At 34.0% G+C, this 115,343-nt stretch carries 97 protein-coding genes (1 of these 97 cut by a window edge); 36 read left to right on the top strand and 61 right to left on the bottom strand.

The genetic code is table 11. The features are described from left to right. The first annotated feature begins 199 nt into the window (after positions 1-199). The 8 genes from J2W48_RS09740 to J2W48_RS09705 all read left to right on the top strand — a co-directional run bounded on the left by J2W48_RS09740 (position 200) and on the right by J2W48_RS09705 (position 8,173). Positions 200-2,419, top strand: a complete 2,220-nt coding sequence (locus J2W48_RS09740) for a RelA/SpoT family protein (RefSeq protein ID WP_310280731.1) — start codon at positions 200-202, stop codon at positions 2,417-2,419. Between the two features lie 88 nt (positions 2,420-2,507). Then, positions 2,508-2,966 (top strand): Fur family transcriptional regulator, encoded by a 459-nt coding sequence (locus tag J2W48_RS09735; RefSeq protein ID WP_294926761.1) that lies wholly within the window; start codon positions 2,508-2,510, stop codon positions 2,964-2,966. Between the two features lie 87 nt (positions 2,967-3,053). Next, complete coding sequence (locus tag J2W48_RS09730) at positions 3,054-4,328, top strand: adenylosuccinate synthase (protein ID WP_310280729.1); 1,275 nt, start codon at positions 3,054-3,056, stop codon at positions 4,326-4,328. A 51-nt stretch (positions 4,329-4,379) separates the two neighbouring features. Continuing rightward, on the top strand, positions 4,380-4,964 hold the full coding sequence (locus J2W48_RS09725) for an NUDIX domain-containing protein (protein WP_310280727.1): 585 nt from the start codon (positions 4,380-4,382) through the stop codon (positions 4,962-4,964). Positions 4,965-5,028: 64 nt separating this feature from the next. After that, a complete protein-coding gene (locus J2W48_RS09720) occupies positions 5,029-5,487 on the top strand; it encodes a DUF4348 domain-containing protein (RefSeq protein ID WP_310280725.1) in 459 nt (152 codons plus the stop codon). Positions 5,488-5,523: 36 nt separating this feature from the next. Next, entirely contained in the window at positions 5,524-6,474 is a 951-nt protein-coding gene (locus J2W48_RS09715; RefSeq protein WP_310280723.1) for an alpha/beta hydrolase, read from the top strand. A gap of 139 nt (positions 6,475-6,613) precedes the next feature. Then, positions 6,614-7,498 (top strand): L,D-transpeptidase, encoded by an 885-nt coding sequence (locus J2W48_RS09710; protein ID WP_310280721.1) that lies wholly within the window; start codon positions 6,614-6,616, stop codon positions 7,496-7,498. A 135-nt stretch (positions 7,499-7,633) separates the two neighbouring features. Further along, positions 7,634-8,173, top strand: coding sequence for a hypothetical protein (locus J2W48_RS09705; protein ID WP_310280720.1), 540 nt, complete (start codon positions 7,634-7,636; stop codon positions 8,171-8,173). Between the two features lie 60 nt (positions 8,174-8,233). Here J2W48_RS09705 and guaB read toward each other — a convergent pair whose 3' ends face one another. The 5 genes from guaB to J2W48_RS09680 all read right to left on the bottom strand — a co-directional run bounded on the left by guaB (position 8,234) and on the right by J2W48_RS09680 (position 14,005). Then, on the bottom strand, positions 8,234-9,706 hold the full coding sequence (gene guaB, locus J2W48_RS09700; protein WP_310280718.1) for an IMP dehydrogenase: 1,473 nt from the start codon (positions 9,704-9,706) through the stop codon (positions 8,234-8,236). 278 nt (positions 9,707-9,984) lie between these two features. Continuing rightward, entirely contained in the window at positions 9,985-11,385 is a 1,401-nt protein-coding gene (locus tag J2W48_RS09695; protein ID WP_310280715.1) for a DUF5723 family protein, read from the bottom strand. A gap of 1 nt (position 11,386) precedes the next feature. Then, on the bottom strand, positions 11,387-11,941 hold the full coding sequence (locus J2W48_RS09690; RefSeq protein WP_310280714.1) for a hypothetical protein: 555 nt from the start codon (positions 11,939-11,941) through the stop codon (positions 11,387-11,389). Between the two features lie 83 nt (positions 11,942-12,024). Continuing rightward, positions 12,025-12,891, bottom strand: a complete 867-nt coding sequence (locus tag J2W48_RS09685; protein ID WP_310280712.1) for a beta/alpha barrel domain-containing protein — start codon at positions 12,889-12,891, stop codon at positions 12,025-12,027. 79 nt (positions 12,892-12,970) lie between these two features. Beyond that, positions 12,971-14,005, bottom strand: coding sequence for a quinone-dependent dihydroorotate dehydrogenase (locus tag J2W48_RS09680; RefSeq protein WP_310280710.1), 1,035 nt, complete (start codon positions 14,003-14,005; stop codon positions 12,971-12,973). 194 nt (positions 14,006-14,199) lie between these two features. Here J2W48_RS09680 and J2W48_RS09675 point away from each other — a divergent pair, with 194 nt between their 5' ends. From J2W48_RS09675 to J2W48_RS09665, 3 genes are all read left to right on the top strand, one after another. Continuing rightward, positions 14,200-15,339 carry a formylglycine-generating enzyme family protein gene (locus J2W48_RS09675; RefSeq protein ID WP_310280708.1) on the top strand — a complete coding sequence of 380 codons (1,140 nt, stop codon included), beginning with the start codon at positions 14,200-14,202 and terminating at the stop codon, positions 15,337-15,339. 122 nt (positions 15,340-15,461) lie between these two features. Continuing rightward, positions 15,462-16,739 carry a peptidase T gene (gene pepT / locus J2W48_RS09670; protein ID WP_310280706.1) on the top strand — a complete coding sequence of 426 codons (1,278 nt, stop codon included), beginning with the start codon at positions 15,462-15,464 and terminating at the stop codon, positions 16,737-16,739. Next, on the top strand, positions 16,740-17,321 hold the full coding sequence (locus J2W48_RS09665; RefSeq protein WP_310280704.1) for a YdeI/OmpD-associated family protein: 582 nt from the start codon (positions 16,740-16,742) through the stop codon (positions 17,319-17,321). It begins immediately after the preceding gene. Positions 17,322-17,596: 275 nt separating this feature from the next. Here J2W48_RS09665 and yajC read toward each other — a convergent pair whose 3' ends face one another. The 3 genes from yajC to J2W48_RS09650 form a co-directional block, all read right to left on the bottom strand. Next, complete coding sequence (gene yajC, locus J2W48_RS09660; protein ID WP_310280702.1) at positions 17,597-17,872, bottom strand: preprotein translocase subunit YajC; 276 nt, start codon at positions 17,870-17,872, stop codon at positions 17,597-17,599. Between the two features lie 38 nt (positions 17,873-17,910). After that, complete coding sequence (gene nusB, locus J2W48_RS09655; protein WP_310280700.1) at positions 17,911-18,822, bottom strand: transcription antitermination factor NusB; 912 nt, start codon at positions 18,820-18,822, stop codon at positions 17,911-17,913. 291 nt (positions 18,823-19,113) lie between these two features. Then, positions 19,114-20,223, bottom strand: a complete 1,110-nt coding sequence (locus tag J2W48_RS09650; protein WP_310280698.1) for a Glu/Leu/Phe/Val family dehydrogenase — start codon at positions 20,221-20,223, stop codon at positions 19,114-19,116. 202 nt (positions 20,224-20,425) lie between these two features. On the opposite strand from J2W48_RS09650, the gene J2W48_RS09645 reads away from it, so the two are divergent. From J2W48_RS09645 to J2W48_RS09625, 5 genes are all read left to right on the top strand, one after another. Further along, positions 20,426-22,204 carry an ABC transporter ATP-binding protein gene (locus J2W48_RS09645; protein WP_310280697.1) on the top strand — a complete coding sequence of 593 codons (1,779 nt, stop codon included), beginning with the start codon at positions 20,426-20,428 and terminating at the stop codon, positions 22,202-22,204. A gap of 68 nt (positions 22,205-22,272) precedes the next feature. After that, complete coding sequence (locus J2W48_RS09640; RefSeq protein ID WP_310280850.1) at positions 22,273-22,641, top strand: PUR family DNA/RNA-binding protein; 369 nt, start codon at positions 22,273-22,275, stop codon at positions 22,639-22,641. An 86-nt stretch (positions 22,642-22,727) separates the two neighbouring features. Continuing rightward, positions 22,728-24,986 carry a glycoside hydrolase family 3 N-terminal domain-containing protein gene (locus tag J2W48_RS09635; RefSeq protein WP_310280695.1) on the top strand — a complete coding sequence of 753 codons (2,259 nt, stop codon included), beginning with the start codon at positions 22,728-22,730 and terminating at the stop codon, positions 24,984-24,986. A gap of 12 nt (positions 24,987-24,998) precedes the next feature. Further along, the gene (locus tag J2W48_RS09630) at positions 24,999-25,829 is read left to right on the top strand and encodes an alpha/beta hydrolase (protein WP_310280693.1); all 831 of its coding nucleotides are present in this window, start codon (positions 24,999-25,001) and stop codon (positions 25,827-25,829) included. Positions 25,830-25,849: 20 nt separating this feature from the next. Continuing rightward, the gene (locus J2W48_RS09625) at positions 25,850-26,395 is read left to right on the top strand and encodes an RBBP9/YdeN family alpha/beta hydrolase (RefSeq protein ID WP_310280691.1); all 546 of its coding nucleotides are present in this window, start codon (positions 25,850-25,852) and stop codon (positions 26,393-26,395) included. 79 nt (positions 26,396-26,474) lie between these two features. Here J2W48_RS09625 and J2W48_RS09620 read toward each other — a convergent pair whose 3' ends face one another. Then, positions 26,475-26,819, bottom strand: coding sequence for a tRNA-binding protein (locus J2W48_RS09620; RefSeq protein WP_310280689.1), 345 nt, complete (start codon positions 26,817-26,819; stop codon positions 26,475-26,477). Positions 26,820-26,937: 118 nt separating this feature from the next. Between J2W48_RS09620 and J2W48_RS09615 the strand changes: the two genes are divergently transcribed. Both J2W48_RS09615 and J2W48_RS09610 read left to right on the top strand, forming a co-directional pair. Next, on the top strand, positions 26,938-27,831 hold the full coding sequence (locus J2W48_RS09615) for an alpha/beta fold hydrolase (protein WP_310280687.1): 894 nt from the start codon (positions 26,938-26,940) through the stop codon (positions 27,829-27,831). Between the two features lie 114 nt (positions 27,832-27,945). After that, a complete protein-coding gene (locus tag J2W48_RS09610) occupies positions 27,946-28,500 on the top strand; it encodes a thioredoxin family protein (RefSeq protein WP_310280685.1) in 555 nt (184 codons plus the stop codon). A gap of 229 nt (positions 28,501-28,729) precedes the next feature. On the opposite strand, the gene J2W48_RS09605 is transcribed toward J2W48_RS09610, so the two are convergent. The 7 genes from J2W48_RS09605 to J2W48_RS09575 form a co-directional block, all read right to left on the bottom strand. Continuing rightward, entirely contained in the window at positions 28,730-29,044 is a 315-nt protein-coding gene (locus J2W48_RS09605; RefSeq protein WP_310280684.1) for a cytochrome c, read from the bottom strand. A 99-nt stretch (positions 29,045-29,143) separates the two neighbouring features. Then, the gene (locus tag J2W48_RS09600; protein WP_310280683.1) at positions 29,144-30,076 is read right to left on the bottom strand and encodes a peptidylprolyl isomerase; all 933 of its coding nucleotides are present in this window, start codon (positions 30,074-30,076) and stop codon (positions 29,144-29,146) included. 41 nt (positions 30,077-30,117) lie between these two features. Beyond that, positions 30,118-31,275: an MFS transporter gene (locus J2W48_RS09595; protein ID WP_310280682.1), complete on the bottom strand. Its 1,158-nt coding sequence runs from the start codon at positions 31,273-31,275 to the stop codon at positions 30,118-30,120. A gap of 147 nt (positions 31,276-31,422) precedes the next feature. Beyond that, on the bottom strand, positions 31,423-31,770 hold the full coding sequence (locus J2W48_RS09590; RefSeq protein ID WP_310280681.1) for a cupin domain-containing protein: 348 nt from the start codon (positions 31,768-31,770) through the stop codon (positions 31,423-31,425). Positions 31,771-31,824: 54 nt separating this feature from the next. After that, on the bottom strand, positions 31,825-32,694 hold the full coding sequence (locus J2W48_RS09585; protein ID WP_310280680.1) for a sugar phosphate isomerase/epimerase family protein: 870 nt from the start codon (positions 32,692-32,694) through the stop codon (positions 31,825-31,827). Between the two features lie 6 nt (positions 32,695-32,700). Beyond that, complete coding sequence (locus J2W48_RS09580; RefSeq protein WP_310280679.1) at positions 32,701-33,567, bottom strand: Zn-dependent protease; 867 nt, start codon at positions 33,565-33,567, stop codon at positions 32,701-32,703. Positions 33,568-33,619: 52 nt separating this feature from the next. Further along, positions 33,620-33,985 carry a hypothetical protein gene (locus J2W48_RS09575; protein WP_310280678.1) on the bottom strand — a complete coding sequence of 122 codons (366 nt, stop codon included), beginning with the start codon at positions 33,983-33,985 and terminating at the stop codon, positions 33,620-33,622. A gap of 254 nt (positions 33,986-34,239) precedes the next feature. On the opposite strand from J2W48_RS09575, the gene trmD reads away from it, so the two are divergent. The 3 genes from trmD to J2W48_RS09560 all read left to right on the top strand — a co-directional run bounded on the left by trmD (position 34,240) and on the right by J2W48_RS09560 (position 37,993). Continuing rightward, positions 34,240-34,920: a tRNA (guanosine(37)-N1)-methyltransferase TrmD gene (gene trmD, locus J2W48_RS09570; RefSeq protein WP_310280676.1), complete on the top strand. Its 681-nt coding sequence runs from the start codon at positions 34,240-34,242 to the stop codon at positions 34,918-34,920. Positions 34,921-35,140: 220 nt separating this feature from the next. Beyond that, positions 35,141-35,491, top strand: coding sequence for a 50S ribosomal protein L19 (gene rplS, locus J2W48_RS09565; protein WP_055098496.1), 351 nt, complete (start codon positions 35,141-35,143; stop codon positions 35,489-35,491). Positions 35,492-35,770: 279 nt separating this feature from the next. After that, positions 35,771-37,993 (top strand): NADP-dependent isocitrate dehydrogenase, encoded by a 2,223-nt coding sequence (locus J2W48_RS09560; RefSeq protein ID WP_310280673.1) that lies wholly within the window; start codon positions 35,771-35,773, stop codon positions 37,991-37,993. A gap of 65 nt (positions 37,994-38,058) precedes the next feature. Here J2W48_RS09560 and J2W48_RS09555 read toward each other — a convergent pair whose 3' ends face one another. Continuing rightward, a complete protein-coding gene (locus J2W48_RS09555) occupies positions 38,059-39,594 on the bottom strand; it encodes a YifB family Mg chelatase-like AAA ATPase (RefSeq protein ID WP_310280848.1) in 1,536 nt (511 codons plus the stop codon). Between the two features lie 285 nt (positions 39,595-39,879). Here J2W48_RS09555 and J2W48_RS09550 point away from each other — a divergent pair, with 285 nt between their 5' ends. Beyond that, complete coding sequence (locus J2W48_RS09550; RefSeq protein ID WP_310280672.1) at positions 39,880-40,314, top strand: GNAT family N-acetyltransferase; 435 nt, start codon at positions 39,880-39,882, stop codon at positions 40,312-40,314. Between the two features lie 33 nt (positions 40,315-40,347). Further along, positions 40,348-41,421, top strand: coding sequence for an alanine/ornithine racemase family PLP-dependent enzyme (locus J2W48_RS09545; protein ID WP_310280671.1), 1,074 nt, complete (start codon positions 40,348-40,350; stop codon positions 41,419-41,421). A 13-nt stretch (positions 41,422-41,434) separates the two neighbouring features. Here J2W48_RS09545 and J2W48_RS09540 read toward each other — a convergent pair whose 3' ends face one another. Then, a complete protein-coding gene (locus J2W48_RS09540; RefSeq protein ID WP_310280670.1) occupies positions 41,435-42,406 on the bottom strand; it encodes a Gfo/Idh/MocA family protein in 972 nt (323 codons plus the stop codon). Between the two features lie 142 nt (positions 42,407-42,548). On the opposite strand from J2W48_RS09540, the gene J2W48_RS09535 reads away from it, so the two are divergent. The 3 genes from J2W48_RS09535 to J2W48_RS09525 all read left to right on the top strand — a co-directional run bounded on the left by J2W48_RS09535 (position 42,549) and on the right by J2W48_RS09525 (position 48,540). Next, on the top strand, positions 42,549-45,545 hold the full coding sequence (locus J2W48_RS09535) for an amidohydrolase family protein (RefSeq protein ID WP_310280669.1): 2,997 nt from the start codon (positions 42,549-42,551) through the stop codon (positions 45,543-45,545). A 35-nt stretch (positions 45,546-45,580) separates the two neighbouring features. After that, a complete protein-coding gene (locus tag J2W48_RS09530; protein WP_310280668.1) occupies positions 45,581-46,888 on the top strand; it encodes an amidohydrolase family protein in 1,308 nt (435 codons plus the stop codon). Positions 46,889-47,214: 326 nt separating this feature from the next. Next, positions 47,215-48,540 carry an ammonium transporter gene (locus J2W48_RS09525; protein WP_310280667.1) on the top strand — a complete coding sequence of 442 codons (1,326 nt, stop codon included), beginning with the start codon at positions 47,215-47,217 and terminating at the stop codon, positions 48,538-48,540. Between the two features lie 261 nt (positions 48,541-48,801). Here the strand turns inward: J2W48_RS09525 and J2W48_RS09520 are convergent, their stop codons facing one another. The 17 genes from J2W48_RS09520 to J2W48_RS09440 form a co-directional block, all read right to left on the bottom strand. Then, positions 48,802-50,889, bottom strand: coding sequence for a protein-disulfide reductase DsbD family protein (locus J2W48_RS09520; protein ID WP_310280666.1), 2,088 nt, complete (start codon positions 50,887-50,889; stop codon positions 48,802-48,804). Then, positions 50,886-52,199: a tRNA lysidine(34) synthetase TilS gene (gene tilS / locus J2W48_RS09515; RefSeq protein WP_310280665.1), complete on the bottom strand. Its 1,314-nt coding sequence runs from the start codon at positions 52,197-52,199 to the stop codon at positions 50,886-50,888. Before tilS ends, J2W48_RS09520 begins: the two co-directional genes overlap by 4 nt. Positions 52,200-52,270: 71 nt before the next feature. Then, positions 52,271-54,262 (bottom strand): excinuclease ABC subunit UvrB, encoded by a 1,992-nt coding sequence (gene uvrB / locus J2W48_RS09510; RefSeq protein ID WP_310280664.1) that lies wholly within the window; start codon positions 54,260-54,262, stop codon positions 52,271-52,273. 77 nt (positions 54,263-54,339) lie between these two features. Further along, the gene (locus J2W48_RS09505) at positions 54,340-55,284 is read right to left on the bottom strand and encodes an alpha/beta fold hydrolase (protein ID WP_310280663.1); all 945 of its coding nucleotides are present in this window, start codon (positions 55,282-55,284) and stop codon (positions 54,340-54,342) included. 200 nt (positions 55,285-55,484) lie between these two features. Continuing rightward, complete coding sequence (gene rlmF / locus J2W48_RS09500) at positions 55,485-56,435, bottom strand: 23S rRNA (adenine(1618)-N(6))-methyltransferase RlmF (protein WP_310280661.1); 951 nt, start codon at positions 56,433-56,435, stop codon at positions 55,485-55,487. Between the two features lie 211 nt (positions 56,436-56,646). After that, entirely contained in the window at positions 56,647-57,309 is a 663-nt protein-coding gene (locus J2W48_RS09495; RefSeq protein WP_310280660.1) for a thiamine diphosphokinase, read from the bottom strand. Between the two features lie 61 nt (positions 57,310-57,370). Then, positions 57,371-57,814 carry a DinB family protein gene (locus tag J2W48_RS09490; protein WP_310280658.1) on the bottom strand — a complete coding sequence of 148 codons (444 nt, stop codon included), beginning with the start codon at positions 57,812-57,814 and terminating at the stop codon, positions 57,371-57,373. Between the two features lie 4 nt (positions 57,815-57,818). After that, positions 57,819-58,301, bottom strand: a complete 483-nt coding sequence (locus J2W48_RS09485; RefSeq protein WP_310280657.1) for a GyrI-like domain-containing protein — start codon at positions 58,299-58,301, stop codon at positions 57,819-57,821. Positions 58,302-58,312: 11 nt separating this feature from the next. Further along, positions 58,313-59,128, bottom strand: a complete 816-nt coding sequence (locus tag J2W48_RS09480; protein WP_310280655.1) for a DUF4249 family protein — start codon at positions 59,126-59,128, stop codon at positions 58,313-58,315. A gap of 39 nt (positions 59,129-59,167) precedes the next feature. Beyond that, positions 59,168-61,546 (bottom strand): TonB-dependent receptor, encoded by a 2,379-nt coding sequence (locus tag J2W48_RS09475; protein ID WP_310280652.1) that lies wholly within the window; start codon positions 61,544-61,546, stop codon positions 59,168-59,170. 628 nt (positions 61,547-62,174) lie between these two features. Further along, entirely contained in the window at positions 62,175-63,359 is a 1,185-nt protein-coding gene (locus tag J2W48_RS09470; RefSeq protein WP_310280649.1) for a hypothetical protein, read from the bottom strand. Between the two features lie 302 nt (positions 63,360-63,661). Beyond that, complete coding sequence (locus tag J2W48_RS09465; protein WP_310280647.1) at positions 63,662-64,525, bottom strand: alpha/beta hydrolase; 864 nt, start codon at positions 64,523-64,525, stop codon at positions 63,662-63,664. 116 nt (positions 64,526-64,641) lie between these two features. Next, the gene (locus J2W48_RS09460) at positions 64,642-65,172 is read right to left on the bottom strand and encodes a YegJ family protein (RefSeq protein WP_310280644.1); all 531 of its coding nucleotides are present in this window, start codon (positions 65,170-65,172) and stop codon (positions 64,642-64,644) included. Between the two features lie 64 nt (positions 65,173-65,236). Continuing rightward, entirely contained in the window at positions 65,237-65,686 is a 450-nt protein-coding gene (locus J2W48_RS09455; protein WP_310280642.1) for a hypothetical protein, read from the bottom strand. 604 nt (positions 65,687-66,290) lie between these two features. Then, positions 66,291-66,611: a hypothetical protein gene (locus J2W48_RS09450; protein ID WP_310280640.1), complete on the bottom strand. Its 321-nt coding sequence runs from the start codon at positions 66,609-66,611 to the stop codon at positions 66,291-66,293. Positions 66,612-66,729: 118 nt separating this feature from the next. Next, on the bottom strand, positions 66,730-67,362 hold the full coding sequence (locus J2W48_RS09445) for a response regulator (protein ID WP_310280638.1): 633 nt from the start codon (positions 67,360-67,362) through the stop codon (positions 66,730-66,732). Then, complete coding sequence (locus J2W48_RS09440) at positions 67,359-69,014, bottom strand: sensor histidine kinase (protein WP_310280636.1); 1,656 nt, start codon at positions 69,012-69,014, stop codon at positions 67,359-67,361. The genes J2W48_RS09445 and J2W48_RS09440 overlap by 4 nt, the downstream gene beginning before the upstream one ends. 431 nt (positions 69,015-69,445) lie before the next feature. On the opposite strand from J2W48_RS09440, the gene J2W48_RS09435 reads away from it, so the two are divergent. Then, positions 69,446-69,586: a hypothetical protein gene (locus J2W48_RS09435; protein WP_310280634.1), complete on the top strand. Its 141-nt coding sequence runs from the start codon at positions 69,446-69,448 to the stop codon at positions 69,584-69,586. An 11-nt stretch (positions 69,587-69,597) separates the two neighbouring features. Here J2W48_RS09435 and J2W48_RS09430 read toward each other — a convergent pair whose 3' ends face one another. From J2W48_RS09430 to J2W48_RS09375, 12 genes are all read right to left on the bottom strand, one after another. Continuing rightward, positions 69,598-70,551, bottom strand: coding sequence for a phosphatase PAP2 family protein (locus J2W48_RS09430; protein WP_310280632.1), 954 nt, complete (start codon positions 70,549-70,551; stop codon positions 69,598-69,600). Between the two features lie 390 nt (positions 70,552-70,941). Next, positions 70,942-71,253 (bottom strand): hypothetical protein, encoded by a 312-nt coding sequence (locus tag J2W48_RS09425; RefSeq protein WP_310280630.1) that lies wholly within the window; start codon positions 71,251-71,253, stop codon positions 70,942-70,944. Positions 71,254-71,446: 193 nt separating this feature from the next. Beyond that, positions 71,447-72,772 (bottom strand): serine hydrolase, encoded by a 1,326-nt coding sequence (locus tag J2W48_RS09420; protein WP_310280628.1) that lies wholly within the window; start codon positions 72,770-72,772, stop codon positions 71,447-71,449. A gap of 1 nt (position 72,773) precedes the next feature. Continuing rightward, a complete protein-coding gene (locus J2W48_RS09415; protein WP_310280626.1) occupies positions 72,774-73,211 on the bottom strand; it encodes a MarR family winged helix-turn-helix transcriptional regulator in 438 nt (145 codons plus the stop codon). Positions 73,212-73,337: 126 nt separating this feature from the next. Then, positions 73,338-73,493: a hypothetical protein gene (locus tag J2W48_RS09410; RefSeq protein WP_310280624.1), complete on the bottom strand. Its 156-nt coding sequence runs from the start codon at positions 73,491-73,493 to the stop codon at positions 73,338-73,340. 406 nt (positions 73,494-73,899) lie between these two features. Then, the gene (locus tag J2W48_RS09405) at positions 73,900-74,844 is read right to left on the bottom strand and encodes a 5'-nucleotidase (RefSeq protein WP_310280622.1); all 945 of its coding nucleotides are present in this window, start codon (positions 74,842-74,844) and stop codon (positions 73,900-73,902) included. A gap of 503 nt (positions 74,845-75,347) precedes the next feature. Further along, positions 75,348-75,752: a DUF6530 family protein gene (locus tag J2W48_RS09400; protein ID WP_310280621.1), complete on the bottom strand. Its 405-nt coding sequence runs from the start codon at positions 75,750-75,752 to the stop codon at positions 75,348-75,350. Between the two features lie 99 nt (positions 75,753-75,851). Further along, a complete protein-coding gene (locus tag J2W48_RS09395) occupies positions 75,852-76,343 on the bottom strand; it encodes a type II toxin-antitoxin system HicB family antitoxin (protein ID WP_310280619.1) in 492 nt (163 codons plus the stop codon). Continuing rightward, complete coding sequence (locus J2W48_RS09390; RefSeq protein WP_310280617.1) at positions 76,327-76,515, bottom strand: type II toxin-antitoxin system HicA family toxin; 189 nt, start codon at positions 76,513-76,515, stop codon at positions 76,327-76,329. The genes J2W48_RS09395 and J2W48_RS09390 overlap by 17 nt, the downstream gene beginning before the upstream one ends. Positions 76,516-76,846: 331 nt before the next feature. Then, positions 76,847-78,064 (bottom strand): diaminopimelate decarboxylase, encoded by a 1,218-nt coding sequence (gene lysA / locus J2W48_RS09385; RefSeq protein WP_310280616.1) that lies wholly within the window; start codon positions 78,062-78,064, stop codon positions 76,847-76,849. 161 nt (positions 78,065-78,225) lie between these two features. Then, complete coding sequence (locus J2W48_RS09380; RefSeq protein WP_310280614.1) at positions 78,226-81,102, bottom strand: type I restriction endonuclease subunit R; 2,877 nt, start codon at positions 81,100-81,102, stop codon at positions 78,226-78,228. A gap of 106 nt (positions 81,103-81,208) precedes the next feature. Beyond that, on the bottom strand, positions 81,209-82,135 hold the full coding sequence (locus tag J2W48_RS09375; RefSeq protein WP_310280612.1) for a tyrosine-type recombinase/integrase: 927 nt from the start codon (positions 82,133-82,135) through the stop codon (positions 81,209-81,211). A gap of 50 nt (positions 82,136-82,185) precedes the next feature. Between J2W48_RS09375 and J2W48_RS09370 the strand changes: the two genes are divergently transcribed. Beyond that, positions 82,186-83,331 carry a restriction endonuclease subunit S gene (locus J2W48_RS09370; RefSeq protein WP_310280610.1) on the top strand — a complete coding sequence of 382 codons (1,146 nt, stop codon included), beginning with the start codon at positions 82,186-82,188 and terminating at the stop codon, positions 83,329-83,331. 5 nt (positions 83,332-83,336) lie between these two features. Here the strand turns inward: J2W48_RS09370 and J2W48_RS09365 are convergent, their stop codons facing one another. The 5 genes from J2W48_RS09365 to gltB form a co-directional block, all read right to left on the bottom strand. Then, positions 83,337-84,587, bottom strand: coding sequence for a restriction endonuclease subunit S (locus J2W48_RS09365; RefSeq protein ID WP_310280608.1), 1,251 nt, complete (start codon positions 84,585-84,587; stop codon positions 83,337-83,339). A 51-nt stretch (positions 84,588-84,638) separates the two neighbouring features. Then, positions 84,639-85,652, bottom strand: a complete 1,014-nt coding sequence (locus J2W48_RS09360) for a virulence RhuM family protein (protein WP_310280606.1) — start codon at positions 85,650-85,652, stop codon at positions 84,639-84,641. Positions 85,653-85,665: 13 nt separating this feature from the next. Further along, on the bottom strand, positions 85,666-87,222 hold the full coding sequence (locus tag J2W48_RS09355; RefSeq protein ID WP_310280604.1) for a type I restriction-modification system subunit M: 1,557 nt from the start codon (positions 87,220-87,222) through the stop codon (positions 85,666-85,668). Between the two features lie 242 nt (positions 87,223-87,464). After that, on the bottom strand, positions 87,465-88,919 hold the full coding sequence (locus J2W48_RS09350) for a glutamate synthase subunit beta (protein ID WP_310280602.1): 1,455 nt from the start codon (positions 88,917-88,919) through the stop codon (positions 87,465-87,467). Positions 88,920-88,923: 4 nt separating this feature from the next. After that, a complete protein-coding gene (gene gltB, locus J2W48_RS09345) occupies positions 88,924-93,438 on the bottom strand; it encodes a glutamate synthase large subunit (protein ID WP_310280600.1) in 4,515 nt (1,504 codons plus the stop codon). A 416-nt stretch (positions 93,439-93,854) separates the two neighbouring features. Here gltB and sucC point away from each other — a divergent pair, with 416 nt between their 5' ends. Next, entirely contained in the window at positions 93,855-95,048 is a 1,194-nt protein-coding gene (gene sucC / locus J2W48_RS09340) for an ADP-forming succinate--CoA ligase subunit beta (RefSeq protein WP_310280599.1), read from the top strand. Between the two features lie 42 nt (positions 95,049-95,090). Here the strand turns inward: sucC and J2W48_RS09335 are convergent, their stop codons facing one another. The 3 genes from J2W48_RS09335 to J2W48_RS09325 are packed head-to-tail and all read right to left on the bottom strand — an operon-like array spanning position 95,091 to position 97,941. Further along, the gene (locus tag J2W48_RS09335; RefSeq protein ID WP_310280846.1) at positions 95,091-95,561 is read right to left on the bottom strand and encodes a DUF1456 family protein; all 471 of its coding nucleotides are present in this window, start codon (positions 95,559-95,561) and stop codon (positions 95,091-95,093) included. Positions 95,562-95,603: 42 nt separating this feature from the next. After that, a complete protein-coding gene (locus J2W48_RS09330) occupies positions 95,604-96,614 on the bottom strand; it encodes a dipeptide epimerase (RefSeq protein ID WP_310280597.1) in 1,011 nt (336 codons plus the stop codon). A gap of 25 nt (positions 96,615-96,639) precedes the next feature. Then, positions 96,640-97,941, bottom strand: coding sequence for an anthranilate synthase component I family protein (locus J2W48_RS09325; protein WP_310280595.1), 1,302 nt, complete (start codon positions 97,939-97,941; stop codon positions 96,640-96,642). A 217-nt stretch (positions 97,942-98,158) separates the two neighbouring features. Between J2W48_RS09325 and J2W48_RS09320 the strand changes: the two genes are divergently transcribed. Beyond that, positions 98,159-99,055 (top strand): DUF4349 domain-containing protein, encoded by an 897-nt coding sequence (locus J2W48_RS09320; protein ID WP_310280593.1) that lies wholly within the window; start codon positions 98,159-98,161, stop codon positions 99,053-99,055. 204 nt (positions 99,056-99,259) lie between these two features. Beyond that, complete coding sequence (locus J2W48_RS09315; RefSeq protein ID WP_310280591.1) at positions 99,260-99,634, top strand: DoxX family membrane protein; 375 nt, start codon at positions 99,260-99,262, stop codon at positions 99,632-99,634. A gap of 141 nt (positions 99,635-99,775) precedes the next feature. Here J2W48_RS09315 and J2W48_RS09310 read toward each other — a convergent pair whose 3' ends face one another. The 3 genes from J2W48_RS09310 to J2W48_RS09300 form a co-directional block, all read right to left on the bottom strand. After that, the gene (locus tag J2W48_RS09310; protein WP_310280589.1) at positions 99,776-99,973 is read right to left on the bottom strand and encodes a lipocalin family protein; all 198 of its coding nucleotides are present in this window, start codon (positions 99,971-99,973) and stop codon (positions 99,776-99,778) included. 422 nt (positions 99,974-100,395) lie between these two features. After that, on the bottom strand, positions 100,396-101,799 hold the full coding sequence (gene lpdA, locus J2W48_RS09305) for a dihydrolipoyl dehydrogenase (RefSeq protein ID WP_310280588.1): 1,404 nt from the start codon (positions 101,797-101,799) through the stop codon (positions 100,396-100,398). Positions 101,800-102,118: 319 nt separating this feature from the next. Beyond that, positions 102,119-102,574 (bottom strand): Lrp/AsnC family transcriptional regulator, encoded by a 456-nt coding sequence (locus tag J2W48_RS09300; protein WP_310280586.1) that lies wholly within the window; start codon positions 102,572-102,574, stop codon positions 102,119-102,121. 290 nt (positions 102,575-102,864) lie between these two features. On the opposite strand from J2W48_RS09300, the gene J2W48_RS09295 reads away from it, so the two are divergent. Then, positions 102,865-104,067 (top strand): aminotransferase class I/II-fold pyridoxal phosphate-dependent enzyme, encoded by a 1,203-nt coding sequence (locus J2W48_RS09295; RefSeq protein ID WP_310280585.1) that lies wholly within the window; start codon positions 102,865-102,867, stop codon positions 104,065-104,067. Positions 104,068-104,334: 267 nt separating this feature from the next. Here the strand turns inward: J2W48_RS09295 and J2W48_RS09290 are convergent, their stop codons facing one another. Further along, positions 104,335-106,269, bottom strand: coding sequence for an amino acid permease (locus J2W48_RS09290; protein WP_310280583.1), 1,935 nt, complete (start codon positions 106,267-106,269; stop codon positions 104,335-104,337). A gap of 393 nt (positions 106,270-106,662) precedes the next feature. Here J2W48_RS09290 and J2W48_RS09285 point away from each other — a divergent pair, with 393 nt between their 5' ends. Beyond that, positions 106,663-107,817, top strand: coding sequence for a Gfo/Idh/MocA family protein (locus J2W48_RS09285; protein ID WP_310280581.1), 1,155 nt, complete (start codon positions 106,663-106,665; stop codon positions 107,815-107,817). An 81-nt stretch (positions 107,818-107,898) separates the two neighbouring features. After that, entirely contained in the window at positions 107,899-109,053 is a 1,155-nt protein-coding gene (locus J2W48_RS09280; protein ID WP_310280580.1) for a Gfo/Idh/MocA family protein, read from the top strand. A 194-nt stretch (positions 109,054-109,247) separates the two neighbouring features. Here J2W48_RS09280 and J2W48_RS09275 read toward each other — a convergent pair whose 3' ends face one another. Next, positions 109,248-112,154 carry an FAD-binding and (Fe-S)-binding domain-containing protein gene (locus J2W48_RS09275; RefSeq protein WP_310280578.1) on the bottom strand — a complete coding sequence of 969 codons (2,907 nt, stop codon included), beginning with the start codon at positions 112,152-112,154 and terminating at the stop codon, positions 109,248-109,250. A gap of 521 nt (positions 112,155-112,675) precedes the next feature. Beyond that, the gene (locus J2W48_RS09270) at positions 112,676-113,188 is read right to left on the bottom strand and encodes a hypothetical protein (protein WP_310280577.1); all 513 of its coding nucleotides are present in this window, start codon (positions 113,186-113,188) and stop codon (positions 112,676-112,678) included. Positions 113,189-113,452: 264 nt separating this feature from the next. Here J2W48_RS09270 and J2W48_RS09265 point away from each other — a divergent pair, with 264 nt between their 5' ends. Continuing rightward, on the top strand, positions 113,453-114,661 hold the full coding sequence (locus J2W48_RS09265) for an anhydro-N-acetylmuramic acid kinase (RefSeq protein WP_310280576.1): 1,209 nt from the start codon (positions 113,453-113,455) through the stop codon (positions 114,659-114,661). 293 nt (positions 114,662-114,954) lie between these two features. Continuing rightward, positions 114,955-115,343, top strand: partial view of a glycoside hydrolase family 10-like protein gene (locus J2W48_RS09260; protein ID WP_310280575.1) — the 5' end (the start) only. 1,183 nt of this gene lie beyond the right edge of the window; the window shows 389 of its 1,572 coding nt (coding positions 1-389); it begins with the start codon at positions 114,955-114,957; its stop codon lies off the right edge, out of view.

Below are 115,343 nucleotides of genomic sequence, written 5' to 3'. Positions count from 1 at the left end.
TCAAACGATATGACTGGCAAATTCTATTATCAGACTGAGCAAAGTCGATTTTTTTTCGAGTATAAAACCCTTGTTCCAATAGATTTGACAAGCATAAATTGTCTCAAAAAAGTCTAAAATCTAAAATCTAAAATCAACAATTGAATCCCTTGCGTATATTCCAACTAATGCTTATTTTTAAGAATTGAACCATGCCGTTATGATAGAAATAGATATTGAAAAAGAAAACAAAGCAATTGCCCAAGAGTATAAAGAATTACTTCGAATTAGTTACCAAACTTTAACCCCAACAGATAAAAAGCTAATTCGAAAAGCTTTTGACGTTGCTGTTGATGCCCATAAAGAACAAAGACGAAAATCCGGTGAGGCGTATATCTTTCATCCTATTGCAGTTGCGAAAATTGTAGCTTCCGAAATTGGTTTGGGAGCCACCTCTATTGCTGCGGCTTTATTGCACGATGTTGTCGAAGATACTCCCATAACAGTTGAAGATATTGAACGTTTATTCAATCCAAAAGTAGCACAATTAGTCGAAGGACTGACGAAAATTTCAATGGTTCAAAAGGATCTGAATGCTTCCATGCAGGCAGAGAATTTCCGTAAAATGATCCTCACACTGAACGATGATGTTCGTGTTATCCTGATCAAATTAGCAGATCGTCTTCATAATATGCAGACCATGGAGTCGATGGTGGAATACAAACAAACCAAAATCGCCTCTGAAACCTTATATATTTACGCTCCTCTCGCCCATCGTTTGGGGCTTTACAACATAAAAACCAAACTTGAAGATTTAGGTTTAAAATATACAGAACCAGCTATTTACGAAGACATTGTAAGCAAAATCAGAGAAACAAAAGAAGAACAGGATGCTTACATCAAAGATATTTCGGATGTTCTGAAAAAATCGCTTGATGCAGAAAACATTGATTACATCATAAAAGGACGACCAAAATCTATTTATTCAATTCGTCGAAAAATGCGTTCCCAAAGCGTCAGTTTTGATGAAGTGTACGATAAATTTGCGCTTCGAATTGTTTATAAATGTGATTCGCACGATGAAAAATTTGTAGCATGGAAAATCTATTCGATTGTAACTGACCATTACAGACCCAGCCCAAGCCGTTTGCGCGACTGGATTTCATCTCCTAAATCCACAGGTTACGAAGCGTTGCACATAACCGTTATGGGGCCAAAAGGCCGTTGGGTTGAAGTACAGGTACGAAGCGAGCGCATGGATGAAATTGCCGAGAAAGGCTACGCTGCACATTACAAATATAAAAACGGAGCATCAGAAGAAAGCGGTCTGGATGTATGGCTTAACTTGCTTCGTGAGGCTTTGGAAAATCCTGAAACCAATGCGGTTGATTTTGTAGAAGATTTTAAAATGAACCTATATTCACAAGAAATCTTTGTCTTTACACCAAAAGGCGAAATCAAGTCATTGCCTAAAGGAGCTACATCCCTTGATTTTGCGTTTAGCATACACTCTGAAATTGGGATTAAAACCCGAGGAACCCGAGTTAATGGACGCCTGGTTCCGCTAAATCATGAACTAAAAAGCGGTGATCAGGTAGAAGTGATTACATCAGCCAATCAAAAACCAACTATCAACTGGTTAGAGTACGTAACGACTTCGCGAGCCAAAAATAAAATTAAAAATGTCCTTAACGAGAATACTAAAAAAATTGCCGAAGAAGGAAAAGAACTGCTTACCAGAAAACTGAAACACTTAAAAATAACCATCAACGAGCAAGTTATCAATGAACTGGTTAATTTTTTCAGGCTCAAAACCAGTTTGGATTTATTTTACAGGGTGGGGATAGGTGCTATTGAGAATCAGCAATTGAAAGATTATGCCGCACAAAAAAGCAATTCGATTATCAATTTCTTCAAAAATAAAATCAAAAGAAATAAAGATACTGCCGATGATGATATTCACAAACAAATTATCAGTAGTAATTATGATATGCTCGTTTTTGGAACAGAGCATGACAAACTTGATTATAAACTCTCACAATGCTGTAATCCAATTCCGGGAGATGACGTTTTTGGCTTTGTAACCATTAATGAAGGAATAAAAGTGCATAAAAAAGACTGTCCGAACGCCATTGGTATGCAGTCCAATTATGCTTATCGCATTATGAGCGCCAAATGGATAGACTCTTCTCAGGAAGAATTCAAAGCCATTATCAATATTACAGGAATGGATGTTTTGGGTCTTACCAATCAATTAACCAAAGTCATTTCAAATAATATGAGCGTAAATATCCAGAGTATTTCATTAAGCACGGATGCAGGAATTTTTCATGGACAAATAGCTGTTATTGTAAAAAACAACACCATTTTGAAAAAAATGATCAATGCCATTAAAAAAATTGATGGTGTTGATAAGGTATCCAGAGAATACAGAACCTAACTTTTTAACCTATCTATAAGGGTTTTATAACTAAACTTTAAACCCGAAACTTTTATTCATTAAAAATAAAAAATTATCTTTGCCGGATATGACACTCATTTCAACTGACAACACTAAGAATCAAGAAATTGTAAAAAATGTTTTTACAATGTATCTTGAGCAAAAAGGGCATCGCAAAACTCCTGAGCGTTATGCTATACTTCAGGAAATATACGATAGCGAAGAACATTTTGACATAGAAAACCTTTATATCAAAATGAAAAACAAGAACTATCGTGTGAGTAGAGCAACCTTATACAACACGATCGAGTTATTGTTAGACTGCGCTTTGGTTAGAAAACATCAATTTGGGCAAAACCAGGCTTACTACGAAAAATCATATTTCGATAAAAACCACGATCATATTATTATGACGGATTCCGGTGAAGTAATTGAATTTTGCGATCCGAGAATTCAGACCATCAAAAAAACAATCGAAGAAATATTTGATATTGAAATCACCAATCATTCTCTTTATTTCTACGGAAACAAGAAGCAAAAAGAATAATCAGCTTAGATTTTCAAAAAATAAATAAAAATTAACTACACTAATCAGTAGGGCGATTTAGATTGTCCAAACGCAAATTAAAACAGAATGACCGTAGATTTATTACTAGGATTACAATGGGGAGATGAAGGTAAAGGAAAAATTGTTGACGTTCTTACTTCTAATTATGATATTATTGCACGTTTTCAAGGCGGGCCAAATGCAGGACATACATTAGAATTTGACGGAATCAAACATGTACTTAGAACTATTCCTTCCGGAATTTTTCATAAAAAATCAATCAATATCATTGGAAATGGTGTTGTAATTGATCCGGTAGTTTTTCAAAAGGAAATTGAAGGTTTAGATAAATTCAAAATTGACATTAAAAGCAAATTGATTATTTCAAGAAAAGCGCATTTAATTTTACCCACACACCGTTTGCTGGATGCAGCATCAGAAGCATCCAAAGGGAAAGCGAAAATTGGCTCGACCCTTAAAGGAATTGGTCCAACTTACATGGACAAAACCGGAAGAAACGGAATACGTGTTGGAGATATTGAATTAGAAGACTTTAAAGAACGTTACAGAGCATTGGCTGACAAACATGAAGCTATGATTGCTTTTTACGATGTCGCAATTCAATATAACTTAGCTGAACTTGAAAAAGAATTTTTTGAAGCTATAGAAGAATTAAAAAAATTAGACTTTATTGATAGTGAAGAATATATGCACCAGGCTCAAAAAGCAGGTAAATCTATTTTATGCGAAGGGGCCCAGGGTTCTTTATTAGATGTTGATTTCGGAACTTATCCTTTCGTAACTTCATCAAACACTACTGCAGCCGGAGCTTGTACCGGTTTAGGAATTGCTCCTAACAAAATCAAAGAAGTTTACGGAATTTTTAAAGCATACGTTACGCGTGTTGGTAGCGGGCCTTTCCCTACCGAGCTTTTTGATGAGGTTGGCGCTACAATGGCAAGAGTGGGTAACGAATTTGGTTCTGTAACCGGAAGACAAAGACGTTGTGGCTGGTTAGACTTAGTCGCTTTAAAATATGCTGTTCAGGTAAACGGAGTAACACAATTAATGATGATGAAAGGCGATGTTCTTTCAGGGTTTGAAACTTTAAAAGTGTGCACGGAATACAATTATAAAGGACAAAACATTTCTCACTTTCCTTACAACATCGAGCCGGAAAATGTAACTCCAATTTATAAAGAATTTAAAGGCTGGAAAGCAGATTTAACTGGATTAACGACTTATGATCAATTACCAATTGAGCTAAAAGAATATATTGAGTTTATTGAAAAAGAAATCGAAGTGCCAATCAAAATTGTGTCGGTAGGCCCAGACAGAAAGCAAACAATAACAAAACAATAAATTTAAACGCTCTGAAAATCAGAGCGTTTTTTTATATAACCTATTTTCAAAATGAGAAAAAATCCTGAGATTAAAATAAGAGAAACTAAGTTACTATCTGACAATTGGTATATTTTGAATAAGGTAACTTACAGCTATCAAAAAGAAAACGAAGCACCACAAACCCATATACGTGAAATTTATGATCGCGGAAACGGTGCCGCTATTTTATTATACAATACTTCTAATAAAACAGTTATTCTAACACGGCAATTTCGTTTACCAACTTTCCTTAACGGAAATAAAACCGGAATGATGATTGAAGTTTGCGCCGGACTTTTAGATCACGACAACCCCGAAGAAGCCATTATTCGTGAAACCGAAGAAGAAACAGGCTACCGACTTGATAAAGTACAGAAAATTATGGAAACTTACATGTCACCAGGTGCTGTTACAGAGATTTTGTATTTGTTTACAGGCGAATATGATGAAAGTATGAAAGTAAGTGAAGGCGGCGGATTAGATGCTGAACAAGAACATATTGAAGTTCTTGAATATACTTTTGAAGAAGCTTATACCATGATTGAGTCCGGAGAAATTTTGGATGCTAAAACGATTATGTTGTTGCAGTATGCAAAGATAAAAGGGTTGATTTAAAAGTATAAATCAGTTTAATATATAATTTCATTTTACGGTCTAGCCATTAATTACAAATTTTAAAATGAATCAAAATTCAATAATCTTAGTTTTTCTAATTGCATTTCTATTTACCAACTGTAAAAATGAAACTATTAAAAAAGCAGATACAATATTCGAAAAACAAAGTCCAAAAGTAATGGATGAAAACTTCGTAACATTTTTAAACAATTTCAGCCGTGATTCTATTTTTCAAATTAGCCGAATAAAATTTCCCCTGAAAATAAAAGAAATTGATAACGAAAATATGATTCAATTAATAGAAAAAACAATACCTAAGTCTGAATATTCAAAATTGGATTTTACTTATTCTAAAGATGCCCTAACAAGAGAACTGGATCGTTATAGCCAAAAAATTGTATTCAAAAATAATATAGCCGTTGTAGAAATTAGAGGAGTTGATAATGGAATTTATTCTGATTTTTCCTTTGAAAAAATAGATGGAAAATGGTTTTTAAAAACTTGGAAAGATCAATCAAATTAAGTTTTTTAATAACTTCATTAAAACTTTACTCAACCAATGATATTACTTAAAAATCGAACAAAACATATTAGAATAACAGCAATTGTTTTTATAATGATAAATATTATTGCTTTTATACATGCTTATAAATTCACACATTTCACAGAAAATAATTCTCCAAAGACCAAGAGCCCGGAAAAACTATCTCCGCTTGAAAAAGCACAAACTCTATTTCTTAGTGTCAACAATCCTAAACCTAAAAATCTAAAATTTCCATCTCAGAAATATCAAACCGTAAAACTAAAAAGTAATAAAGAAATTGAATGCTGGTTGATTAAAAATAAAAAACAGAAAGGAACTATTATTTTATTTCATGGTTATGGTTCTGAAAAATCTTCAATGATTGAAAAATCAGATGAATTTATAAAATTAGGTTTCAATACTATGCTTGTAGATTTTATGGGAAGCGGAAATTCAGAAGGAAATCAAACTACAATTGGTTACAAAGAAGCAGAACAAGTCAAAACTACATTTGATTACATAAGTCAATCAGGAGAAAAAAACATCTATTTATTTGGCACTTCAATGGGTGCTGCTGCAATCATGAAATGTATTAATGATAACAGAATAAAACCTAAAGGAATAATCATAGAATGTCCATTTGGTTCTATGTATAAAACAGTTTGTGCCAGATTTAAAAAAATGAATACGCCAACTTTTCCAATGGCCGGTTTTTTAGTATTCTGGGGCGGTCTTCAAAATGGTTTTTGGGGATTTAGTCACAATCCAGCAGAATATGCTAAAAATATAACCTGCCCAACTTTATTGCTGTATGGTGAAAAGGATAAAAGCGTAAGCCGTAAAGAAATTGATGAGATTTATGATAATTTGCAAGCTTCAAAGAAACTGACTATTTACAAAAAAACCGGGCATGAAAACTACTTGATAAAAAATAAATTAGAATGGAATAAGGATGTTTCTGAATTTATAAGGGCAACAGAAAATTAAAATAGTAATCCATTTTTTTCAAGAATCAGGTTTTTAAATTTTTGTTATATTAAAGTGAAAATACAACAAACAATTCAAAAAATTGTGTAATTTATTTGAGTAGTAAAAAAATAACTTTACATCAATAAAATTTCTATTTATGAAAAAGTTATACTTCACATTAAATCCCTTTCTTTTACTTATTCTGGTTTCATTCGTTTCCTGCAAAAAAAATGAAGCTGCTAAATCAACCGAAACTAAAAATCACAAAACAATTGAATATAAAAAACCAAAAACTGTTGGTTTTCATTTTGAAAAAACAAAAGAATGGCTTGAGGCTAATATAACTGATTCGACCAAACTGAATATTGCTTACGCCATCAACAGAACCGATAAAGCAAATTTTGCTAAAATGGATTCTGTTGTTATTCCGGAAGATTTCAGTGGAGATTTACCTTCTTACCTCCCGTTTCCGTTTCACGTTTCAAATTTAAAAGACGTTTCAAAAATTTTGATCTTCTCGTATCCAACACAAACATTTGCGGCTTACGAATATGGCGAATTGGTTTATACGGGCCCGACAAATATGGGTAGAAAAAAAGACCAGACCCCAACCGGGTTATTTTTTACCAACTGGAAAGCGGAGAAAACAACCAGTACTTTTAATGACGAATGGGATTTGAAATGGAATTTCAATATTGAAAACAAACTAGGCGTTGGATTTCACGAATACGAATTGCCAGGCTATCCGGCATCGCATTCTTGTTTGCGTTTATTAGAAAAAGATGCAAAGTACCTTTATAAATGGGCTGATGAATGGGTTTTAAAAGATAGTGAAAATGTAAAAGTAAAAGGAACTCCGGTAATTGTTTTTGGAAGTTATAATTTCGATGGCTCAAAACCTTCTTTTGAATTGGTTAAAGATCCAAAAGCATTAGATATTTCTGAATCAGAAATTGAAAGTCAGACAGCACCTTTTTTGAAAAGTATTTTAGAAAATCAAAAACTTAGGGAAGATAATCAGACTGATACTTCTGAAAAATAAAATTATGCCTCAAAAAAACGCTATAGTTTGAATAAATTTAATAAAACATAATTCCGTAAAATCTTGTTTTATTTATAATTAGTCATTTTAATTTTACCTATTTTCGTTAAAAATATCTATCCCTCTTAAAAGTAAATGAGAGAAGAAAATATAACATATCCACTAAATAAAATGTCTAAAAAATTAATCTTTCTATTTCTGCTATCAGGTTTTTTATCTATCGGGCAAACTAAAAAAATCTCAAACTCAGAAACATACACAAGCCGAAAAGAGCTTTACAAAATAAAATATAATCCGGAACATTGGATAAAAAGTTCAGAATCAGAAAACTGGGATGTAGAATTTAACGACAAATACAATTTGGTAACCGCCTATTTTATTGAATATGATTATTTTATATCCGATAAAAAACTTAAAAGTACCATTGAAGAGGAATACAAGGAATTTGGCAAAATCAAAAATTTAAAAATTTCCAGGAAGAAGATCAATAACATTGAAGTTAACTACTTTGAATGTGAACTGGATTACAATGATTTTCTATACAAATACCAAGGGTTTTTCTATAATGGAAAAGGAGGCTCTATACAGATGCAATATGGTGCACAAGCCGAAGCAATAGAGCAAAATCAAAACCTTATTAATGAACTTAACAATGGTTTCTCCATTATAAATTAGAAATAAAAAAGGCATAAGTTATTAATCTCATGCCTTTCTTTTTATATGTAAATCTTAAAATTATCTTGAATAATTTGGCGCTTCTTTCGTAATAGTAACATTGTGTGGATGACTTTCTGTAATTCCGCTTGATGTGATTCTAACAAAACGTCCAGATTCCTGTAATGTCGGAATATCTTTTGAACCGCAATATCCCATACCGGCACGAAGTCCCCCAATAAACTGAAGCATACTTTCGTTCAATTCACCTTTATACGGAACACGACCTACAATTCCTTCCGGAACTAACTTTTTAACATCGTCTTCAACATCCTGGAAATAACGATCTTTTGATCCGCCCTGCATCGCTTCAACAGAACCCATTCCGCGATACGATTTGAATTTTCTTCCTTCAAAAATAATGGTTTCGCCCGGAGATTCTTTTGTACCTGCTAATAAGGATCCCAACATTACACAATCAGCACCTGCGGCAATTGCTTTTGGAATATCTCCTGTGTAACGAATTCCACCATCTGCAATTACTGGAACTCCTGTTCCTTTGATAGCTGCTGCTACTTCAAGAACGGCTGAAAATTGAGGAAAACCTACACCAGCAACAATACGGGTTGTACAGATAGAACCAGGCCCGATTCCAACTTTTACACCATCAGCGCCATTTGCTACTAAATATTTAGCTGCCTCCGGAGTGGCGATATTTCCAACAATTACATCTATATTTGGAAATTTTGATTTTACTTCCTTCAACACATTTACCACACCTTCCGTATGTCCATGAGCTGTATCAATGATAATAGCATCAACACCAGCAGCAACCAATGCCTCTGCTCTTTGAACTGCATCACCAGTAACACCAATGGCTGCAGCCACTCTCAAACGTCCAAAAACATCTTTATTAGCAATTGGTTTTTGCGTTAATTTAGTAATATCCCTGAAAGTAATTAAACCAACCAATTCATAATTGGCATTAACTACAGGTAATTTTTCGATTTTGTGACCTTGTAAAACTACTTCGGCCTGTTCTAATGAAGTTCCTTCGGCAACGGTTACCAGGTTTTGGCTTGTCATTACCTCAATAATTGGTCTCGCTCCGTTTTTTTCGAAACGCAAATCACGATTGGTAACAATTCCTTTTAGGATTTTATTTTCGTCAACGATCGGAATTCCGCCAATTCCGAATTCTTTCATCGCATTTTTCGCGTCTGCAATTGTCGAGGTCAGTGGTAAAGTTACAGGATCAATGATCATTCCTGCTTCTGCACGCTTCACCTTTCTAACCTTCGCAGCTTGTTGCTCGATGGTCATATTTTTATGTAAAACACCAATACCGCCTTCCTGTGCCATAGCAATTGCCATTGCACTTTCTGTAACCGTATCCATAGCTGCAGATACAATTGGAACGTTTAGTGTAATATTTCTTGAAAATTTTGATTTGATACTCACTTCACGGGGAAGCACATTCGAGTAGTTAGGTACTAATAATACATCATCGTAAGTTAAACCTTCGCCGATAATCTTGGAGTTGTGTGCTATCATGTTGCAATTTGTAGTTGAATTGCGTGCAAATATAGTGAATAAATTGGAAACTTGAATACTAACTTATTCAGATTTTTTTTGAACGGTTAACGAAATCGTTTCCTTACAGCCCTAGCCCGGATGGAAATGAAAAGCCATGAAAACCAAAAATACATTTTTTCCCGGTTTTAAAAAGCGACCAGCGGAAGCTCTTTTAAAACTTTGGAAAAAAGTAGTTTTGATTGAGTGCTTGTAATAGACAGCCGGAATTGCTCCTGAAAAATTAAATGACTTAAATTCTACTTTTCAGCATCCTGAAAGATAAAATTGAGACCAAACTGAAACGCCATACTATTAGCTTTGGTGATATCTTTATATTCTAATACATTGTCAACAAGAGCGTATAGATTTAATTTTCCTAATGTTCCTGAAACCCCAAAACCAATATTTTTATACGAATAAGAATCGACTGTATACGTTGTTTTGAGTTCCAGCTTTTCAAAAATTCTGCGTTTATAAAATGCCGTAACAGCAATAATGGGCTGTTTAGGCATAGTCATAGCAAAAAACTGCCCTCCAATTGCATTTACATATTGTCGCTCATTTGACCTTGTACAGCTGCATTCATCATCGCCCCTGTATTCCCCAAATGAATATTGAACAGATGCATTCAGTTTTGCAGGTCTCCAGGTTGTGTATTTGTTATAAAGCGTGTCACGGGGAATGGCTTTATCGAATTCATCAAAAACATCTTCAGGCTCATCTGTAAAATCGAAATTAGGATTTATACCGTCATATTTATAACTTCCCTTGTAAGTCAGGGTTTCAATGTTTTTTGTATGCCGAATAAAACCAATGTCGATAAGACTAGCTGTTAATTGAAGGTTTTCTTTGGGATAATATGTCACTCCGGTATCAAAACCCAAACCCAGGCTTCCATTAAAAAAAGTATTATGAACAATGTCTTTTGCAATATTGCCGTCATACTCATCTTTTGTAAAAGCAGCAATACCCGACGTTTGCAGTTCTAAATCAGAAGAGATGATTTGATTATAAATATTCCCATTAGTTGAATTTTGGGAGGTATAAACAAATCCTGAATTTTTAGTGGAGGTAGCGTTGGCACCACTTGAGTATAGTTTGACACGCCCTCCTAACACCAAATTTGGATTCATTTTTTTGTGAAAACCAACGTGCAAAACAGATAGGACTTCGGCACGCAGATTCACATCTCCCAGATTAAATGATTTTCCAATGTAGTCACGATTTCCGTCTAAGGCTAAAATGGCAATATCTTTAGGAACGTACATTAAAAAATCAAATTCCTGATAAGCTCCAAACGAAAAATAAGAGGTGCTGTTTTCTCCACCAACACGAAATCCTCCAGAAAACAATTCGAGTTGTTCATTTACATATATCTTATCTTTATTGGAAGCTTTATTAATAATTCTTCGAATTTTGTCATTAAAATCTACTCCGTTATCGGCAAATAAATCGTAAGCTGAAAAACTATCAGAACCTATATTCGCTGAGATTCCGGATAAAAGGGGAATCCCAAAATAATATTTATACGAAACATCGGCACCTGGGTTTACAAGTAAAGACTGTGGAATTGAAGTAAAATTATACAAAATCTGCTTGTTCTGTGAGAAACAAATGATTTGAGTAGATACTAATATGATTAGATATACTTTTCTCATTTCAATCTTCTATTTCAAAATACAGTGTTGCACCTGAGCGAAGTTTCAGATTTCCTGTACTATTTTCGTTTAATGGCATCCCGGGTGCCATTGTTATGACGAAACCTACTCGAATCGTTTTTTTAAGATTAACCAGACGTTGATTTTCGAAAATTTCAGTGAATTTTAAAACATTGTTTGTACCTGTATATGCCGGAATAGTAAAACTTAATGTTTCAATTGGATTATTTTGGGCATCAATAAGAATTAAATCAATTTTATAGGCTCGTGAAATTGTATTTGTTATCTCAAAACTAAACTCTGTTTTCATTAAATCTTCCCGCAATAAAGAGTTTCTAAAGGGGTCAAAATCCTGTGCATCAAAAACAACACTTTGTTCGGTTTCGTCATCTATGAAAGCACTCGCCGGAATATCAAAATAAATCAGGTTAGCGACCAAAACCGGCTTTAATTGCAAATCATTGACCTGATCAAAATCTAAATCACCGGAGCATGAGAAACCCAGAAATATTAAACCTAAAAATTTTGTAATTTTACTTATGCCTGACAGTTTCATAACTAAAAGTTTTTGGCTTATTAGAAACAACGCATTTTAACGAGCTTGTATTGTGCCAGCATAGTAAATATACTAAAAAAACCCTAATGAAATTTTCCAAATAATTTAGATGCTTCATTATAAGCACTTTCAAAGCTTAGAGTATTTAATCCTGTCGCTTTTTTATTGGCTATAAAATACGAGATCAGTTTTTCTGTTGGCATATTTCCTGTTAGTTTATCAGTTGCCATAGGACAGCCTCCAAAACCCTGAATCGCCCCATCAAAACGTTTACAGCCTGCTTTATACGCTGCGTCAATTTTCTCGAACCAGCTATTTGGGGTAGTATGCAAATGTGCACCAAACTCAATTTGAGGGTATTTTGGAATTAAATTTGAAAAAAGATACGTAATTACTTCTGGAGTAGAACTTCCAACGGTATCAGAAAGTGATAATATTTTCACTCCTTTATTAGATAATTTTTCTGTCCATTCGCCTACAATTTCAACATTCCATGGATCTCCGTAAGGATTTCCGAAACCCATTGAAAGATAAGTTACCAATTCCTTATTGTTCTTGTCAGCAATTTCCAGAATTTCATCAAGAGTGATTAACGATTCGGCAATTGTTTTGTGTGTATTACGCATTTGAAAATTCTCAGAAATCGAAAATGGAAAACCAAGATATTGAATTTCAGCATGTTCACAAGCCAGACTGGCACCTTGTGTATTGGCAATAATTGCTAATAATTTACTGCTTGTCTGGGATAAGTCCAGTCGCGATAAAACTTCGGCCGTATCCTGCATTTGCGGAATCGCTTTGGGAGAAACAAAACTACCAAAATCAATGGTATCAAAACCAATCCTTAGCAAAGACTGCAAATAGGAAACCTTGTTTTTAGTAGGAATAAAATCTTTGATACCTTGCATGGCATCGCGTGGGCATTCTATAATTTTGATTTCTTTAGTCAAAGCTTATTCTTTTGTAAAGGCTAAGTTAATGCCTTTTTTAAAGAAATAAAAGTTATAATTTTTTAGCCCGTAAAGATTACTACGATTGTTTTAGGATTTTCTTATTGATTTCTTTTATTAAAGCTGGACCTTCATAAATAAATCCTGTGTATAGTTGTATCAGGCTTGCACCGGCATTTAATTTTTCGATGGCATCATCAGCAGAGTGAATCCCACCTACTCCAATGATTGGGAATGCTTTATTGCTTTTCTCAGAAAGAAATTGAATAACCTCAGTAGAGCGTTTTGCTAATGGCCTGCCAGACAAGCCTCCCATTTCTGATTTATTTTCAGATTCTAATCCATCTCTTAAAATAGTTGTATTGGTGGCAATAACACCCGCAATTTGAGTGATTTTTACAATATCAATGATATCTAATAATTGCTCGTCTGTTAAGTCCGGGGCAATTTTTAAAAGAATCGGTTTTACTTTTTGATTGCTTGTTTTTTGTTTTTCAATATTTCTGTTTTGCAAGGTCTGAAGTAAGGCAGTCAAAGGTTCTTTATCTTGTAAAGCTCTTAAATTTGGAGTATTTGGCGAGCTGACATTCACTACAAAATAATCAACATGATCAAACAACGCATCAAAACAAATGATATAATCATCGACAGCATTTTCGTTTTCCGTTACTTTATTTTTTCCGATATTTCCACCAATTAAAACTCCGGAATTCTTTTTCAAGCGCTCAACAGCCTCAAGAACTCCTCCGTTATTAAAACCCATTCGGTTAATGATGGCCTGATCTTCTTTTAATCTGAACAAACGTTTTTTCGGATTTCCTTCCTGACCAACAGGCGTTACGGTTCCAATTTCGATAAAACCAAAACCAAAATCAGAAAGCTCTTTGTATAATTTGGCATCTTTATCAAATCCTGCCGCAAGGCCTACAGGATTTTTGAATTTAATTCCGAAAACTTCCCGTTCTAAACGGCTGTCTTTTACTTCGAAAATTGATTTTATAATTGATGAAGCCCCTGGTATTTTTGAAATGAACCTAACAAATGAAAAAGTAAAGTAATGTACTTCTTCTGGATCAAACCAAAAAAGTATCGGACGAATTATCAATTTATACATATGAATCTTATTTTTTTGGTTGCAAATTTAATTATTATACTTTAAAATGACTCATTTTTCACAAACATATAATTTCTATTTTGTTTCATTATAAGACTATCAACTATATAATTTATCCTATAGAATATATATAATTATTTTATTTAATTTTGGTTTGATTTGATTTGAAACTTTACTTAGTTAAAACAATTATAATGAGAGCTAAAACCCAATGGCTATTTGCCCTATTTACAATTTCAATATTTTCTATTGCCTATAGTTACACTAAACTTAGTGCTCCGAAAGAAAAGTTCAATACTATGGATTGTAATGAAACTCCAAATGCATACGAAGAACCATTGTTTGAACCAACAATAGAAAATAAAAACAAACCTGCAGCAGACAAAACACCAAAAGGAATGGTCTGGATTCCTGGGGGAGAATTTTCCATGGGAAGTAATGTTGAGGATGAAAATTTATGTAATATAAAAGGCATTACAAAAGATGCCGTACCTATCCACAGAGTCTATGTTGACGGATTTTATATGGATAAAACAGAAGTTACCAACGAGCAATTTGAAGCATTTGTAAAAGCAACGGGTTATGTTACTTTGGCTGAGAAAAAACCAACTCCTGAACAATATCCGGATGCCCCTTTAGAAAATTTAATAGCCGGATCTGCCGTGTTCACCCCTACACCTTCAAAAGTAGATTTAAATAATTACATACAATGGTGGACTTATGTTGGAGATGCTGACTGGAGACATCCTGAAGGCCCCGCAAGTTCGATAAAGGGAAAAGAAAAATATCCTGTAGTTCAGGTTTCCTATGAAGATGCTGCTGCTTACGCCAAATGGACAGGAAAAAGATTACCAACAGAAGCGGAATGGGAATTTGCTGCACGCGGAGGTAAAACGGGACAACTGTATGCATGGGGAAACATCTTAAAACCTGAAGGAAGATTTCAGGCTAATATTTATCAAGGGAACTTCCCTATAGAAAAGGGCGACACTGGCGAAGATGGTTATATAGGAATTGCCCCGACAGCACAATTTATACCAAATTCTTATGGTCTTTATGATATTGGAGGAAATGTTTGGGAATGGACTAACGATTGGTATACTGCTGATTATTATTCTGTTTTAAAAGAATCCGGCAAGGTTACACGTAATCCGTCAGGTCCTGAAAAAGCGTATGATGCTGCAGAACCCGGATTACCAAAAAAAGTACAGCGTGGCGGATCATTTTTATGTACAGACCAATACTGTACACGTTATATGGTAGGAACAAGAGGAAAAGGTGACTATCAATCTCCTGCAAACCATATTGGTTTCAGATGTGTCAAAAGCATTTAACTAAACCAAAATCAATAAAAAAGGATTCTATTAAATTAAAACAGAATTCCTTTTTTATTGCAGATTTCCAAACTGAATAATCCTCCTTAAAAAATGTCTATCTTTGCTAAAAAATTAAAAAAATGCAACATATAATAGATCGATTTATCAGTTATGTAACGATTGATACCGAATCAGACCCAAATTCGCAAACAACACCAAGTACTGAAAAACAATGGAACCTTGCCAATAAATTAGCAGAAGAACTAAAAACTATTGGCTTAAAAGATGTTACTATAGACGACAAAGCTTATATCATGGCTACTTTGCCAGGCAATGTTGAACATGAAGTTCCTACAATTGGTTTTGTATCTCATTTTGATACTTCTCCTGACTTTAGTGGCGCAAACGTAAAACCTCAAATTATTACCAATTACGATGGCAAAGACATCCTATTAAATGCTGAAAAAAATATTGTTCTCTCTCCAAATTACTTCAAGGATTTATTACAGTACAAAGGACAAACTTTAATTACTACCGATGGAACTACGTTGTTGGGTGCTGATGATAAAGCAGGAATTACTGAAATTGTTTCGGCAATGGAATATTTAATTCAGCATCCTGAAATCAAACACGGAAAAATCAGGATTGGTTTCACTCCCGATGAAGAAATTGGGCGTGGTGCCCATCATTTTGATGTTGAAAAATTTGGAGCTCAATGGGCTTACACTATGGATGGAAGCCAGATTGGCGAATTGGAATATGAAAATTTTAATGCCGCCGGAGCCAAAATTACTTTTAAAGGAAAAAGCGTTCACCCTGGTTATGCCAAAGGAAAAATGATCAACTCTATGCTAATTGCAAATGACTTTATCAATGAACTTCCAAAAGGAGAAATCCCTCAGAAAACAAAAGGTTATGAAGGATTTTTTCATGTACATCACTTAACGGGAAGTATTGAAGAAACTGTTTTAGAACTAATTATTCGTGATCATAACAGAAAGAAATTTGAGAAACGAAAAGAGTTGATTGGAAAAATTGCAAAAAAAATCAATAGAAAATTCGCTAAACAATTTGGTGAAGATATAGTGATTACTGAAGTTAAGGACCAGTATTACAACATGAAAGAAAAAGTACTTCCTGTAAAGCATATAGTTGATATTGCTGAGAAAGCCATGAGAGAATTAAACATAAAACCGATCATAAAACCAATTCGTGGCGGAACTGACGGATCTCAATTATCATACATGGGATTACCTTGCCCAAATATTTTTGCCGGTGGTCATAACTTTCATGGAAAATATGAATATGTTCCTGCAGAAAGTATGCAGAAAGCAACTGATGTAATTGTAAAAATTGCCGAGCTAACTGCTATTCCCGGTATTTTTGATGTAAAAGAAAAAACGAAAACAAAAAAATAATTGAACCCAACTCCCGAAAATAAAGGCAGTAGGAAAGATAAATGGGAAGAAGAATTACTTCTTCTCAAATCTATTGTTGATAAAACCGAATTAAAAGAAACCACAAAATGGGGAGGTCCGGTTTATATTTATGAGAAAAAGAATATTATTGCTTTAGGAGGTTTTAAAGATTATTTTGCTATTTGGTTTTTTAATGGTGTTTTTCTCAAAGATGATAAAAAAAAACTCATCAATGCACAAGAAGACAGAACAAAATCACTGCGGCAATGGCGCTTTGCTTCAAAAGAAGAAATAAACGAAAAAGAGCTGTTAGAATATGTCTTAGAAGCTATTGAAAATGAAAAACAGGGTAAAATTATTAAACCTTCAAAGAAAGAAGCTATAGTTTCTGAGCTTCTGGAAAAAGAAATGGTTCAAAATCCAACATTAGCAGAAGCTTTTCAGAAATTCAGTCCGTACAAGCAATATGAATTTCTGGAATATATTGAAACCGCAAAACAGGAAAAAACCAAACTTTCGAGAATTGAGAAAGTGATTCCGATGATTTTAACGAATGTTGGGCTGAATGATAAATACAGGTAAAATTAAATCAAATATTTAAATTGCAATTTCCAATTTATAGAGACCTTTGTCAGAAATTAAAACTTTGACAAAGGTTTTTTTGTCAATTTCGACAGAGGAGAAATCACACTAGTAATTCGACAAAGACTGGCGACAACCTTACGGAGTTTCTTGTATGATTTCTCCTTACGAAAATGACACGATCAAGCAAAAATTAGAACAAAAAAATCCCAAACTCCTCCCGATAACTATCGGGACGGAATTTGGGATTTTTCTATATTTGAATTTTAAAAACTTTACGCTTTTTTATTCAAAGCAGCACTCATTTCCATAGAAATAGCCGAACGTTCTAATTTTAATTTTCCAGACATAGTTTCAATTATAACTGTTGTTTCAGCTAGCTCAACCACTTTACCATGAATACCACTTTTAGTAATTATTCTGTCACCTACTTTTAAGCTGCTTTCAAATTCTTTTTCGTTTTTTGCTCTTTTTTGTTGTGGTCTGATCATGAAGAAATAGATTACCACGAACATTAAAAGGAAAGGCGCAAACTGAGTAAATTGTCCCATAATTGAAATTCTTTTTTTAATTTATTATTACTATTTTTTTACATTAAGCCTCTTCCAACTTTAACCATTTTTTTGTTGGCTGTAAGTTCTTTTACAAGATTGTCTAAAATTCCGTTGATAAAAATACTGCTTTTTGGCGTAGAATACTCTTTAGCAATTTCTAAATATTCGTTAAGAGTTACTTTTACCGGAATAGAAGGGAATTTTAAAAACTCGCAGATCGCCATTTTTAAGATAATAGTATCAATTTCTGCAATTCTTTCACTATCCCAGTTTGGAGTCTTATCATCATACTCCTTTGCCAGAATTGATTCGTTTAAGACAGTTCTTCTGAACAAATCTTTGGCAAAATCCTTATCTTCAACATCCTTGTACAATTTTGGCACTCTAAAATCATCCGGATCTTCTGTTTTGATTGCTTTTAATTGTTTAACGATATGTGTATTTACCACAGGAATATCATCAACCCATGTTAATTTGTCATCTTCTAAATACTCATATAATTTTTCATTTGGTACAATTACATCAGAAAACAAATCAATTATAAATTGTCTGTCTTCTTCAAAAGTATTTACAGAAGTACTCATGTATTGGGCATACAAATCGCTTACTTTGATATCATTTAGAAGCAATAAAATATAATCATCATTCAATGACCAGTTATTGATTTTACGATTTTCTAAAGCGATGCTAAGTGAATTGCTTTCGGCAAGAAGCTGAAAAATTTTATTCTTGATAAATTTTTCATTTGGATTTCGTTCTGCAGCGGTTGCAAGATGTTTTTTACTGGAAAGGTGTAAAAAGACTGATTCTTTTTTACAAATTTCAATCAATGAAGAAAGCATTATAAGATATAAATCCTGAATATTATCAATACTGTAAAAAAGAAACTTTTCTTCTTTTTCCAGATTATCAGAACCACTTTGATGCATTGCATAAATGGATTGCATGACTTTAACGCGTAAGTGTCTTCTATTTACCACCTTGTAAGAACATTTAAAAATTAGAGTGCAAAATTAAGGATTTCCATCCTTATATTAAAATTAATTCGTGAAAAAGTCACAGTATTCAGTCGCAGTATTCAGTCACAGTTTTCAGTGATATAGAAACTGCATAAAAAAGTCTCAGTTTTCAGTCTCAATTTTCAAATTATATATGAAAACTGAGACTGAGACTGAGACTGAAAACTGTGACTGAATACTGAGACTGTAAACTGAGACTGTAAACTGAGACTATAAAAATTACTTCTTAGCAGCGTTTTCAATTTTTCTCAAATCAATACGATTCTGAGCAATTGTAAGTGCAGCTTTATGTGTTGTCATTCCGTTTTTCACAGCATAATCGATAATTTCTAAAGTTGTGTTATAGATATTTTCGGTTTTTGTCATGATTTCCGCTTTACCATAGTGCTCTAATTCAGCATAAACATTGATAATTCCGCCAGCGTTGATCAAGAAATCAGGAGCATATAAAATACCTCTTTCCTGTAATCTCGCTCCGTGAATGTTCTCATCAGCCAACTGATTATTGGCAGCACCTGCAATAACTTTAGCTTTAATTTTGTTCACCGTATTATCATTAATGGTTGCCCCCATTGCACATGGCGCATAAATATCTACATCTGCAGCATATAAATCTTCTCCGGCAAAAATTGTCGCGTTGTATTTTTGAGCGACTTCATATAATTTTTCTTCATTGATATCAGCAATTGTAACGACAGCACCTTCTTTAGTCAAATACTCAACCAAAGCTTCACCAACGTGGCCAATTCCCTGAACTAAAACTTTTTTACCATCTAAAACATCTGAACCAAACTGGCTTTTTGCAGCCGCTTTCATTCCTAAGTAAACGCCATAAGCAGTTATTGGAGAAGGATTTCCGGAACCACCTCTTTCTTCAGAAATTCCTGTAACATAAGGTGTAACATCTCTTACGGTGTCCATATCTTTTGTTTCCATTCCAACATCTTCAGCAGTAATATATCTCCCTCCCAGAGAATGAACAAATTCACCAAACTTACGCATCAATTCTGGTGTTTTCTGCGTTTTGGCGTCACCAATAATTACTGCTTTTCCTCCACCAATATTTAGTCCGGTAATAGCAGATTTATATGTCATTCCTCTTGAAAGACGTAAAACATCGTTTAAAGCTTCCCATTCAGAATTATAATTCCACATTCTGGTACCTCCTAAAGCTGGCCCCATAACCGAATTATGAATACCAATAATTGCTTTTAAACCTGTATCTTTGTCATTGCAAAATACAATTTGTTCGTGATCATCGAAAGATAATTGACCAAAAACGGGATCCATTTTTTGAAGTTCCTTTCCAGTTGCAAAAGTTGCATCCATAGCGTTACTGTTTATTTGTTAAATTATGAATTTGTCAAAAAGACTACTCAAACTTAAACAAAAAATACACATGTGCTAATTTTTTATCTTTAAAATAACAATTTTACAATAGAGTTGTTTTGATTTAATTTCATATTATTATATTTTTTATTAACAATAATAAATAGAATCATTTCATTTCAACATTGAATCCCTTAAAAAAATGAAAGAATTAAGTTATTTAAATAAATATTTTATTAAATACAAATACAGTTTTTCCTTTGGTATTTTAATCACAATAATCGCACAAATATTTTTCCTGTTCACCCCAAAATTGGTCAGTCAGTCTTTTGATACAATTGAGCGCTTTCTAAAACTATCTGCTGCTGATCAAAAATCTTCTATAATTATTGGTTATTACAGACAGGATTTAATCCATAATGTACTCTTAATCATAGGAAGTGCAATAGTCGCAGGATTTTTGACTTTTTTGATGCGCCAGACTTTAATTGTAATGTCACGACATATTGAATTTGATTTAAAAAACGAAGTCTTCAGGCAATACGAAAACCTTTCGCAGAATTTCTACAAACAAAACCGTACCGGAGACTTAATGAACCGCATAAGCGAAGATGTTTCAAAAGTCCGTATGTATGTTGGTCCGGCTGTGATGTATACTATAAATACAGTTATTCGTTTTGCCATCGTGATCTTATATATGTACAATGTATCACCTCTGTTAACTTTATATACCATCCTTCCTTTACCTATTCTATCCTATTGCATTTTCAAATTAAGTTCGGAAATCAATAAACGAAGTACCACTTTCCAGCAATATTTATCAAAAGTTTCCAGTTTTACTCAGGAAATATTTTCAGGAATCAGAGTAATAAAAGCGTATTCATTAGAGAATCAGCACCAGAATAATATGATTGCTTTATCTGAAGAAAGCAAAAGCAAAAGTTTAAGCCTGGCGAGAGTACAATCGTTATTCGGACCTTTGATGATTGCCTTAATCGGAATCAGTAATTTAGTTGTAATTTATTTTGGAGGTATAATGTACATTAACGGAACAATTCCGAATATTGGAACTATTGCCGAATTTATTTTATACGTCAACATGCTGACCTGGCCAGTAGCTTCTTTAGGATGGGTTTCATCAATGGTTCAGGAAGCCGAAGCCTCACAGAAACGTCTGAATGAATTTTTGAAAATTGAACCGGAAATCAAAAACAACAATAAAAACTCATCAGACATTCAGGGCTCGATTGCTTTTGAGAATGTAAGTTACACGTATGAGGACACCAATATTGAAGCACTAAAAAATGTAACTTTTACAGTAAAAAAAGGGCAAACCCTGGCTATTTTAGGAAAGACAGGTTCCGGAAAATCAACAATTTTATCCTTGATTTCCCGATTGTATGATGTCTCAAAAGGTCAAATTACAATTGATGAAAACGAAATCAGCACCTTGAATTTAAATGATTTGAGAAACAGCATTGGAATTGTGCCCCAGGATGCTTTTCTTTTTTCAGATACTATCAAAAATAACATTAAATTCGGTAATCAGTATGCTACTGATGCAGAAGTAATTGAAGCCGCTGAAAATGCTGTTGTCCACGATAACATCATAACATTCAACAAACAATATGATACTGTTTTAGGCGAAAGAGGCATTACACTTTCCGGCGGACAAAAACAACGTGTGTCTATAGCAAGAGCTATTGTTAAAAAACCGGCCATTTTACTTTTTGACGATTGCTTATCTGCAGTTGATACAGAAACAGAGGAAACCATATTGAATAATTTATTTGAAATTTGCAAGGATAAAACTACAATAATTGTTAGTCATCGCGTTTCATCGGCAAAAAATGCAGATAAAATAATTATTTTAGAAGATGGCCGAATCATTCAACAAGGTTCTCATAATCAATTAATAAATCAGGACGGTTATTATTCAACGTTATATTTAAAACAACTTTCAGAAAAAGAATCACTTTAATTGTTGCGTAATAGATAAATTTTTATGATTTTTGAGTACTATTAATTCCAAAAATGATAGAACGTATTATGAGAGAAAACGACATGTTAGAAAAAGAAGAGATTTTTTCTAAAGTATTACGAGCAGGAAGAAGAACTTATTTCTTTGATGTAAGAGCAACCAAAGCTGACGATTATTATATTACAATTACTGAAAGCAAAAAATTTACGGAAGAGGATGGTTCTTTTCATTTTAAAAAACACAAAATTTACCTGTATAAAGAAGATTTTAGTGCTTTCGCCGAAATTCTTGAAGATATGACCTCATATGTCCTTAATCACAAAGGCGAAGAAGTAATATCTGAAAGACACCAAAAAGATTTTAAAAAAGAATATGCTTCTGATAAACCAGAAAGTCAGGTATCCAGCTTTACCGATATTGATTTCGACGATATTTAGTCCTAAATAACTTTTTAAAAAGTACAAGTCCATTATGTTTTTCATTTTGGACTTTTTTTATATATTTAAATCAAAAATAGCTAACCTTGAAAACATTAACCACAAAACCATTATATTGTTTATTATTTTTTATCTGGATAATTTCAATATCATACAGCCAAAAAACCGATTTGAATATTGAGAAAAAAATTGACAAAGTCATAAAAAATATGACTTTGGAACAAAAAATCGGGCAGGCATGCCTCAAAGGAACTTCAAGTCGTAGTAAAGGATTATCTGAAGAACTTAAGAGTGAAGTAAGAATGGGGGTTGTTGGAGCCATTTTAAACCTGACAGAACCTAACCTTGTACTTGAAATACAAAAAATAGCTGTTGAGGAAAGCCCGAACCACATTCCATTACTATTTGGCAGGGATGTTATTCACGGATACAAAACTATTTTTCCGATTCCGTTAGGCTTGGCGGCTTCCTGGGATATGGATTTAGTTGAAAAAACATCAAAAATAGCGGCCAATGAATCCTACTCAAGATGCATCAACTGGACATTTGCCCCAATGGTAGATATTGCCAGAGATGCCCGCTGGGGAAGAATAGCAGAATCACCTGGAGAAGATCCTTTACTGGCATCCAGATTAGGAGTGGCTTATATTAAAGGATTTCAAGGAAATGACCCTTCTGTTCCCGGACAAATTTTGGCCTGCGCGAAACATTTTGCAGCGTATGGAGCAGCAGAAGGCGGAAGAGATTATAATACTGTTAGTATGTCTGAATCATTACTTCGGAATATATATTTAAAACCTTTTGAAGCAGCAGCAAAATCAGGAGCAGCAACTTTTATGAGTTCATTTAACGACCTTAACGGAATACCAGCTTCAGGGAATAGCTTTTTACTCAAAAAAATCCTAAGGGAAGAATGGAAATACGACGGCTTTGTTGTAAGTGACTGGAACTCCGTAACAGAAATGATTCCACATGGTTTTGCTGCCGATGAAAAAGATGCGGCACTTAAATCAGCATCAGCAGGACTTGACATGGAAATGACCAGTTTATCCTATGCACATCACTTAAAAACACTGATTGCAGAAAAGAAAATCTCTGAAAAACAGTTAGACGAAATGGTTCGTAATATTCTTCGAATAAAATTCAGAGCCGGGGTTTTTGAAAATCCTTATTTTAAAGACCGCGAGAAATTTTCATTATTAAATGCCGATGCTTTGGCAACTGCCAGGACTGCAGCCAGTAAAAGCTGTGTTTTATTAAAAAACGAAAATGGAATCCTGCCCTTAAAATCCAATGAAAAAATAGCGGTAATTGGCCCATTAGCAGATGCACCCAGAGAGCAGTTAGGAACCTGGACATTTGATGGCAACAAAGAAGATTCCCAAACACCTCTTAAAGCGCTACAAAACAGTTTTGGACAAAATAATGTATTGTATGCATCAGGACTTTCACACAGCCGATCATTATCTGAAGAAGGCTTTGCATCAGCAATCGCAAAAGCTAAAAAATCAGATGTTATTTTGTTTTTTGCCGGAGAAGAAGCCATTCTTTCCGGAGAAGCACATTCAAGGGCCAATATCAATTTACCCGGTTTACAGGAAAAATTAATAGCTGAATTACAAAAAACAGGAAAACCAATTATATTAATATTGATGGCAGGAAGGCCTATAACTTTGGGAGCTGTTTTACCAAAAGTAAATGCCGTAATTATGGCGTGGCATCCTGGAACTATGGCAGGCCCGGCAATTTCTGATGTATTGCTTGGATTAATAAATCCTTCCGGAAAACTGCCTGTGACCTGGCCAAAAGAAGTTGGCCAGATTCCAATTTATTACAATCATCCTAATACAGGAAGACCAGCAGATCCTCAAACTTTTGTAGCCATTCAGGACATTCCGGTTGAAGCATGGCAAAGTTCGTTAGGCAATAATTCCCATTATCTTGATGCCGGTTATGAGCCTCAGTTTCCTTTTGGATTTGGATTGAGCTATACTACCTTTTCATACGATAATTTAAAAATTGAAAAACCGAATCTTAAAAATAATGAGAAATTAACTGTGTCAGCTATTATTACCAACACCGGAGACAAAACAGGAACAGAAACAGTTCAGTTGTATGTACGTGATATTACCGGAAGCATTGTAAGACCAGTTAGGGAACTTAAAGATTTTTTACAAATCGAATTAAAATCAAAAGAATCTAAAACCGTACAATTCTCCATTCCTGTTTCAGATCTTGCTTTTTATAATGATAAATTGGAACTGAAAACAGAATCCGGAGATTTCAAATTTTGGATCGCTTCTCATGCAGAAAATGGTTTAGAAGGTGATTTTAAAGTTGAATAAATAATGTATATTATGAAAAAAACAGCAGTATCACTTTGCCTTTTTATTATTGGATTTTCCTCTTTTGCCCAAAAATCAGAATATGATGTAAAAGAAAATATTCAGTATTACAGCGCAGTACAAAATAAATCAGACCACTATATTGGCGAGCGTTGTGTCCTGGATATTTATTACCCAAAAAACATCAAAGGATTTGCCACAATAGTATGGTTTCATGGAGGAGGGCTAACAGGCGGAAATAAGGAAATCCCAGAAGCTTTAAAAAACAAAGGTTTTGCGATTATTGGCGTCAATTACAGATTATCGCCAAAAGTAAAAGCAGTAAATTGCATTGAAGATGCAGCCGCAGCTGTAGCCTGGGCTTTCAACAATATCAAAAATTACGGTGGAGACACTACCTTAATTTTTGTTTCAGGGCATTCTGCCGGAGGTTATTTATCTTCGATGATTGGTCTGGATAAAAAATGGCTGCAAAAAGAAGGAATTGACGCTAATAAAATTTCCGGACTTATTCCGTTCAGCGGTCAATGTATTACCCATTTTGAAATTAGAAAAGAAAATGGAATTCCGGAAAAACAACCAACTATTGATACGTTTGCACCTTTATTCCATGTTCGTTCAGATGCCCCTCCTCTTTTATTAATTACAGGAGATCGCGAATTAGAAATGCTGGGGCGATATGAAGAAAACGCTTATATGGAGCGTATGATGAAATTAGTTGGGCATAAACAAACCCGGCTTTTTGAATTAGACGGTTATGGTCACGGAATGACCGAACCTGGTTTTCCTTTGCTTGTAAATGAAGTAAACCGAATTTTAAAAGAGAAACAAACTAAAAAATAATACCCAATTAATTCCCAGAAATGGATACAAACTTACTACTACTACCGGGACTTGGAAACTCTGGTGAAAAACATTGGCAAACGTTTTGGCATAATAAATTCGAAAACTCAATACGAGTTGTTCAGGACAATTGGGACGAACCTGTGCTGGAGGAATGGTTGGAACGCTTAAACCAGGAAATTTTAAAATTGACTGGCCCTACCATTTTAGTTGCCCATAGCCTGGCAGTTTCTTTAGTTTTGCATTGGGCAGCTTCAAATAATAATAAAAATATTGTTGGTGCTTTATTAGTGGCCCCTGCCGATGTAGATTCACCTCAGCATACTCCGGAATGCATCCGGAATTTTTCTCCCATGCCTATTTATAAATTACCTTTTCCATCCATAGTTGTAGCCAGCGAAAATGATCCTTATGCTTCTTTTGAAAGAAAAGAATATTTTGCCAGAATATGGGGAAGCGATTTTGTAAATGTGGGGCAAAAAGGACACATTAACTCAGATTCGGATTTAAAATATTGGGATGAAGGGCAGTTGATTTTGCAACAATTGATTGAGAAAATTTCTTAGTATTCAGTCATAGTTTTCCGTTACCGTTAAATAATAAAAAACTGTGACGGAAAACTATGACTGAATACTAAATACCAAACTAACCAATCCTCAATCCATTATCGATTTTAAAATCGGGAGCTAATAAAATTACGTCACCCTCCTCGCCTATTGCTCCCAGCACCAGACATTCACTCATAAATTTACCTATTTGTTTTTTAGGAAAGTTAATGACCGCAACTATCTGTCTATTGATTAAATCTTCTTTTTGATAGCGTTTAGTAATTTGTGCTGATGATTTTCTGAAACCAATTTCTTTACCGAAATCAATTGTTAGTTGAAATGCCGGTTTTTTGGCTTCCGGAAAATCATTGACTTCTATTATTGTTCCTACACGCATATCAGTTTTTTCAAATTCAGTCCAGGTTAAATCACTTTTTGTCATAATCTTCAAATCTATTAATGCTGTAAGTATCAGCGCTAATTCTATAACTTTATATGGTTAGTAAATTTCTATTTTTACAAATGTATAGTAAAAACTAATATTCTAAAATTTATAAAAAATGGAAAATATTTTATTTAACAACAATCCGTCCCTTAAAAATCTTGAATTTAATATAACACAACAATCTACTGATAAATATTTAGAAACCGCCGAAAATGTAAAGCTATATGTAAAAGATTATGGAAAAGGCAAGCCTGTAATCCTGATACATGGCTGGCCACTCTCTAATGAAATGTGGGAATATCAAATTGATTTTTTAGTACAAAATAATTATAGAGTAATTGCATATGATCGCCGTGGATTTGGAAAATCTTCACAACCGTGGGATGGCTATGATTATGATACTTTAACAGATGACTTAAAAGAAATTATCGAACAACTTCAATTAGAAAATGCAACGCTTGTCGGTTTTTCTATGGGCGGTGGTGAAGTAGTCCGCTATTTTAGCCGTTATGGAGGAAAAGGGGTTACTAAAGCGGCATTAATTTCTTCCATTATTCCTTTTTTACTAAAAACTGAGGACAACCCTGAGGGACATCCAAAAGAAAAAAGCGAAACTACCGCTGAAGCAATTAAAGAGGACCGAATAGGATTTGTAGATAATTTTGGGAAAACTTTTTTTGGTGTAAACATTATCAACAAACCGTTAAGCAATCCATTATTAGAATATTACAGAATGTTATGTTCATTTGCATCGCCTCGCGCTACTTTAAAATGTGCTGAATCTTTTTCCTATACAGATTTCAGGGATGAGTTGCGTACAGTAAATGTACCAACCTTAATTATTCATGGTGATGATGATAAAATAGTGCCTATTGAACTTACCTCGAAAAAAGCTTCAGAATCAATAGCTGATAATACCTATATAGTTTATGAAGGAGCACCACACGGACTGTTTTATACTGATAAAGATAAATTAAATACGGATTTGCTGAATTTCCTTAATTCTTAAATTCATCAATATATCCAAAAAGACTAAATTCCTGATACAGTCTTTTTGGATATTTTTTAATTAAAGTGGCTCTTATTCAGAATTTAAATTTAATTTTGAATAAACACTCCCAACATGGCACAAACTCCTTCAAAAATGGTTCCGCTTGGAACTTCTGCTCCAGACTTCAAATTAAAAGATACCAATTCTAACTACATCTATTCATTTCAGGATTTAAAGGGCTCAAAAGGAACATTGGTTATCTTTATGTGCAATCATTGTCCCTTTGTTCTTCACGTTCTTGATGAAATTATTATGATTGCCAATGATTACCGTGTACAGGGACTTGGAATAATTGCCATTTCCAGTAACGATGTTAAAAAATTTCCTCAGGATTCACCTGAAATGATGACTGAATTTGCTTTTCAAAACAAAATTGATTTCCCTTATCTATACGACGAAAGTCAGGAAGTAGCAAAAGCTTTTGATGCTGCCTGTACACCTGATTTTTATTTGTTTGATAGTCAGGACCAATTATTTTACCACGGTCAATTAGATGATTCAAGACCTAATAACGGAATTCCTTTAAGCGGAAGTGATCTGCGAAATGCTATTGATGCATTAATTTATAACAGAACTCTAAATGAAATTCAAAAACCAAGTATCGGCTGCAGCATCAAATGGAAATGACTAAACCGTTATAAACCTGAAAGTCAATAGATTTGGTTGCAGACTGAAAGCCTGCAAGCTTGTAACACTATTTTACCTCCCAAATTACACGAATTAGCACTAATAATTTGGGTAATTTGTGGCTAATTTTTTTTTGAAACCAAAGCAAAATCTACTAAAGTACCTGGTTGTAAACTATATCTGAGACCAATGAAAAAGCATTCCATGAGAATGCTTTGCAGAAAATATTTTATAATTGCGATGTAATATAATTAGATATTGAAGCTATCTGAACATCATCTAACTTCGCTTTTTTCTGCATTCTTGTCAAAATTGGCTTCCATTCATCCTGAGTAAATTTCTTTGGCTCATATAATTTATGACATCTTACACAACTGTTTTCGTACAAGTTTTTACTCTCTGCTAATTCAGGAGTCAATTCAGCTTCATGGCCTTCTGCTACTGTTGCAGATGGAGTTGTTGTCGTAGCTGTTGCAACTTGTTTTGTTCCGCATGAAAACAAAAAAAATACAGCTGTGGTAAGGGTTAAGGTTTTTAATTTCATTGTTTTGGATTGCTTTATTTTGAAGTAAATATAAAAAAATCCCATTCGACTACCGAATGGGACTCTTATTTAAAACAAAATTAAATTGTATCTAAAATGCTACTTTACATCCATTAATTCAACATCAAAAATCAAAGTTGCATTTGCCGGAATAACTCCTCCAGCTCCGGCAGCTCCGTAAGCCAGGTCAGATGGAATTACAAAACGGGCTTTATCTCCTACCTGTAATAAAGCAATACCTTCATCCCAGCCTTCAATAACCTGACCCTGACCTAATCTGAATTCGATTGGTTTTTTTCGAGGGTAAGATGAATCAAAAACTTTTCCGGTTTCTAAAGAACCTTCATAATGTACAGAAACAGTTTTACCAGCTTCTGCTTTTTTACCGTCTCCTTTTTGAATCATTTTGTAGCGTAAACCGCTATCCGTTTTATCAAAACCAGCAGCCAATTGCTCCATTTTTGCTTCTGATTCTGCTTTTAAAGCTGCATCTCTTTTTAGACGAGCACCTTTTAAACCAACAAAAGCTTCAATAGCATTAAATTTTTCAGCTTCTTCTCCAACCCTGATGATTTCTACAGTTTTAAGAGCATCACCTTGTGCAATAGCATCAACGATATCCTGTCCTTCGATTACATGTCCAAAAACAGTGTGTTTTCCATCTAACCATGAAGTTGGAACGTGAGTGATGTAAAATTGAGAACCGTTACTTGCAGGTCCTGAATTTGCCATTGCCAAAACTCCCGGACGATCGTGTTTTAAACTTGGGTGAAATTCATCATCAAATTTATAACCCGGATCTCCGGTTCCTGTTCCTTTAGGACATCCTCCCTGAATCATAAAATCTGGAATAACTCTGTGGAATGTTAATCCATCATAGAATTTATTTCCTTGAGGCTTTACTTTATTTTCCATATTTCCTTCTGCAAGAGCTACAAAATTCCCTACGGTTCCTGGTGCTAGGTCGTGTGCTAATTTTACTAAAATCGAACCTTTACTAGTGTTGAATTTAGCATATATTCCGTTTTCCATTGTTGTAATTTTTAATTTGACTGCAAATTTACGAATTAATTTTATATCAATTTTTGTCCATTCTCTTTTTTAGGATTTGATTTGAATGTGAAACCGTAAACTAATAAAGATAATATTGCCAAAATTCCACAACCAATAGCAACTGCATGCCATCCCCCTGCTTTCCACAATAATAATCCGTAAGCCGAACCTGCAGCTGTTCCTAAAAAGCTAAAAGACATAAATACGGTATTTAATCTGTTTCTGGCTTCCGGCAATAACGAATAAACCCGGGTTTGATTAGAAATGTGAACTCCCTGGATTCCAATGTCGATAAAAACAATCCCAATAACCACCCCAATTATACTTTCAATAGAGAAATAGAAAATAATAAAGCTGATTAACATCAATAAACAACCATAACCTACTGCTATTCTGGGATTTTTTTTATCTCCCATTTTACCAACCAACGGTGCTGCCAAAGCTCCGGAAGCACCTACAATTCCGAAAAGGCCTATTGTTGCACTATTAAAATTAAATGGCTCACCTGAAAGAAGTAACACCATTGTTGTCCAGAAAGCACCAAACTGAGCAAAACAAAATACATTAATCAGAGTTGCCTCGCGTAGAACGGGCTGTGTTCTAATTAATGTAAAAAGGGACTGTATTAATTGTCCATAAGTACCATCAAATTGTGGTTTATTGACAGGGAATTTCTTTTGAATGGCAAAAAATATCAGAAGGCAGATGCCGGCAGCGATCCAAAACATTGATCTCCAGCCTAAAACCTGACCTATAAATCCGCTTAAAGTCCTGGATAATAAAATACCAACAAGCAATCCGCTCATAATTGTGCCGATAACTTTTCCACGTTTTTCCGGATCACTTAATGATGCTGCCAAGGGCAGAATAAGTTGTGGTACTATAGAAGTGATTCCGATAAGTAAAGAAGCAATTTGCAGTATAAGGAAACTTTTGGAAGTAGCTGCAATAATTAATGCAATTACTGAAGCAAAAGTGGTCATTAAAATTTGTTTTTTACGTTCAATCTTATCGCCAAGCGGCACCATAAAAAACAATCCGATGGCATAACCTGCCTGTGTGAGATAGGTTATTGTTCCGGCATTGGCTTCAGGAATTTTAAATTCGTTGGCTATTAAAACAATAAGAGGCTGGCAATAATACAGATTTGCAACAATTAGTCCTGTGCAAACTGCCATAAACAGGACATTCGTTTTGGATAAATTCATGAAGCAAAAATACCAATCTAATTTTTATCAAAACTTTAAAAAATCTATAAATTTTTCAAACTGACACCCAAATCAACTCTTCATTTTGCCAATTCTGCTGATTTTATAAAAAAAATATTATTTCATAAAATCTTCTCGCATTGGACTAAAAACATCTGTCAGCATTCCTTCTTCCAAACATAAAACACCATGAATGGCATGTGGCGGAATATAAAAGCTATCTCCTTCTTTTAGCATTTTTGTAACTCCGTTTATGGTTACATCAAATTTACCTTTAGCAACATAGGTAACCTGTGTGTGATAATGTTCATGCAAAGCGCCGATAGCCCCTTTTTCAAAATATACATTAACCAGCATGACGCGATTATCAAAAGCTAAAATTTTACGTTTCACACCTTCTCCAACGGCTTCCCACTGAATTTCTTCTCCAAAAAGAAACTCTTTACTTGTAACAGAACTTTCCATATTATTGTTTCAATAAATTAACTTTACAAAAATAGTGCATTTTGATGAGTAAATTTAAATCAATTCTTTTACCATAAAATCGCGGCTTGTCTTTATTGAATCAAAAGAGCTGATGCTAAAATTATTTTCCTGTTCTATAAAAAAGTGTTTCATTCCGGATAATTTTGCTTGTTTAAAAATAGGTTTAAAATCTATTGAGCCATACCCTGCAGTATTCAAAACAGGATTAAGTTTATCCCTGTCTTTAACATGCCACATTGTAAAACGCCCGGGATTATCTTTAAATAATTGCAATGGGTCGAATCCTGAATAAATTACCCAATATAAATCCAATTCAAAATCTACCAGGTTTTTATTAGTTTCTTTCAACAAAATTTCGAAACCTGTAATTCCTTCCTGTTTTTTAAATTCAAAATCATGATTGTGGTATGCCAGTTTTAAACCAGCATCTTTACACATTTTACCAGCTACATTTAGTCGTGAGGCAATCTTTTTATAGTCTGCACTATTTTTTCTCAAAGGTTCATCGAGCCACGGAATGGTTAAATATTCACTCTTTAAAACTTTAGCTGCTACAATTGCAGCTTCGAGTTCAGCAGTATTTTCATCTGCTAAAAAGCTTTCTGAATTATAATGTCCGCTCACGGCTTTTAATCCGTTTTTATCCAATATTTCTTTTAGTTCGATTGGAGATAACCCCCAAAACTGATCTTTTATCGAAAAACCATATGTTTCAACAGTTGTATAACCTGCTGCTGCCACTTTTTCTAAAGTTGATTTTACTTCTTTGGAAAACTCTTCTCGCAACGTATATAATTGCAAACCAATTTCTTTTTTATTCATAGTAAATGCTAATGATGGTAAAGTCAAAACTGCCGTTGTGGCTAAGCTGGTATTTATTATAAAGTTTCTTCTTGTTCCCATTTTATTTTATTGAGTGACAGCAATATCTTTTTTCATCAATTGAAATTCTTCAATTAAATTATTCCTTTTAAAATATTTTTCTAATTCTGATAGTCTTTTTTTATTATCATATTTTATACAGGAATTTAGTTTCTTTTGACAAAGAGAGCATAATCTTATCTGATTTTTATCCGTTTCGGCTAAGCTATTTGTACCATTCATTACACAATTGGCACTAATACAATGGTGTAAACCAAACATATGTCCAATTTCGTGAGAACTTACTTTGAGAAGTCGGGACAAACACAAATTAAAATTTTGAGAAGTCAGTTTTCCATTCTGCAACCTATATATTGAGCTTACTCCAACCTTATCCCGATAGGACGCCAATCCAAAAACATAATTCCATTCCGGTTTAGGAAACAAATCAATTTCTGTAAGTCCCATTAAGGCAATTCTGTTCAAGGGTTTCTCTTTTTTTAAAACGCTGTCTAAAAGATACCCTGCTAAAAACTGTTCGTTATTTTCATATCCGATTCTTCGGGCAGAATCAGGAATTATATCATTAGAGACTGTTTCTAAAGTTTTAGTCTTTAATTGAAAATAAATTTCTAAGTATTCCCTCAACAAATCAATTTGTTTCTTTTGCAGGGAATTAAAATTTCCGATTGGTCTTATATAAATGATGTTGGAATCTTTTGCAGGAACAATATGTTTGGATTTCTCATACTGTTCAAAGCTTTGTCCTTTTTCTTTACGGGAAAACAACCATTCTCCTTCAACCGGTTGAGACAATTGAATATCATTATCTTCAATACGCTCGAAATATTGGTTTTCTTTGTTTTTGTTACATGAACAAAACAATATAAAAATAAGAATTGCTATTTTTTTCATATACATTTCGCTAATGTATTTAAAAAAAAGCTTGCCTGCTAAAATAAAAGATTCATTTCACAGTCAATAAATTCATACCAATCATTTTTTGAGAATCAATAGCCTGAGGTGGAAAATTTTGCTTTTCGCTTCGTACTGAAAAGATTTCTCCTTCTTTATTGACATACATATAATTATAATTCCAATAATTTTGACCCGCTATTTTTGAGCCTTTTGAATTATCTGAATTCAGAAATACCTGTTCTGCATAAACGAGTATTTCTCCGCTTTCTGCATTATTCAATATGCGTATAGGCGGCCCCCAATTTTTGATAAGATTATTTTTGTATTCTCCCATCCATTTCTCTCCTGTATTTTTAGTACCGGAGCATGCTAAAAACAGAACTCCCAAAATAGTCCATGAAAAAAGTTTTTTCATAAATTTATTTTTAAATAATTCACAACTATTTTCTTACTAAATTAACAATTATTTAAATACAAACTATTAATAACCAAATATTTAACATTTTACCCTAATTAATTTAAAATTCAAATCTAATTATTGAAATTTAACCTTAATCAGCCTGATTCTTTAAGTAGTAAAAATTCAGAGCAGGATTCCTATCATTAAACTTTAAAATTCTCAAATATTTACTTTGTATCTTTGTGACTTAGAAATCATGAAAAAATAAAATGCGAATTGATATTATAACGATTTTGCCTGAGTTATTAAAAAGCCCTTTTGAAGCTTCGATTATGAAACGTGCCATTGACAAAGGTCTGGTAGAAGTTCATTTTCATAATTTACGTGATTATACAACCAACAAACAAAAAAGTGTAGACGATTATCCGTTTGGCGGTGGTGCCGGAATGGTCATGACTGTTCAGCCGATCGATGCCTGCATTACACATTTGAAAACTGAACGTGAATATGACGAAATCATTTATATGTCACCAGATGGTGAAACTCTGAACCAGAAAATGGCCAATACGATGTCGATGTATGAAAATATCATCATTTTATGCGGACATTATAAAGGAGTAGATCAGCGTGTCCGGGATCATTTTATTACAAAAGAAATTTCGATTGGCGATTATGTTTTATCCGGCGGTGAATTAGGTGCCCTTGTTTTGTCTGATGCATTAATCCGATTGATTCCAGGCGTTTTAAGTGATGAAACTTCGGCATTGACAGATAGTTTTCAGGATAATTTACTTTCAGGACCTATATATACCAGACCCGCAGACTATAACGGATGGAAAGTGCCGGAAGTTTTAACCAGCGGACATTTTGCCAAAATTGACAAATGGCGTGAGGATATGGCCTATGAGCACACGAAAAACAGACGCCCGGATTTACTGGAGGAACATTAAAGTTTTCAGTCTCAGTTTTCAGTCTCAGTTTGTTACGAATCCAATCTGGTAACTGAGACTAAAAACTGAGACTAACTACCATTTTATCAACAACTTAAAATAATTCATAATTTATAATTCATAATTTATAATTATTTTCTACATTTGCACCCGAATTAGACTAACCTCTGGCGAGATCCGTGAATGTTGCTCTATATAAAAACCATAATTATAAGATATCATGGCAGATTTAATGAAATTCGTTCAAACCGAATTAGTTGCTAAAAAAGATTTCCCTGTTTTTGGAGCTGGAGACACTATCACAGTTTACTACGAAATTAAAGAGGGTGAAAAAACAAGAACTCAGTTTTTTAAAGGAGTTGTTATTCAAAGAAGAGGTTCTGGTAACACAGAAACTTTTACTATTCGTAAAATGTCCGGAGCTATTGGTGTTGAGCGTATCTTCCCGGTAAACTTACCAGCTTTACAAAAAATTGAAATCAACAAAAAAGGTGCAGTTCGTAGAGCCAGAATTTTCTACTTTAGAGAACTTACTGGTAAAAAAGCTAAGATTAAAGATAAAAGAAGATAATTATTTATCTCTTTGTTATAAAAAACTCGTTTCAAGTAATTTGAAACGAGTTTTTTTTTTGACTTATTTTTTGAAATATCAAAACCATAATTTTTCAATATTAAAATCATTGATTTCATAATTAAAAGTCGCTCAAATAACAATCTATTAATTTCAGGGTTTCTTGGTAAAACTATACCGTTTTCGGACTGTTTTTATTATATTTGCTCCGCTCATTTTGAGCCGACTATACCTTTCACATCGTCATTCTTTGGCGATACGATTATAAAAAAAAAAAAAATGACACAGAATTCAAAAATCTTTTACACCTTAACAGATGAGGCGCCCTTATTAGCGACCTATTCTTTTTTACCAATTGTTCAGGCATTTACAGCTACGGCTGGTATCGCTATTGAAACAAGAGATATTTCGTTAGCAGGCAGAATTTTATCCAATTTCCCTGAAGTTTTAACAGATACTCAAAAAACCGGAGATGCTTTGGCTGAATTGGGGCAATTAGCGACACAACCAGAGGCTAACATCATCAAATTGCCAAACGTTTCTGCATCTGTACCGCAATTAAAAGCGGCTATTACTGAATTGCAGTCTCACGGTTACAAAATTCCTGATTTTCCTGAAGAGCCTCAAAATGATGCTGAAAAAGAAATCAAAGCAAAATATGCTAAAGTTTTAGGATCTGCTGTAAATCCTGTTCTCCGTGAAGGAAACTCTGACCGTAGAGCACCAAGAGCAGTAAAAAACTTTGCAAAAGCAAATCCACATTCAATGGGTACATGGTCTGCTGACTCAAAAACTAAAGTGGCTTCAATGCCAAACGGTGATTTCTACGGAAGTGAAAAATCGCTTACAGTTTCAGAAGCTAATGATGTAAAAATTGAATTTGTTGCTAAAGACGGTACAACTACTGTATTAAAAGCAAGTACTCCATTAAAAGCAGGTGAAATAATTGACAGCTCTGTTTTAAGTGTAAAAACTTTAAAGTCTTTTGCTGCTGAAGCAATTGCTGAAGCTAAGAAAGAAGGTGTTTTACTTTCTGTGCATTTAAAAGCCACTATGATGAAAGTTTCGGATCCAATTATCTTTGGCGCTATCGTTGAAGTTTATTTCGCTGATCTTTTCAAAAAATACGAAACTCTGTTCGATGAATTAAATATTGATACAAGAAATGGTTTAGGTGATATCTATGCAAAAATAGCAGGAAGACCTGAGCAGGCTGAAGTAGAAGCTGATATTGCTAAAGCAATCGAAAACGGACCAGCTTTGGCAATGGTTAATTCTGACAAAGGAATTACCAACTTACACGTTCCTTCTGATGTAATTGTAGATGCTTCTATGCCAGCTATGATTCGTACTTCCGGACAAATGTGGAACAAAGAAGGAAAAGCACAAGATACAATCGCTGTTATTCCGGATCGTTCTTACGCCGGACTTTATACTGCAACTATCGATTTCTGTAAAAAACACGGTGCTTTTGATCCTAAAACTATGGGAAGTGTTCCTAACGTTGGTTTAATGGCTCAAAAAGCTGAAGAATACGGATCTCACGACAAAACTTTCCAAATGCAGGCTGACGGAGTTGTTCGTGTAGTAGACAACAAAGGAACCGTTTTAATGGAACAAACTGTTGAAGCAAATGATATTTTCAGAATGTGTCAGGCAAAAGACGCTCCAATTCAGGACTGGGTTAAACTGGCTGTAAACAGAGCTCGCTTATCTGCTACTCCGGCTGTTTTCTGGTTAGATGAAAACAGAGCACATGACAGAGAATTAATTGCAAAAGTTCAAAAATATCTTAAAGATTATGATACTGTAAACTTAGATATCCGTATTTTAAATCCAATTGCTGCAACTGAATTTACTTTAGACAGAATCATCAAAGGTTTGGATACTATCTCTGTAACAGGAAATGTTTTACGTGATTACCTAACAGATTTGTTCCCAATTTTAGAATTAGGAACTTCTGCAAAAATGTTATCTATCGTTCCGTTAATGAATGGTGGCGGATTATTCGAAACTGGTGCCGGAGGTTCTGCGCCTAAACACGTTGAGCAATTTACAGAAGAAGGATATTTACGTTGGGATTCATTAGGAGAATTTTTAGCTCTTGGTGCATCACTAGAGCATTTAGGACAAACTTTAGATAATTCTAAAGCAATTGTTTTAGCAGAAACTCTTGACGAGGCTAACGATAAATTCTTAGCAAACGATAAATCTCCTGCTCGTAAAGTAGGTCAGATTGACAACCGTGGATCTCACTTTTATTTAGCTTTCTATTGGGCTCAGGCTTTGGCTGCCCAAACTAAAGATGCTGAATTAAAAGCTATCTTCACTCCAATCGCTGCTGAATTTGAGGCTAACGAAGCTAAAATTGATGCAGAATTAATTGGTGCTCAAGGTAAACCTCAAACTCTTGGTGGTTATTACCAACCAACTCCTGAGTTAGTAAGCAAAGCAATGCGTCCTAGTGCAACATTCAATTTTATTCTTGCTAAAATTGCATAATTAAAAAATAGTAAATCTGTTTATATAAAAAAAGACAACTGGAAACGGTTGTCTTTTTTTTTAATCTATCCCAACCATCCATCACGATCCAAACTTCTATACTGAATAGCCTCAGCAATATGTGATGAAATTATATAGGGAGCAGCATCTAAGTCAGCTATAGTTCTCGAAACTTTCAGGATTCGATCATAAGCCCTAGCAGAAAGATTTAAGCGCTCCATGGCAGTTTTCAATAACTCTTTCGATTTTTCGTCAAGAACACAATATTCCCGAATTAATTTACTGCTCATCTGTGCATTGTAATGAACATTGTCCAATTCTTCAAATCGGACAGACTGAAGCTCACGAGCTGCCGTAACTCTTTCTCTAATTGAAACACTGCTCTCCGCTTTATTATCATCTGATAATTTCTCGAAAGGCACAGGTGTAACTTCAATGTGAATATCAATTCTGTCTAATAAAGGACCGGAAATTTTACTCATATACCGTTGCATTTCATGGGGTGATGAAGTATTCGGTATAGACGGATCATTAAAAAAACCACTCGGACTTGGGTTCATACTGGCCACCAGCATAAAAGAAGAAGGATAAGTTACCGTAAACTTAGCCCTGGAAATAGTGACTTCCCTGTCTTCCAAAGGCTGGCGCATCACTTCTAAAACATCTCTTTTAAATTCCGGCAATTCATCCAGAAATAAAACACCGTTATGTGCCATTGAGATCTCCCCAGGTTGTGGATAACTCCCTCCACCAACAAGGGCAACATTTGAAATAGTATGATGGGGACTTCGAAATGGCCGCTGGCTCATTAATCCTACTTCTTTTAATTTACCTGCAACACTATGGATTTTCGTAGTTTCTAGTGCTTCTCGCAAAGTCATAGGCGGTAAAATACTTGGCAATCGTTTGGCAAGCATTGTTTTTCCTGCTCCGGGAGGACCAATCAAAATAATATTATGACCTCCGGCGGCGGCAATTTCCATACATCGTTTAATACTTTCCTGTCCTCTGACATCTGAAAAATCAAATTCAGGAAAATCTAAGGTTTTATAGAATTCTGCACGTGTATCAATTGTAGTTGGTTCAAGAGTTCCTTTTCCTTCAAAGAAATCAATTACTTCCTGAACATTTTCGACTCCATATACATCTAATCCTGCAACTATAGCGGCTTCTTTTACATTTTGCTTTGGAAGAAAAAATCCTTTATAACCTTCTTCCTTAGCTTTGATTGCAATTGGCAAAGCCCCTCGAATAGGTTGTAAACCACCATCCAACGAGAGTTCACCCATAATAATATAGCGATCAATTTCAGTAGCTTTTATCTGCTCTGAGGCTACTAAGATCCCTACTGCAAGTGTCAAATCATAGGCAGAGCCTTCTTTTCGTAGGTCGGCAGGAGCCATATTAATGGTTATTTTTTTCCCGGGTAAGGTATATCCGTTGTTTTTAAGAGCCGCTGCTATTCGATAACTGCTTTCTTTTATCGCATTATCGGGCAATCCCACTAAATGATAACCAATACCCTTATCAATATTTACTTCAACTGTAATCGTTGTGGCTTCAACTCCAAAAACAGCACTTCCAAAAACTTTAACTAGCATAATTTTATTCATTAAATATTTTTAAATCTAATAAAAAATAATCACATGTAGCCTTTTTAATACAAAAAAGTAATTTTAAAATTCAAAAAATGTAAGTCTGCAAAACAGCTGAAAAATAAAAAGTCAAGTTTCGATTAGAATAAAACCAGTATTTATGCCTATCTTGCAAAAATATCATCGATTTCTATCGGTAAATTCGATTTCCAATTCTGGGAATCTACAGCAATTAATTTTGCAATCTGTGTAACCTGCTGAAATTTTTCTGTCAGCATAAATAATTAAAAAATGGAATTTAAATTAATTAATCCAATTTCTGGATATGACGAGACATGTACTCCAGAAATCATTGCTGCTTTTTTGCATACCCATTTGGAGCAGTATGGTGACAAAATAGAAGATATTCTTCAATCTATAGCTTATGTAATGAATCCTGACAAGGGTGGCAATATTGTTGTTGGCTTAGACAGCCAGAAAATTGTTGGAGTTGTAGTTTTAAATAATACAGGCATGAAAGGTTATATTCCGGAGAACATTCTGGTTTATATTGCTGTTGACAATTCTGAAAGAGGAAAAGGTTATGGAAAAAAGCTTATGGAAAAAGCTATTTCTATTACTGAGGGAAATATCGCACTACATGTAGAATCTGATAATCCTGCCAAAATATTATATGAGAAACTTGGATTTACGAATAAGTATCTGGAAATGCGTTTAATCAAATAAACCGCATTAATTAATTCAATAAAAATAAGCCCAATGGCATTCATAAAATTATATCGAAAGAAGCTAAAAGAAAACTACACTTTCCTGAATTCACTTTTTGAATCAAAAAATATTGAATGGGGAGTTGTATCTAAGCTTTTATGTGGAAATAAATTATACCTAAAAGAAATTATTTCATTAGGAGTCAAAGAAATACATGATTCGAGGATAAGTAATCTAAAAAAGATCAAATCCCTTGATCCTGATATTCAAACGGTTTATATAAAACCTCCCGCTAAACGAAGTATTCCGAACATAGTGAAATATGCTGATGTAAGTTTTAATACTGAAATTTATACAATTCAAATGCTTTCGAATGAAGCTAAAAAGCAGAATAAAACCCATAAAATCATCATCATGATTGAAATGGGAGATTTGCGTGAAGGTGTTATGGGGGAAGATCTGATTGATTTTTACGGCACAATTATAAAAATGCCAAATATCGAAATTTCAGGAATTGGCACAAACTTAAATTGCCTTAGCGGAGTAATGCCTACTCAGGATAAACTTATACAATTAAGCTTGTACAAGCAACTTATTGAAGCTAAATTCAATATTGCAATTCCGTGGGTTTCAGGCGGAACATCTGTTGCTATTCCTCTGCTTCTTAAAAATGCCCGACCAATGGCTGTAAATCATTTTAGAATTGGAGAGGCCTTATTTTTCGGAAAAGATTTGTTTACCGGAAAAACAATTAAAGGAATGCATAAGGATGTCTTTAAACTTTTTGCAGAAATCATTGAAATAACCGAAAAACCAGATGTTCCAACTGGAGAGCTCGGCGAAAACGTTGCCGGAAATACTTTTTCTATGCAAGACACTAAAGATTTTAGCGGTACTTCATTGAGAGCTATTCTGGATATTGGATTATTAGATATGCAACCCCAATATCTGGAAGCTGTCGATAAAGAAATTACAATTGTAGATGCAAGCTCAGATATGTTAGTACTGGATATTTCTAATTCTACTCAAAAATATAAAATTGGTGATTTGATCTCCTTTAATATTAAGTACATGGGTGCTTTGTATTTATTAAGTTCTGATTATATCGAAAAAAATATCGGGTAAATGAATTGTTTTTTTAGAATTCCAGTTTAATCTGTTTTCTCACTTCTTCTGTAATTTTACTCAAATCCAAACTATTTTGATGTGACCAAAGCTCACTTTCAATCTGATTTTGCCTGATGCACTCATGACATTCAATTGCTTCATGCGCATAACCTTTTCCAATATTCGGAATTTTAAATTTCTCTTCCTGTTCATTTTCAATAATGGAATATCCTTCTGTCATAAACCAGGGAGAATCAATATCAATTCTTCCTTTGGTGCCACTAATGGTAGCTTTCATATCAGAAGCAGAAACTAAACCGGCATGTAAAACTGACTGAGCCGACTGGTATTCCAAAATCATAGTAGTTTGTAAGTCAACACCCGTTGAATGGTAAATAGACTTTGCAGTGATTTCTTTTGGAATTCCGAGCATGATATAGGATAAAAACAGAGGATAAACTCCAATGTCATAAAGAGCCCCTCCTCCTAATTTCTTGTCCGTCAATCTCATTCCTAATTCACTGTTATAATAAGCAAAATCAGCTTTAAGATATTTCACTTCTCCAATTTCACCTCTTTTTACTTTTGATAATACCTCCCGAACAGATGGAATAAATCGTGTCCAAAAAGCCTCCATAAAAAATTTATTATATTTTTTTGAAGCATCTGTCATTCGCACAGCATCTTTATAGGATAGTGCCAAAGGCTTTTCACACAATACATGTTTGCCGTTTTCCATTGCCTGAATTGTTAATTCTGCATGGGAATCATGAGGAGTTGCAATATAAACAATATCAACCTGATCGTCTGCAAAAAGGTCATCATAAGAACCATAAAATGTATTGCAATCGTGCTTCAGGGCAAATTCTCTTGCTTTATCAATGTTTCTTGAAGCCACAGCAACTAATTCGGCTTCCTCTATTAATCTTAAATCAACAGCAAACTGATTGGCTATGTTTCCTAAACCAATAATTCCCCATCTTATTTTATTTCTATTTTCCATATGAGTATTGTCAACTGGCTAATTTAAAGGACTTACAAAAATTTATTAAAAATTAAAGATAAGATTCTAAACAAATAGAAAAAATTAAACTTGGATAATTACATATATTTTATATTTTTATAACAAAATTACAGACTTATACATGAAAAAATCCTTTCTTCTCCTCTTTTTGAGTGTTTTTTTAACAAAAATGCATGCTCAGGAATACTTTCCTGTTAATGAAAGTGTCCATAATAAAAATAACAATTATACAGTTTTTACCAATGCTGTAATCTTCATTACTCCAACACAAAAAATCGAAAAAGGGACTTTACTTATTCAGGATGGTAAAGTAATTGGTGTCGGCAACAATGTGACCATTCCAAAAAACGCGATTACAATTAATCTTGAAGGCAAATCTATTTATCCTTCATTTATTGATGTTTACACTAGTTTTGGAATTGAAAAACCAAAACGTAATTTACCCCGTAACAGGGAAGATGCCGTTTATGATACAAAAAAAACAGGGCGTTATTGGAATGAAAGCATATTATCTGAATTAAACGGATATGAAACATTTAAATACGACCAGCCTAAAGCTGAAGAATTATTAAAGGCTGGTTTTGGAATTGTAGGGACACATATACATGACGGAATAGCGCAAGGTACAGGAGTTCTGGTGGCTTTGAATAATGCCGATAGCAGGAACCAAATTATTTCCAACAAAATAACCAATCACTTTTCTTTTAGCAGAAGTGCATTAACGAATCAGACTTATCCTAGTTCCTTAATGGGATCAATGGCCCTGCTTCGCCAAATGTATCTGGATCTGGATTGGTATAAAAAAGGAAATTCAATTACGAAAGATTTATCATTGGAAGCTTTGGCAGAAAATGAAAAACTAATCCAGATACTCGCTTCAGAAGACAAACTAAATAGTTTAAGGGCTGCTAAAATTGCAAAAGAATTTGGCTTGAATTATATATTAAAAGGAAGCGGGAATGAATTTGAAAGAATTGAAGAAATTAAAAACACCAATTCCAAATTCATTATTCCAATCAATTTCCCGGAAGCTTATGATGTCTCTAATCCTTATTTATCGAATCAGATAGAATTGGCCGATATGCGTTTTTGGAATCAGGCTCCAACAAACCTAAAAGTGCTTTCTGATAACGGAATCATATTTGCATTAACAACTGATAAATTGAAAAAGACTGAAGATTTCAGAACCAATCTTTTAAGATCTATCAAATATGGTTTTGACAAAACAAAAGCCCTGGAGGCATTAACTACAATTCCGGCTGCAATTTTAGGAAAAAGCAATGAAATTGGAAGTTTGAAAGCGGGAAGTTATGCCAACTTTGTTATTACTTCAGGTGAAATTTTTGATGAAAAAACAGTCTTATACGAGAATTGGGTTCAGGGAACGAAATATGTTGTAAACGACATGAGTGCAAAAGACATTCGTGGGAATTACAATCTGACTATTGGAAATGAAACTTTAAAATGGAAAATTGACGGGACTGCTGAAGCACCAAAATCAGAAATCACTACTACTAATGATAAAAAAGTGAAAAACACTTTTTCTGTTTCAAAAAACTGGATTTCACTTTTGATAAAAACAAACGATACTATAAAATCTAACTTTACACGTTTAACAGGATTTGTAGAAAACATTAACAATATATCCGGGAAAGCAGAATTATATAATGGTAATCAGGTAAACTGGACAGCAGTAAAAATTTCTCCTTTTATTGCTGTAAAAGATACCGTAAAAGCAGACAAGCCAAATCCGGTTATACCAATAACTTTTCCGAATATTGCTTTTGGAAATTCAAAAAAATTAACCGCACAAAATTTATTGTTTAAGAATGCGACGGTTTGGACAAACGAAAAAGACGGGATTTTAACTGAAACTGATGTTTTGGTTAAGAACGGAAAAATTGTCGCTGTTGGTAAAAATCTTTCAGATGCTTCCGCAACAATTATTGATGTGAAAGGAAAACATCTGACCAGCGGTATTATTGATGAGCATTCGCATATCGCTATTTCAAAAGGTGTAAATGAAAGCGGTCATAATTCGACTGCCGAAGTTACCATTGAAGATGTGGTGAATTCTGAAGACATTAACATTTACAGGGATTTAGCAGGAGGTGTAACCATCTCACAATTATTACACGGCTCCGCAAATCCAATTGGCGGTCGTTCTGCCATTGTAAAATGGAAATGGGGATTATCGCCTGATGAAATGCTTTATAAAAATCAACCTAAATTTATCAAATTTGCTTTAGGTGAAAATGTCAAACAATCCAATTGGGGAAATATTAATCCAACTCGTTTTCCTCAAACCAGAATGGGAGTTGAACAGGTTTTTACCGATTATTTTCAACGTGCCAAAGAGTATGATGAAAGCTGGAAAAAATTCAATGCCAATCCTAAAAAAGAAAAAGCTCCAAGAGTTGATCTTGAATTGCAGACGCTTGCTGAAATTCTGAACAAAAAACGTTTTATTACCTGTCACTCTTATGTAGAGTCTGAAATATTAATGTTGATGAATGTTGCTGATAAATTTAATTTTAAAGTCAATACTTTCACTCACATTCTTGAAGGGTATAAAGTTGCTGATAAAATGAAAGAGCATGGTGTTGGGGCCTCAACTTTTGCAGACTGGTGGGCCTATAAATTCGAAGTTAATGATGCCATTCCGTACAACGGTCCCATCATGCACAATGAAGGATTAGTTGTTGCGTATAATTCAGATGATGCCGAAATGTCCAGAAGACTAAATCAGGAAGCAGCAAAAGCTGTAAAATACGGTAATATTCCGGAAGAAGAAGCCTGGAAATTTGTAACCCTTAATCCTGCCAGATTATTACATATTGATGATAAAGTTGGAAGTATTAAAATTGGTAAAGATGCAGATTTAGTACTTTGGAGCGACAATCCATTATCAGTTTATGCAAAAGCAGAAAAAACGGTTATTGAAGGTGTTGTTTATTATGATATTGAAAAAGACCTTGAAAAACAAGAGGCCATCACAAAAGAAAGAAATCAATTGATTGGACAGATGCTTCAGGAAAAAAACAAAGGAATGACTACCCAGGAGCCAACAAAAAAAGAGAAAAAAGAATATCATTGTGACACTTTGGAACAATACTAAGGATTAGAAAAGCTTTTCAAATAAAAAACATCATTATGACAGTTAAACACCTATATATATTGCTGCTGGTTTTATGTACGACAATACAAACCAAAGCACAGCAAGTCCCGGCACCTAAGCAAACAAAATCAGTCCTGATACTAAATGCAACGGCACATTTAGGAAATGGAAAGATAATAGAAAATAGCGCCATAGGTTTTAAGGATGGCAAACTCACATTAGTCACCGATGCCACAACAATCAGACTTGCAGATAATGCTTATGACAGCACAATTGATGCCAGCGGGAAACATGTATATCCTGGTTTTATTGCTCCTAATTCTACTTTAGGATTAGTTGAAATTGATGCTGTAAAATCTTCTGATGATCAGGAGGAAATTGGTACCATCAATCCAAATGTCAGGAGTATTATTGCTTATAATTCAACTTCAAAGGTTACTGAAACAGTTCGTCCAAACGGAATTTTAATTGCCCAGATTGTTCCTCGTGGCGGAAGAATTTCAGGAACATCCTCAATAGTTCAGCTTGATGCCTGGACTTGGGAAGATGCCCTGATGAAAGAAAATGATGGAATGCATTTAAACTTTCCTTCAGGATTTCGAAGAACCGGAAATTGGTTTGAACCGGGAATAATTGAACCTAACAAAGATTATGCTACACAGGTAAATGAAATAAATACTTTTTTTATCAACTCCAAAGCTTATTTAGGAGACACTTCAAAAGAAAGAAACTTAATCTTCGAATCAACAAAAGGGCTTTTTGATGGCTCACAAACTTTATTTATTCATGCCGATGAAGAGAAACAAATTATTGATGCTATTCAGTCTGCTAAAGCTAATGGAATAAAAAAAATAGTAATTGTTGGAGGTTTTGAAGCCTATAAAACGGCAGATTTATTGCAAAAGAATAATATTGGTGTACTTTTAAGACGTGTACATGATATGCCAACAAGCGATGACCAGGATATTAGATCCCCTTTTAAAATGGCGAAAATTTTAATTGATAAAGGAATTGTTGTCGGACTTGAAAATAGTGGTGACCATGAACGCATGAACACCCGTAACTTACCCTTTTTAGCAGGTACATGTGCCGCTTATGGTCTGGACAAAGAAAAAGCACTACAATTAATAACCCTGAATACAGCTCAATTATTAGGTATTGACGCAATTTGTGGCTCTTTAGAAATAGGAAAAGATGCCACATTGTTTATTTCTGAAGGCGATGCCTTAGATATGAGAACCAATCAATTGACAAGTGCTTTTATTCAGGGAAGAGCCATTAGCCTTGAAACACATCAGACCAAATTGAATAAAAAATACAAAGAAAAGTACAATCAAAAATAATTACTTTTTTAGCACCATTTGTGATAATCATTTGGTGCTTTTTTTATCATAATCCAACCTAATTCATAAAAACAACCATAATTAAGTTAGAAATTCTCTTAAAATTAAATTATAATTATTTTTTTGTAGTAGTATATAGCATTTAATAGTCCTTTCTTCCAAGCATACATTAATAAATCATAAGTTTTAAGTATGTTTTAACAAATAGATGCAAAACAAAGGGGGTCAAAATGAAAAATTAACAAAAATTAAACATTGAACACTATTTTTAATGGGGGCGTCAAATGATTTTATATTTTTATCAAAATTTTAAAAACTAAATAACTATGCGAAAAATTATTTTAAGTGTGATATTAATCACAATTCTTTTACTATCTATTTTTTCTATTTCATTTGTTACTGAATCCGAAACATTAGGTGCACACGTTGTCGAGCTAAAAATGGATACAGGTGATACTGCATGGATGATTGTTGCAACTGCTTTTGTATTGTTAATGACTCCGGGATTAGGTTTCTTCTATGGAGGTATGGTAGGCAAGAAAAATGTAATAAGTACTATGCTGCAAAGTTTTATGGCAATGGTAATTGTTACGGTTCTATGGGTAGTTGTTGCATTTGGATTATGCTTTGGACCATCATTAGGAGGTTTCATTGGCGATCCGACTTCAAATCTCTTTTTTCAGGGAGTAAGTGCCAATACTGCATGGGAATTAGCACCAACAATTCCTTTTATTCTTTTCGCTTTATTTCAGGCAAAATTTGCGATTATTACACCCGCTTTAATAACTGGGGCTTTTGCAGAACGTGTACGTTTCTGGGCCTATTTGTTATTCATGGTTTTATTTATATTATTAATTTATGCTCCATTATGTCACATGACCTGGCATCCTGATGGATTATTCTTCGGATGGGGAGTTTTAGATTTCGCCGGAGGAACAGTAGTACACATGAGTGCTGGTTGGGCTGCATTAGCGGGAGCTATATTCTTAGGAAAAAGAAAAGTACAAAAAGTTAACCCTGCCAGAATTACTTATGTATTATTAGGTACAGGTTTATTATGGTTCGGATGGTTTGGTTTCAATGCCGGTTCTGCTGTTGGAGCAGGAAGTCTGGCTGCACAAGCTTTAGGGACTACAACTATAGCAGCTGCTTCTGCGGCAATGGCCTGGGTTTTCCTTGATAAAATTTTAGGACATAAATTATCAGCAATGGGAGCATGTATTGGTGCAGTTGTAGGATTAGTTGCCATCACACCTGCTGCAGGATTTGTAAGCATTCCACATGCTTTGGCAATTGGTATTATCGCCAGTGTTATCAGTAATCTTGTTGTTAGTAAATTTCCTAAAGGAAAAATTGATGATGCCCTTGACGTTTTTGCCTGTCATGGAGTTGGAGGAATGGTAGGAATGTTGTTAACAGGAGTATTTGCTTCTAATTCTATAAATTCAGCAGTAGGTGACAATCAGGGATTAATTTTCGGTGATGCTACTTTATTCCTGACTCAATTAAAAGCTTTAGTAATTGTTTCAATTTTTGCTTTTGCTGCTTCTTATGCATTGTTCTTTATTGTAAACAAAATTACTCCACTAAGAGTAAGTGAAGAAAAAGAAGAATTAGGATTGGATATCTCCCAACACGGAGAATACCTATAAATAATACAATCTTTTAAATAAAAAAGCACTCTGGAATAAGATTTCAGAGTGCTTTTTGTTTGAATTAATTTTAACCTCGAATACAATCGTAATTATTAGGAGCCGGACATTTCGTGGCTTTTAAACCAGTATTCCCGCTTTCGGTTTTATCTTGCTCCGTAAACTTCACAAGGATATCACCTCTATCGGGGCTAGATTACAACCATCAGTTTTTTCAACTACCCATTTAAAGAAAGACTTATTATTGAGAACATTTGGGAATTACTTGAAATTTGAAACTCCTGTTTTTAACCATGCTAAATATTCATCTACTCCCACATAACTAATTGTGGGATTTAAAGTATTTAAATCATTACCCTTTAAATCCGTTAAAACATATAAAGGCTGTGTATTGGTTTTATACTTTGAGATCATGAACTCCGTCCACTTATCTCCAATAGTTTCAATTTTATCTCCTGAAGTTGTTATAAATTGTTTATCAGACGGCAATTCACGTTTATCATCAACATATAGTGATATTAAAACCACATCATTTTTTAAGATTGGCAAAACCTTAGGATCAGACCATACATTATTTTCCATTTTTCTGCAATTTACACAGGCATGCCCTGTAAAATCAAGCATAATAGGCTTATTAACTAACTTTGCATAAGCTAAACCATTTTCATAATCATCAAAAAGAATAATACCATGAACACCTAATTTTGCTCCTTTCGGCAATTCTTTCGATGAATCCACATTACCTGAACCTCCAACTCCAAACGGACTTTCGCTGTATTGCGGTGGTGGCGGAAAAGCACTAATCAATTTCAATGGTGCACCCCAAAGTCCCGGAATAAGATAAACCGTAAAGGCTAAAGTTATTAATCCCAAATACAATCTTCCAACAGAAATATGCTGCAAAGGGCTATCATGTGGCAGTGTTATTTTTCCAAACAGATAGAAAGCCAAAGCACCAAAAATAGCTATCCAGATTACAAGGAAAACTTCTCTCTCCAATAAATGTAATTGCAAAACTAAGTCGGCATTCGATAAGAATTTAAAGGCCAGGGCCAATTCTAAAAATCCTAAAACTACTTTTACTGTATTTAGCCATCCTCCTGATTTAGGCAATGAATTTAACCAGCCCGGAAACATGGCGAACAACATAAAGGGTAATGCAAGAGCCAGAGAAAACCCAAACATTCCAACAATAGGCCCTATAACACCATTAGTAGCAGCCTCAAATAAAAGAGATCCTACAATAGGCCCTGTACATGAAAAAGAAACAATGGCTAAAGCCAAAGCCATAAACAATATACCTATTATTCCACCTCTGTCTGCCTCCCGGTCTACTTTGTTTGCCCATGAATTTGGTAACATAATTTCAAATCCACCTAAAAAAGAAGTTGCAAAAATGACTAATAATATAAAGAACCCTAAATTAAACCAGACATTCGTTGCCAAAGAATTTAAAGCATCAGCTCCAAAAATCCAGGATACTAAAAAACCTAAAGCAACATAAATTACAATAATCGAAATTCCATAAATAATGGCATTTCGGATTCCGGCAGCCTTCGTTTTACTTTGCTTAGTAAAAAAACTAACTGTCATAGGAATCATTGGAAAAACACAAGGTGTTAACAACGCAGTAAATCCAAATAAGAAGGCAACAAAAAATATTGACCACAAACTTCTTGGCGAACCCGGAGCCTGAATATCAACTTTAGCACTAACATTGTCAGCTTCGGTTTTCACAATTTCTGCCTGCGATTTACTGGTACTAGTATTTAAGGTATCAACTGCTAAACCTGTTGCTTTTGTCTCATCAGTTTTTGCCTCTTTAATATTAGCAATCGCATCAATTTTAAATATTGAAGGAACTGCAATTGAGAATTTTTTATTAAGATTAATGCAAACTTCTTTACAAACCTGAAAATCAAATTCTGCCTCAACGGTTTTTAAATTAGGATTTATTATCGTGATCTCTTGTTCAATATGGGCTTTTCCTTCAAAAAAAGTTTCATTGACACCAAAAATATCATTAAATGCTGTTCTGGTTTTTCCTTCTTTGGCTTTACCAACCAAATTATAATTTCCTTTTTGATTTTTAAATGCTATTTCTAATGGCAATGGACCGCCATCAGGGGTAAATTGAGAATACAAATGCCAATCCTTTTCAATAATTCCATCAAAAATTAAAATAAAATTACTTTCTGATTTCTTTTCAATTTTTGCTGTCCATTTTACAGGCTCCAGGATCTGAGCATCCACTTTTACAAAAGCAAAGCTCAAAAATAATAAAAAGACAATAGTCTTATTCCAAAAACTTTTAAATATTACGGCTTGATGACTGGAGTTTAAATTCATTCTTGTATTTCAATTTTAAGTATTTTGTTTGAGATTTTTTCAATTTTAAATCGTTCGTCCTGTCTGATCCCTACCACCCAAACAATTTGGTTATCAGAACATAAAATCCACGTATTCTCTTTTTCTATCAGTGACAACTTTTCATCTTTAAAAAGTTTGCTGACTTTTTTCGATTTCCCTTCCATTCCGAAAGGATGAAAAGTATCGCCCTCTTTCCATTTACGTAAAATCATCGGAAACCGGATTTTTTCTGCGTCAACAAATATAGTTGTATTTGAATCTATTGTAATCTCATCCACAGCAGAAAGCTTCAATTTTAAGGGAAAATTAACTTCTGCAGCATTTTCCTCAATTTTATATTCTTCATTCGGATCAGCATCTAAAACAGGGCTTAAAATCAAAGTTGTCCTGTTTTTTATTAATCTGAATTGTGATGACAGAACTTGTTTTCCTGATTGGGAATCCGTGAGATCATAAATATCATTCCACGCTAAAAAACCAAATTCATTTAGCCATTGATACAAATAAGATTTGTAATTCGGTAATCTTTTTAACTGTTCTAAATCAAAATGTATTTCATTACCTTCTTCTTTTGCAACCTGCTGATAAATCATGATCGAAGCATCTTCTGCCATTTCATTAGATTCCTGCAAATAGGATTGTGTTTTTTGAAATGCTTTCAAAAAATCAGGATTAATTTCTTTTAAGATTGGAACCAAGTCATGACGAATTTTATTTCGCAGATATTTATTGGATGCATTACTGCTGTCTTCCCTCCATTCTATATTATTTTCTTTTGCATATTTTAGAATTTCGTCCCTGGAAAAAGGCAAAAGTGGACGAATAATTTTATCATTTTGTTCGGGAATACCTATAAGTCCTTCCAGTCCTGTACCACGACTTAGATTAATAATAAAAGTTTCGAGATTATCATCGGCATGGTGTGCTGTTAAGATGTAATCAAATTTATGAGTTTCTAAAAGTTCATAAAACCAACTATATCTTAATTCGCGTGCTGCTACCTGAGTAGAAAGCTTATAGTCTTTTGCAAAAGCTTTGGTATCAAATTGAGTGATATAAACAGGAATGCTGTTTTTTTCGCAATAGGATTGAATAAAATCCCGGTCACCAAAACTTTCTAATCCGCGAAGCTGAAAATTGCAATGCAAAACTGCAATTTCAAACTCTAATTGCTGAAATAAATGTAATAAAACCATACTATCCAAACCACCGCTAACAGCAAGAAAAAGTTTTTTTTGCTCTAAATAGGAAAATCTTGAATTGATATGATTCTTTAAATTTGAAAGCATTGATAAAATTAAAAAATGAATGTTTTTTAGAACTGCAAAATTAAGGTTTTAAAAAGAAATATGCGAGAGTTTTAAGAAAGTTGCTCCTGTAATTTTTTAATATCATCACGCAATTTGGCAGCCTGTAAAAAGTCTAATTCTTTTGCTGCTTTTTCCATAGATTTTCGTTTTTCACGAATCATTTTTTCTAACTCCGGTTTCGACAAATATTTGGTTTCCGGTTCTGCTACCATTCCCAAAGTATGGCCTAATTCATATTCCACCAAGGGATTTTTAGTAAAAGCACTCTCTATTTTTTTGTTTAGGGCCTGTGGTATAATTCCGTTTTCAGTATTAAAATTTATTTGTTTCGTTCTGCGATAATTGGTTTCATCAATTGTTCTTTGCATGCTTGCCGTCGTTTTATCGGCATACAAAATCGCCTTTCCGTTTAAATTTCTGGCTGCACGACCAATAGTTTGTGTCAACGATCTGTGATTACGAAGAAAACCTTCCTTATCAGCATCTAAAATAGCTACTAATGAAACCTCTGGTAAATCCAGACCTTCACGAAGTAAATTGACTCCAATTAAAACGTCAAAAATTCCTTTTCGTAAATCCTGCATGATTTCGATACGTTCCAATGTATCTACTTCTGAATGAATGTAACGACAACGAACGCCTACTTTAGATAAGTATTTGGCTAATTCCTCTGCCATTCTTTTGGTCAGCGTAGTTACTAAAACCCTTTCGTCCAATTCACAACGTACCTGGATTTCTTCAATCAAATCATCAATCTGGTTTAAACTTGGCCTTACTTCAATAACCGGATCTAATAATCCTGTGGGGCGAATAACCTGCTCAACCACTACACCATCCGTTTTCTGCAATTCGTAATCCGCAGGAGTTGCAGAAACGTAAATAACCTGATTCTGCATCGCTTCGAATTCTTCAAATTTCAAAGGTCGGTTATCCATTGCAGCCGGGAGGCGGAAACCATACTCCACCAAATTTTCCTTTCGGCTTCGGTCACCGCCAAACATCGCATGAACCTGCGAAACGGTTACGTGGCTTTCATCGACCACCATCAAATAATCTTTGGGAAAATAATCCAATAAACAGAAAGGTCTTGTTCCGGGTTGTCTTCCATCCAGATAACGCGAATAATTTTCGATTCCGGAGCAATAACCCAGTTCCCGGATCATTTCTAAATCAAAATTGGTACGTTCTTCGAGGCGTTTTGCTTCCAGATGCTTCCCTATTTCCTTAAAATAATCGACTTGTTTTACCAGATCCTGCTGAATTTCCCAGATTGCACCTTGCAGTACTTCTGGAGAAGTTACGAACATATTCGCAGGATAAATAGTCAGCTTTTTGAATTTTTCAATAACCTGCGAAGTCTTGGCATCAAATGATTCTATCTCTTCGATCTCATCTCCAAAAAAATGAATCCTGAAAGCATCATCAGCATAACTTGGATAAACTTCTACAATATCTCCCTTGATTCTAAAATTGCCCGGATTAAAATCTGCTTCTGTTCTGGAATATAAACTCTGCACCAGACTATGTAATAATTTGGTTCGTGAAATTACCTGATCTCTTTCAATCGTAATTACGTTTTTCTGAAATTCAACTGGGTTTCCAATACCATATAAACACGAAACAGAAGCTACCACTAAAATATCACGTCGTCCAGAAAGTAAGGAAGAAGTCGTACTTAAACGCATTTTCTCCAATTCTTCATTGATCGATAAATCCTTTTCAATAAAAACCCCGGTTACCGGCATAAAGGCTTCAGGCTGATAATAATCGTAGTATGAAACGAAATACTCAACTGCATTATTTGGAAAAAACTGTTTGAATTCAGAATACAATTGTGCCGCCAAAGTTTTGTTATGAGCCAAAACTAAAGTAGGTTTTTGCACTTCCTGAATAACATTGGCAACCGTAAAAGTTTTGCCCGAACCTGTTACACCTAATAAAGTCTGATATTTTTCGCCATCGACAATCCCTTGTGCCAATTTTTGGATCGCTTGTGGCTGATCTCCTTTTGGACTATAATCTGAAGCTACCTGGAAATTCATTTTTGTATGATGAAAAGTTTAGTTTTGTAAAGATACAAAGTTTGAATTCTATTAAATATATTACGCAAAACTTTAAGTTAGGCCTCTTCTAAAAAATTGACAATAGTTTCGCTGACAATTTTTGATTGGTCAATAGTCAGGAAATGCCCTGCGTCCCTGATTATTTTAGTCTTGCAGTTTGGTAAAAATTCTTTTGCCCTCGTAAGACTTTCTTCTGCATTAATAACATCCTGATCACCAATAAGTACCAAAACCGGGCTTCGTATGGACTTTAATTCCTCATTAGAAAAAGGGGTCATTTTTAACATGCTTGAATTTGAACTTGCATATTTATTAGCCAGATAAAATTGTCTTTTATACACAGGACTAATTTTTTCCGGATGAGTGGAGAACGTTTTTAATGTCTTTTGGAATTTCTTTTCGCTTGGAAAAATCTTCAGCATTAAAGCAGACGAAGTTTTTCTCATTTTATCAATAAATTTAAACGTTTGTGCCGGACTCAATAACACAATCTTATCAATCGAGTTTGCTTTTTGGGAAGCCAATAAAGTTGCAATCCATCCACCACGGGAAGCTCCAACGATATTAAAGTTTTTTAATTTGTAATAATTGAAAACATCGTTGTAACACTGCACTATTTCTTCTTTTGAAAGTGACTTTACCGTTAAAGTAGATTTTCCTGGCTCCATTAAAAAATCGATAGCGTAAATACGATTATTTTTTGCTAATGCTTTGATGTTAGGAAACCACATTGTAGAACTGGCATCCATTCCGTGCAGTAAAACCAAATCTTTTCCGTTTTTTGGACCCGCCAATATTACATGTACTGTACCAAAACTGGTTTTTATGTTTTCTTCTGTATAAGGAACATCCCAGAGTTTTAATGATTTGTTATAAGACGCTATATAAGACTCTTTCTCTTTTTTGGTTTGAAAAACATAATCTTCAAATTTTACTTTTTTTGTAGAAGAGCAACTAAAAAGCAAACATAAAAGTACGAATTTGAGTAGAAATTTTGCCATAACTGTAAAATTCAATTTCCCATAAAGGTACAGTGAATATCAATTATGTGATAACAGAATTTTAATTTAAACTATCATAATTACAATTTTTTATAATCCCTGCTGGTGTGCTGAATTCTTAGTATAAATTGTTTAGCAGTAATTTTATAAGATATCTATAACTGTAAATTTCAAAAGCGCGATAGTTTTATTGTTTAAAATTAAATTTTAAATGATTTTTGCTGAGCTTCGCTTAAGAAAGTCCATACCACAATTCGGCTTGTTTTCTGGCCCTGAGCCATATCGATTGTTTTTATGGAAGCTGCATTTACTTTATTTAAGGTTTTATAAATACTCGATAAATTTTCTCTTTTTGAAACTAAGGTTGAAAACCATAAACATTGCATGGCAAATTTGGCACTTTCATAAATCATTTGGGTTACAAAACCAATTTCACCACCATCGCACCATAATTCGGCATTGTGTCCTCCAAAATTCAAAACAGGATTTGTTTTTTTCTTTTCGTTTGGATTTAAATTAGATACTTTACGCACCGTACTTTGGTTCGCATCTTCAGCCGAAGCATGAAAAGGCGGATTACACATCGTAAAGGTAAACCGGTCTTCGGGAGTGATGATGTTTTTGAAAATAAAACGGGATTCTGTTTGTTGCTGCAGACTTATGGCGTCAATTAATTTTGGATTGGCTTCGATAATCCTGCTGCAATTTTCAATTACTTTTTCATCAATGTCTGTGCCTACAAAACTCCAGTCGTAAATCGCATTTCCAAGAATGGGATAAATACAGTTCGCCCCTGTTCCTATATCCAAACCTAAAATCGAAGACCCAAGAGGAATTACGCCGCCATTGGTTTCAGCCAGTAAATCGGCCAGATAATGAATATAATCTGCTCTTCCGGGAATTGGCGGACAAAGATAATTTTTAGGGATATCCCAGTTTTGAATGTCGTAATAGGTTTGCAATAAAGCTTTGTTAAGCAATTTTACTGAAACAGGATTACTGAAATCAACCGTTTCTATTCCGTGAACGTTTATGGCAACATGTGCTTTTAATTCGGGACAATTTGAAATAAGAAGTTCGAAATCATAACGGGAACGATGAAGATTTCGGGGATGCAAATTGTTTTTTTCGGAATTGTCTGTTGTTTTCATTTTGTGAATTTCCGTGCAAAGATAGTCATTCCTTTTCGGGAAAACGAACTTATGAAACCTAAAGCCTTAGCCATGATGGAAGCAGCATCCTTTTATGCCGGGGTTTGGCATAAAAGATAGAGCGGACAGCAGGACACGAGCGATAGCGACTGACGAAGTAACAGCTTCATCAAATTCAAATGGCAATGTCAATATCAAAATTCAATGATACTTAATCTATACATTCCATCAGCAATAAATCGCCATTTTTATGGGTAATGGTAACGATTCCGTCTTTTGCTACAGAATTGCTGCTGCCTGTTCTGTACCCCATTGTAAGCGTATCATTTTGAAGCGGATATTCTAAATTAGTTGAATAAATTCCATTAACAACACCAATAGGAATAAGGGAAATTGGCGTTTTTGCCGTGTACCATTTTTCAAATTTAAGAGGTAGTAAAAATATTTTGGAATGATCATCAAGAATCACAATTTTTAGCAAATCGCGGTACCGGACAATATTGGTAAGATTGGTAATCGTATGATCAGCGCGTTTTCCGGTTGCCCAGACAACGTTTACGGCAGGAATTTTTCGGTCGATCAGATAATCAAAAGCTTTTTCCAAATCAGTTTTGTTTTGATCGGGTGTATGAACGATTTCAATAGGGTATTGTGATGTTTTGTAGATTTCTGGATCGAAACCACAATCAAAATCCCCTAAAAGCACATCTACTTTAATGCCTAACTCAATCACTCTTTCAATTGCAGAATCCAGTACGATTACTAAAGGTGACCACTCAAGCAATTGTCCTAATAATTCAGGATTGCAGGCGGCACCGTTGGCAATAATTAATGCAGGTTCCTGATCGTCGCGAACTATATGGTGTGATGACATGCTTAATATTATTTTTGAATGTGATGCAAATGTACGAAAGGATTGGATTTTTGGATGAATCTTAAATCACTAATCTGCGATGATAATTGATTTGTCCTAAATGATAGGCTAAATGTGTAGAAAGATGCACCAGAAAAAAGCCGGTTGTCATTTCTTTTTCGAAAACAATCTGAGGATAAATGGTTTCTAAATCAGCTTCGTCCAAAGAATCAAGAACATTATTGACAACCGAAATAGTTGCTTCAATTTTGTTTATTAATTCGGATTGTGGAATATCTTTAAGGGAAAATTCGAATTCACGATTCCTGATGTATCCGGTTTTTCCAATTTCAGCACCAATATAAGTGTTGAGATTCCCAATTAAATGGAGGCAAAGATTTCCGGCTGAATTCGAAATATTTTTATCTATTACCCAAATCTGACTTTCGTTTTGATACAGCTCAATTTCAGTTTTGAGTTTCGTCAAATCCCGGTTAAAAAGTGATTTTAGTGTTTCTATTAACATGATTCTAAACTTTATTTTTTATTGGAATCCAGATTTCTTCTTCAGAATCCGGATCGTCTTTTTTATATTTTTCAGACATTACAGCAAAATGAGGCCTCTCATCTACTGCATATTCAGAATTTGGCAACCATTCGGTAAAAATAGCCTGGTAGGTTTTCTCTGCTTCTGTGGATGAACCTCTGTGGATGAACACGGCGTATAGTCCTGATGGAATTATCAAATTTTCCATGCCTGATGGAATTTCATTGAAATCTGAAACTTCAACTCCCGCCCATTTTTGAAAAGCTTTCTCTGGATAGAAATTATCGAAATAACCAGAAGGAAAAACTTCAAGAGAATATAAATTTGAATCTGTTGAATTTTTGATTTCCTTTCGATCCGGCATAAAACTACTCCATAACTGAAATGTTTTATTTTCGGCATAGGACATTGTAATGTGTTTTCCTATGAGTTTTTTCTCGGTTAAGGTTTCGATTCTGGTTTCCATTTTTAACTAAATTATTTAACAATATATTTTTTTGAAACTATTTCGCTAAGCGAAAAATAACCTAAAGGATAATTACTTTTATTGGTTGTGTTGATAATATTACCTCTTACTGTTGCCGGGGGGCTTTGAAAAGGCCCACCTATATTACTGCCTGCAATACTTACTAATATATTCATATAATTATAATATTGCTTTGAAATTCCATAATGTGTTACTTCTACTTCATCTCCGGTTTTTAAATCTTCTACATCAGAAACGCTAAAAAATTCGTTTCCCTGATAAAACTCATCTTCATCAACATAATAGGTCGAGGTAATTTTATTTGAATATACATATCTGTATAAATAATAATTGTCTATATCTGCCGGATCATTATAAAAAGCCCTCACTACAATACCGGCAAGATTACCTGCATCATTTTGTGTAATATTGGTTATTGGGGTTATAGATTTTAGAGTTTCGCTTGCAGTATAGGTATTGCCATTACTAATTACAGTCAATGTATAAGTTCCATTTATTACTGGTTTAAAATTATTACAAGCATATATACCCGAATTAGATACCTCTGTAAAATTAAATTGTTGATTATCACTATTTTTTATATAAATGACAGCTCCTGAAACTATTGGAATTTTATCTTCAAAATAGCCTGTTGTTGTAGTCAGCTTTATTCTTTGCTGAGCTCCGGAAGTTCCTTTTCTCCAATTGATAGCCGCTTCTATTACTAATTTTGGAGCAGCGGTATTTAAATCGACATGAACTACTTCTTCACAGCTTGTAAAGAATAACGATATAAAAAACACTATTAATAAGACTGCTTTTTTCATACTTTATCTTTTTTAATTTCTTTTACAGAAAATCGCTTTTTAAAACTTAAAATTATAACTAACTGCCGGCACGATTCCGAAAATGGATGTTCTTACTGCTTCATTATAACCGGTATCTGCATTTTGACGGAAGTTGATCGAAGCTGCATTTTGGCGATTATACAAATTATATATACTAAACACCCATTCTCCTTTCCACTTTCTGGTTTTATTTTTTTCAAGGGCTAATGTAGCTGAAATGTCCAAATGATGATAGGCTGGCAAACGATTTTCATTTCGTAATCCATAACCAGGAACAGTTATTCCTAAATATTCATACTGACTGTTTGGATATGTAACAGGCTGACCGGACTGCAAGACAAAATTAGCTCCAAATGACCATCTTTCATTTAAATTATAAGCAGACGTAATAGCTAAATTATGCAATTTATCATAGGCTGAACTATACCATTGACCATTATTAATACCGGTTTCTTCAGCTATCCTTCCAGGTGTTTGCTGTTCTGATTTTGAAAGAGTATATGAAATCCAGCCGTTAAATTTACCTTCGTTTTTCTTAAACATTATTTCTAGCCCATAAGCCCTCATTCTCCCGTTTAAAATTACCTGTTCAATTGCATTATTTGCAATCAGATTAGCTCCATCAATATAATCCAGCCTGTTTTTAACTTTTTTATAGTAAACCTCTGTTTCAAGTGAATAAGCACCGTCTTTGAAATTTTTAAAATAACCTAAAGCAACCTGATCTGCAATTTGAGGTTTGATATAAGTATCACTTGGCATCCAGACATCAAGAGGTGTCGGGGATGAAGTATTAGAAATTAACTGAAGATATTGTACCATTCTGTTATAACTAGCTTTTATTGCCTGATTATCATTTAGTTGACAGGAAATTGAAAATCGAGGTTCAAAGTTGTTATAACTTTCAATAGCCTTATTTTTCTTGTAATATTCAGTAGCAATTGGTGTCCCTTTTTCATAAATCTGCATTTCCGAATTGAAGACAACTGCATTATTGTTTTCATACAAATTAATTGTCGAAGGTCCCAAACGATAAAACATACTAAATCTTAAGCCATAGTAAACAGTAATTTTGTTCGAAAGCTGATTTTCTGCATCAATGTAAGGCGAAAGAGAAAGTGCATATTTTTTGTCTAATTGTTCAGGATTGATTGTGAATTCATCACTTAAAGGTCTAATTGTTCCGGGATTAAACTCGTAATAAATTCCGTTTAAACCATAACTCAATTTTAATTTATCTGAAATATAGCTTTCAAAATCATATTTAACAGTATAATTTTTAATTCCGGAATCCCATTTGAAACCTACAAAATTTAAATCAAGTCCATAATAATAATCACTATAGATTAAAGACAAATTTGCGAACAATTTATCTGAATACAAATGACTCCAACGTAAATTCAGTATAGAATTACCATAAGTATTTATAAAAATTTCATTCAGTTTAAAAACATCACGACCAAAATAACCTGATAGAAACAAGCTGTTGTTTTGGTTTAGTTTATAACTTAATTTGGTATTTAAATCATAAAAATAAGCAGCATTCCCTTTTTGGTCTTCTGATAATTTTAGAAATAAATGTGCGTAAGACGTTCTTCCTCCTATCAAAAATGAACCTTTATTTTTTACTATCGGGCCTTCAGCAAGAATACGGCTTGAAATCAGTCCAATTCCTCCATTTACATTAAATTCTTTGCTGTTTCCGTCTTTCTGATAAATATCCAGAACAGAAGAGACCCTGCCTCCGTAACGTGCCGGAATTCCACCTTTATACAATTTTAAATTCTTAATAGCATCGGGATTAAAAACAGAAAAAAAACCAAAAACATGTGAAGAATTAAATATGGTAGCTTCGTCTAATAAAATTAAATTCTGATCAGCACCGCCTCCCCTAACATTAAATCCTGAAGCTCCTTCTCCGGCATTTGTTACTCCCGGCAGCAGTAAAATAGATTTTAAAACATCGACTTCGCCTAAAACCACAGGCATTTTTTTGATGGTAGAAATAGACAATTTATTAACACTCATTTCTGTGGATTTAGTATTAATTTTATTAGAATTACCTTTAATTATGACTTCATGAAGTTCTTCACTACTTTCGTTTAAGGATAAATTATCTTTAGTATCCTGATTCAGGAATATTATTTTATCTATACTCTGATAGCCTAAATGACTTATTTCTAATTGATGTTCACCGGCAGGAAGTGTCAGCGAATAAAATCCATATTTATTTGTAGAGGTACCTATTTTCAAAGCTGGGATATAGATATGGACTCCTATTAGAGTTTCATTATTTTTAAAGTCAGTTATGGTACCACTTAGTGTAAATTTTTCCTGTGAAAACGAAATTAAAGTAGTGAGAAGAATAACAAATATGCTGATTTTTTTTATAATCATATTCTGTATTTATACCTTATTAAACTTTGTAAGCAATAATTGTTGAAAATAAGTTAAGAAAACTTCTTTTCATTCTAATCAAAGATAGATTTAAGAAATCATTTTATTTATCTCAAAAAATTTAAATTTGTATCCTTTTAGATTTTTTTGTCGTTATTATTTTTCTTTTCTTCTCTTCTCCTTTCATTGATACTTTCTAAGTTTTTTAACTTATAAAAAGAAATCTCTACTGGTCAAATTACCTGTAGAGATTGCTCGCTTTGCATTGTTTTAAGTAGTAGAATTAACAATACTTACATTTCTTCTAATTCAAAAATTTTGTCCAAACCTTCCATTGCAATTGTGAATCCTCCTAATAAGGGTTTCGTTGTTTTTAAAGTCGGTTATGGTCCCGCTTAAAGTAAATTTTTCCTGGGAAAATGAAGATAAAGCCGAAAGGACAAGAATAATAAACGTGCCCATTTTTTTGAAACCATCGCCTGAATTTTGAAATACATAGCTAACAATTACAGGCAGATAATGTTGTATTGCAATTGTTAAAAATGAGTTAGGAATTTCCGTTATTTTCAGAATTGAACGTTCGTCTTAACATCTTCAATACAGGATCAACTGACTCAATTTGAATTAATTATCCTCTAATCCGGTTCTGGACGATAATATTTTTTAATTTAATTTTTAAATCCTCTCCGGTATCATAAATCATCTGTTCATTATTAGGAAAAGGAACGGCCCTTCTGTTAAAATTAGGAAGATAACTCTCGTCGCAGGCATTTTTATCTCCTTTGTAAGTGGCATAAAGCGATTCGAAAATGAATTCACTTACCACAGGAAAAGACTGCATCAATTGATTATTCTTTTCGTTTATATAATCTATTTTTGCCATAATCTGGCAGGATTTGAATTGCCTGAATTCAAATATATTGATTCGTATATTTTTGAAATTATCGACTTTTACAGGATGTCCCAAACTATCTTTTACAGCATTGCCCCTTGAATCTAAAAGTGTTTTAACGCCATCTTTGATCTGTTTTTCCTTAATAAATTCCTTCTCCTTAATTTGTTCCGGAGAGATGATTATTTCCCTGAAATTCACAACAAGGCTATAATCGTATGAAATGTTTTTTTGTTTTGCGTTATGATAAACCGTCCATTTATCGTTCAGCCCATACGTGCTAAAATCCAGTAAATCATCCTGAAGTCGCTTTGGAATCACCAGATTCGTCTGGTTTTTGGCATACACATTTACAAAATCAGTTCCCTTGAACTGGGCATCTTCCATGAGTTTTTTGACGTTTTTGTAACCCGGATTTATTTTTTCCAGATACTCCAAATCATCATAAGCCTTTCTGAAATCTTCCTTGAACTTCGATTTTAAAAGAACTGTCGCATTATCATACAAATATTTCGACAAGGCTGTTTTGCTTTCTATGATCCTGTCTGTATAATTATCGAATGAAAAAGTGGCGTTTTTTCCCTGCTTTATTAATTTCAATGGCAATAACGGACGGATTTTTTCCTGACGGTCATTTAATCCTAAATATGTATTATAAACCCGTTCAAAATTGGCCGGGTTCGCTTCTTTCACCAACATTTCTACATCACGCAAATCCCTTTCCTTCGCTTTTGCAAACGCTTCTTCCAGTAAATACACATAATCCTGTTTGCCTTTTGAATCCTTATTCGTTCGTAATGCCTCCACAGACTTATTTATGGCGCCATCATAATCACCACCACTGATCATGGATTGAGTGGACTTTACACCACAGGAAAAAATTAAAAAAACGAGTAAAAAAGACAAGGTAATTTTCTGCATCCTAAATTGATTTTTTGAGCTGTAAATATATATTTTTTAACTAAAAAATCTCACCCTATTTTAAATAAGATGAGATTTTTAACCTGACAATTCATTCTAATGTTATCAAACTCATTGGGTGTAATTCATAAAAGCCCCGTTTAACACATAGAAACATAGATTTTATATGCATAAAAGAGTACAAAAGAAAATATTTCTTTCACATAGCAAACTCTGTGCATTTTGGATAAGTGAAAAGCCTTTTTTTAGAGTACAAAATGTTCCTCCATATGTTGAAATTAATTACATCCAACGGGGTTATATTATTCTTTCTTTTCCATTGGATACAAAACCTTAAACGAATTGGAAACTGCCTGATGTAATATCGTAGCATGGTTTTCCTTAGTCAAATACTCAAAATATACTTTTATGTTTTTACTTTTTATTTCCCAAATTTTATTAAAAAGTGAGTTCGCATCGACTTCCATTACTCTTGGGATTTCGGTTGGAGTTGCACCTTCTTTGCCAACTGCAATATAAATGTCAGTTTGCTGGTTGAAATTATCCTGAAAAGCGACCGTACCCTGATTTAATAAAGAACCATTGTTCCACCATAAGCTTGGACTTACGATGATGTATTTATTGAAAAGCGTTGGCTTCTTCAAAAGTATTTCTGCTTCCAATAATCCGCCTAATGACTGACCTATAATGGTTTTGGAATCATTTGTTCTATAATTTTTTTCGATAAAAGGCTGTAATTCTTTTTCGATAAAAGCAATAAATCGATCCGAATGCCCGGCGGTTGGAAATTTCTTTTGATCCTTTTCTATAGTTGTGGGAAATGTAAAATCCCTTCTTCTGTCAACTGTTGCAATGCCTACCACTATTGATTTGGGAACCTGATTGATCCATTCAAAACTATTGAATTGTACCAATCCTGCAATATGAATAAAATCCTCATCTGCCGACCCGTCCAGTAAATAAATAACAGGATATTTTGTTGTATCATTTGGGTTGTAACCTTCCGGAAGATAGATGTTCAAAATCCTTTTTTCTGCCAGTTCTTTAGATTCAATTTCCTCAATTACGCCCAAGACAAAAGGCTTTGCTGTATTTGTCTTTTCTGCTTGTGCAAAAGTTGATTTTGCGAAGAAAATCAGGATGACAACTGTAAAAATTCTGTTCATTTTTATTGATGGAATTACTGGATTTGTTTACTGATTAGTTAGAATCTTTATTAGACAATTCCAAAATTTCTAAAAAGATCTCATTGGTTTCTTTCTCAACTCCTTATTTTGTTTTTCTATTTTTGCAAGTGAAAAAATGCCATTTCCATTCCGTTTTCTTCGTCAAATTGTTTTCGTTCCTCCACAGTCATTCTGTTTCGTAATACTCTTATTGTAAAACCTCCAAATAATTTCCCGCTTTCTACGTACATCCAATCGCTAATTTTCGAATTATCAATATCTACTTTATCTCCTGCCTTATATTGAGTAATATATTCAGGTTCATTATTTAAAATTCCGGAATATTTACCATCCCTATATTCAATATTACCAACCCACATATGTTCACTATCCCCTGAATTCGTAAACTCAACTTTTAATGCCTGATATTCTGCTTTAGGATTCGATAAGCCAGCGTTGAAATCGCTTAAGGTCTGATTGGCTTTTTGAATTGCCGCAGCCATTTCTTTATCCCCGCTTTCTACACCATAAATTGTTGGTTCATTTTCTCTTTCAATTTTATTCGAATCCTTACAGCTTATAAAGCAAAATGCACCTAACAGTAATAAAGTTTTTATTTTTATTTTTATTTTTATTTTTATTTTCATTTTCTATTTTTTTAATCATTAAAATTTGGCATAAGAAGTCGAAAAGCTTCACAGAATCTTTTTCTTATTGCAAAATCGCATCTATTTTAGCTTCTGATTTTTCCTTGATGGTGCTATCCGGATGAAAACTCCAGATGATCAGAAATTTTCCTTTTGCAAGATACTCTTCCGGATGTTCATCTGTTGGCTGACCGTCTTTTCCCCACAGCAATCCTTGCAGAAACCTGTCACCTTTGAATCTGTTTTCAAATTCAAAATACATAATAGATCCACTATCTGTTTTACTTTTAAAACTTTGAATTGCTTTGCTCTTTATCGTTCCAACAATGTTGCTGTATGTTCCAATATCATTATAGAAAATACAGGCCTGAATAGAAATACAGTTATTTCCGTCGCTTAAAGTATAGGTTTTTGGAATTTCTTTGCTTTTTAGTTTTAAATCAGCGATAGTCTGGCTGAATAAAGTAGTGGTAAGCAACAGGAATAATACCGACAGGGGAATCGTAATTTTCATGGTTTTGGTGTTTTTTGGGTTAAACTCTGCTAATTAAAAGAACTGAAACAATTATTTTTTTTCAATTTTTTTTCTATCATTTTTTAGCATTTTTTTAGCATTTTCTTCATTTGTAAATGCCCAGATTTTTACATTTAGATTTTATGAGATTATTTTTCAATAGATGAGGCAAATTTTGAAAGAATAATAGACTTATTTTTTGAGTAAATTTAACGAAATATAGCGGAAAATAATCCGTAAAAAGTAATTAGATAAAATTTAAACAGGCTCTAAATGTTAATCGATTTAATAAAGCTTTGACTTCTATCAAAAATTAGGTTTAAAAATCATTGAGGAAATTGATATTGAGTTGGAACATGTTATTTGATGGAGGATTGTGTTATGAAGAAGATCATTTGATTTAGAGTATTGTTAAATCAGCTATTCAAGGTTGGGAACTTAATAGGATTGTGTTCACACGATAGGATTACTTTCGGGATGGGGAAACAAAAAAGAGATTGTCCGAAAATTACTTTTCGAACAACCTCTTTATTTTTCTAATCACTATTGAATCAGATTTTAGACAGTGATAAAATCTGGACTATCAAATTCAGTTAGTGACACATTACCCTTTTTTAATCCAAGGTCCATGGTTTTTATATGCCGGTCCAGTTAACTTTTGTCTTTCAGTACCACCTATTTTCACTTCAACCAGATCTTGTTTTGAAGTGTTTCTCACCGGTTGATTGTTTTTATATGCTGGTCCCTGAAGTGATGTTTTATTATTTTCTGAATATATTTTAATTGGCTGTGTTTTGTGCATCCAAGGTTTATAATTTTTAAAAGCCGGACCTTTTAAATCACTCTGTTTTACATTACTTTTTTCTTGTGCAAATGCACTAAAAGAAATTAATAAAACTCCTAAAATCAATGCTATATTTTTCATGGCTATTACTTTTTATTGTTCTTAAACAAAGTTACATCCAGTAATAGTCTTTTAGGATTATGTGAATCTACCCAATTTACATCCGTATTTATACGGATAGGAATTTGTTTTTAATACGTTATACTAAATTCATTTTTGTTGCTTTTTTAATGAGTTCGGCGGTATTTTTAACTTCTAGCTTTTTTAAAATATTGGCACGATGGGTTTCTATCGTGCGTGAACTAACAAATAATTTAGCAGCAATTTCTTTAGTTGTTAACCCCTTAGAAATTAATCCTAAAACTTCGGTTTCCTTATTGGACAACACATTTTCACTGGTGCTTTGTGTTGACATAAAGTTTATCATTTTTTCAGAAATTTCAGCACTGAAATATTTTTTCCCATTATTAACGCTTCTTATTGCAAGAATTAATTCAGCTTCATCTGTATTTTTTAACAGGTATCCGTAAGCCCCCATTTTAGCACATTTTGCGATGTAATTACCGTCATTGTGCATAGAAATCACAATAGGTTTTATATTAGAAGTTAAAGTTTTTAATTCTTTTAAAACCTGAAAACCATCCATATTTGGCATAGTAATGTCCAACAATACAATATCGGCCTCAAATTGGTTGTTTATAAGTTCCATCAATTCTAAACCATCAGCAACACTTTTAACTATTTTTATATCGTCATGCTTTCTTAGGAGCTCAGCAAGTCCTTTTCGAAAAAGCTCATGATCATCAGCTATTATTAATTTGATTTCGTTCATAATTCTATGGGTAATTCGATTTCAAAGGTTGTATTTCCGGGAGTTGCACTGATTGTAATTTTACCATTGCAAATTTCTACACGCTCTTTGATGTTAATAATTCCTAAACCTAATTTAACAGTGCTTATATCAAACCCAATACCATCATCAAAATAAAAGAGAGAAATAAATTCATCAAATTCTGAAAGTGTAATTCGGATATTTTTTGCATCAGCATGTTTTAATGAATTATTAATTAGCTCCTGGCTTATTCTAAAAAGATTAATAGCCTGATGGTTGGTAATATTAGAATTTTCCTGCTGGGTTAAATCTTCGTATTCAATAGTTACAGTTGTCGATTTTTTCAGGCTTTCAATAAAGTTTGTTAACGTAACTCCAATTCCAAAATCATCTATTGAAGCAGGCATTAAGGCATTTGACATCAATCTGATTTCAGAAATGGTAGCATCAACTATTTTTTTCATTTCTGTTTTCTTCAATTCATTTTTAACTCTGTTTTCAATGTAGTGTTTCAAAGATGTTAAATAGGGGCCTACACCATCATGGAGTTCTCGCGAAAGTCGGCGTCTTTCATTTTCCATACCGTTTACCAACATCCGTTTTGATGATATTCTTGTATTTTCTTCATTATTTCTAAACTCTATAAGCTTATCTCTCATTGCTAAAAGGCTTTTTCCCAGCAAATCATTAGGACTTTTAGGCTTAAAATCGGTATGTAAATTCATTTTGCCAATATCATCGGAGAATTTTACGGCACCTTGCAAAGAAGCTTTCAAATTCGCCAGAGCATCAAACATTTCCTTTATTTCCTTAGAATTTTTTATAAATTCATTGGTTTGGTTATAGTCTCCTTCTGCCATAATTCTGAGACTTTTTTGCATATTCCTAATTGGGTTGGTAATAAATCTTGTCAGAAAAAGAGAAAGCATAACAGCCAGTAAAAAAATAGCAAGAGTTAAACCTACAAGTCTTTCTTTCAATTCTTTTAAGGGGATAGTAACCTCATCAACATCTATTTCAGACAGAATAACCATCTTTAAGTTTCCGACTACTATGAGACTGTATACACTATATACATCAATACCCCTGTAATCCTCAAAAACACCTCTGCCATTGATCCCTTTAAAAGCATTGGCCACACCTTTTGTTTTAACAAATATGGTGAAAGGGGTTTTATTTGGATAAAAACGAGATTGAGAACGCATTCGGAAATCATCACCCACAAGATAAGATTCGCCACTGTCACCCATTCCTGTACGTTCAAGGAGTATTTTTTTAATTTTGTTGTAATCAATAACTTTAATTATTCTACCCCTTTTCGAATTTGAGATAAAACCTATTGTTGTTTTTTTATCAACATGGTAAGGGGTGAAATCGTGAATTCCATTACTATTTTTAATACTATCCGGAAGCCTTAATACGGTACTGTCAATGTTTTGGTTGTACAATTCGGAAGCCTCAAATCGCTCCCATTCTGATTTTAATAAATGTTCAATCTGGTTTTGCTTGAGTGTCTTAATAGAATTTAATTGCAGTAAAATACGATCGTTTAAAACGTTTGAAAACTGCTTGTATGAAGAAAAAGACAATAAAGCAATTACCAATGCGATTAAACTATTAATTATGATCAGTATTAATGTTTTGATGTTCATTAAAATCTATTTTAAAGATAAAGCCAGTTTAGTAAGGCGGATTCAAGTCATAAATGTAACTTTTTCCTGGTTTGGTGGTTTTTTAATTTATGTAAATATACTTGGTTTGGTGTCTTAAAAGAAACTTTGAAGCAATAGTTCTACTACATTCTCTAAATGCTTATTTAGATTTAATGAAACATCCTTGTCAGTTAGTGACACAAATGCGTAATCTATCTTGTAAAAAATAATATTGGTATTGTTATGGTCAAATCTGTTGGATTTGGGGTAATAGAATCAATATGCATCAAATCACTAATGCCATAATAATCATTACAATTCCCCGCACTATATCAATTGAGCTTTCACTTTTCATTTTTTATAAACGTTTAAAAATAGATACATGATTTCTCTAAATGTAATATTTTTTCCGTTAAATAAATTTATTTCTTATGAAACCAAGTTCGCGTGAGGGATTGAGGCGGTATCCTTTTATGGAGCGGAGCGGAATAAAAGATATAGCCGAAAGCCCGACCCGCAGGGACACGCCTACAAACAGCATCCACCTTTCTGTAATCCGGAATAAATTATAATTAAACAAATTCTAAAAAGTTCCAATAAAATGGAGTCCGATCATAGAATTTGAAACTTGTGGTATCAATTGCTTGTGCATTATAATTTTTTTAGGATTCTCGTTAAAAACATTGGATTCTCTTTTTGCCCTTTGCTTACGGCTACTGATCACAATAGACCGACCAATTATTGTCCCTACTAATCCACCGACCAATAAGTCTGAAACCCAATGGTCATGACTTTTTATATCGGCAAGAAATACCGCAGTTACAAATGTATAAGGTATCCAATAGTTGTTATATTCCATTTGAAATACTTTTGCAACAGCAAAATAAGAGGTCGCATGAAAAGAGGGAAATGAAGTACCGCTGCCTCCATGCCCAAAGTGAATTTTATCGAAGTTGCCAAAATCCCAGGGATCTTTTGTCCATGGCTCTTTTACAGGATTGTCATCATTTAATCTCCTTTGTGGTCTGTTTCTGGACGCCAGACTTTTCATAACTACCTGAGTCAGGACATATGAATAGGCTAAAGATTTAATAGCATTAACAGCAACAACTTGTCCTTTTTCATTGTTAATTATTAAGGAGCCGGCATATAATCCGATAATGGGATAAACAATATAGGAGTCATTTCCGATTACATGAGGGATTGTGCTTTTAACATCCGGCAAACTATATTTTATATTTGGTTCAATGTGATCGTGCAGAAAACCTGTTGTTTGTTTGTCTATGGCTATTAAACCAATTATTCCTGCGGTATAAATTGCTGTTCTTTTCCAGTCACTTGACACGTTATGTCCCATTGCCGAAAAATCACCGGGGACACTCAGATAGCTGTCTGAAAGTACTGAACCTGCAACTTTGAAGCGGTTTTCTTTTTTTATCTTAAGGCTGTCATTCTGATTTTTTATCGCCAAACTGTCATTCTGAGCAAAGGAAGGGATCGAAAATAGACTAAAAAAAATTAAAGCGTAGAATTTCATAGTAAACAATTTTAAATTTTATTTCAACATCATCTAATAAAACCCGTTTTTAATTAAAAGGGCTTCTTGTGATTTTTACTGCTTTTGCACTAAGCCCAAATATGTTTTTCGTTTTTTTCTAGCTGTAATTTTCAAAAAGAACAAAAACGGCCAAGATATTAAAAATCAACACCTTGAAATCAATAAAAATCACACTTACATAAATTTAGTAAAAAAATATCTTACATTTTTTAGAAATTTACTTTTTTTTTAAAAATTGCTTGAAACCTTTAAACAAAAATCCCATTCACCTTTCGGGAATGGGATAATTAAAGAATGATTTATTTTGCGGGCTATCGGCGGAAAATTTTCTGACTTCGACCAGTTCCACTATTGTTTGACTCACTTAGTTTATTGATTATTGGAATTCTTATTTGAAAACGTCAAAATTTCCAAAAATAGCTGATTGGTTTTCGCAACCATTTCCTTATTTTCTTTTACTTTTTTTGCAAATGAAAAAATGTCATTTCCCTTCCATATTTTAGATAAAGTATAACCTTTTTTTTTAATAAAAATTTCCGAATTGTCGTATAAATGAAATTCGTAATCCTTGTAGGTGTAAAATTGTGTCCCTTCTCTTTTAATCTGCATCTCAATAAATTTATAGACGCTATCAAAATTTTCGTTAGAAATTGAGTTATAAAAATCTTTATTGCTGATCATAGTTAGTATTCTTGGTTCATTTACTAATTGCCACTTCCCTATCAGTTTCTTTAATGTTTGTCCATACTGATAATCCAATCAGAAATATAAATGCTAAAAATATTATTTTCATTTTTACACATTTGGGTTGAGGGATAAAATTAATGAATTTTGTAAGTTGGAGGCAATTAACCTTACACAAATAGACGCTTTTTTAATTATTCTTCTGAAAAATTTCTCTCACTCCTCCTTTTGCGAAAATTATGGAACTGAAATTGCCTGATTTGTCCTCAATAAATTCAATTGTTCTGTCATTATTATCCGCCCTGAAAAATTTTGTTTTAGACTCAGGCAGGAGTTCCATTTCTACAGTATTATAGTAAAGTTTACCTTCAATTTTTAAAATTTCAATTGCTCCATATTTACCTGTATATTTATCATATAATGCAGTATCTATTTTCGTTTGATGATGTATGTATGGAAGTTCTACTTCTTTTTGCAATGCAATTGCCGAAAGCCCATACCCAATGATATATGAAAATGATTCATTGTTGGAAAGAACAGTTACAAAAATTTTATCATCTGTAAATCGGTTAAAAGATGTCATGGTTCCATAAAAACCTCCGTCATGTGCAATCAGCTGATGTCCGTGGTTATAAAATGGATTAATTATAAATCCATATCCCCAATTTTCAGAATTATGAGACGTAAACATTAATTCCTTCATTTCTTCTGACAAGATAGTGGTTCCGTATAACGCCTTGTCCCATAAAGCCAAATCTTCAACGGTAGAATAAACACCATCATGGCCCAGGTTAACTCCCCAATTGATATAAGGATTATGGATATAACTTTTCTCCATTCGGTAATACACTTTTGCTTTTTTTGAGATTATCGAATCATTATTGCTTACACCTGTATTTTTCATTCCTGCTTTTTCAAATATATTTTTTCTTAAATACACTGCGTACTGCTCACCTGAAACTTTTTCTATAATCTTAGCCAGTATGTAATATCCAATATTACTGTATGCCGTTTTTGTCCCTGGTGAAAATTCGTAAGGTATTTTTTTTATTTCAGCATACGCTGAATCAACGCTTATGGTGCTTACTGCCAATTCTTTAAAGCCCATAGCAAGTCCCGAAGAATGAGATAATAACATATGAATCGTAACACTGTCCGCTTTTGGATAATCCGGAAAAAATTTATTCAGCTTATCATCAAGGGACAATTTTCCTTTTTCTACTAATTGAAGAACAGCCGCAGCCGTAAATTGTTTGGTTACCGAAGCCAACTGAAATTTGGTATCAATGGTATTTTTAATATTCCACTCGTAATCTGCCAAACCATATGCTTTTTTCAATAAAACAGAACCGTTTTTTGAAACCAGGACTGTTCCGCTAAAATTATTTACTTCAACTTGTGCCTGCATGTAGTTAGCCAGATTAGTCGATATTTTTTTTTGTCCAAAAATGAATATTGGGAAAAGTAATAACAGGATAATTTGTGCGGATTTTGGCATTTGATAGCTTTTCTTCATATTATTTTTTACAATTTGAGATTATTTTAGCCAGTAATTTGTCCAGTAATTCAATTTCATTTTCTGATAATCCTTCCAGCGGAACTTCTCTGTTTTTGTGTATTATGGGTGTTAATAATTCAATTGTTTTCTTTCCTTTTTCTGTTATTTCAAGATTAAATTTCCTTCTGTCAGATTCGTTTATCTGCCTTGTCAGATAATCTTTTTGAACCATTAACTCTATAATTCTTGTAATGGATGCGTTATCCTTAAAAATTAATTCGGCAATTTCCTTTTGAGAATAAACCGCATTTTTGTCAAGGATGATTAGTAACAAACATTGGTCAACCGTAATATCACTTACTATCTGACTTATGTTTTTTTGTGAAATTTTTCTATATTCCTTAATTGTCTGTTCAATTGTGTAAAGGACAGTTCCTGTTGGATTGTTATTTTTCATTACAATTTGTTTGACACAAATATAATTGATATATCAATTATATTTGTGTGTTTTTTAATAAATTTTTTAATTTTTATAAATATGGTTGCTTTATGAGATTATTTCTGAAACCTCATTTTAGCAGTCTTAGATTTTTACAAATAACCCTGATGAAGCAATTGTGGTTAAATCTGCTGGATTTTGGGTAACAGAATCAATATGCATCAAATCACGAACGTGGTCTAATGCCATAATAATCATTACAATTCCTCGCACTATATCAATTGTATTTTCTCTTTTCATTTTTTATAGAAGTTTAAAAATGAATTAGAAATATTTGATTTCGCTAAGCGGGAATAGACTTCATTCGTCGAGCAAAAACTCCCGCTACGCAAAGTCTTCAGACTTTGCGACTTTTCTAAAATGTTCTTGAAAACCGTAAATCTAATAAAAGTCTCCTGACTTTTCCGTGAGCGTCTTAGGAATTCAACATCTTTGTTAATACTTTAATTTTTTTACAACTCTTTAGTGCATACTTACCAAGGCATTCCCGTTAAAAGTCAGGAGACTTTTGAGACTTTAACGGATTACACATAATTTTAAAATTACGCAAAGTCTGAAGACTTTGCGCAGCGTGGTTTTTGCTTTAAAAAAGTAATGCAATTTTCTTCATTATTCATGAGTTTGTCAAATTTGAAGTTATATTCATTTACTTTTTCTCTTCTAATATTTTTTCAACTTCATTCAACAATGAATCTGAAGAATACGGAACTTTTCCAGAAGGAACTAATTTTGAAGAATCCTTTAGATGAACATCCTGGTCATCAAAAAAGATATGTGCGCCAAAAGCTTGTAATATCTTATCTTTTGAAAGTCCTCCTAAAAAATATGCCTCATCTACATATACTCCCCATTTCCTGAGTGTTTTAATTACTCTCATATGTGAAGGTGCATTTCTAGCCGTCACTATGGCAAGCCTTAATGGAGAAAGTTCTATACTGGTTGGTAATTCATCTTGTATTTTTGAAAGTTTAATCAATAGTTTTGCAAATGGTCCTTCTTTCAAAGGATCATCCTCATGTTCTTTTTCATATTTGTGAAATGCCTCCATGCCTTCCGTTTTATAGCGATGTTCAGATTCATCAGAAAACAATACTGCATCTGCATCAAATGCTATTTTTACTCTATTATCGTTAGGTTTAAATTCTGTAGGTGGCTCATAAATATAAGCTGCTGCTGCTTTTTTTGAATCAATAACTGATTGTACATCTTTTAAATCTTTACTTAGAAATAAATCAATATCAAACGCATCAATATAAGGAGCTAAAGGCTCTCCACCACTAAATGCCATTCTTGTTATATCTAAATTATATTTACGTACAGAATTCATGATACGAACGCCTGTCTCGGGGCTGTTCCTGGACATAACAATAACTTCAACTATTCTTTTCCGTGCATCAGCATTAAGGTGTAAAAGACTTTGTACAAGATGAAAGGCCGTTCCAGGTTCAAGATCAATATCTTCATTCTCTTGTTGAAATTTTCTATATCCTGAAATTCCTTCTTCTTCAAATATTCTATTTTCAACTTCAAGATTAAATAAAGATCTACTTGATACCCCTACAACTAATATTTCTGATAAATCTAATGACATCGTTTACTTTAATTTTTTTACTACCGTATTTATTTCGTTAGTAATTAGTGTTTTATATTGCTAAAATAATCTTTTTATCTTACAAATATTAATATTTATTGTCGGTATTAGATACAGATAAGGGATAGAGACCGTATCCTTTTATGAAGCGGAGCGGATTCAAAACGCCAAACAATTGATTCATGTAAATATTCTTTTTCTTCTGGTAAACCATAAATAATAGGTCGTCCTCCAAGTTCAAAAATTAAATCTTTTTTTATTGCAACGCCATATGGTGCATACATAGGGTTTTCATATTTATTGAAAATCTCAAACATTCTTACTAATGAAAGTAAAGGAGCTTCGGTAAAACAAATTACTCCTTTAGCTATTATATCTTTAAGAGCTTTGTCTGAAGTAATCTTTTGTAAAGTTTCTATTGCATTTTTTTTATTTGTAAAATGAAAGAGATAGTCGGAAAGAGATCCTCTCTTGATTCTATAATTTTAAAAGAGTTGTATTCATTATTTTAAAAATTCATTTAATTTATCTCTAAGTTCTTCTAATCTTGGCTTTAGAAAAATTTCGTGAGATAAATAATAATCTTTTATTTCTTGAACTTTATTTTGGTCATCAATTTGTTCTCTTAAATTAGTTTTAGGATAACCTGAGTTTATATCTGTCATTAGTGCCCCTAGTAATAAAATATTGAGATCAATGCTTCTATGTAATGGTAATTCTTCACTTTGTCTAGTCCATTTTTCTCCGGTATGTCTCCATACTTTTAAAGAAATCTCATCGTAATCATATTGGGCATTGCCAATTGAAAGAGCTTTTACATCAGTTGCAAATCTATATTGAGCGTCAATTTTATCGTAATCATTTACCGAAATTATTGGTTTGTGTTGTAGGTGTTTTGGAGAGTCCATTAAATTTATTTTAGTAGAATTAATTATTTTGTTTTTTGTGCATAAAAAATCCCTGTACTATAATAATGCAGGGATATATAATCGAAACTTGTCAAAAGCCTATTTTAATTCTGCAAATGTTAAATCATTTAACTCATCAGCTAGCTTATGTAGTCCATCAGAAATTTGTTTTAACTTATCACTAGAGAGAGAAGTTAACCCTTTTGTGTATTGACGGAATAAACTAGGATTTACTTTAGCATAACGCTCAGCGAAAGCAGTTTTATTTATTACTGAAAAATACTCAAAAAATTGTTCAAGATCAATATTATAATTAATCTCAAAATTTTCTTGTTTAATTGACGGATCATTTTCTTGCAAATATTCTATTTGCATTTCAAAAACTTCTTGAATATTTTCTTTTAATTCAGAAAATGTTTCACCGACAGTAGCCATTCCAGAAAAGTCTACTGCATATGCAGAAAATCCAGTTTCAGTTTTTTCGATTACGACTGTGATTGTTTGTTTATTGGTCATTTTTTTAGTAAAATATTTCTTTTTCTTTTTATTATGAAATATTAAGAAAAATACAGGACTATTTAAGTCCTGCATCTTTTAAGATACTTAAATGTGTACCTTTAGCTAATTCACTGCTTCCATGTCTCGGAATTGGAATTTGATTCTCTTTGATGTTGTGTCTATACAAATCATGCTTTTTACCATGCTTGAATAAAAACCAACCGTCTTCAATAAGAAGTCTGATAACTTCATTAACTTTAGCCATCGATGTGTTGTTAAGTTAAACAATTTGTTTTTTCTTTCACTCATAATACTCTTTTTAAATTAATTGTTTATCTGACTTTTTTCCTTATTGCTTTATTTTATACTTTGTCCTACTTGTTCTTTTTAAATGTCTTAAAATTTATAGACTACTATGAACGTATCTTGACCTATTTTACTATTAGCTTTTACGACGAATGATAAACGTAGCACAAATATATAACAATTTTGTTATATAACAAAATTGTTATACGTTTTTACAAATTAGCTTCAAAAAAAATCCCATTCACCTTTCGGGAACGGGACTTAGCATTGATATTCTCTTTTTTTTATTTTTAAACTGTTGCTTCTACTGGCAACGGAATTTGATTTTTAAGCAAATCTTCGAAAGTTTCGTGTTGGCGAATCAGGATTCCCTGACCGTCTTTCCATAAAACCTCAGCCGGTTTGTATCTTGAATTGTAGTTCGAAGCCATGGAGAAACAATAGGCTCCTGCGTTTCTGAACGCTAAGATGTCGCCTTCTGCAATTTCAGGGATTCTTCTGTTGCTTGCAAACGTATCGGTTTCGCAAATATATCCTACTACAGAGTAAAAACGCTCTTTTCCTTTTGGATTCGAGATGTTTTCGATATGATGCTGTGAACCGTAGAACATTGGACGAATCAAATGGTTGAAACCACTATCGATTCCGGCAAAAACCGTTGAGGTCGTTTGTTTTACTACGTTAACTTTCGCTAAAAAGAAACCTGCTTCACTCACCAAAAATTTTCCCGGTTCAAAAATCAGGGTTAAATCTTTACCATATTCGGCACAGAAAGAATTAAATCTTTTTGATAATTTTTTACCTAATTCCTCTATATCGGTTTCGATATCGTCTTTTTTGTACGGTACTTTGAATCCGCTCCCGAAATCTAAAAACTCCAGATTTTTGAATTTTTTAGCGGCGTCGAATAATATTTCGGCTGCATATAAAAATACTTCAATATCTAAAATATCAGATCCCGTGTGCATGTGGATACCTACGATATTCATGTTCGTATTTTCGACAATACGCACCAAATGAGGCAACTGATGTACAGAAATTCCGAATTTACTATCAATATGACCTACCGAAATATTTTCGTTACCACCCGCCATAACGTGCGGATTGATACGGATACATACAGGTACGCTTGGGTATTTGGTTCCGAACTGTTCTAATATAGAAAGGTTGTCAATATTGATCTGAACGCCCATTGCGGTTACTTCCTCGATTTCTTCTAACGAAACACCGTTTGGTGTAAAGAAGATTCTGTCAGGTTCAAAGCCAGCATGAAGCCCCAGTAAAACTTCCTGAATTGATACAGTATCTAAGCCAGACCCCATGTTCTTTAATAACTGAAGAATCGCAACGTTAGACAAAGCCTTCATGGCATAGTTAATTCGCAAGTTTTCTACCTTAGAGAAAGCTTTCGTTAACCTGTTGTACTGTGATTGGATTTTTTCGGCATCATAAACATATAATGGACTTCCAAATTGGTCTGCTAACTGCAGTAAATCTTTTGCTTGCATTTATAAACTATTTTGGACAAATTTATTACTCTTTTGAGAGGAAACAAATTAAATGTAGAAAAATAACAAATTATAACAAATTGTTTATTTTTAAACAAAATTATTGCGATTATTCTTTTTTTAAAACAAAATATTATTAAAATAAATTATGTTGCTTTTTATTATTTTCCAGTAACACCATTAACAAAAGTATCTACAAAGTTTATAATCTTGCTCAGAATTCTGTCTCCAATTTCTTTAGCTTTCAAAACGCTTGGCCTTCCTTCCATTCGAAGCTCTAAAATTTCATCTCGTAACGGCTCTCTTTCAGCAAAAAGATAATTTTCCAATAATTTTTCTGTTTTTTGTTCTGAAAGATTTTCTTCGACTACTAAAGTGTTAAAAGCTTTTAATTGTTCTTCGCTCCAGAATTTTTCAAACTCATCTGGAATAGTGTCTGTATCTTCAATTACAGGTAAATTTTCCTGAATAAATTTATCAATTAATTCTCGTTTACTTCTTAATGAGACCTGGCTATTTAATAAATTAGCTATTTCTTTTTCAATGCTTTCTTTTTCTTTGGAATTGTTTCTGGACTTTAATTTTATCAATAATTGAATGATGTAAGTTACATTGATGGTGTCTCTTTGGATTAACTCCAGTTCAAAATCGATATCATTAAGTATAGATGTTTTATCCTTATCAGGTTGAGTTGATATTTGTTGTTTTAAATCTTGGTATTTACTGCTATAATCGACAAAAAGTTGTTCGTCAATTTCCAAATCATCCCAAGTAAATTCAGTATAATGACTCATTTTTTTGTACAATCGCATGAGATTTCTAAATGCTATAATAAACTGCATTTTATCTTCTTCGGTATATAAATCATCTACAGCACGTACTTGTGGTACTAATTCCAGCATTTTTTGCGATGCTTCATTAAATTTCGCTACATATTGCTCATACGGTTCTACAATGATTTCATCAATGGCTTCTTTGTTACTGAAAAGGGTTATTGCCTCATCGGTTTTATCCTTCAAATTACGAAAACATACAATATTTCCTTGTGTTTTGTTTTTATCATAGGTACGATTGGTACGACTGAAGGCTTGTATTAAGCCGTGGTATTGAAGATTTTTATCAACATACAAAGTATTGACAAATTTACTGTCAAAACCAGTCAAAAACATATTGGCAACCAACAATATATCGGCTTCTTTTTGTTTTGCCTTTTTGGCTACGTCATTGTAATAATTATAGAAACTCTGACTGTCTTTAGTACTATGAGCAGTACCAAATGTGTTGTTAAAATCGACTATATAATTGTCTAATATTTCACGGCGATGTGGCTTTGGTTTAGTGCCATATTGAGCTTCTGGTTCAGCTGCCATATCCAATTCTGATTCATCAATAGTATATTCCATTTCCTCTTCGTTTTGGGCAAAACTAAAAATGGTAATTATTTTTAAATCATGTTCGTCACGTTTCTTTTTAGCTTTAAAAATTTCGTAATACTGAATTACGGCATCAATATCCTGCACACACATCATTGCACAAAAGCTTCCGCTTTGTGTTTTTTGATTATGATGTTGCAAGATATAATCTACAATTGCATTTTTGCGTTCAGGCGCTTCAAATACTTCAATTTCGTTAATTTGTTCTATTTTTAAATCTACGATATGTTCTTTTTGCTTAAAGGTCTTGATATATTCTACTGAGAAACGCAAAACATTCTCATCTCTAATAGCATCAGTTATGACATATTTGTGTAAACATTTTCCAAATAAACTTGTGGTTGTTTTTTCGCCATTAGCATTTTCCGCCAAAATAGGTGTCCCGGTAAATCCAAAAAGTTGAATATTGGTAAAATAACTTACTATGTTTTTATGCGTTTCTCCAAATTGCGAGCGATGACATTCATCAAAAATAAATACCATTCGTTGGTGCTGAATGTTACTCATTCTGTAAAGGTATCTGCCCGAAATAGCATTGTTTAGTTTTTGAATTGTAGTTACAATAACTTTTACATTCGGGTCATTGAATTTACGAATAAGGTCATCTGTATTTTCTGCGGAACTCACACAACCTTTACTAAATTTATCGTATTCCTGATTGGTTTGATAATCCAAATCTTTTCTGTCAACAACAAAAACAACTTTTTGAATCGCTGGAATAGCAGATAAAATCTGACTCGCTTTAAAACTGGTTAGTGTTTTTCCGGAGCCTGTCGTATGCCATATATAACCGTTCTTTTCAATGTCATAGCCATTCAAAATGGTGTTTTCTGTTACTTTTTTGATAATGTTTTCTACTGCAAAATATTGGTAAGGACGCAATACCATTAATTTCTTTTCTGTCTCGTTCAGTACAATATATTTGCAGATCATTTTGCTGATGTGGCAGGGTTCTAAAAAAGTATCGGCAAATTCGTTTAAAAGATTATTGAGTGGTTTATTGTTTTCGTCTGTCCAATGAAAGGTTTGTAGGTATTCTTGTTTATGTGTGCCACCAAAATTGCTAAAATATTTGGTATTTACACCATTACTGATAATGAAGAGTTGTATAAAATGAAACAAACCTTGTCCTGCACTAAAACTATGTTTTTGATACCGATTGATTTGATTAAAAGCTTCCTTCATCTCCAAACCCCGACGTTTGAGTTCTATTTGTACCAAGGGCAATCCATTGACAAGTAAAGTAACATCATAACGGTTATCGTAAGTACCTTTTATGGATATTTGTTGTGTTACCTGAAATTGATTTTGACACCAATGCTCACTTTGAATAAACTCAAAATACAGATTATCGCCATTGTCCCTTATAATATGCTGTTTCTCGCGCAAAATTTTGGCTTTTTCAAACACCGAACCTTTGTTGAGGATATTAATTACTTTTTCAAATTCCGAATCGCTGAACTGAATTCGGTTGTGTTTCTCCAATTGCGTTTTCAGGTTGGATAATAACGATTTTTCATCGGAAATAGCTACATATTGATAGCCTAATTTTTGTAATTGGGCAATGAGTTGCTCTTCTAAAACCTGTTCGGATTGTTTGGTCAAAATAGTTGTGAATTATGAGTTATGTCAATGGTAGTTTGAATACTTTAATCGTTACAAACTTACAAAAATGAAACTAACAAATCACTCATAATTCACAACTTGTAATTTACCTCAATGCTCTGAACATTTGGTCAATTGCTTTTTTCTTTTGTTCTAAATTAGGGTGCACATACAGGTTTAAAGTTGTACTGATATTGGAATGTCCCAGCAAAACACTCACAGTCTTATAATCGCATTTACTTTCAATGCATCTTGTGGCGAAACTGTGGCGAAGACCATGAAATTTGAGTTCAGGCATATTTAATTCCCGCATTAAGTTTTTATAATAACTTCTATACGTTCTTGGTTCCGTTGGTTTTTCATCATTGGTCAATACGAAAAAGGAATTGTTTACAATTTTTTTGATCGGTTTTAGCATTCTTAATAAATCCCTGCTCATCGGAATATCACGAATGGAATTTTTGGTTTTTGGCGTATCCAAAATAACTTCTGTTTTACGAATGTTGTCTTCAATAACATAAATACGTTGTATGGTTCTTTTTACGCTGATGATTCCTCTGTCGGTGTCAATGTCTTCCCAAGTGAGTGCGCAAACTTCGCCAATTCGTATTCCGGCGCTCAGGCAAATAAAAATCCCTAAATTCCGGAAAGTAAAATGCTCCTGAATGTAGTTCATTACCTTTTTTTGATTGGCTCTGCTCAAAACTTCAACATCGTGTTTCTCCCGTTCTGTTGGGAATTGAATATCGAAGGCCTGATATTCTAACCACTTGTTTTTAGCACCGAATTTGAGTACCATTTTCAGTACAATCAAAATGTCCTTGATGGTTTTATGGCTCAATCCCTGCTCTATTTTCTGAAACACAAATTGTTGTACTTCGGCTTCTTCAATAGCGTGTTTATCTCCAAACACAGGCAATAAATGATTTTCGATTAAAAGCATATAAGCCGAAAAACTTGATTTTTTGACATACTGCTTTTTGTCTGTTTTCCAAAGGGTAATGACTTCTGAAATTTTCTTTTGTTCGTTCATAATTTAATTTAAAGATTTTTATTAATCTCAAAAGATAGGAATATTAGGATTTGGGATTTTTAATCGGAAATGTTCCAAATTTGAGATTTCCTGAGTTTGATGGGGAGTGGGAAGTGACTGATCTGAAGGAACTAGGAGAATTTGTAGGAGGAGGAACTCCTTCATCGTCGAATGCAGATTTTTGGAAAGGAAGTATTCCATGGATTTCTTCTTCTGACTTGTTAGAGAATGATATACATTCTGTTAATATATCAAGATTCATAACCGAAGATGCAATTAAAAATTCAGCAACAAAACTATGTTCTAGTCCAGTTATATTAATAGTTTCAAGAGTTGGGGTAGGGAAAGTTGCATACTCAGAAAAGATTTTATGTACAAGTCAAGATTTTTTGAATATTATAAATTTCAAGTGTAACGGACTCTTCCTTTCATATTTACTTTCAATAGAAATGAAAAAGGCTGTATCTATTGTACAAGGGACATCAATTAAGGGGATTTCTTCTTCCGAAATCAAATCGAAAAAATTATCAATACCTCAAAAAGATGAACAACAAAAAATAGCATCATTTATATCACTTATCGACGAAAGAATCCAAACCCAAAGCAAAATAATTGAGGGTTTAAAAACCTTAATCTTATGTCTCAGAAATCAAATATTTATGCAAAAAATAAGATTTAAAAATGAAAATGGAACTGACTTTTCGGAATGGAATAAAGTAAAAATTGGAGATATATTAAAAATTGGCAGCGGTAAAGATTATAAATATCTGCAACCGGGTAATATTCCTGTATTCGGAACTGGGGGTTTCATGACCTCGGTTAATGATTATCTTTATGATGGTGAAACGGTTTGCGTAGGAAGAAAGGGAACTATTGACAAGCCGATGTATCACAAAGGTAAGATCTGGACTGTAGATACTTTATTTTATACGCATTCTTTTCAATCTTGTATTCCAAAATTTATTTTTCATCTTTTTCGAACAATTAATTGGTTGGAATATAATGAGGCATCTGGTGTCCCAAGTCTATCAAAAACTACTATAGAAAAAATAAAAGTACAGATTCCTTCTTTGGAGGAACAGCATGTAATATCAAGAGTCCTTTCTGCAATTGACAAAAAAATCCAAATCGAAAAAACAATTTTAGAGCAACTTGAAAAGCAAAAGAAATATCTGTTGAAGGAAATGTTTATTTAAAAAACCTATACAAACAAATTTTGCAGTAAAAACTTTTTCTGCTCTTCTAATTTTTGCAGAAATCGTATTTCAATATCAATTTTAGAATCGATGGATGAAAGAAAATTAGTGATTTTGATCTGTTCTTCAATACAAGGAATGGATAAAGAAATATTGGACAATCTAACCGCTGAGATACTCAAAACTTTGGACCCTTGCGATTCTTTTTGAATTTGAGTTCTTATTCTATCCGATTTAAATAAATATCCACAAAAACCAATTGAAAAAGTGTTACTAATCGGTCGAGCTAAAATTGTATGTAGTCCTGCTAGTAATTTTTGATTATTTAAATTAACTATCTCAATACTTTTCCCTACATCTATCAAATCCTCCGAAGCGTCTGCAAATATCATATCACCGATCTCACAATAATTTTCTGCATTTATCTTATCAATGTTTATATTAGGGTTTATATATGGAACTTCTTCTTTCTCTATATTAAAGAGAGTTTGAAATCTTGTATGAATATCGCCGTAATGAATATTTTTCACCCTCCCATTTTTATAATTCAGTTGTTCTCTGGAAAATGAGTTGGTAATTTTAAAGGAGAATAATTCCTTTATCTTTTTTTCTTCCCAATCTGGAAATTTATTATTATATCCTACATCAAAACTAAGTTGTTGATTAAATATTTTTTTAATCAACATTTTCTTTGATAATTTTAAACCCTCAATTATTTTGCTTTGGGTTTGGATTCTTTCGTCTATTAAAGATAAAAAAGTTGCTACTTTTTGTTGTTCTGGAAGCACAGGAATCTTAACCTCGTAATTTGAAAAAGTTGTTTTATTTATAATAGGTATTGCTTGTTCTGCTGATAGCATTTTTATTTTTAATGAATGAAATTCTAATAACGAAAAAGTAAAATCGTCATTGTTATTAATAGGAACAATAGAGTTAATCTGTTGATTTGTAATACAATTCTCAGAAGCTTGAGCAATTTTTCCAATTGTAGAACCAATACAAACAAATAATAAACTTCCTTTTCTTATTTCTCTTCCCTTTTTAAATCCTTTCTCTGTTAATGTTGTTTTTGTTTTATAGATAAATCTATTAGCTTGTATATCTGCAGGCGATACAAATAAATAATTACCATCATAATACGAATTATCAGATGTTGGAGGAGTGGAACCCGTAACAATTTCTCCAATCTCCCCCAACTTCTTCACTTCCCACTCCCCATCAAACTCAGGAAATCTCAAATTTGGAACATTGCTCATACTCTTATATTTTTCTTGCATATTGGCTATTCTGTTTCTTAATGGTAAACATTAAGGATTTGATTTTTTATTTTTCTTAATCTCCTGTTCCAAAGTTTTCAGTTCTTGCAAATCTTCGACATCTGCTTTTTTTGCCTCTTCAGCTTTGCGTTTGGTATTAAAAGCGAGATAGACTTTTTCTGCTATTTCTTCCATTTGCGTATTACTGATACTACCTTTACCCTGCAAGATCGGTTTGTCGTTCAGGTCTAAAATTTTATCTACATTTTCTTTCCAAAAATTCATTGTGATATCCTGCCTGTTTTTGGCTCGCAATTCCGCTGTTTCCAAAAAGACAACTATAAAACGATTCAGACTGTCTATTTCGTCCTCGGTTAGGTAATTCTTTGCAATAAAAATATCCTGTTTTCTTACCACTATTCCTTTCCAATTGGTTAATGCCATATTGGTTTCATTTGCATTAGCTCTGCTTACTATAATTTCGGCGGCAGTTTTTCCTGTAATAGCAAAGAGTAATTTATTCTGTGTTTCGGCAAAAAACATCTGAGTTGCTTTGTCGGTAGCATCATAATCGCTGCTCAGGGCAAACAAATCTCTTACTTTTTGGTAAAAGCGTTTTTCAGAAGCTCTAACGTCTCTTATCCTGGCAAGCAGCTCATCAAAATAGTCAGGTCTTCCATCAGGATTTTTAAGGCGTTCATCATCCATCACAAATCCCTTAATCATATATTCTTTCAGATTGCGATTCGCCCATTGCCTGAACTGTGTACCTCGTTTGCTTCGTACCCGAAAACCAATAGCCAAAATCATATCTAAACTGTAAAAGGTTACATTGTAATTTTTACCATCTGAGGCAGTTGTTAAGTAATCCTTAATAACTGAATTTGACTCTAATTCTCTTTCTTTTAATATGTTAGATATATGCATACTAATATTTGGCACCGAGGTGTCAAAAAGTTCTGCAAGTTGTTGCTGATTCATCCAAACAGAATCCTCTTTTACATAAAGAGAAACAGTAGATTTTCCATCTTGGGTATTGTATATAATGATGTTTTGATCTTCCATAAACTTCTAAATATTAAAACACCAATCCCAATTCTTTGAAATAGACTTCAATCTGAACATCCAAATCAGCTCGTTTGGCTTCTAATTCTTTTATGCAATTCATTACAGTCTGAATATCAATCTCTTCCTGTTCTTCAAAAGTATCGACATAGCGGGGAATATTAAGATTGTAATCGTTATTGGCAATTTCCTGCAATGTGGCTTTGTGGCTATATTTTTCAATGACGGTTCTGTCACGATAGGTTTCTACAATTTTATCAATATGCTCATCACGAAGCATATTTTGGTTTTTGACTTTTTCGAACCCTTTACTGGCATCGATAAACAGAATATCTTCCGGAGTTTCCCTGCATTTTTTGAATACCAAAATGCATGTCGGGATTCCCGTGCCGTAAAAGATATTGGCTGGTAAACCTATCACGGCATCTAAATAATTTTTCTGTTCAATCAGGTACTTTCGAATGTGTAATTCGGCTCCTCCACGAAACAAAACACCGTGAGGCAAAACAATTGCCATAATACCGTTTTCTGCCAAATGATAAATCATGTGTTGTACAAAAGCAAAATCGGCTTTGCTACCCGGAGCTAATTTTCCATATTGACTGAATCGATCATCAGATGTAAATAAGGGATTAGCACTCCATTGTGCAGAAAAAGGCGGATTAGCCACTATGGCTTCAAATTGTAAATGGGTATGTTGCGGATGTTCTAATGTATCTTCCTGCTTGATGTCAAATTTTAGAAAATGTACCCCGTGCAAGATCATATTCATTCGGGCAAGATTGTATGTGGTACGGTTCATTTCCTGTCCGTAAAAGTTGCTTACATCTTCTACTTCTTTTGCCACACGAAGCAACAGAGAACCAGAACCACAAGTAGGATCATACACGGATCTCAGTTTATTTTTTCCTGTGGTAACAATTTTGGCTAATATTTTACTAACCTCCTGCGGCGTATAAAATTCGCCGGCTTTCTTTCCTGCCCCACTGGCAAATTGTCCAATCAAATATTCATAAGCATCGCCCAATACATCTAATTCGGTATGTTCTAATTTGAAATCAATCTGGTCAAGATGCATCAACACTTTTGCGATAATGGCATTTCTTGCCTCAGCAGTTCTTCCAAGATTGTTGCTGTTTAAATCCATATCTGAGAAAAGATCTTCAAAATCTTCTTCGCTTTGCGTGCCCATCGTACTCAACTGGATATTGGTCAGTATTTTTTGTAAATCTTCAAGGATAAAAGTATTACTGTCGCTATTTCCGCGTTTAGCAACTTCACTGAATAACTCAGAAGGTTTCAGGAAATAACCTAATTTTTCCAGAGATGCTTCTTTGATAGCTTCAATATATTGCTGTCCTTCTTCGGTATTTTCCTGTATATCCCTAAATTGTATTTTGTCTTGCTTTAAAATATTATTGGCATAAATCTCCATTTTTTCAGCGAGATATTTATAAAAAATAAATCCTAAAATATAATCCCGAAACTCATCTGCATTCATTTTTCCTCTCAAGGTATTGGCAATATTCCAAAGTTGTTGTTCGAGTTGTTTCTTTTGCTCTTCTGACATTTTAAATAATTTATTGGCTTAAAATTGAGGATTTATAATCTTAAAAAACCACTAAAAGTAATTCTTTTCAGTTGTATAATCTATCACAACCTTAAATAATTTTTAGGGAGTTTCTTTTTTGTATTACAAGTAATTTTGTTGAATAGGGGTTACTTTGTTATCAATCCTTGATTAAAAAATACTTTAAACAAAAAAGACCTTGATAATGAAATCAAGGCCTTTTAAAAATATTTTATTTGTTATTATACTCCCGGTAAATCTCCGCCTTCTTTAGTAGGCAAATCTGATTTACCCATTAAGTAGATATCTACCTGACGAGCAGCCTCTCTACCTTCAGAAATGGCCCAAACAATTAAGGATTGTCCTCTTCTCATATCTCCAGCCGTAAACACGTTTGGAATATTGGTCTGGTAATTATGTGCTTTATAGTTGCTTCTAAAATCAATTTCCAATCCTAACTGACTGCTTAACGTTTTTTCAGGACCTGTAAAGCCAAGTGCCAATAAAGCCAAATCGCAAGGCCAAACTTTTTCAGAACCTTCAACTTCAATTAATTCAGGACGTTGTCCCGGAACTATTTTCCATTCTACGTTTACTGTTTTCAAAGCAATTAATTTACCCTTTTCGTCTTTGATAAATTCTTTTGTGTTGATTAACCAGTTTCTGTCACATCCTTCTTTGTGCGAAGTTGATGTTTTTAACTGTAACGGCCAGTAAGGCCAAGGAGTAGACGGGCTTCTGCCAACTGTTGGCTTAGGCATGATCTCAAAATTCGTTACCGATTTTGCACCGTGACGGTTAGAGGTACCTACGCAATCAGAACCTGTATCTCCACCACCAATTACGATAACATCTTTTCCGGTAGCCAATACCTGATTTTCAATTTTCTCTCCAAAAACTACTTTAGTCTGCTGCGTCAAGAAATCCATTGCCTGAACTACACCATCAGCATCAGCTCCCGGAGTAGGCAAACCTCTTCTTTCTGTAGCACCTCCGCAAAGTACAATAGAATCGAATGCTTTTAAATCTTCAATTGAGTAGTTGACACCAACGTTTGTGTTTACTTTAAAGGTAATTCCTTCAGCCTCTAAAATTGCGACACGTCTGTCGATAATTCCTTTTTCTAATTTGAAATTCGGAATACCGTAACGTAATAAACCACCAATTGCATTATCTCTTTCAAAAACAGTAACGGTATGACCCGCTCTGTTTAATTGCTGGGCTGCTGCTAAACCAGCAGGACCTGATCCTACAACTGCAACTGTTTTACCAGTTCTTACTTTTGGCGGCTGTGGTTTGATCCATCCTTCTGCGAAAGCACGCTCCACAATATTTTTCTCTATGTTTTCAATAGCAATCGGCTCTTCAATAAGTCCCAATACACATGCTTTTTCGCATGGTGCCGGACATAAACGCCCTGTGAATTCTGGAAAGTTGTTGGTCGAATGCAAAATCCATGAGGCTTTTTGCCATTCTTCCTGGTAAACCATGTGATTGAAATCGGGAATCAAATTCCCAAGAGGACAGCCACTGTGACAAAAAGGAATACCACAATCCATGCAACGAGCTCCCTGAGTGCTAATTTCTGCTTCACTCAAAGGAATCGTAAATTCATTGTAATTTTCAACACGATCTTTAACCGCTTGATATGATTCGTCTTGTCTTTCGAATTCTTTAAAACCTGTTACTTTTCCCATTGTATTATGCTGTTAATTCTTCTACCATTTGTTCTTCTGTTTCCAGACGTTTTAACGCTTTTTTGTACTCTGTAGGCATCACTTTGACGAATTTGTCCAGGCTTGATTCCCAATCGTTTAATAATTCTGTTCCTCTTGTACTGTTCGTGTACAGAACGTGTCTTTGGATCAAATTTTTCAAGTCGTCAGCATCATCGCCTTCCACTGTTTCAAATTCGATTGTTTCCGTATTACACAATCCGTTTTTAAACTTGTGTTCAGGATCATAGATATAAGCGATACCACCGCTCATACCTGCAGCAAAGTTACGACCGGTACTACCCAGTACTACTACTTTACCTCCGGTCATGTACTCACAACCGTGATCTCCAACGCCTTCCACTACAGCAATCGCTCCAGAATTACGTACTGCAAATCGCTCTCCGGCTATACCATTGATATAAGCCTCTCCTTCGATTGCACCAAATAAACAAACGTTTCCAACAATGATATTATTCTCAGCTACAAAAGTTGCTTTTGCAGGTTTTTTAATGATTAATTTGGCTCCGGATAATCCTTTACCTAAATAATCATTGGTATTTCCTTCTACAGTAAATGTTAGTCCGTGAGCACTAAAAGCTCCTAAACTCTGACCTGCAGAACCACTAAAATTAATATTTAACGTATCCTCAGGTAATCCAAGGTGACCGTATATTTTAGAAATCTCATTACTAACGATAGCTCCAACAGAACGGTTAATGTTGTTGATTGGATATGCTAAAGTCATTTTTTCTTTTCTGTACAAAGCACGGTGGGAATCTTTCAGGATTTGGAAATCCAATACACCCTCTAAATTATGATCCTGCTTTTCAGTATTTCGGACAGGCATTGTTTTATAGGCAGCCGGTCTGTACAAAATAGAAGACAAATCTAATCCTTTCGCTTTGTAATGATCAATCGCTTTGTTAGAATTGATTTTATGGGTCTGCCCCACCATATCTCCTAAAGTTCTGAATCCTAATTGCGCCATAATACCTCTTAATTCTTCTGCAACATAATAGAAGAAGTTAATAACGTGTTCAGGTGTTCCTTTGAAATTTTTACGCAAGTCTTTATCCTGAGTTGCAATTCCAACAGGACAAGTATTCAGGTGACATTTACGCATCATGATACAACCAGAAGCTACAAGAGGCGCAGTTGCAAAACCAAATTCCTCTGCTCCTAATAAAGCAGCGATAGCAACATCACGTCCTGTTTTTAACTGACCGTCACACTCTACAACGATTCTGCTTCTTAAGTTGTTTAACACTAAAGTTTGTTGTGCTTCTGCCAATCCAAGTTCCCAGGGAAGTCCTGCATGTTTTAATGATGTTAAAGGAGAAGCTCCTGTTCCACCGTCATAACCTGCAATTAAAACAACATCTGCTTTTGCTTTGGCAACACCGGCAGCAATTGTTCCAACTCCCACTTCAGAAACCAGTTTCACATTGATACGGGCTTCTCTGTTCGCATTTTTCAGGTCAAAGATCAATTGTGCCAAATCTTCAATAGAGTAAATGTCGTGGTGTGGCGGAGGCGAAATCAATCCTACGAAAGGAGTTGAGTTACGGGCTTCTGCAATCCACGGCAATACTTTTTCTCCAGGTAACTGACCACCTTCTCCGGGCTTAGCTCCCTGAGCCATTTTAATCTGAATTTCTTTTGCACTTGACAAGTAGTGGGAAGTAACTCCAAAACGTCCCGAAGCAACTTGTTTAATAGCCGAGTTACGACTGTCTCCGTTTACATCCGGCTGAAAACGTTTTCTGTCTTCCCCTCCTTCACCTGAATTGGATTTTCCTCCAATACGGTTCATTGCAATTGCTAAATTTTCGTGTGCTTCTCTTGAAATCGATCCGTAAGACATTGCTCCCGTTTTAAAACGTTTTACAATTTCTGTCCACGGTTCTACTTCTTCCAACGGAATCGGATCTAAATTATCAAATTCAAATAATCCACGAATGGTCATTAAATTCTTCGCCTGATCGTTAACAGTATTGGCATACACATCATAACTATCCTGATCGCTCAATCGAACAGCCTGTTGTAATTTGGCAATCGTAGTTGGATTAAACATGTGTCTTTCTCCGTTACGTCTCCATCTGTATTCTCCACCAATATTCAATCCCAGTCTGTTTGGAATTAATTTGTCAGGATAAGCATATTTGTATCTTTCTGTAATTTCTTTTTCAATTTCATACAATCCAATACCTTCGATTCGTGAAGTGGTGTATGGAAAATATTTCTGAACGAATTTAGAGTTGAATCCAACAATTTCAAAAATCTGAGAACCTCTGTATGAATGTAAAGTTGAGATTCCGATTTTATTCATAATTTTCAAAATCCCTGAACCAATCGCTTTATTGAAATTATCAACTGCTTTTTGCTCTGAAATTCCGGTAATAAATCCTTCCTGCACCTGAACACGGATAATTTCATTTACCATATAAGGATTGATTGCACTTGCACCGTATCCAAATAAAGTAGCAAAATGGTGTGGCTCACGCGGCTCAGCAGATTCTATAATAATATCAAAATAAGAACGCTTACGCAAACGGTTCATTTGATGATTTACATACGAACAAGCCAATAATGCCGGGATTGGTGCAAATTCTTTATTAACCCCTCTGTCAGAAAGGATGATAATGTTTGTCCCTTTTTCGAGCGCTTTTGTTATTTTTACAATGATAGCATCCAAAGCATTTTCCAGGCCATTCATCCCTTCTGCTTTAGAATACAACATTTCAACAGTTTCTGCTTTGAAATTATCTATAGAAATCGTTCTGATTTTTTCTAAATCTCCGTTAGAAATTACCGGATTCTGAATTCTTAATTTTCGGCATTGCTTGCTTGTAATGTCAAAAATATTACGGTCCTGACCTAAATTCAAAGCAATATCGGTAACGATTTCTTCACGGATTCCATCCAAAGGCGGATTGGTAACCTGTGCAAATAATTGTTTGAAATAATTTGGAATCAACTGAGGTCTGTCTGATAATACAGCAAGAGGCGTATCTGTTCCCATTGACCCCAAAGCTTCTTTACCAGTCTGGGCCATTGGCGTAATGACATCCTGAATATCTTCTAATGTATAATTAAAAAGACGTTCTCTTGTAGGCAAATCAATAGTTTCGATTGGACAAACTTCAGATGTTGAAGGAACATCTCTTAAATGTAATCTGTATTGGTTCAGCCATTCCTGATAAGGCCTTTCAGAAACAATCTTGCTTTTAATTTCTTCGTCATTAATGATACGTCCTTTGTTCATGTCCACAAGGAACATTTTTCCTGGCTCTAAACGACCATGACTTTCAACATCTTCAGCCGGAATATCTACCACTCCAATTTCAGAAGCCATAATTAACTTACCGCTTTTGGTAACCGTATATCTTGAAGGTCTTAGTCCGTTACGGTCTAATAAAGCCCCAACATAATCACCATCTGAAAAAGGTACAGAAGCAGGACCATCCCAAGGCTCCATAATACAAGCATTGTATTCATAAAATGCTTTTCTCTCAGGAGACATTGTTTTGTGTTTTTCCCACGCTTCAGGAATCATCATCATCATTACTTCAGGCAATGATCTTCCGGTATGCGTTAACAATTCCACCACCATATCCATAGAAGCAGAATCTGACTTTCCAGGTAAAATAATTGGAAATAATTTATCTATTTGTGGTCCGAAAACCTCACTTTTCATAATTTCTTCACGAACACGCATTCTGCTTACGTTACCACGCAAAGTATTAATCTCCCCATTCTGACACATGTATCTGAATGGCTGGGCCAATTCCCAGGTAGGCATTGTATTGGTAGAGAAACGCTGGTGTACAAGTGCTAAACGGGTCACCAAATCCGTTTGTTGTAAATCGGTATAATATGGACCAATATCTTCAGGCATGATAATACCTTTATATATTATAGTCGTCGTAGATAAACTTGGAAGATAAAAATACGAGCTTTGTGATATTTTTGAATTTCGGATTATATGCTCAGTAATCTTACGTGCTGCGTACAATTTTGCTTTAAAAACAGCATCTTCTATAGCTTCTTTTTTTCCAATAAATATTTGCTCGATAGTTGGTTCAGATGCCAATGCTATTTCACCTAATTGAGAAGAATCAACCGGTACTTCTCTCCATCCTAAAACAGTAAGACCTTGTGCTTTGACTTCTTTTTCAAAAATATCTTTACAAAAATCATATTGATTTCTAATTTTTGGCAAAAACACCATTCCAACAGCATATTCACGTGCAGCAGGCAAATTAAAATCACATATCCTCTTGAAATATTCATGAGGAATATCTATTAAAAGTCCAGCTCCATCTCCTGTTTTACCATCAGCACTCACCCCACCCCTGTGTTCCAGCTTAACTAGAATTTCAAGAGCGTCATGAATAATTTGGTTTGTCTTTTCTCCTTTAAGATTGCAGATAAAACCAGCTCCGCAGTTTTCATGCTCGAATTCTGGCAAATAAAGGCCTTGTTCTTTTAGTTTCATTCTTGATATTTTTTTTTTACAAAAATAAAGATTTCGTTAAACATAATGTATCGAAACTACAATTTGGCTTACACTTTTATAGGAATATTAGAAAAACAGTTCTTAAATGATAATAATTTCACAGAACGCATTGTGAATTGACAAAATGATAATCCATTTTAAAATATATTAAGAAAAATCAACACTTAACAGCAAAAACAGATTGCTTTTGTGTCATATCTAAAACGATATAGTGACTCAGAATTAACATTTAAGACATCTTTGTTTAACTATTATTTGACTTTAAAATAAATTTATTTAACAAACTGAGCCTCGTTTATTTTTAATTAAAAAAGATTTTACTTTTAAGTTCAATTTTGCTACTTTTGTCGCACTTTTATTCTGAAATAAATTCAGAACCAGACAAATTCTATATTATGAACATACACGAATATCAAGGAAAAGAAATTTTAGCGAGTTACGGAGTACGCATTCAACGCGGAATTGTAGCTAATAGTCCAGCTGAAGCTGTTGAAGCTGCAAAACAATTAACTGCCGAAACCGGTACTGGATGGCATGTTATAAAAGCACAGGTTCATGCAGGTGGACGTGGGAAAGGCGGTGGAGTTAAATTAGCAAAAAATTTGCAACAGGTTGAGGAAATTGCCGGACAAATCATCGGAATGCAATTGGTTACACCACAAACTTCTGCTGAAGGTAAAAAAGTGAGCACTATTTTAGTAGCAGAAGATGTTTACTATCCTGGTGAAAGCGAAACTTCTGAATTTTATGTTTCTGTTTTATTGAATAGAGGTACAGGTCGTAACATGATTATGTATTCTACTGAAGGTGGAATGGATATTGAAGAAGTTGCCGAACATACACCACACTTAATCTTTACTGAAGAAGTTGATCCTACAGTTGGATTACAAGGTTTTCAGGCAAGAAGAATTGCTTTTAACTTAGGCCTTTCCGGAAATGCTTTCAAAGAAATGGTTAAATTCATCGATTCATTATACAATGCTTACATTGGTTCTGATGCTTCTATGTTTGAAATCAACCCTGTCTTAAAAACGTCTGATGACAAAATTATGGCTGTTGATGCTAAAGTAAATATCGATGATAATGCTTTATACAGACAACCAAAATATGCTGAAATGCGTGATATCCGTGAGGAGAACCCAATTGAGGTAGAAGCTAAAGAAGTAGGTTTGAATTACGTAGATCTTGACGGTACTGTTGGATGTATGGTAAACGGAGCCGGACTTGCTATGGCAACTATGGATTTAATTAAATATGCTGGTTTCGAGCCTGCTAACTTCCTTGACGTTGGTGGAACTGCTGATGCAAAACGTGTTGAAACTGCTTTCCGTATTATCTTGAAAGATCCTAACGTAAAAGCTATTTTAATTAATATTTTCGGTGGAATCGTTCGTTGTGACCGTGTGGCGCAAGGAGTTGTTGATGCTTATAAAAACATGGGGGATGCTATCAATGTGCCAATTATTGTTCGTTTGCAAGGAACAAATGCTGAAATTGCAAAAGAGTTAATTGACAATTCAGGTATGCCAATCTTATCAGCTGTTCAATTTCAGGAAGCTGCAGATCAGGTTAAAGCTGCATTATCTTAATCAAATAAGAAATTAGTTATATAAAAAAATCCTAAGCTAAGCTTAGGATTTTTTGTTTTTATTACCGTTTTTGTAAACTACTTTTTCTACAACCTGTATTTTAGGCGCCGTTTTCGTGTTGTTTTTCCTGAAAGGTTTCTTAGCTGCCGGTCTGGTTTTAGAAGGTTTTTGATCGCCTCTCCCTTTTTCAGCATCTTTAGCACTAGCTTTGAATTCAGGTCTTTCTTTCGTGCTTTCTTTCTTCGGAATTTCTGCTTTGTGTTTCGCTAAAACATCATTTGGATTTTTAGGATTTTCTTTCGTCCCTCTTAAATGAATTACCAATCCGTTCAGGAAGTTACGCAAAACCTGATCGCCACATTCCATATAATTCTCATGATCTTCAGCTCTGAAAAAAGCTCCTAATTCTGATTTTGTAATTCTGAAATCTACTAATTCTAAAATTTCAACTATTTGGTCATCGCGAAGCATAAGGGCAACTCGAAGTTTTTTTAAGATATCGTTATTTGTCATCATTTATTTTTTTACAAAGGTACATTATTTTAGAAGTAAATATCAGAACAAAATTACTCCTGTTCCGATTCTGTCCGGATAATAAGCTCTTCCGTTTTTGATGGTAACCCCGCTGGCAATATCTTCTGCTAATAACAAAGCACCATCCATATCAACATAATCCAATTCAGGTAACAAATGAGCAATTGCCGAAATGCCAACTGTAGATTCCGTCATACAGCCAACCATCGTTTTTAAGCCTAGTTTTTTAGCTTCGGCAATCATTCTCCTGCCGGGCGTTATTCCGCCGCATTTCATTAGCTTTATATTGACTCCATGAAAATGATTGTAACATTTTGAAATGTCCTCTTCAGCAATACAGCTTTCATCAGCCATAATAGGCAAAACCGAATTTTTGAATACTTCTCGTTGTCCTTCCCAATCATTTGCTTTCAAAGGTTGTTCAATAAATTCGACACCTGTTTTTTTGAGAATTATTGCATTTGATAGCGTTTCGTCAACCGTCCAGGCACAATTGGCATCAACCCTGAAAACAGCATTGCTATGTTTTCGTAACTCGGTTACAATGGCAATATCATCAGGAGTTCCGAGTTTAATTTTATAAATCGGCCATGGAAGTTCTTTCATCTTCCTGACCATATTGTCAATATTGTCAATTCCGATAGTATAATTGGTCAATGGATTATTTGTAACACTATAATCCCATAATTCATATAACTTTCTCCCTTTCTTGCGAGCATACAAATCGTTATATGCATTATCAAGAGCGCATAATGAAAACGGATTATTTTGAAAAAAATGACTGATTTTTGACCAAAATTCCTCCGGGGTTTCATTTGAAGTTGTTTCAATAAGTGTTCGTACCTTTTCAATATCCTTTTGTATAATTTCTATACTGATATTGTAATAAGGATTTGAAGTTGCTTCTCCAAAGCCGGAAATTCCGTCTTCTTGCAATTCTACAATTAATGAAGGTTGAAAATCAATCGTTTTTCTTGAAATTCTAAAAGTGTGCTTTAGTTTTAGATTATATATTCTTAAGATTAACTTCATATACAAACACTTTTAATTATTATTTTCAAATGTTTCCGAAAGACTGCAAAACTTCAGACATCGCTTTAGATTTTAGTAAACACTCTTCATATTCTTTTTCAGGAACAGACTGGGCGGTAATGGCACTTCCTACAGAAAATGAAATATACTGGTTTTCCTGATTATATAAAATACTTCGGATAACAACATTAAAATCAAAATCACTTCCCGGTGTAAAATAACCTACTGCCCCACTGTATAAGCCGCGTTTGGTTTCTTCCAGATTTTCGATAATCTTCATTACCGAAATTTTAGGAGCACCTGTCATACTTCCCATTGGAAAAGTCGTTTTTAAAACATCAACCGGTGAATATTGAGGATCTAATTTTGACGTTACCGTAGAAATCATTTGATGCACCTGCAAAAAAGAATAAATTTTGCATAATTCCGTAACCTGAACTGATCCTTTTTGTGCCGTATGCGATAAGTCATTGCGAACCAGATCGGTTATCATAATGTTTTCGGCACGTTCTTTTGCATCACTCTCCAAATCTTGTTTCGATTTTTCATCTTCATTTATATCTGAAAATCGTTTTGAAGTTCCTTTTATAGGTTGGGAAATAATGGTATCACCAACTTTTTTAAGATAACGTTCAGGAGAAGCTGAAAGCAAAAAATGCTTGTTATTTTTAAAGAAAACTGAAAATGGCGCTTTTGAAATCTCATTCAGCTTTTGAAACTTTTCCAACGGATTGATAATTGCATTTTCTGCAAAAAATTCCATGCAAAAATTAGCTTCGTACATATCTCCGGCATGAATATGGTTCAGCATTTTCGATACTTTTTGAATATATAATTCTTTTGAAATTCGTTGTCGCACTTTCACTTCGCTTAAACTTTCAAAAGCATCAAACAGATTTTCTGTAATTTCTTCAAAATCTGTTTCGATCTCATCATCACAAAGCAGTAAATAATGCATTTCAAGCTGATTTTCTTTTAGCAAAAAAATCTTTTTTGGCTGAAAGAAAAACAAATCCGGAAAATCTAATCCATCAAAATTAGATGAACTTAAAGGCTCTACATCATTTTTTAAATCATAAGACAAGTAACCAAAAAGCCAGTCTTTAGTCGTTTGCTGGTATTGTTTTAAATCTTCAAAAGCGTTATGGTAATCGGTTTTTAAAGACGTGAAAGCATCAACCGCCATCATACAATCAAAACTGGAATATTTCTGCGGATAGGAATTACTATCCAAAAAAACAACTTCACGAAATTGTTGTGACCAACTTAAAAGTTGCTGTTTGAACTGTTCTGGATTTGGAATATGCTTGTGAATGGAAACTCTCAAAAATAGATAGATTTTAGACTTCAAAATTACAACAAAAAAAATCCTTCGATAAAATAATCCCGAAAAATTATTGGCACACTTTTTAGTATATCGAATTACCACTAATTCCTAAAAAATTTCTTGTCATTTGATTAAAAAATTACTCACGCTGTTTGCCCGACAAAATTGTATTTACATGGTGTAAATATTTTATTCATTAACCAATTTTAAAAACTTTATGAAAACAATTACAAAATCAGGTTTGACTGCCTTGATAATCATCACATTACTATTTTCTTGTAAAAAAACGGACAACGCTTCAGGCAAAGAAACAGCAGATTACCAAACTACAGCAGAAAGTACTGTTTTATCATCATCGGCAGCAGTCGAAAAGAAAGACAGCAAACAAAAATTTATTCGAACTGCTGATATTAAATTTAAAGTCAAAAACGTCATCAAATCAACTTATGCAATTGAAAACGCTGTTCAAAAATTTGAAGGCTTTGTTACTTATACCAACTTACAAAGTACTATTCATGACCGGATAAAAACTAAAATTAGCCAGGACAGCACCTTAGAAACTACAAAATATACCGTAGAGAACAACATTACTATTCGTGTCCCTAACACGCAACTTGATACCATAATTAAAAGCATTGCTAAGCAAATTGATTTTCTGGATTTCAGAACGATCAAAGCTGATGATGTCTCTTTGAAATTATTATCAAATCAGCTTTCGCAAAAAAGAAATACAGCTAATGAAAAAAGAGTTGAAAAAGCGATTGATGCAAAAGGCAAAAAAATAAACGATATTATGGAAGCAGAAAACTCTTTGTCCAGCCAAAAAGAAGCAAATGACAATCTCAAAATCGATAATTTATCATTGCAGGATCAGGTAAATTTTAGTACAATAACTTTACTGCTTTATCAAAATGAAACTATCAGGCAGGAAATAACTGCAAGTGAAAAAGACAGCACCGCCTACAAACCTAATTTAGGTATCCAGATTATCGATGCTTTAAAAAGTGGCTGGTATATACTTGAATCAATTTTTGTATTCTTATTGAATCTTTGGCCATTTATATTGATAGGCTTAGGAGGTTTCTTTCTTTATAAAAAATATGAAAAAAAATAAAAAAGTACTATGGATCAGTTCCCTGACAATAAAAAAATCATTATATTTGATTTAAAATTAAATTAATCATAAAACTTTGTGTTTTTGATTGTAAAATTCTCAATAAATCAATTCTAAAAACAGATTTTGATTTTATGGCAGAATTCAAAGTGTGACTTTTTATCAGCAAATAAATTATATTTTTCAACCCTAAAATCTAGTCTTATGAAAATTGCTACCATTATTGTCCGCGTTTTAATTGGTCTTTTGTTACTTTCTGCTTCCATTATTTTCTTCTTTAAACTGGCACCGGAACCAGAAACGACCGGTAATTTTAAGGCTTTTAATATGGGCCTGGTTGCCTCTACTTATTTACTGCCTTTAGCAAAAACCATAGAGTTATTATGTGGAATTGCATTTATAACTGGGCGTTATGTAACGTTAGCTAACATTTTAATCTTACCAATTACCGTAAACATTTTGTTTATTAATTATTTTTTGGCTCCGGAAGGCCTCCCAATTGCTGCATTATTATTTTTAGCTAACTTATTTTTGATCTACAGATACTGGGATAATTACAGAAGCCTTTTTAGAGCTTAATTATTTTTCATTTAAAAAACAACAAAACCCGATAGTTAAGCCATCGGGTTTTTTATTAGTTTGAATTATCATGTTTAATCCAGACAAGATCTGAGATATTGTATCCTATTACATTTGCTATTTTAAGATAATCTGATCTTACTACTTTTCAGGAATTACAACCTCACGCAAAAGCATCCACTTATATTTTAAACTTTCACCCGCCACTAAGGCATATTTATAATCCTCATCAATGGCGATTACATTATATCCCGAATAAAAAGGACCAAAAAATGAGACTTTAAGCATACCGACATTGTCTTTTCTGACGAATTTGGCTTTCCTAATGCTTGTTCCCACTTGTCTTTTTTGACATTATAGCCCTTATTATCAACTTTTATAGTTCCATTATCATTTAAAGAATATTATGCTGTAACACTGTTCAGATCTTTTTCATATTTGAAATCCAATCTCGCAATTTCATGCCCTTTACCAGACACTTAGCTTTTTAAATTTTATCAACTGCAGTTGCTTTTTCAGAAATAGTTGAACCGCAAGAGGAAAATACAAAAGTAATTCCTGTTCCTATTTAGAAGCAGGCCTATATATCTATTTTTCATGATGTTACTTTTTATATGAATAAAGATAACATCAGAATAGCACCTCTAATTTACAAAATTATTTTTGATTTTTATATTTAAAAAACCATAAAAAATGATTCAAAAACAAAAAACCGCCAGAAAATTAATTCTGACGGTTCCTGAAATATTTATTAACGTAAATTATATGTGTAATGCTCTATTGTCTGTAGCCGCTAAAGCTGCTTCTTTTATTGCTTCAGCAAAAGTTGGATGTGCGTGGCTCATTCTTGAAATATCCTCAGCAGAAGCTTTAAATTCCATTGCAGTAACTGCTTCAGCAATTAAGTCAGCTGTACGCGCTCCAATCATGTGAACACCTAAAACCTCATCTGTTTTTGCATCAGCGATAATTTTTACAAATCCGTCTAAATCTCCGCTTGCTCTGGCACGGCCTAAAGCTTTGAAAGGAAAACTTCCCACTTTATATTCTGTTCCCGAAGCTTTTACCTGCTCTTCCGTTTGTCCAACAGCCGCCACCTCTGGCCACGTATAAACAACACCAGGAATTAAGTTATAATCGATGTGTGGTTTTTGACCTGCTAAGATTTCAGCAACCATAGTTCCTTCTTCTTCTGCTTTGTGCGCCAACATGGCACCGCGAACAACATCACCAATGGCATAAATATTTGGAACATTAGTTTGTAAATGATCGTTTACTTCTACTTGTCCTCTGTCTGAAATTTTTACTCCTGCTTTGTCAGCGTTTAATCCGTCAGTATACGGACGGCGACCAACAGAAACTAAAGAATAATCCCCTTCTAAAGTGATAGTTTCACCTTTTGCATTTTCAGCCTGAACTACAACAGCATCACCGTTTCTTTCTACTGATTTTACTTTGTGGGAAACATAGAATTTCATTCCTTGTTTTTTCAATACTTTAGTCAATTCTTTAGACAAAGCACCATCCATTCCCGGAATGATTCTGTCCATAAATTCAACTACAGAAACCTGAGCCCCTAAGCGTAAGTAAACTTGACCAAGCTCAATTCCGATAACGCCACCACCAATAATTACTAAGTGTTTTGGAACTTCCTTTAAAGCCAAAGCCTCAGTTGAAGTGATGATTCTTTCTTTATCAATTTTGATAAAAGGTAAAGAAGATGGTTTTGAACCTGTAGCGATCACTGTATATTTTGCTTCAATAGTTTCAGATGTTCCGTCAGCTTTAGCAACTGCAATGTGCGTTGCGTCTACGAAAGAACCTAAACCTGTAAAAACAGTGATTTTATTTTTATCCATTAAGTAGTTGATTCCTCCTACGGTCTGATCTACAACTCCTTGTTTGCGCGCTATCATTTTTTCTAAATTTACTTTTACATCTCCCGAAACTTCGATTCCGTGATCTGCAAAATGTGCAATTTCTGCATAGTGATGAGAAGATGATAATAATGCTTTTGAAGGAATACAACCTACATTAAGGCAGGTTCCGCCCAAAGAGCTATACTTTTCTACAATGGCAGTTTTGAAACCTAATTGTGCGCAACGAATTGCTGATACATATCCGCCCGGTCCTGAACCTATAATGACTACGTCAAATGAACTCATAGTTTTTCTATTTTATTTTTAGCGATACAAAATTAAGGAATAAACTTTTGTTTAAAGTTTAAATTTCAATGTTTTTTGTGTGAAATTTTGGGTGGGGATTTAACCGAAAAGTTTGGTTTTATTTTTGCCACAAAGGCTCAAAGACACAAAATTTTATTCCTATTTATTTCAATTTTGGATATTGTTTCACGCGGATTTGACAGATTTAAGCAGATTTTATTTCTCTAAATTTCGACGCAAGGAGAAATTGTAAAAAAGCCTTTTGCACCTTCGCGAGATTATTTTAAAAACCTTTGAACCTTTAAATCTTTGAACCTCCCTAAAAAATAACCGTTGAATTCTTCACTTCACTAATCATAAACATACTTTGTGTACTGCCTATATGCTGTAAAGTTGTGAGTTTGGTAACTAGAAATTCTCTGTACGCTTCCATATCTTTCACTAATACTTTTAATATGTAATCGTAATCACCGCTTACGTGGTGGCACTCTAAAACTTCGTTGAGTTTGATGACTTCGCTTTCGAATTTGGTTAGAAATTCTTTGGTATGCTGAATGAGTTTTAAATGACAAAAAACTACAAATCCTTTTTCGATTTTGGTTTTATCTACTAATGCTACATAATTTTTGATTATTCCTTCTCGCTCTAACTTTTTGATACGCTCATAAACGGCGGTTACAGAAAGATTGAGTTTTAATGACAATTCTTTGGTTGTTTTTTTACTGTCTGTTTGCAATAAAACCAGAAGTTTTTTATCTGTGGCGTCTAAAGTCATAGTTGGTTATTGGTTAATGGTGATGAAAGAAAATCTATTAATTTGAGTTTTATAAATCTAATTTAGACAAATAATCCTTTTTAAATCATTTTAATAGTTTTAAAATCTAATTATAAGTTTAATGGTTGTTTAATTTTCTAATAAGCTGTTATTTTGAATAGAATTTCTTTTAAAAAAAGAGTGCCCTGGCGAAGCTAACTGACGAAGTAAATTGCTTCTAAATAATTGCAAAAATCAAAAAAATATTAACCTGAGGGTGAGATTGATTCGTCCCTCGCAATGACATAAAAATGAAAAACTTTAATCCGGCAGATAACATTCAGGATTTGCAATACTTTGGTGAATTTGGAGGTGTAAATCCTTCAATTTCTGATTCTTCTACCTATACCTTTCTTTCTGCCAAAACGATGTTCGATACTTTTGAAGGGAATATGGAGGGCTGCTATTTGTATTCTCGCCATTCGTCTCCCAGTAATTTGTACCTGGATCAGGCTTTGGCAGCAATGGAAGGAACGGAAACTGCCAACGTTTCTGCATCTGGAATGGGTGCAATTACACCCACACTATTACAGCTTTGCGGTGCGGGTGACCACATAATTTCAAGTCGAACGATATATGGCGGAACTTATGCTTTCCTGAAGAATTTTACCCCAAGATTCGGGATTGAAACGAGCTTTGCAGATATCACAAAATTGGATATTGTTGAAGCAGCAATTACGCCAAAAACCAAAGTTTTGTATTGCGAAACGGTAAGTAATCCGTTATTAGAAGTTGCCGATATTGCTGGTTTAGCTAAAATTGCTAAAAAGCATAATTTGAAATTGGTGGTCGACAATACGTTTTCTCCTTTGTCTGTTTCACCAGCCAGATTAGGTGCTGATATCGTGATTCACAGTTTGACGAAATACATTAACGGGAGCAGTGATACAGTTGGTGGTGTCACTTGTGGCTCGAAAGAATTTATTAATTCGCTGAAAAATGTAAATTCCGGAGCCAGTATGCTTTTGGGGCCAACAATGGATAGTCTGCGATCTGCAAGTGTGATGAAAAACCTTCGTACATTACACATTCGTATCAAACAACACAGTCACAATGCACATTTTCTGGCTGATAAATTTGAAGCGGATGGTTTAAAAACAGTTTATCCGGGATTAAAAAGTCACCCGAGTCATGAGCTTTACAAAACAATGATTAATCCGGAATATGGTTTTGGCGGAATGATGACAATTGATGTTGGGACTTTAGCAAAAGCGAATGAATTAATGGAATTGATGCAGGCAAGAAACTTAGGATACTTGGCGGTCAGTTTAGGATTTTATAAAACATTGTTCAGCGCGCCTGGAACTTCAACTTCAAGTGAAATTCCGTTAGAAGAACAACACGAAATGGGACTGACTGATGGTTTGATCCGATTCTCGATTGGGCTGGATAATGATATTCAGCGTACTTATGAAATGATGAAGGAATGTATGCTAGAACTTGGGGTTTTGTAAACACAAATTTCAAGAATTATCACGAATTACTCTCTTCTACTGATTATTTTTCGCCACGACATGGCATTTGTTTGTATGAATAATAATGCTGTCGATTCTGATCGCGAAGGACGGATTAAAATCCGTTGAAAAATAAAAACATTATCAAAATAAGTTCCGTAGGAACGGTATATACTACGGAGATTCTTCTTTCGAAATAACATAAAATGCAAAAGCCGTTCTGATCGATTTCAGAACGGCTTTTACGCATAACTTATAATTCAAAACTTATAACTTCTCAACGAAATTTAGTTTACTATTTTTTCTACTGTATGTAAAGTAAATCACAAGTCCTGCTAACAACCAGATTGTGAAGTAAATCCAGTTCCAGACACTTAATTCTGCCATCATGTACAGGCAGCAAATTAATCCTAAAAGCGGAATTAAAGAAAGATTTTTCCTGAAAGACCAAACGGCTAATCCAACTAAAACGACTAAGAAAATCCACATTGGAATTTTATGTTTGAATAAACTGAATCCTGACTCATATTTTAACGAGCCATTGATTGGCAGACCTTTTACAACTTCGGCATATTTAGCTTCGTTGTTCTGGTATTGTCCCAGTAAATGTTCTAAATCTGAGGTTTCAGCAGTATTATTATGTACCTCAATACTTTTTAAATAATCAGATACTTTCAAAGATTCTGCTTCATCCAAAGATGTTATAATCGTTGTTGCATCATAAATCTGAGCATCATTATTTATGAAAGCCATTGTTGCTTTATTATTGAAAGCAAAAGCATAATACAAAGCGGCTATAATTGCAACCGGCAAAATATATTTAGAATTCACATACGGCGTTTTGAATTTTCCTCTCGGAATATCAGGTTTATTCTGCAACACTAAAACGCCTGCACAAACCAATACAAAAGCAAATAAAGTTCCGATACTGCATAAATCGGTCACCATGGTTAAGTTTAAAAACAAAGCCGGGACCGCCACTACAAAACCGGTTACGATAGTTGCAAAGGATGGCGTTTTGAATTTAGGATGTACCGTAGAAAATTTCTTAGGCAATAAACCATCACGGCTCATGCTCATCCAGATACGGGGCTGTCCCATCTGGAAAACCAATAAAACGCTTGCCATCGCTACTACTGCACTTACGGCAATAATTCCCGACATCCATTTTAAGTCTAACTTATCGAAAACAAACGCCAGAGGATCTCCAACATTCAGTTCGTTATAGCGTACCATTCCGGTTAAAACCAAAGCAATGGCAATATATAAAATAGTACAAATAATAATCGCCCACATCATTCCGCGAGGTAAATCACGCTGCGGATTTTTACATTCTTCCGCAGTAGTCGAAATTGCATCAAAACCAATATAGGCAAAGAAAACTGCAGATACTCCTTTTAAAACCCCGCTAACACCATTTGGCGCAAACGGGTCCCAATTGGCAGTGTCTACATAAAAAACGCCCACAGCTATTACCAAAAGAACAATGCAAAGTTTTACAACCACCATTACGTTACTTGCGTTACGGGATTCTTTCATACCTCTGTAAACCAAAGCTGTAATTAAAACAATGATAAATAAAGCAGGTAAATCAGCTACGAAATGAAAAGAGCCAATTTTTGGCGCTGTTACCCATGCTGTATGAGCCGCTTGCAAGGAAGAACTTAAATTTTCAAATGATTTTCCACTATGAATTAATGCCGTGGCATCTTTAAAACCATTGGAAGCAGTTAGATAGTCCATCTGGATCCATTGCGGAAGATGAATTCCGCCACTCTGGAGGAGGCCAGTAAAATAATCACTCCACGATATGGCAACGGTTATATTACCAACAGCATATTCCATGATTAAAGCCCAGCCAATTATCCATGCAATCAGTTCTCCAAAAGCAACATACGAATACGTATAAGCACTTCCTGAAACCGGAACCATCGAAGCAAATTCGGCGTAAGCAAAAGCAGCAAAACTACAGGCAAGCGCAGTAAATAAAAACAGAAAAATAACGGCTGGTCCGCCATCAGCACTGGCTTTTCCAATAGTACTAAAAATCCCTGCACCAACAATAGCTGCAATTCCAAACGCTGTCAAATCCCTGGTAGTTAAATGCTTTCCAAGTGCATTATGACCATCAGCTTCATTTTTTGCAACTTGCTTCAGAATATCCTGTACCGTTTTTTTTCTAAATAAACCTGATAATGCCATATATGGTTTTGCTTTTAAAAATTAATATATTTCAGACTTTACACTTTTATTTTGCAAATAATGCAAAAATTATCCTGAAATCAAATATATAAAACGATTTTGTTTATGTGAGTGTTTTTAGTTGTGAAATTCAACAAAAGTATCAAATTTCAGTTTCACAGATTTATAGGATTTAAGCCCTTTGAGCACTTTTTTTTCACAAATTAAATAGATTCCCACAGATTATTTTTTAAATTTGTTTACACTGCTGAATTTGCCTGAAACAAAAAATATTTTAGATTCAAAATTTAATTATGCAGATATTACATTTATAATGAGCGTTTTATAACTAAAAAAAACACAGCATTTTCCAGAAAACTTTACTTATAATACTTAAATTTAAAGATAATTTTTATGAAAAAAATTTCAAGACGTTCATTTGTGAATAAATTCAGTATGGGCGTTGGTGCTTCTGCAATTATGACAACCCTTCCTTCTTTCTTAACTGAACCGGGAAAAAATACAATACCTTACACTGGTAAAAAAATCAATCTTGCATTATGCGGTTTGGGAATTTACGCTAATATAGTGGCAGAGTCAATGCAGGGTTCTGAATATTGCAATCTTGCAGGAATAGTGACGGGAACACCTTCAAAAGCCATTAAATGGAAAGAGAAATATAATATTCCGGAAAAGAATATTTATAATTATGAAAATTTCGATGAAATCATAAATAACAAGGATATCGACATGGTCTACGTGATTTTGCCGAATAGTCTTCATAAAGATTTTGTTATTCGTTCAGCAAAAGCAGGAAAACATGTTATCACTGAAAAACCAATGGCAATTAACGTCAAAGAATGCGAGGAGATGATAAAAGTCTGTAGTGACAATAATGTGCAATTAGCCATTGGATATCGTCTGCATTTTGAACCGACACATTTAGAAATTAAAAGATTGGGACAGGAGAAAGTTTTTGGACAAGTCCGATACGTAGAATCATCCCTTGGATATAAAACTTACGATACCATTGCAAAAACTCCTGTAGATATAAATAGTCCGGCCAATTGGAGATTAAACAAAAAACTATCCGGTGGAGGTCCTTTAATGGATTTGGGAATTTATTGCATTCAGGCCAGCCGATATATTTTAGGGGAAGAACCCATTTCGGTTACCGCTCAATTTGGAACCATAAATGATAAAAACAGATTTTCAGAAACGGAAGAAAGTATCTCCTGGCAAATGGTATTTCCGAGCGGCGCCATGGCCAATGGTAATAGCTCTGTCGGTTATAATATTGACCGAACTTATGCATCAGCAGATTACGGTTCTTTTGAATTAAGTCCCGGTTTGAGTTACGGTCCGTATGAAGGGAAAACGTCGAAAGGTCCGCTTAAATTTCCCCCTATCAAACAACAACAGAAACAATTAGATGAGATTTCTAAATTATTGCTTGAAAATAAAAAACTGCCTAATCATATTACCGGTGAAGAAGGACTAAAAGACATCAAAATCATTAACGCCATCTACAAGGCTGCTGAAACTGGGAAGAAAGTTTCAATAAGCTAATATGAGTCATTTTGTAACTGCTTCATTGTAACATTTTACAGAAATGATTTACTAATAAGCTAATAACTTAAAGGTAAATTTATGGGAAAAATTTCAAGACGATCATTTGTGAATAAATTTGGCGTGGGCGTTGGCGCTTCTGTAATTATGACAACGCTTCCGTCCTTTTTAGCGGATCCGCTAGAGGATAAAATTCCATACTCAGGGAAAAAATTAAATGTCGCAATTTGCGGTCTTGGAAATTACGCGTCAATGCTGGCAAAAGGAATTCAGCTTTCTGAATATTGTACTCTTGCCGGAATAGTGACCGGTACACCGGCAAAAGCTGAAAAATGGAAAAGTCAATACAACATACCCGACAAGAACATTTATAATTATCAGAACTTTGACGAAATTATCAAAAACAAAGACATTGATTTAGTGTATGTCGTGGTTCCAAATGGTCTCCACAAGGAATTTGTTATACGTACTGCAAAAGCCGGAAAACATGTTATTACAGAAAAACCAATGGCAGTTACCGTCAAAGACTGTGAAGAAATGATTAAAACCTGCTACGATAATAAGGTGCAATTGGCTATTGGATATCGTTTGCATTATGAACCAACTCATTTAGAAATTAAACGATTAGGCCAAGAAAAAGTTTTTGGGCAAGTCCGTTTTATAGAAGCATCACTAGGTTATAAAATACATGATCCTCTTGATACAAAAAGCACTGTCAATTTGAATGATCGAAATGAATGGAGACTTAACAAAAAATTAGGCGGCGGCCCATTAATGGATTTAGGGGTTTATTGTATTCAGGCCAGCCGCTATATTTTAGGAGAAGAGCCAATTGCCATAACAGCACAATTTGGCACTGTATATAACACACAAATTTTTTCTGAAACAGAAGAAAGTATTTCGTGGCAAATGGTATTTCCTAGCGGCGCTGTAGCAAATTGCAATACTTCTGTTAGTTATAATATTGACAGATTGTACGCATCCGCAGATGAAGGTTCGTTTGAGTTAAGTCCGGCTTTAAGCTACGGTCCATTTGAAGGAAAATCAACTAACGGTCCACTAAAATTTCCTGTAATCAACCAACAGCAAACACAAATGGATGAAATTGCTAAATTATTATTAGAAAACAAAAAACTACCCAATCATATTACCGGAGAAGAGGGACTGAAAGACATCAAAGTCATTAATGCCATCTATAAAGCTGCCGAAACCGGAAAGAAAGTTTCCTTAAAGTAAAGTAGGGTTTTAATATCTTTCACAGAGATTCGCAAAGAAGTTTTAATAAGGAAATAGATTCACAAAGTTTTATACCATTATGAATTATTTTTCACGCAGATTTAAAAAAGATTTAAGCAGATACGCGCAGATTTATTATTTAAAATCTGCTCAATCTGCCCAATCTGCGTGAGACAAAAATCTAAAGTCTAAATTTACTTAAGACAGCTTCTCAAAATACTAACCGGATGCTGGGCTTCCCTACTCGTTCCATCATATATTTGATGACGACAGCTCGTTCCTGCAGCGGCGATTTTTACGTTTTCGGCGGTGGAACGCACTTTTGGGAATAAAGTATCCTCTCCCATTTGCATACTAACCTGATAATGTTCTTTTTCGTAACCAAAAGATCCAGCCATTCCACAACAGCCCGAATTATAAATGGTAACAGTATTATTTTTTGGAAGATTCAGCATCGCAAAAGTCGCTTCAACAGAGCTCAATGACTTCTGATGGCAATGACCGTGAATCTTAATTTCTTTACTTTCATCCAAAAAAGAATCCGATGTGATTTTACCATCGATGATTTCTTTTTTAAAGAATTCCTCAATTGTAAACGTATCATGCGAAAGTTTTTCAGCGGCTTCTTTATCATCTGCCAATCTCAGGTATTCATCCCTGAAAGTCAAAATAGCTGAAGGTTCAAGTCCAACCAAAGGTGCATTTCCTAAAACCAAATCTTTAAAAATGTTGACATTACGATTGGCAATTTTTTTTGCTTCTTCCAAAAATCCTTTTGATAAATAGGCTCTTCCGCTTTCTTCATGATCTATAACTAAAACCTGATAACCCAATTTAGTCAATAGTTCGAAAGCATCTATTCCTATATTCACATCATAATAATTGGTGAATTCATCCACAAACAAATACAATCTTCCGTTTGAAAAATCCGTAACTGCAGGTTTATGATTTTGGTGCCATTTTCTGAAAGTCTTTTTCGCCAATAGCGGTACTTGTCTTTCCGGTGCAATTCCCATCTTCTTTTTTACCAGCGATTGATTCGAAATAAAGTTGGTTATCGAGGGAAACAAACTTCCCATTTTATTCAGTTTTGCATTGTGTGCAAAAATCTTGTTTCGCGTCGAAAATCCGTTTGCTTTTTGGTATTGGTATAAAAATTCCGCTTTTAAAGTGGCAACATCCACATTACTCGGACATTCGCTGGCGCAGGCCTTACAGCTCACACACAACTCAAAAACTTCATATAATTCTTTCTGGTCGAATTTATTTTCTTTTTCCGAATACGTCAGATATTCACGTAACGCATTGGCTCGCGCACGCGTAGTTTCTTTTTCATTTTTGGTCGCACGATAACTCGGGCACATCACACCTCCTGCCGATGGTAATTTTCTACAATCGCCGGAGCCGTTGCATTTTTCGGCAGCACGCAAAATCCCTAAACTGTCTGAGAAATCCTGAAATGTTTTAATGTCCGGTTCTGCCCTTCCCGAAATCACACGATGGTTTTCGTCCATTTTTAAGGCGTTCACAATCTTCCCGATATTCAAAACCGAATTCGGGTCAAACGCTAATTTAATTCGTTTCAGCAATTCGTAATTCGTTTCGCCAATCATAAACGGAATAAATTCGCCACGTACAATTCCGTCGCCGTGTTCACCGCTTAACGAACCTCTGTATTTTTTTACCAAAATCGCCACATCGGTCGCGATGGTTCTAAAGAGTTTTAAATCAGATGTTTTCTTCAAATTCAAAACCGGACGCAAATGCAGTTCACCTGCACCCGCATGCGCATAATAAATCGCACCTTGTCCATGACGCAGCATCATGGCCGAAAACTCAGCAATATAAGCAGGCAAATCGCTCAGTTCAACAGCCGTATCTTCAATAGAATCGGCGGCTTTGTCGTCTCCCACAATACTTCCCAAAAGTCCGAGACCGGCTTTTCTAAGTTCATTTACCTTTTCAATATCAGCTCCGTAAATTTTTACGAGCGCGTAACCAAAGTTATTTTTCTCTAAATCAGCCACCAAAGCATTTGCCTGATTTTCGGCATCTTCCGGATCGTGCGAAGCTACTTCAAACATCATAATCGCTTTGGGTTCGCCCTGTAAAAAGAATCGGTTTTTAATATGTTCGCGATTGGTTTTCGTACAATCCAGAATCGTATCATCGATCATTTCGCAAGTGTACAAATGATGTTTCATCGCCACCACAACAGATTCCAGCGATTCCTGAATGCTATGATAATGAGCCACAACCATAATATTATGAACAGGCGGCAAATCATCAACTTTTAAGGTAATTTCAGTAGTAAAGGCCAAAGTTCCTTCGCTTCCGCAAAGTAATTTTCCGAGATTTATGGTTGGTTCGGTTCCGCCAAACAAATCTGATTTCAGTAAAATATCAACGGCATAACCCGTATTTCTCCTGTGAATCTCCGGTTTCGGAAACTCTTTTATAATTTCTTCATGCGTTGCTTTTACCGAAAGCTCGTCGTAAAGGCTTTTATATATTTTATTTTCTAAAGTATCACCTTTGGTCTTTTCAATAAACTCCGCCGAGGTCAGTTCCTGAAAAACTGCTTCAGAACCATCACTCAAAATTGCTTTGATTTCTACAATTTTATCGCGCGTAACACCATACCGGATCGAAGTCGTTCCCGAAGAATTATTCCCCACCATTCCGCCAATCATACAACGGTTTGAGGTTGAAGTATTAGGTCCGAAAAATACGTTATGAGGTCTAAGGAATAAATTCAGTTCATCGCGAATCACACCGGGCTGTACTGTAACCGTTTTTTGAATCGGGTCGAAATTCAGGATTTTGGTAAAATTCTTCGAAACATCTACCACTATTCCGTCACCAACGGTTTGTCCGGCCAACGAAGTTCCGGCTGTTCTGGGTGTAATCGAAATTTGATGCTGCGATGCAAACCGGATCAGTTTACTAATATCAGCTATTGTTTTAGGCACGGCAACCGCTTTTGGTTTGATCCGGTACACCGAAGCATCGGTCGAATAAAGCGTTTTATGAAGATCATCGTATAAAAGTGTTCCTTCTAATGATTCTGATAATTGTTGTAACTCCCTAATTATTGACATTATAGCTGAATTTATGGACTAAAACGGATATGTTCTGAGCTACAAAAATACTTTTTTTTAGGTTCAGAGTTACATAGTAATAAAGGTTCAAAGTTTTTTTTGTGATAACTTCTTTCCTAAACGAATTAAAGTTTTTAAAATTTAGATTTTTTTAGAATTGAATTGATTTTTGATATTGCTTTTTGATATTATTTAAGGAGCTATTCCTGCTGTCCTTCCAAATCTTTTGTACCGAACCCCGGCACAAAAGGATTTTCCCTCCCATCAGGGCTCAATTGGTTTCATAAGAAGGTTTGCTGAAAATTGATTTATAAGAAAAGGCGGTTCTTCCAGCACACTATATGACATAAAAACAATCCAAAAAGCCCTTATAAAATTACTCAAAAAGGAACCCGAAAAATAACAGGTTTAATATCCGACTCTTCTTTTAACGGATATAATATTCACTTTGCGAAATTTCTAACGCAGGAGAAAATACAACCATAAGGATTTCGGTCTTCGAAACAAATTATACAAATTTATTATTTAACCATTTGTCTCACAGCTGTCTCTGATTGCACAACTACCCTACCATTCTCTTCAATTTTATTTTTAATGATTCTGTCAGGACTTTTATAATTTTCAATAGAAATGGTTTGATTTAAGATTCTATTGCCAAAACGGATATCAACAATCAAATCAATATCAGTTTTGCTTTTATCCAAATCAATTGGAATATTAGGGTAAAGTGCATTGGGGTATATAACTTCAAAGTGATATTTATTAGAACATTTTTTATATTCCATGATAAAAGCTTCGCCATCAGTGTTCTCTAAATGATTTATTTGTTTTATTTTTTCTGAATCAAATATGGTAATGGAGACATTTTCTAATTTCTCCTCCCCTACATGATTAAGAAAAACTTTAGGCTCATTAAAATTATTAAAACTAAAAAGCAACGAGCAATAACTATCAACGGTTGTAATTTCCTTATTTTTATTTGAAAATTTTGAAATTAAAGCCACTTTAAAAAATTTAAGTAAAGTTTCTGCCATTTATTTAAAATTAAACGTTTATACATTTGATGAAAAACAACAATAAAAATTCAATTTAACCGGAATTTTTATTTTACTTTTTTACCGTCTTTTTTTTCTTTCAGACCCATCAACATTTCGCAAAAATATTGATTACCAAATTCACACAACCACGTATAAATACCTGTTTATTTAAACAATAAAAATTTCTCTTTTTTATACATTTATATCCAAATAAGTCTAATCTTAGCTTTTTCAAATAAAATACTACTAAAACATCATTTAATGAACCAAAATATAAATGCTCTTTACGAAATTGCTAAAAAAGAGACCCGAAAAATAATTGGACTAATGTCCGGAACTTCACTCGATGGATTGGATATTGCGCTCTGTACCATTACCGGTTCAGGTGAAAATACTGACATAAAAATTCTGGAGTTCGAAACAATCAATTATACGGAAGACATTAAAACAGAAATCCGGAAAATTTTTGCCCGGAAAACTGTCGATTTTCAGCATTTTGCTTTGTTAAACGAATGGATCGGAATCCTGCATGCCAATATGGTCAACGATTATCTTCAAAAGTGGCATATTCCGGCACAGGAAGTCGATTTGATTGCTTCGCACGGACAAACGGTTTTGCACGCTCCAAAGTTTTTGCACCAACAGGAAAAATTTCCCAATGCAACTTTACAAATTGGCGATGGTGATCATATTGCGGTAAAAACCGGAATTATCACGTTATCAGATTTCAGGCAAAAACATGTTGCAGCAGGCGGCGAAGGTGCGCCTTTGGCTGTTTATGGTGATTATTTATTGTTCAGCAAAAAAGGCGAAAACCGTATTATGCTGAACATGGGCGGGATTGCGAATTTCACTTATCTGCCCGCTTCCCTAAATGCCGAAGACGTTTTTGTAACGGATACCGGAACTGCAAATACTTTAATCGACATTTATACGAAACATTTTTTTTCTGAAAAAAGTTACGACAAAGACGCTGAAATCGCCCAAAAAGGAAATGTAAACCCTCAACTTTTAACCGAATTAAAAAGTGACACCTTCTTCACGAAAAGCTTTCCAAAAACCATCGGTCAGGAATTATTTAATTTCGAATTTGTACAAAATGCCCTTTTAAAAACCAAACTCAATGACATTTCGGCATCAGATTTGCTGGCCACTTTAACACGGCTAAGTGCAGAAACTATTGCCGAAGCGATTCAGTTTGTGGTAAAAAACACAGGATTTCCTATTGAAGATTTCAAGGTTTATATGTCGGGCGGAGGAACCAACAATCCATTATTGGTCAAATGGTTAACCGAATTATTACCATGTGAATTTCAAAAAAGCGATGATTTAGGTATTTTAAGCGATGCCAAAGAAGCAGTTTTATTTGCTGTTTTAGCCAACGAAACAGTTGCAGGAGGTAATTATAATTTTGGCACGAACAAAGGAATTCCATCGGTAACAATGGGAAAAATTTCTTTTCCTGATTAATGTTTTTCTAACACATACATAGGTTTAAAACTAAAATAAGAAGTTTTAAAAAACAATAATTTTCTCACATAGAAGTAATACTGTGTGTTTAAATAAGTAAAACACCTTTAACACAGAGAATACTATGTATGTGTTAAAAAAATATTACACAGCATAAAGTATGCTATAAAATTAAAACTTATTTGATTCGATTATATGATAACCAATTAAATAACGTTGAAATTATAATTTCTGAATTATTTACTATAGTCCGTTAAAAAAACTATTTTTGATTCCTGTTAAAAAAGATTGAAATGCATAAAAATCAGCACTTACTATTCTCTATTTTATTTTTAATGTTCTTTGGATGGAACGCCAATTCGCAGGAAAAGGCAATGCATCCTAAAAATGAATTTAGGGGAGTCTGGATCGCAACCGTTGTAAACATTGACTGGCCAAAAACGAGCCTCGATAATACCTCTAAAGAAAAAGCTGATTATATTGAGATTCTGGATGCTTACAAAAAACTGAATTACAATGCTGTAATTGTTCAGATTAGAAGTGTTGGTGATGCTTTTTACCCAACAGAACTGGCTCCGTGGTCACGTTTCCTAACCGGGAAAGAAGGTCAGGCGCCAAATCCGTATTATGATGCATTGGAATGGATGATCGACGAAGCGCATGCCAGGGGTTTTGAATTTCA

The sequence above is a fragment of the Flavobacterium piscis genome, from assembly GCF_031457575.1.
Classification (GTDB): Bacteria; Bacteroidota; Bacteroidia; order Flavobacteriales; family Flavobacteriaceae; genus Flavobacterium; species Flavobacterium piscis_A.
This window is presented reverse-complemented; position numbering and strand designations above follow the sequence as displayed.

Excerpts from the sequence above, each read along its gene's own strand:
- J2W48_RS09740 (WP_310280731.1), top strand. The coding sequence starts at position 200 with ATGATAGAAATAGATATTGAAAAAGAAAACAAAGCAATTGCCCAAGAG.
- J2W48_RS09735 (WP_294926761.1), top strand. The coding sequence starts at position 2,508 with ATGACACTCATTTCAACTGACAACACTAAGAATCAAGAAATTGTAAAA.
- J2W48_RS09730 (WP_310280729.1), top strand. The coding sequence starts at position 3,054 with ATGACCGTAGATTTATTACTAGGATTACAATGGGGAGATGAAGGTAAA.
- J2W48_RS09725 (WP_310280727.1), top strand. The coding sequence starts at position 4,380 with ATGAGAAAAAATCCTGAGATTAAAATAAGAGAAACTAAGTTACTATCT.
- J2W48_RS09720 (WP_310280725.1), top strand. The coding sequence starts at position 5,029 with ATGAATCAAAATTCAATAATCTTAGTTTTTCTAATTGCATTTCTATTT.
- J2W48_RS09715 (WP_310280723.1), top strand. The coding sequence starts at position 5,524 with ATGATATTACTTAAAAATCGAACAAAACATATTAGAATAACAGCAATT.
- J2W48_RS09710 (WP_310280721.1), top strand. The coding sequence starts at position 6,614 with ATGAAAAAGTTATACTTCACATTAAATCCCTTTCTTTTACTTATTCTG.
- J2W48_RS09705 (WP_310280720.1), top strand. The coding sequence starts at position 7,634 with ATGAGAGAAGAAAATATAACATATCCACTAAATAAAATGTCTAAAAAA.
- guaB (WP_310280718.1), bottom strand. The coding sequence starts at position 9,706 with ATGATAGCACACAACTCCAAGATTATCGGCGAAGGTTTAACTTACGAT.
- J2W48_RS09695 (WP_310280715.1), bottom strand. The coding sequence starts at position 11,385 with ATGAGAAAAGTATATCTAATCATATTAGTATCTACTCAAATCATTTGT.
- J2W48_RS09690 (WP_310280714.1), bottom strand. The coding sequence starts at position 11,941 with ATGAAACTGTCAGGCATAAGTAAAATTACAAAATTTTTAGGTTTAATA.
- J2W48_RS09680 (WP_310280710.1), bottom strand. The coding sequence starts at position 14,005 with ATGTATAAATTGATAATTCGTCCGATACTTTTTTGGTTTGATCCAGAA.
- J2W48_RS09675 (WP_310280708.1), top strand. The coding sequence starts at position 14,200 with ATGAGAGCTAAAACCCAATGGCTATTTGCCCTATTTACAATTTCAATA.
- pepT (WP_310280706.1), top strand. The coding sequence starts at position 15,462 with ATGCAACATATAATAGATCGATTTATCAGTTATGTAACGATTGATACC.
- yajC (WP_310280702.1), bottom strand. The coding sequence starts at position 17,872 with ATGGGACAATTTACTCAGTTTGCGCCTTTCCTTTTAATGTTCGTGGTA.
- nusB (WP_310280700.1), bottom strand. The coding sequence starts at position 18,822 with ATGCAATCCATTTATGCAATGCATCAAAGTGGTTCTGATAATCTGGAA.
- J2W48_RS09650 (WP_310280698.1), bottom strand. The coding sequence starts at position 20,223 with ATGGATGCAACTTTTGCAACTGGAAAGGAACTTCAAAAAATGGATCCC.
- J2W48_RS09645 (WP_310280697.1), top strand. The coding sequence starts at position 20,426 with ATGAAAGAATTAAGTTATTTAAATAAATATTTTATTAAATACAAATAC.
- J2W48_RS09640 (WP_310280850.1), top strand. The coding sequence starts at position 22,273 with ATGAGAGAAAACGACATGTTAGAAAAAGAAGAGATTTTTTCTAAAGTA.
- J2W48_RS09630 (WP_310280693.1), top strand. The coding sequence starts at position 24,999 with ATGAAAAAAACAGCAGTATCACTTTGCCTTTTTATTATTGGATTTTCC.
- J2W48_RS09625 (WP_310280691.1), top strand. The coding sequence starts at position 25,850 with ATGGATACAAACTTACTACTACTACCGGGACTTGGAAACTCTGGTGAA.
- J2W48_RS09620 (WP_310280689.1), bottom strand. The coding sequence starts at position 26,819 with ATGACAAAAAGTGATTTAACCTGGACTGAATTTGAAAAAACTGATATG.
- J2W48_RS09615 (WP_310280687.1), top strand. The coding sequence starts at position 26,938 with ATGGAAAATATTTTATTTAACAACAATCCGTCCCTTAAAAATCTTGAA.
- J2W48_RS09610 (WP_310280685.1), top strand. The coding sequence starts at position 27,946 with ATGGCACAAACTCCTTCAAAAATGGTTCCGCTTGGAACTTCTGCTCCA.
- J2W48_RS09605 (WP_310280684.1), bottom strand. The coding sequence starts at position 29,044 with ATGAAATTAAAAACCTTAACCCTTACCACAGCTGTATTTTTTTTGTTT.
- J2W48_RS09600 (WP_310280683.1), bottom strand. The coding sequence starts at position 30,076 with ATGGAAAACGGAATATATGCTAAATTCAACACTAGTAAAGGTTCGATT.
- J2W48_RS09595 (WP_310280682.1), bottom strand. The coding sequence starts at position 31,275 with ATGGCAGTTTGCACAGGACTAATTGTTGCAAATCTGTATTATTGCCAG.
- J2W48_RS09590 (WP_310280681.1), bottom strand. The coding sequence starts at position 31,770 with ATGGAAAGTTCTGTTACAAGTAAAGAGTTTCTTTTTGGAGAAGAAATT.
- J2W48_RS09585 (WP_310280680.1), bottom strand. The coding sequence starts at position 32,694 with ATGGGAACAAGAAGAAACTTTATAATAAATACCAGCTTAGCCACAACG.
- J2W48_RS09580 (WP_310280679.1), bottom strand. The coding sequence starts at position 33,567 with ATGAAAAAAATAGCAATTCTTATTTTTATATTGTTTTGTTCATGTAAC.
- J2W48_RS09575 (WP_310280678.1), bottom strand. The coding sequence starts at position 33,985 with ATGAAAAAACTTTTTTCATGGACTATTTTGGGAGTTCTGTTTTTAGCA.
- trmD (WP_310280676.1), top strand. The coding sequence starts at position 34,240 with ATGCGAATTGATATTATAACGATTTTGCCTGAGTTATTAAAAAGCCCT.
- rplS (WP_055098496.1), top strand. The coding sequence starts at position 35,141 with ATGGCAGATTTAATGAAATTCGTTCAAACCGAATTAGTTGCTAAAAAA.
- J2W48_RS09560 (WP_310280673.1), top strand. The coding sequence starts at position 35,771 with ATGACACAGAATTCAAAAATCTTTTACACCTTAACAGATGAGGCGCCC.
- J2W48_RS09555 (WP_310280848.1), bottom strand. The coding sequence starts at position 39,594 with ATGCTAGTTAAAGTTTTTGGAAGTGCTGTTTTTGGAGTTGAAGCCACA.
- J2W48_RS09550 (WP_310280672.1), top strand. The coding sequence starts at position 39,880 with ATGGAATTTAAATTAATTAATCCAATTTCTGGATATGACGAGACATGT.
- J2W48_RS09545 (WP_310280671.1), top strand. The coding sequence starts at position 40,348 with ATGGCATTCATAAAATTATATCGAAAGAAGCTAAAAGAAAACTACACT.
- J2W48_RS09540 (WP_310280670.1), bottom strand. The coding sequence starts at position 42,406 with ATGGAAAATAGAAATAAAATAAGATGGGGAATTATTGGTTTAGGAAAC.
- J2W48_RS09535 (WP_310280669.1), top strand. The coding sequence starts at position 42,549 with ATGAAAAAATCCTTTCTTCTCCTCTTTTTGAGTGTTTTTTTAACAAAA.
- J2W48_RS09530 (WP_310280668.1), top strand. The coding sequence starts at position 45,581 with ATGACAGTTAAACACCTATATATATTGCTGCTGGTTTTATGTACGACA.
- J2W48_RS09525 (WP_310280667.1), top strand. The coding sequence starts at position 47,215 with ATGCGAAAAATTATTTTAAGTGTGATATTAATCACAATTCTTTTACTA.
- J2W48_RS09520 (WP_310280666.1), bottom strand. The coding sequence starts at position 50,889 with ATGAATTTAAACTCCAGTCATCAAGCCGTAATATTTAAAAGTTTTTGG.
- tilS (WP_310280665.1), bottom strand. The coding sequence starts at position 52,199 with ATGCTTTCAAATTTAAAGAATCATATCAATTCAAGATTTTCCTATTTA.
- uvrB (WP_310280664.1), bottom strand. The coding sequence starts at position 54,262 with ATGAATTTCCAGGTAGCTTCAGATTATAGTCCAAAAGGAGATCAGCCA.
- J2W48_RS09505 (WP_310280663.1), bottom strand. The coding sequence starts at position 55,284 with ATGGCAAAATTTCTACTCAAATTCGTACTTTTATGTTTGCTTTTTAGT.
- rlmF (WP_310280661.1), bottom strand. The coding sequence starts at position 56,435 with ATGAAAACAACAGACAATTCCGAAAAAAACAATTTGCATCCCCGAAAT.
- J2W48_RS09495 (WP_310280660.1), bottom strand. The coding sequence starts at position 57,309 with ATGTCATCACACCATATAGTTCGCGACGATCAGGAACCTGCATTAATT.
- J2W48_RS09490 (WP_310280658.1), bottom strand. The coding sequence starts at position 57,814 with ATGTTAATAGAAACACTAAAATCACTTTTTAACCGGGATTTGACGAAA.
- J2W48_RS09485 (WP_310280657.1), bottom strand. The coding sequence starts at position 58,301 with ATGGAAACCAGAATCGAAACCTTAACCGAGAAAAAACTCATAGGAAAA.
- J2W48_RS09480 (WP_310280655.1), bottom strand. The coding sequence starts at position 59,128 with ATGAAAAAAGCAGTCTTATTAATAGTGTTTTTTATATCGTTATTCTTT.
- J2W48_RS09475 (WP_310280652.1), bottom strand. The coding sequence starts at position 61,546 with ATGATTATAAAAAAAATCAGCATATTTGTTATTCTTCTCACTACTTTA.
- J2W48_RS09470 (WP_310280649.1), bottom strand. The coding sequence starts at position 63,359 with ATGCAGAAAATTACCTTGTCTTTTTTACTCGTTTTTTTAATTTTTTCC.
- J2W48_RS09465 (WP_310280647.1), bottom strand. The coding sequence starts at position 64,525 with ATGAACAGAATTTTTACAGTTGTCATCCTGATTTTCTTCGCAAAATCA.
- J2W48_RS09460 (WP_310280644.1), bottom strand. The coding sequence starts at position 65,172 with ATGAAAATAAAAATAAAAATAAAAATAAAAATAAAAACTTTATTACTG.
- J2W48_RS09455 (WP_310280642.1), bottom strand. The coding sequence starts at position 65,686 with ATGAAAATTACGATTCCCCTGTCGGTATTATTCCTGTTGCTTACCACT.
- J2W48_RS09450 (WP_310280640.1), bottom strand. The coding sequence starts at position 66,611 with ATGAAAAATATAGCATTGATTTTAGGAGTTTTATTAATTTCTTTTAGT.
- J2W48_RS09445 (WP_310280638.1), bottom strand. The coding sequence starts at position 67,362 with ATGAACGAAATCAAATTAATAATAGCTGATGATCATGAGCTTTTTCGA.
- J2W48_RS09440 (WP_310280636.1), bottom strand. The coding sequence starts at position 69,014 with ATGAACATCAAAACATTAATACTGATCATAATTAATAGTTTAATCGCA.
- J2W48_RS09435 (WP_310280634.1), top strand. The coding sequence starts at position 69,446 with ATGAAACCAAGTTCGCGTGAGGGATTGAGGCGGTATCCTTTTATGGAG.
- J2W48_RS09430 (WP_310280632.1), bottom strand. The coding sequence starts at position 70,551 with ATGAAATTCTACGCTTTAATTTTTTTTAGTCTATTTTCGATCCCTTCC.
- J2W48_RS09425 (WP_310280630.1), bottom strand. The coding sequence starts at position 71,253 with ATGATCAGCAATAAAGATTTTTATAACTCAATTTCTAACGAAAATTTT.
- J2W48_RS09420 (WP_310280628.1), bottom strand. The coding sequence starts at position 72,772 with ATGAAGAAAAGCTATCAAATGCCAAAATCCGCACAAATTATCCTGTTA.
- J2W48_RS09415 (WP_310280626.1), bottom strand. The coding sequence starts at position 73,211 with ATGAAAAATAACAATCCAACAGGAACTGTCCTTTACACAATTGAACAG.
- J2W48_RS09410 (WP_310280624.1), bottom strand. The coding sequence starts at position 73,493 with ATGAAAAGAGAAAATACAATTGATATAGTGCGAGGAATTGTAATGATT.
- J2W48_RS09405 (WP_310280622.1), bottom strand. The coding sequence starts at position 74,844 with ATGTCATTAGATTTATCAGAAATATTAGTTGTAGGGGTATCAAGTAGA.
- J2W48_RS09400 (WP_310280621.1), bottom strand. The coding sequence starts at position 75,752 with ATGGACTCTCCAAAACACCTACAACACAAACCAATAATTTCGGTAAAT.
- J2W48_RS09395 (WP_310280619.1), bottom strand. The coding sequence starts at position 76,343 with ATGCAGGACTTAAATAGTCCTGTATTTTTCTTAATATTTCATAATAAA.
- J2W48_RS09390 (WP_310280617.1), bottom strand. The coding sequence starts at position 76,515 with ATGGCTAAAGTTAATGAAGTTATCAGACTTCTTATTGAAGACGGTTGG.
- lysA (WP_310280616.1), bottom strand. The coding sequence starts at position 78,064 with ATGCAAGCAAAAGATTTACTGCAGTTAGCAGACCAATTTGGAAGTCCA.
- J2W48_RS09375 (WP_310280612.1), bottom strand. The coding sequence starts at position 82,135 with ATGAACGAACAAAAGAAAATTTCAGAAGTCATTACCCTTTGGAAAACA.
- J2W48_RS09365 (WP_310280608.1), bottom strand. The coding sequence starts at position 84,587 with ATGAGCAATGTTCCAAATTTGAGATTTCCTGAGTTTGATGGGGAGTGG.
- J2W48_RS09360 (WP_310280606.1), bottom strand. The coding sequence starts at position 85,652 with ATGGAAGATCAAAACATCATTATATACAATACCCAAGATGGAAAATCT.
- J2W48_RS09355 (WP_310280604.1), bottom strand. The coding sequence starts at position 87,222 with ATGTCAGAAGAGCAAAAGAAACAACTCGAACAACAACTTTGGAATATT.
- J2W48_RS09350 (WP_310280602.1), bottom strand. The coding sequence starts at position 88,919 with ATGGGAAAAGTAACAGGTTTTAAAGAATTCGAAAGACAAGACGAATCA.
- gltB (WP_310280600.1), bottom strand. The coding sequence starts at position 93,438 with ATGAAACTAAAAGAACAAGGCCTTTATTTGCCAGAATTCGAGCATGAA.
- sucC (WP_310280599.1), top strand. The coding sequence starts at position 93,855 with ATGAACATACACGAATATCAAGGAAAAGAAATTTTAGCGAGTTACGGA.
- J2W48_RS09335 (WP_310280846.1), bottom strand. The coding sequence starts at position 95,561 with ATGACAAATAACGATATCTTAAAAAAACTTCGAGTTGCCCTTATGCTT.
- J2W48_RS09330 (WP_310280597.1), bottom strand. The coding sequence starts at position 96,614 with ATGAAGTTAATCTTAAGAATATATAATCTAAAACTAAAGCACACTTTT.
- J2W48_RS09320 (WP_310280593.1), top strand. The coding sequence starts at position 98,159 with ATGAAAACAATTACAAAATCAGGTTTGACTGCCTTGATAATCATCACA.
- J2W48_RS09315 (WP_310280591.1), top strand. The coding sequence starts at position 99,260 with ATGAAAATTGCTACCATTATTGTCCGCGTTTTAATTGGTCTTTTGTTA.
- lpdA (WP_310280588.1), bottom strand. The coding sequence starts at position 101,799 with ATGAGTTCATTTGACGTAGTCATTATAGGTTCAGGACCGGGCGGATAT.
- J2W48_RS09300 (WP_310280586.1), bottom strand. The coding sequence starts at position 102,574 with ATGACTTTAGACGCCACAGATAAAAAACTTCTGGTTTTATTGCAAACA.
- J2W48_RS09295 (WP_310280585.1), top strand. The coding sequence starts at position 102,865 with ATGAAAAACTTTAATCCGGCAGATAACATTCAGGATTTGCAATACTTT.
- J2W48_RS09290 (WP_310280583.1), bottom strand. The coding sequence starts at position 106,269 with ATGGCATTATCAGGTTTATTTAGAAAAAAAACGGTACAGGATATTCTG.
- J2W48_RS09285 (WP_310280581.1), top strand. The coding sequence starts at position 106,663 with ATGAAAAAAATTTCAAGACGTTCATTTGTGAATAAATTCAGTATGGGC.
- J2W48_RS09280 (WP_310280580.1), top strand. The coding sequence starts at position 107,899 with ATGGGAAAAATTTCAAGACGATCATTTGTGAATAAATTTGGCGTGGGC.
- J2W48_RS09275 (WP_310280578.1), bottom strand. The coding sequence starts at position 112,154 with ATGTCAATAATTAGGGAGTTACAACAATTATCAGAATCATTAGAAGGA.
- J2W48_RS09270 (WP_310280577.1), bottom strand. The coding sequence starts at position 113,188 with ATGGCAGAAACTTTACTTAAATTTTTTAAAGTGGCTTTAATTTCAAAA.
- J2W48_RS09265 (WP_310280576.1), top strand. The coding sequence starts at position 113,453 with ATGAACCAAAATATAAATGCTCTTTACGAAATTGCTAAAAAAGAGACC.